The sequence below is a fragment of the Micromonospora sp. NPDC127501 genome (assembly GCF_040302185.1).
Taxonomy (GTDB): domain Bacteria; phylum Actinomycetota; class Actinomycetes; order Mycobacteriales; family Micromonosporaceae; genus Micromonospora.
In genome coordinates this window covers 284462-396948 of the sequence record NZ_JBEORJ010000004.1, presented here as the reverse complement: position 1 = coordinate 396948, position 112487 = coordinate 284462, and the positions used below count along the sequence as shown (strand labels likewise).

Genomic DNA, 112487 nt, shown 5'->3' with positions numbered 1-112487 from the left:
CCTGCGCGAGCAGGCCGGGCAGCTTGCCGCGCAGCGCCGGGGTGGTGGCGACGATGGTCCGCGCGCCGATGGCGACCGCCAGGTCGCTGATCTCCCACGGTCGGGTGCCGGTCTCCACCGACTTGGATTCCTCCATGGCGACCATCCGGGGCTGGTCGCCGTTCTCCCGCCACCGGGTGCCGATCAGCACCGGGCTGGGCCGGCAGTTCGGCGTGACGAAGCAGTACTGGAAGCGCACCAGCAGCCGCCATTCGCCGGGCTTGCCGATGATCGGCACGGGCAGGCCACTCGGCTCGGCCCGCCAGCCGGTCACCTTGAGCTCGCGTAGCGCGGCGAAGCGCCGGCGCAGGTCGTTGTGGGCGGCGGGATCGGCGACGGCGAGGAACCCGGCACGGTCGCCGCCGAGGAGTGCCGCGGACTGCCGGTGGAGCTGGGCGGTGATCCGGTCGGACAGCCCTCTGGCCACGGTGGTGGCCGGGTCGTCGGCCGCCGAGGAACCGACCCGGCTGACAGTGGGGCGCGAGCCTGTCTCCCGGATCACTCCGACGACGAGCGCCGCCGGCAGGCCGCAGCCCAGCAGCAGGAGGACCACCACGAGCACCGTCCACAGCGGCCAGAGCCGCCGTGGTGCTGGCTGCTGCACCTCGTCAGTCACCCGCCGAAGGGTACGACCACTACCTGGATGCGGCGAGGCCGCCCCGGGCCGATCGGCCCGGCCGCTCGCTCACCCGCCGGTGCGCGGCCACGAGCGGAACGAGATGTCCATGCTGGCGACCAACTGGTGGTACGAGCGGTCGATGTCGCGGGGCAGACCGAAGCCGCCCGCGCCCTCCAGGGTCACGAATCCGTGCAGGGCGCTGCGCAGGGCACGGGTCGCGTCCACCGCGTCGTCGCCGGTGAGCCCGTACCCGCGCAGCACCGCGAAGATGGCACCCACGGCGCGTTCGCCCGCCTCGACGTGTTCCGGGTCGGCCGGGTCGGGCACCCGCTGCGTCGCCGGGTAGCGGCCGGGGTGCCGGAGGGCGTAGTCACGGTAGGCGTCCGCCAGGGCCCGGAGCGCGTCGCCACCGGAGCGGCCGACGGCGGCGGTGGTCATCTCGGTGGCCAGCTCGGCGGTGGCCAGGGCGGCCAGTTTCTGGGCCAACGCGTCCGCCCCTCGCACGTGCTTGTAGAGGCTGGGCAGCGCCACCCCGAGCCGGCTGGCGAGCGCGGCGAGGGTGAGCTGCTGGAAGCCGACCTCGTCGGCCAGCCGGGCCGCCTCCCGTACGACGGTCTGCTGGTTGAGGCCGACCCTAGGCACCGGCGCACACCGCCAGGAAGCCGAGCAACTCGTCAGCGGTGCGCTGCGGCCGGTCGGCGTGCGGGTAGTGGCCGGACTCCTCGATCATCCGAGCCTCGGCGGTGCCGAAGAGCCGCCGGGCGGCCCGCGCCTCGGCTCCCGGGTCGGGGAAGTCCGGGTCCTTGGACCCCATCAGCACCAGCACCGGTTGCCGCACCTGCGGGGCGCGGGCGGTCCAGTGCGGCTCGGCCGGTGCGATCACGCCGCGCGTCGCGGCCATCCGACCGGGCTCGCGCAGGTTGGCCACCATCGAGCGACGGTACGCGGCGTCGTCGGCGGGTCGGTGCACCGGGAACAGGGTGTTGTGGAACATCCCGAACAGTCGGGGGCTGTGCAGCACGGACCACATCGCCGTCCGCAGCAGCGGGTTGAGCTTCGGCTGACCGACGAACGCGCCGATCTGCACGATGCCGGTGACCAGCTCGGGCGCGTCGGTGGCGGCGAAGACCACCGCCGCGGCGGCGGACGAGCTGCCGACCAGCACGGCCGGACCGGCGTCGAGGTCGCGGACCACGGCCAGCAGGTCCGCGCCGACCTCCGCCGGGGCGTACGTGGGCCAGCCGGCGCTGGACTCGCCGTGCCCCCGGACGTCGACCGAGGCGACCCGGTGACCGGCGGCCACCAGCAGCGGCACGAGGTGCCGGAAGCTCGCCCTGTTCTCGCCCATGCCGTGCGCGAGGACCACCAACGGCCCCTCGCCCTGCACCTCGTACGCGATGTGTCCGCCATCCCGCCGCACCTGGCTAGTCATCATAGCTTCAAAGCTAAGCCACTTAGCCAACGTTGGCAAGCCTGATACCGGAAACGGGCCGGCAGCAACCCGAGGGTCGCCGCCGGCCCGTCGGCCGAACCGGAGGAACTACTTCTTGGAGATCAGGGCACGGCCGAAGAAGACCAGGTTGGCGGGGCGCTCGGCGAGCCGGCGCATCAGGTAGCCGTACCACTCGTCGCCGTACGGGACGTAGGTGCGCACGGTGTAACCCTCGCCGGCCAACCGGGCCTGCTCCTCGGGGCGGATGCCGTAGAGCATCTGGAACTCGAAGCGCTCCGGCCCCCGGTCGAACCACCGGGCCCGGTCCTCACCGATGGCGATCATCCGCGGGTCGTGGGTGGCCAGCATCGGGTAACCGTCGCCGGACATCAGGATGTTCATGCAGCGCACGTACGACTTGTCCACCTCACGGGCCGACTGGTACGCCACCGACTCCGGCTCCTTGTAGGCCCCCTTGCACAGCCGCACCCGCGACCCGGCCGAGGAGAGCTCCCGGCAGTCCGACTCGGTCCGCCGCAGGTACGCCTGGAGCACCGCGCCGGTCGACGGGAAGTCCTTGCGCAGCCGGCTCAGCACCTCCAACGTCGAGTCGGTGGTGGTGTGGTCCTCCATGTCGAGGGTGACGGTGGTGCCAGCCGCGTCGGCCGCCGCGCAGATCGCCCGCGCGTTGTCGTACGCCAACTGCTCGTCGAACATCTGGCCGAGGGCGGAGAGCTTCACGCTCACCTCGGCGGCCGGGGTGAGCCCAGCGGCGCCGAGCATCTTGAGCAGTTTCAGGTATTCGTCCCGGGTGGCGGTGGCCTGCTCGGGGCGGACGGTGTCCTCACCGAGGTGGTCGAGGGTGACCGCGAGGCCGTCGTCGACGAGCCCGCGGGTCGCGCGCAACGCGTCGTCGGTGGCGGCGCCGGCGACGAACCGGCGGACGACGTCCCGGGTGTACGGGGCAGTCGCGACGAGCCGCTCGACCTGGGATGACCGGGAGGCGGCGAGGATGACGGAACGGAGCATGAGCCGAGCGTAACGCCCCTGCCAGGGGCCCCGCCGAGGGGCGGCCGGGCCACCTCGGCCCGGGGGCGGGGCGGCGGCGGTGGCGCCGATCGGCTACAACGATGCCGTGGACCAACGCCCCCGCCGCCGACTCCGCTCGGCCTCCGTGCAGCTCGGCGCGCTCACCGCTCTCGCGCTCGCCCTCTCCGGCTGCAACATGACCTCGGACGACGACGATGACGACGACTGCGCCCTCGGGCCGGTCGGCGGCGGCGACACCGTCGCGCTGGCGATGCGGGTCCCCGACCCGGCCGCCGGTCGCACCGCCCCGGAGCCCGGCACCGCCGCCCTGCCCGAACGCGGTGGATTCGGCACCCACCTCGCCGCCTGCGGCGGCTGACGTGCGCCGCGAGACGGTCACACCGCGCACCGACTGGGACTCCACCATCCGGTCGCAGGGGCTGGTCTACGTCGACACCGAGCTGCCCGACGGCGGGATCATGTCGTACTGGGACGAGACCGCCGCGTACGCCTTCGACCTGGACGAGGTGCTGCGGCTGGAGGAGGCCACCGAGGAGCTGCACCGGATGTCGGTGGCCGCCGCCGAGCACGTGGTGGCGCAGCGCCGGTACGCCGAGTTCGGCATCCCGGAATGGGCGGCCGAGGCGGTGGCCCGGTCGCTGCGGGAGGCGCCACCGACCCTGTACGGGCGCTTCGACCTCGCGTACGACGGCACCTGGCCTCCGAAGATGTTGGAGTACAACGCGGACACCCCCACCGCGTTGGTCGAGGCGAGCATCATCCAGTGGTACTGGCTGGAGCAGACCCGGCCGGAGCTGGACCAGTGGAACAGCCTGCACGAGCGGCTGGTCGGCGCCTGGGCCAAGATCGGGGCGGGGCTGCACGACCCCCGGGTGCACGTGCTCTGGTCGAACGAGGAGGAGTCCGGCGAGGACCACATGACCGCCGGCTACCTCGCCGAGACCGCCCGGCAGGCCGGCCTGAGCGTCGAGCTCCAACCCATCCAGGACATCGGCTGGGACGGCCGACGCTTCGTCGACGCCGACGACAACCCGGTGACCACCTGCTTCAAGCTCTACCCGTGGGAGTGGATGCTGGCCGAGCCGTACGGGCCGGCGGCCCTGGCCCCGGGCACCCCGACCACCTGGATCGAGCCGGCCTGGAAACTGCTGCTCTCCAACAAGGCGCTGCTCGCGGTCCTCTGGGAGCTGTACCCGGGCCACGAATACCTGCTCCCGGCGTACCTCGACTCGCCGCGCGGCATGCCGGAGTACGTCGCCAAGCCACTGCTCGGCCGCGAGGGCGGATCGGTACGCATCGTCACCGCCGATGAGGAGATCACCAACCCGGGGATCTACGGCGACGAGGGCTGGTGCTACCAGGAGTTCCGGGCGTTGCCGCAGTTCGCCGGCAACCGGATGGTGCTGGGCTCCTGGATCGTCGACGGCGAATCGGCCGGCGTGGGTGTGCGGGAGAGCGCGAGTCTGATCACCGACGGCTACGCGCGGTTCCTGCCGCACTACATCGACGCGCCGCGCACCCGCTGAGTCGTCTACCGTTGGGGGCGTGAACTTCGACGCGTACGCCCGGACCGGCGTTGACCTGGTCAACGCCCGCCTGGACGACCTCGACGACCTGCGGGCCCTCTTCCCCGACGAGAACGCCTGGATGCGCGACGAGGTCGCGGACCGGGACGTGGCGATTTTCCGCCGGGCGCAGAAACGGTTGCGCGACGTCTTCGAGTACGGCACCTCGGGGCGGGACGCCCAGGCGGTCACCGAGCTGAACGCGCTGCTGGAGGCGTTCCCGGTGCAGCCGCGCATCTCCGGGCACGACTCCAGCGACTGGCACATGCACGTGACCAGTCGGGGCGCCTCGGTCAGTGCCGAATACCTGGCCGGCGCGGTCTGGGGGCTGTCGGTCTGGCTCTGCGAGTACGGCAGCGCCCGGTTCGGGGTCTGCGCCGACGAGCGGTGCGGCAACGTCTACCTGGACACGTCGTCCAACTGCTGCCGGCGGTTCTGCTCGGAGCGCTGTGCCACCCGCTCGCACGTCGCCGCGCACCGGGCCCGTAAGCGGGCGGCGGTCGGCGAGCAGGTCACTGTCGCCCCGCAGCCGACCTCCGCCGCCGATTCCCTCTCACCGGTCAGCTGACACCACTGCCGCCCGACAGTGGGCGGACGGGTCAGGCGTCGACCGGTGACGACGCGGTCAGGTGCTGGCGGGCGAACTCCAGCGCGGCGCGCAGGTCCGCCTCGCGCACCGCGCGGCTCTTCGCGCCCCGGGTGGCGACCTCCACCGCCACCGCCCCGGTGAAACCCCGGCCGGCCAGCGAGGAGAGCAACTCCCCGCAGGGCTGGGTGCCGCGCCCGGGCACCAGGTGCTCGTCGCGGCCCTCGCCGGTGCCGTCACCGAGATGCACGTGGGCCAGCCCGGCGCCCATCCGGTCGGCCATCTCCAGGGGGTCGCTGTGCGAGGCCGCGCAGTGCGACAGATCAAGGGTGTACGACGGGTAGCCGGCGTCGGTCGGATCCCAACCGGGCACGTACGGGACGAACTGCCGGCCCGCCATCCGCACCGGGTACATGTTCTCCACGGCGAAGCGCAGCCCGCTGAACCGGTCCGCGACGGTGGCCAGACCCTCGGCGAAGTTGCGCGCGTAGTCGCGCTGCCAGGTGAACGGTGGGTGCACCACGACGGTCGGCGCGCCCAGCGTCTCGGCCAGCTCGGCGGCCTTGCGCAGGCGCTCCCACGGGTCCGGGCTCCACACCCGCTGGGTGACCAGCAGGCAGGGCGCGTGCACCGAGAGCACCGGCACGTCGTAGTGCGTGGAGAGGCCGCGCAGCGCGCCCGCGTCCTGGCTGACCACGTCGGTCCAGACCATCACCTCGACGCCGTCGTAACCGAGCGCCGCGGCCAGTTGGAACGCCGCCGCGGTCGGCTCGGGAAAGACCGACGAGCTGGACAGGAGCACGGGAACGCGGGAAGTCACATCAGCCAGCGTAGCCCGGCAGCGCCGGGGGCATCGTGACGAGCGCCGGCAAAACGACCGAAAACGGCCGCCGGATCAGATCGGCTCCAGTTGATCGAGCCGGCGGAGGATGACACCCTCCCGCAACGCCCATGGGCAGATGTCCAGCGAGTCCAGATCCAGGCGGCGCATCACCGCCTCGGCGACCACGGCGCCGGCCAGCAACTGGTGGGCCCGACCCGCGCTGACCCCCTCCAGCTCCATCAGCTGCGCCGGTGGGATGTGTCGGATGAAACCGATGACCTGCCGCAAGCCGGCCCGGGTCAGGCTGCGTCGCACCCACAGCCCGGAGCCGGACGGGGCCGCCCCGGCCAGTCGGGCCAGGGTGCGGAACGTCTTCGAGGTGGCCACCGCCCGATCCCAGCCCACCTCCGTCATCTGGTCGACGACCTTGTCCAGCCGGCCGTCCACGTACTCCCGGAGCTTGTCGACGGCCTCCGCCGACGGCGGGGCCGCACTGGCCGGATCGACCCGCAGCCGCTCGCGGGTCAGCCGACCGGCCCCGAGTGGCAGGGAGACCGCGACGTCCGGGTCCTCGTCGATGCCGGCGGCGATCTCCAACGAGCCGCCACCGATGTCGAGCACCAGCAGCCGGCCCGCCGACCAGCCGAACCACCGCCGTACGGCCAGGAACGTCATTCGCGCCTCGTCCGCCCCGGAGAGCACCGCCAGGCGTACGCCGGTCTCGTCCCGGACCCGGGCCAGCACCTCGGCCGCGTTGGTGGCGTCGCGCACCGCGGACGTGGCGAAAGCGATCAGGTCGTCGGCCGCCAACCCGGTGGCCGCCGCCTTGGCCATGCCCACCGCCTTGACCAGGCCGTCCGCGCCCGCCTCGGTCAGCGCGCCGTCGGGGCCGATCTGCTCGGCCAGCCGGAGCACCACCTTCTCGGAGTGCGCCGGCCACGGGTGCGCGCCGTGGTGCGCGTCCACCACAAGGAGATGCACCGTGTTGGATCCGACGTCGAGGACACCCAGTCGCATGGTGAAGACAGTAGGCGCAACACGTTTGCGCGGCTCACCGGCCTGCGGACGTCACCGCGCGTAGGCTGGGCCGAGTGACGATGGAGCTCCGTGTACTGGTGGACGACCCGGGTGACCCGCGCAGTCGCGAGGTGCCCCTGGACTTCCCTCGGGAGTGGATCGAGTTCGCCGACCCGGCTGACGAGACGCACCTGATCCGGGCCGACCTGACCTGGTTGCTCTCCCGCTGGACCTGCATCTTCGGCAAGGGCTGCCACGGCATCATCGCCGGCCGGGCCGCCGACGGTTGCTGCTCGCACGGGGCCTTCTTCACCGACTCGGACGACGAGAAGCGGGTTCGCAACGCCGTCCGGCGACTCACCCCGTCGACCTGGCAGCATTTCCGGCGTGGGTTCAAGAACTGGACCGACGAGGACACCATCGACGGCAAGAACCCGGCCCGCCGCACCGCGACCCAGGGCACCGACGGTCCGTGCGTGTTCCTCAACGACGCCGACTTCGCCGGCGGTGGCGGTTGCGCCCTGCACGCCCAGGCGCTGCGCGACGGGGTGCACCCGTTGGAATACAAGCCGGACGTCTGTTGGCAGCTGCCGATCCGCCGCGATCAGGACTGGGTGAAGCGACCGGACAACAGCAAGGTGCTGGTCTCCACCCTGTCCGAGTTCGACCGGCGGGGCTGGGGAGCCGGCGGGCACGACCTGGACTGGTGGTGCACCTCCTCGACGGACGCGCACGTCGGCACCGAGCCGATGTACCTGTCGTACGGGCCCGAGCTGACCGCCCTGATCGGCGCTGCCGCGTACGAGCGGCTGGCCGAACTGTGCGCGACCAGGACGAAGCAGGGCATGATCGCCCCACACCCCGCCGACGAGGTCTAGCGGTCTCGGTAACGTCACTGGCTGCGACGCATCGTGGGGCCACTGACTTCAGCGGTCTCACGGACGAGGTCATCGGACGCACGCCACACTGCTGACTCGTCCACCTGCTGGCTCTTCTACAGAGCGAGCCCCCAACGGCCGCCGACAAGGAGCCGGTGCGTCGGGTGAGACGCCTTTGGAGCTGACTCGTTTACGGCATCGGCTCTGCGACGTCGGCCCTGCGGCGTCGGCTCTGCGACATCGGCTCTGCGACGTCAGCTCTGCGACGTCGGCTCCACGACATCGGCGGATGACTCGTCTGTGACATCAGCTCCAAAGGGCCGCGTCAACGGACTCGCCCCCGCCGCCCAGGGGGCTCAGCTCTCGGAGCTGGCCCGCCGCTCAGGGGCCGACAAGGCCGAAGGGGGCCCGCGTCGAGCGCAGGCCCCCTTCGGGTACGCCGATCACGGCTCGAACTTGTAGCCCAGACCCCGCACGGTCACGATGAAGCGCGGCGCGGACGGCTCCGGCTCGATCTTGGAGCGCAGCCGCTTGACGTGCACGTCCAGCGTCTTGGTGTCACCGACGTAGTCGGCGCCCCAGACCCGGTCGATGAGCTGGCCGCGGGTGAGCACCCGGCCCGCGTTGCGCAGCAGCAGCTCCAGCAGTTCGAATTCCTTCAGCGGCAGCTGTACGGCCCCGCCGTCGACGGTCACCACGTGCCGCTCGATGTCCATCCGCACCGGCCCTGCGGCCAGCGTCGGCGCACCCGCCTCGGCCACCTCCGGGCTCTGCCGGCGCAGCACCGCCCGGATCCGGGCGACCAGTTCCCGCGGCGAGTACGGCTTCGTGACGTAGTCGTCGGCGCCGATCTCCAGCCCGACCACCTTGTCGATCTCGCTGTCCCGAGCGGTGACCATGATGATCGGCACGGCGGAGCGCTGCCGCAACTGCCGGCAGACCTCGGTCCCCGACATCTCGGGCAACATCAGGTCGAGCAGCACGATGTCGGCGCCGGTCCGGTCGAACTCGGTGAGGGCGTCGGTGCCGGTCGCGGCGACCGAAACCTCAAAGCCCTCCTTACGGAGCATGTACGACAAGGCGTCGGAGAACGACTCCTCGTCCTCGACCACGAGAACGCGGCTCAACGGGGATTTCCTTTCCATTTGCTGTCAGACCTGCCGTAGCCCAGTCGGACCGGACTCGATCCCAACCGGCGGCAGTGTCGCCAGGAGGTCGTCCGGTGGACTGGCGGGCAGCCGGAGGGTGAACGTCGATCCACCACCAAGAGTGCTCGACACCTCGACCCGTCCGCCATGGTTGCTCGCAATGTGTTTCACGATCGCCAGACCGAGCCCGGTGCCGCCGGTGGCACGCGAGCGGGCCTGGTCGGCCCGGTAGAACCGCTCGAAGATCCGGTCGACGTCGGTGGGGGCGATACCGATGCCCTGGTCGGCGACGGCGACCTCGACGTGCTCGTCGTCGCCGCTGAGGGTCACCCGCACCGTGGTGTCCTCGCCCGAGTAGTTGATGGCGTTCTCCACCAGGTTCGCCACCGCCGTGGCGAGTTGGGAGTCGCTGCCGTACGCGGTGAGACCACGCGCCCCGTCCACGGTCACCGCGACACCCCGGGCGGAGGCCGTGGTGCGGGTCCGGTCGACCACCTCGGCGATGACCCAGTCCAGCGCGACCGGCTCCGGTGGCGGCTGCGGCTCAGCCCCCTGCAACCGGGTCAGCTCCAGCAACTCCTGCACCAGTCGACCCAGCCGGGTCGACTCGTGCTGGATCCGTTCGGCGAACCGACGGGCGGCCACCAGGTCCTCGGATAGGTCGGGTAGCGCGGCGTCGGCCGGTTCTGTCGCGTCCAGCAACGCCTCGGCGAGCAGTTGCAGAGCCCCGATCGGGGTCTTCAGCTCGTGGCTCACGTTGGCCACGAAGTCGCGTCGTACGCGGGTCAGCCGGTGCGACTCGGTCACGTCGACCGCCTCGACCGCGACGAAGCCGTTGCCGAGACCCATCGCCCGCAGGTGCACGCCGAGCGGGTTCTCCCCCGCACTGTCGCGACCCCGGGGCAGGTCCAGCTCGATCTCGCGTCGCACGCCGGTGCGTCGCACCTGGCCGGCGAGGGTACGGATCAGCGGGTGCGCGGCGATTGAGCCGGGGGTGCTGCCGGTACGCAGCAGCCCCATCGCGCGGGCGGCCGGGTTGATCAGCACGGGGACGTCGTCGTTGTCCAGAACCACGACACCGGCCCGGAGTGAGTCGATCGTCCGGCGGCCGAGCCCGGCCTGCTGCTCGTCGGCTATCGCGGGCCTCCCCCTGCTCCAGCGGAAGCGGACGCTCCCCGTCGACGTGGAGTGGCCGTTCCGCCTCGGCAGGAACCGGGGCAGCAGCAGACCGGCGGCCATCCCGGCCACCAAAGCCAGCGCCACCACGACCGCCACCGCCCACTCCACCCGGCGATCGTAGGGTCATTGTTAACCTGGCTACCACACAGAACGGGACGAACTACCCTCACTTACGGAAGTGTTCACCCCCACGTCTGACGTCGTTCACCGTGGTTCATCCGGGATCCGTTCACGCGCCCTACCGTTGGCGTCGCACCTGCTCAGCCCCCTGCGCCGGCACCCGTCGGCGGCGACCGACCACAGGACGTGATGATGCGCGACGAGTTCCGGGCCGACCTCCAGATCGTCAGCCAACTGCTGGTGGACATGGCGGAGGGCGTCCGCGCCGCCATGCGCCAGGCCACCCGGGCCCTGCTCACCGCCGACCGGCAGGCCGCCGAGACGGTCATCGAGCGGGACGCCGAGATCGACGACCTCTACCGGCACGTCGAGGAGCGGGTCTGTGACCTGCTCGCCCGACAGGCGCCGGTCGCCTCCGACCTCCGGGCGATGATCACCGCGCTGCACGTGGCCGCTGATCTGGAGCGGATGGGCGACCTCGCCGAGCACGTGGCGAAGACCGCGCTGCGCCGGCACCCCTCCCCCGCCGTCCCGGCCGAGCTGCGGACGGTCTTCACCGAGATGTCCGAGATCGCCGACCGGATGGCCGTGAAGATCGGTTCGGTGCTGGCGAAGCCCGACGCCGACCTCGCCGGCGAACTGGACCGCGACGACGACGCCATGGACGAGCTGCACAAGAACCTGTTCGCCGTGCTGCTCGGCGACGACTGGCCGTACGGGGTGGAGACGGCGATCGACGCCACCCTGCTGGGCCGCTTCTACGAGCGCTTCGCCGACCACGCGGTCAACGCCGGCGAGCACGTGATCTACCTGATCACCGGGGAGAGCGCGCCCAGCAGTAACTGACCGGCACGAAAGGGGCCCCCGCCATCGCTCTCGGCGATGGCGGGGGCCCCTTTGCTGGTGGCTCAGCGCCCCTGGTTGGCCACCGCCGCGGCGGCCGCCTTCGCAGCGGTCGGGTCGAGGTAGGTGCCGCCCAGAGTGAGCGGGCGCAGCTGCGGGTCGAGGTCGTAGCGCAGCGGGATGCCCGTCGGGATGTTCAGCTTGGCGATCGCCTCGTCGGAGATCTGGTCGAGGTGCTTGACGAGGGCGCGCAGCGAGTTACCGTGCGCGGCCACCAGCACCGTCCGGCCGGCCAGGATGTCCGGCACGATCGAGTCGTACCAGTAGGGCAGCATCCGGTCGACGACGTCCTTGAGGCACTCGGTGCGCGGCATCAGCTCGGTCGGCAGCAGCGCGTAGCGCGGGTCACCCACCTGCGACCACTCGTCGTTGTCGTCGATGGGCGGCGGTGGCGTGTCGTACGACCGGCGCCAGAGCATGAACTGCTCCTCGCCGTACTCGTCGAGGGTCTGCTTCTTGTTCTTGCCCTGCAGGGCGCCGTAGTGGCGCTCGTTGAGCCGCCACGACCGGCGCACGGCGATCCAGTGCCGGTCGGCGGCGTTGAGCGCCAGCTCGGCGGTGCGGATCGCACGGCGCATCACGCTGGTGTGCACGACGTCCGGCAGCAGGCTGTGCTCGCGCATCAGCTCGCCGCCGCGCCGTGCCTCGCCCTCGCCCTTCTCGGTCAGGTCGACGTCCACCCAGCCGGTGAAGAGGTTCTTGGCATTCCAGTCGCTCTCACCGTGTCGCAGCAGGACCAGCGTCCCGACGGTGGGCCCTTCGCTCGCAGTCATGCGGATCATCCTGCCTCAACCGCCGGACGGACACGCGGGCAGCCGTCGTGACGACCACCACGTGAAAAACCTGATGACCAGCGGATCCGGCCGCCACTAGGGTTGTAAGGCACGTCAGTCACATCGGTCATTACTTGCAAGCGGGGCGCCATATGCGGACGATGCGGAGTTGGTTCCGGGACACCACCGGCGGCCTACCGACCACCTTCTGGTACCTGTGGTCCGGCACCCTGATCAACCGACTCGGCTCCTTCGTCCTCGTCTTCCTCGCCATCTACCTGACCCAGGAACGTGGCTTCTCGGCCTCGCAGGCCGGCCTGGTGATCGGCCTCTGGGGTGTCGGCGGGGCGTTCGGCACGACCGCTGGCGGCACTCTGGCCGACCGGTGGGGGCGCCGGCCCACGCTGCTCACCGCCCACGTGGGCGCGGCGGCCATGATGCTCGGGCTCGGGCTGGCCCGGGATCTCTGGGCGGTGGCGCTGGGCGCGCTGCTGCTCGGCCTGTTCGCCGAGGCGGCCCGGCCCGCGTTCGGGGCGATGATGATCGACGTGGTGCCGGCGAAGGACCGGCTGCGCGCCTTCTCGCTCAACTACTGGGCTATCAACCTGGGCTTCGCCTGCGCGGCAGTCCTCGCCGGCCTCGCCGCACAGGCCGACTACCTGCTGCTGTTCGTGGTCGACGCGGCCACCATGCTGATCACCGCGCTGATCATCTTCAGCAAGGTTCCGGAGACCCGACAGGCCGGCCCCGCCACCGCCGTCACGGCAGCAGCGGCCCCGCGCGGCGCGCTGCGCACGATCCTCACCGACCGGGTCTACCTCGGCTTCGTGGCACTCAACCTGTTTGCCGCGCTGGTGTTCCTCCAGCACATCTCGATGCTGCCGATCGCGATGGGCGACGACGGTCTGAGCCCGGCCACCTACGGCTCGGTGATCGCGCTCAACGGCATCCTCATCGTGGTCGGACAGCTCTTCGTGCCCCGGCTGATCCGGGGTCGGAGCCGCTCGCACGTGCTCGCGCTGGCGTCCGTGGTGATGGGCGTGGGATTCGGACTGACCGCGTTCGCCGGCACCCCGTGGTTCTACGGGCTGACCGTGTTGATCTGGACGGTCGGCGAGATGCTGAACTCGCCCTCCAACTCCACGCTGATCGCCGAACTCTCCCCGGCCGAGCTGCGCGGTCGCTACCAGGGCGTGTTCTCCCTCTCGTGGCAGATCGCCGGGGCCAGCGCGCCGATCCTCGGTGGCCTGGTGCGCGAGCACGCCGGCAACGACACCCTCTGGTACGGCTGCGCCGCGCTCGGCCTCCTGACCGCGGTGGCCCACCTGGTGTCGGGGCCGGCCCGGGAACGGCGTGCCGCCGCGCTGCGCCGCTCCGGTGAGGCACTGGCAGCGGCCACCGCGTCCCGTTCGCCACAGCCCGCCGAGGCGTAACGAGTGGCGCGGCCGTGCCGGAGTTTCCTACTGTGCAAGGGAACAGTTAACAACCTGAACTGTCGGGAGGTCGGGTGCACGCCCTGCGGCGCTGGTGGCACGACACCGCAGGCGGATTACCCGCCACCTTCTGGTACCTCTGGGCCGGCCTGCTGATCAACCGGGCCGGCGCGTTCGCCATGCTGTTCCTCTCGCTCTACCTCACCGACGTACGCGGCGCGAGCGAAGGACTGGCCGGCACCGTGGTCGGCGCGTACGGAGCCGGCGGGGCGGCCGGCGTACTGCTCGGCGGGGTGCTCGCCGACCGGTGGGGACGCCGGGCGACCCTGCTCGCCGCGCACCTGGCCACCGTCGGCCTGATGGTGGCGCTCGCCTTCACCCGACCCCTGCTGCTGATCGCGGTGCTCTCCGCGCTGATCGGTGTGGTCCACTCGATGCCCAGCCCGGCGTTCGTCGCGGCGATCGTCGACGTGGTGCCCGCCGAGCGCCGCTCGCGGGCGTTCAACCTTCAGTTCTGGGCGTTCAACCTGGGCATGGCGGTCGCCTCGCTGCTCGCCGGGGTGCTGGCCGAGGCGAGCTTCACCGCGCTGTTCCTGGTGGACGCGGGCGCCACCCTGACCGCCGCAGCCGTGATCGCCTGGAAGGTGCCCGAAACCCTGCGGCTGGCCCGGCCAACGGCCGGCTCACCACAAGCCACAGGCGCGGCACCGAAATCCATCCGGACCCGCCGACCGGGACTGCACACCGCCCTCACCGACCGCACCTTCCTGGTCTTCGTCGGGCTCACCTTCGTGCTGGCCGTACTCACCATGCAGACGTCGACCATCATGCCGCTGGCCATGCGCGCGGACGGCCTGGGCCCATCGGCGTACGGGCTGGTGGTCGCGCTCGGCGGCGCGCTGATCGTGGTCGGGCAGTTGTTCGTGCCCCGGCTGATCGACCGGCACCGCAAGGACGTCGTGCTGGCCGCCTCCACGGCGCTGCTCGCGCTCGGTTTCGGGGCGCTCGCCATCGCCGACGAACTGGCCATCTACCTGGGTGCCGCAGTGGTCTGGACGGTCGGCTCGATGCTCGCCGCCCCGCCCAACGCGCAGATCAACGCGGATCTGGCGCCACCGCAGCTACGAGCGCGCTACCAGTCGGTCTTCTACCTGACGTTCCCCGCCGCGGCGTTCGTCGCGCCCACCCTCGGCGGGGTGAGCCTCCAGCACCTCGGCGACCGGCACTGGCTGATCGTGGGCGGGCTGGGTCTGCTGGCCGCGCTCGGGCACCTGCTCGCCGGACCACCCCGGGAGCGGCACGTCGCCACGCTGCGCCGGGCCGTCGACCCGGAGCGGACAACCACCGCAGACCGCGTACCGACCGGATAACCGACGCAAAGCGCCCACCACGTCCCTGAGGTCGTGGTGGGCGCCCGCCGGTGGGGCCGGCGGCGGCGGGCAACACTCACCCCCGTAAGCATCGCCCGCTCACGCCGCCGGTCCAAACAGGTGGGAACCGTCCCCCAACGGTTATTCCACCCGTCCCCTCGCGCCTCGTCTGGTGCGCGGATCTGATCGATCCGCCGCTCCCCCGAACGTTTCCAAACGTGGCGCGGTGCAATAAAGCTAGTTCGCCCGGATTCTGGATTCAACCCAGAACGGCTGTCTCGCCCGTCACAACTGGCGAGTATCCGCTGCTCCGGCCTCGTCCGTTGGCAACAGCCGGTTACCCGTCGGCCATTCCCGCAAACACCTCAACCGTCTTCCCGATCGGGTGACTCGGTCCGGAAGAAGTTGCTCTGCCGACCGTCGCGCAACTGTTCCTGATAAATCAGGTTCAGCCGCCGCAGGTCAAACGTGTAGAACCACTCATCCCAGGTGATCTCGCGAATCCGGCTGCTTTCCCGGTATCCGGGAATGTTGAAGGTCAACACGCCCGCCCGGCCATCCCGCTCGGTGCCGGCGATGGTCGCCGGCTTGGCCCCGCGTTCCCGGGCCCACCGCTGGATCACCTCGTGGTTCGCCGTGATCAAACTCCGTCCCGGCCGCTCTGGCCGGTCCGTGACCGACGAGATCACCTGCGAACTGCGGACCGACCGCCCCGTGCCCCGTCCAGTCCTGATCCCGCCGGCCGCCGTCCCGCCACCGGTCGACGGGGTCAACGTGCGCTTGGCCGCCGCGCTCTTGGCCGGTGCCGTGCGCTTCGCCGTCGTACGCTTGGCCGCCGCACTCTTGGCCGGCGCCGTGCGCTTCGCCGTCGTACGCTTCGCCGCCGCACTCTTGGCCGGCGTCGCGCGCTTCGCCGCCGGTCGCGCCGGTGCCTTCTTCGCCGGCGCCTTCCGCGCGGGTGACGTACGCGCCGTCGCTGTCTTACGGGCCGCCGTGGTCTTCCGCGCTGCGGCGGTCTTCCGGGCGGCGGTGGTCCCGCTCGCGGCCGTGCTCCTGCGGGCGGCCGTCGACGTCGCCGCTGTGGTCTTCTTCGCGGCGGTCGCCTTCTTCGCCGGCGCTCTCTTCGCCGCCGCCGTCGACTTCCGCCCGGCGGTCGCCTTCGTTGCGGCGGCCCGCTTCGCGGGCGCGCTCTTGTTCGCCGGCGCGGCCTTCGCGCGGCTCGACGCCGGCCGGGCCGCCGACTTCTTGGTGGCGGCGGCACGACCCGCCGACGCCCTGGTGCCGGCGGCCCGGCCCGACGGGCCGGTGCTGCTCCGACCCGCGCCGGCCCGCATCGAGCGCACCAGCTGTTTCACCAGCTCGGGCTTGCGCAACGCGGAGATCCCGGAGACCCCGCGTCTACGTAGCTGCCCGCGGATGTCGTCCACCCGCATCCGGGAAATCTCCGACTCGGAGACTCCGGGCGTACCCGGCGTCTGGTTGCCGGCCTGTCGCTTCGTCCTGGTCGCAGTCGCGCCGCGACCTGAGCTGTTCCGCTGAGCCATGGGACGCTCCGCTCCTTGGCACTCCGTCATCGGCGCGCGGGGGTCCCTTGCCGCACCGCGCGGTGCGGCATACCCGTCAGGAGCACTCCGAACCACAGTCAACTCGCCATGGTCGTGCTGGATCCAGGATCGAGTGGCATCGCCGCAGCGGCGACACCACTACTTCCTGGTTCGAGCACGATCATGGGGGCGACCCCGGGTACGGGGCGCAGGCCCGGGGCACCGGGCGCGGCGCGGCGCGGTGGGTCAGGTCGGGTCGGGGCCGGCGCCGGAGGGCTCGAAGAGGTGGGCGAAGGCGGCCAGGTTGGCGGTCGACTCGCCCCGCTTCACCCGCCACTCGTACTCGCGCCGGATCGAACTGCCGAAGCCGATCTCCAGCATCGTGTCGAACGACTCGTCGGCGTACGTGAGTACCGCGCCGAACAGGCGGTCCAACTCGTCGGCGTCCACGCCGGCCGGGTTGACCCGACCGGTGAGGTACACGTCGCCGACGGCGTCGGTGGAGAAGGAGACGCCGTACATCCGGGCGTTGCGCTGCAACAGCCAGGCCCACAGCTCCTCGCGGCGCTCGTCCGGCTGGCGCATCACGAACGCCTCGATCCGCAGCGCGTGCTCGCCGACGATCAGGTTGCAGATCGTCTTGAGCTTGTGGGTGCCCGGCAGCGTCACCGCGTACGAGCCGGGGCCGGTCGACTCCCAGGCCAGGTCCCGCTCGGCGCAGACCGACTCGATCAGGGTCGCAAGATCGCTCTTCGGGCTCACCGGACCCACTCTACGACCGACCCGGCTCGCGCACCGGGTGACGACGGCCCGCGGGTCACCAGGAGCAGGAGAGCGCCGGGTCACCCGCCAGGTCGGCCGCGAACCGGGCGCGGTGCCCGGCGATCGCCTCGCCGTAGACCCCGAGCAGACCGGCGACCGTACGGTCCCAGGAGAAGTGCCGGGCGTGCTGCTCGGCGCCTCGGGCCAGCACCGACCGCAGCGCCCGGTTCGGAAGCAGACTGCCCATGGCACGGGCCCAGTCGACCGGGTCGTGCCCGTCGATCAGTACGCCACTGACCTGGTCCCGAACGGCGGTGACCAGGCCTCCGACGGCGGCGGCCAGCACGGGCGTACCGCAGGCCTGCGCCTCCAGGGCGACCAGCCCGAACGATTCGTTGTGCGACGGCACGGCGACCAGGTCCGCCGCCCGGTACAGGGCCGGGAGGTCGTCCCCGGTGAGCGGCGGCAGGAACCGCACCCCGTCGCTGACCCCGAGCGTGGCGGCCAACTCGATCAGGGCGGTCGGCCGGTCCAGCCCACTGCCGCTGGGCCCGCCACAGATCACCACGGTCACCTGGTCGGCGAGCGCCGGATCGCGCTCCCGCAGCGCGGCGATCGCGCGGATCAGCACGTCGGGGGCCTTGAGCGGCTGGATCCGACCGACGAAGGCAAGCACGTACCCGTCGACTGGAAGCCCCAGCCGGCGACGGGCCTGGCGGGCCGCGGCGGACCTGTCGCCCGGCGCGGGCCGGAACCGGGCCAGGTCGACGCCCGGCTGCACGACGGACACCCGGGTCGGGTCGGCGTCGTAGCGGGCGAGGAGGTCGCTGGCCTCGACCCGGGTGTTGGCGACCAGCCGGTCCGCCTCGGCGACGACCTGCTCCTCGCCGATGACCCGCGCCTTGGGCTCCGGCCGGTCGCCGGCCGCGAGCTGGGCGTTCTTGACCTTCGCCAGGGTGTGCGCGGTGTGCACCAGCGGCACCCCCCAGCGCTCCTTGGCCAGCCAACCGACCTGGCCGGAGAGCCAGTAGTGCGAGTGGATCAGGTCGTAGTGGCCGGGCGGGCGGGACGCCTCGGCGCGCAGCACCCCGGCGGTGAAGGCGCAGAGCTGACCGGGCAACTCCTCCTTGGTGAGGCCCTCCAGGGGACCGGAGGTGATGTGTCGGACCTGCACTCCAGGCGCCATCTCGACCACCGGGGGGAGGTCACCGGAGGTGGCCCGGGTGAAGATCTCCACCTCCACGTTGGCCTCGGCGAGACGCCGGGCGACTTCGAGGATGTAGACGTTCATTCCGCCGGCATCACCCGTGCCGGGCTGGTGCAGGGGGGAGGTGTGTACCGACAGGGTGGCGATGCGGCGAGGCCGGGGCCACGGTCGGGCACCTCGCTGACGCCCGACACCGGTGTGCATTTCCGCCACATCCGCTCCTTCTTCACGGTTGATGCCGTCTCGCACGACCGGCGCTTCTCGGTCAACCTGTGCGCCGGATGTCATCTTCCCCATCGGGCTTCGGAAATTCCCCGGCGCGGCCCCTCGGCGTGACGGACCTCATCACCGAACGCCCGTCGATGGCTGCCCTACGCCCGGTCGGGGCGGGTCGTACGCCCGCTGTGACAATGTCGGGATGACCTCAGTCGCCATCGTCACCGGAGCGTCCAGCGGGATCGGCGCGGCCACCGCCCGCCGGCTCGCCGCCGAGGGCTTCCACGTGCTCGCCGCCGCCCGCCGCGCCGAACGGCTCACCGACCTGGTCGCCGAGATCACCGCCGCCGGCGGGCAGGCCACCGCCGTGACCTGCGACGTCACCTCGGACGAGTCGGTGGCCCGGTTGGCCGAGGCCGCCGCCCAGGCACCCGGGCCGGTCACCCTGCTGGTCAACAACGCCGGCGGAGCGCGCGGACTGGACCCGGTGGAGTCCGGCTCGGTCGCCGACTGGCAGTGGATGTACGACGTGAACGTGCTCGGCACCCTGCGGGTCACCCAGGCGCTGCTGCCGGCGCTGGAAGCCTCCGGCGCCGGCACCATCGTGGTGGTCTCCTCCACCGCCGGCCTGACGGTGTACGAGGGCGGGGGCGGCTACACGGCCGCGAAGCACGCGCAGACCGCCATCGCCGGCACGCTCCGCCTGGAGCTGTGTGGCCGGCCGCTGCGGGTCATCGAGATCGACCCGGGCATGGTGAAGACCGACGAGTTCGGGCTGGTCCGCTTCGAGGGCGACGCGGAACGGGCCGCCGCCGTCTACGCCGGGGTGCCGGGGCCGCTGGTCGCCGAGGACGTCGCCGACTGCATCGCCTGGTGCGCCACCCGCCCGGAGCACGTCAACATCGACCGGCTGGTGGTCCGGCCCCGGGCACAGGCCGCCCAGCACAAGGTGCACCGGGTCTAGCGAGAAGTGAGCCGGGTCTTCGAGCCCCGCAGTCGCGAACGGAGATTGGCCCGGAGGTCGACATGAGCCCTGCGGCGCGGCGCCGGCCGTTCGGCGTGGTCACCCGCGGCACGACGAACCCGAACCGGCTCCGTCGGGTGGACAACTGGATCGTCGCCACCTGCGCCGACCGGCTGTTGGCGGCGGACGATCCCCTGGTGGTCGACCTCGGCTACGGCGCCACCCCGGTGACCGCGGTGGAGCTGCGCGCTCGACTGGCGGCCGGGGTGCGTCCGGACGTACGGCTGGTCGGGTTGGAGATCGACGCGGCCCGGGTGGCGGCCGCGGCTCCGGCCGCCGACCCGCCCGGGCTGACATTCGCCCGGGGTGGGTTCGAGTTGGCCGGGCTCCGGCCGGTGCTGGTCCGCGCGTTCAACGTGCTGCGACAGTACGACGAGAGCGAGGTGGCCGAAGCCTGGCAGACGATGACCGCCGCGCTCGCCCCCGGCGGAGTGCTCGTCGAGGGCACCTGTGACGAGTTGGGGCGGCTCTCCAGTTGGCTGCTGATCGACGCCGACGGCCCCCGGACGCTGACCCTGGCCGCGAAGCTCACCACGCTGGGCAGCCCCGCCGAGCTGGCCGAGCGGCTGCCCAAGGCGCTGATCCACCGCAACGTTCCCGGTGAGCCGGTGCACGCGCTGATCCGCGCCCTGGACGACGCCTGGCAGGCCGCCGTCCCGTACGCCACCTTCGGCCCACGCCAACGCTGGCTGCACGCGGTGACCCGTCTCCGCGAAACCGGCTGGCCGGTCCTCGGCAACCCCACCCGCTGGCGCCAGGGCGAACTGACCCTCCCCTGGCCCCTCCCCTGACCCCGCACGGTCCACCCCGCCACGCCCACCCCGCACGCCCACCCCGCACGCCGATCTTGCACTTTCGGTTGGCGATTCGCCCTTTTGCAACCGTTGTGTCGCGACAGAAACTGCAAGATCGCGGGGGTGGGGGTGGGGGTGGGGGTGGGGGTGGGGGTGGGTCAGAGGGTGCAGTTGATGAGGACTGGCTCGGGGTGCAGGGTTACGCCGAAGCGGGCGTGGACCTGATCGCGGATGGTGCGGGCCAGGGTGAGCAGGTCGCGGGTGTGAGCGGTGCCGCTGCGGTTGGTCAGGGCCAGGGTGTGCTTGCTGGAGATGGCCACTCCACCCTCGCCGGGGTGGCCCTTGGCGAAGCCGGCCTTGTCGATCAGCCAGGCGGCGCTCACCTTGACCAGGCCGTCCGCCCCGGGCCAGGCGGGCGGGTCGCCCAGCTCGGCGGAGCGTTCCAGGAGCTGTTCGTACGTCGCGCGGTCGAGCACCGGGTTGGTGAAGAAGGAGCCGACCGAGCGAGTGTCCGGGTCGTTGGCGTCGAGCACCATCCCCTTGCCCGCCCGCAACCGCAGCACCACCGCTCGGGCGTCGGCCAGCGGCACCTGGTCGCCCACCTTGACACCGAGGGCTCGGGCCAGCTCCGCGTAGCGCACCGGCCCGGAGAGCGGAGACCTGGTGAGTCGGAAGTCGACCGAGAGCACCACCCAGCGGTCCACGTACTTGAAGATGCTGCCCCGGTAGGCGAAGCCGCAGTCGGCGGCGGGGATGACCTGACGGGTGCCCTCGACCCGGTCGTACACCTCGACGCCGGTGATCGTCTCGGCGACCTCCTGGCCGTACGCGCCGACGTTCTGGATCGGGGTGGCACCGGTCGAGCCGGGGATGCCGGACAGGCATTCCAGCCCGGCCCAGCCGTTGGTGACCGTGGCGGCGACCAGGTCGTCCCAGGGCTCGCCGGCGTCGACCCGTACGGTGACCGAGGTGGTGTCCTCGGCGATGACCCGCATGCCACGGGAGCGCACCAGCACGACGGTGCCGGGGAAGCCGGCGTCGCCGATCACCACGTTGCTGCCGCCGGCCAGGATCAGGACCGGCTCCGCCGCGGCGCGTACCGCCTGGACGAGTTCGTCGGCACTGCCGGCGGCCACGATCCGCTCGGCCGGCCCACCCGTTCGGAGGGTGGTGTAGCCGGCGAGTGGACCGGGGATGGCACGATCGGCGTCGGTTGTCGGCTGGGCGGAGGCGTCTGGCACGCCCTTCACCTTAGGCTGACAAGTAGCCGTGGCACCCACTGGTCGCCCGGCACCCCCGGGAGGATGGCGATGAGCAGACTGCAGGGCAGCAAGGATTTCTGGATCGGGGCGCTCCGGACGGAGGGTCCGGCTTTCGCGACAGCGGTGGCCGAGGCGCCGCCGGAGACACCGGTGCTGTCCTGTCCGGGCTGGACGGTCAACGACGTCACACTGCACATGGCCGGCATCTACCACTGGGTGTCGTCGTTCGCCGGTTCCGGCCAGACCAGCCAACCGCCTCGGCGGGAGAAGCTCGAGGCCGGCCCGGGGGTGAACGCGCTCCAGCTGTGGCAGCAGGGTTACGACCGGGTGATGACCCTCTTCGACGGGCTCGACCCCGAGGCACCGGCGTGGAACTGGGCCCCGCAGCCGAAGAAGGCCGGTTTCTGGCCGCGTCGGATGGCGCACGAGACGGCTGTGCACCGCTGGGACGCCCAGCTCGCCATCGGGGCTGGTGACCCGGTGGAGGCGAAGCTCGCGGCCGACGGGGTGAGTGAGGTGCTGGACACCTGGCTGCCGGCGGGCCGGCGGCAGGTGCCGGGTGACTGGCACGGGGTGGTGCAGCTCTGCGCGACCGATGCGGCCCAGGAGTGGTATCTGCGGTTGCGCGGCGAGGGGGTGGCGCTGCTCGACACCGCCACCATCTTCGACCACGACGATCACCACGCCCGCGCCCAGGTCAGCGGCACCGCCAGCGACCTGCTGCTGGCGCTCTGGGGTCGGGTGAGCTTCGAGACGCTGGACGTCGTCGGTGACCGCACCCTGTTGGACGGTCTGCGCACCGGCTGACCGATTCAGAACGATCGAGGGCGTCACCCCGGCGGGGGTGGCGCCCTCGTCGGCGTTCGGGGGATCCACCGCGCACCGGGCGCGCTGTGCCCCGGCGACCGTCCATCACGGGACCACAACACTGAGAGAGCGCTCTCTTGACAGCCCGTTGACGACCCACCACCCTGTCGTGAGAGCGCTCTCTTAGCCATCTGCCATCACCCGCCCGCCTTGAGAGAGGTCGATAACCCATGGCTGTCTTCCCGCGCCGCCGCCTCGCCGCGGTGGCCCTCGCCGCCACCACCGCCCTGCTCGTCACCGCTGGCTGCGGCGGCGGTGACGAGCCGGGCGACGGACCGGTCACCCTGACCGTCGACGTCTTCGGCCAGTTCGGCTACGAGCAGCTCTACCAGGAGTACATGACCGCGAACCCCGGCGTGAAGATCGTCGAGCGCGGCACCGGCACCAACCTCGACGAGTACTCGCCGAAGCTCACCCAGTGGCTCGCCGCCGGCCGGGGCGCCGGCGACGTGGTGGCCATCGAGGAGGGTCTGCTGGTCGAGTACAAGGCCAATCCGGCGAACTTCGTCAACCTGCTGGACCACGGCGCCGCCGACCTCAAGGGCAACTTCCTGGAGTGGAAGTGGAACGCCGGCCTGACCGCCGACGGCAAGCAGCTCATCGGCCTCGGTACCGACGTCGGCGGGATCGCCATGTGCTACCGCAAGGACCTCTTCCAGAAGGCCGGCCTGCCCACCGAGCGCGACGCGGTCTCGAAGCTCTGGCCCACCTGGCCGGACTACATCGCCACTGGTGAGAAGTTCGTCGCGGCCAAGACCGGGGCGTCCTTCCTCGACGGGGCGACCAACACGTTCAACACGATCCTGCTGCAGACCGCCGGCAACAGCAGCGGCTACAGCTACTACGACACCAGCGAGAAGCTGGTCGTCGACAGCAACCCGGCCGTGCGACAGGCCTACGACACCACTATGGACATCATCGACTCGGGCCTCTCCGGCAAGTACGGCTCCTGGTCGGAGGAGTGGGTGTCCGCCTTCAAGCAGTCGAAGTTCGCCACCATCGCCTGCCCCGCCTGGATGACCGGCGTCATCGAGGCCAACGCCGGCACGGGCGCCCAGGGCAAGTGGGACATCGCCCGGGTGCCGGGCAACGGCGGCAACTGGGGTGGATCGCACCTCGCCGTGCCCAAGCAGAGCAAGCACCAGGCCGAGGCGATCAAGCTGGCCAAGTTCCTGACCAGCGCCAAGGGGCAGATCGGGGCGTTCAAGGCCAAGGGTCCGCTGCCCTCCTCGCCGCAGGCGCTCGACGACCCGGCGATCACCGGTGCGACCAACGCGTACTTCTCGGGGGCACCGGTCGGCGCCATCTTCGGCACCGGCGCGAAGAGCCTGAAGCCGGTCTACATGGGCCCGAAGAACCAGGCCGTACGGACCGAGGTGGAGAACGCCGTACGGACCGTGGAGCTGGGTCAGCGCAGCCCCGCGCAGGGCTGGACCGACGCGGTGACCAACGCGAAGAAGGCCGCCGCCAAGTAGCCCAACCAGCGCGCGTGCGGGCGGACTCCGACGACCGGAGTTCCGCCCGCACGGCGGAAAGGAGTTTCCGGGCATGACCGTCCAGCTCGACGCCCGCCCGCCGGTCTTACCGGCACCCCAGCGTTCGCCAGGCCGGCTCAGCCGGCTCGACACCCGGTTCTCGCCGTACCTCTACATCGCCCCGTTCTTCCTGATCTTCGGCATCTTCGGGGCGTACCCGCTGGCGTACACCTTCTGGGTCTCGCTGCACGACTGGGACCTGCTCGGAGCCGACCACCCCTTCGTCGGGGCGGAGAACTACACCCGGCTGCTGGCCGACACCGACTTCTGGCACGCGCTGGTCAACACGCTGGGCATCTTCGTCATCTCGACCGTGCCGCAGTTGCTCGCCGCGCTCTGGCTGGCCAACCTGCTCAACCGCGGCCTGCGGGCGCGCACCGGTTGGCGGATGGCGGTGCTCGTCCCCAACGTCACGTCCACCGCCGCGGTGGCGATCGTGTTCGGGGTGCTCTTCGGCCGCGAGTTCGGCATGATCAACTGGTTGCTCGATCTGGTCGGGCTGGACGCCATCGGCTGGAAGTCCAACCGGTTCGCCTCCTGGGTGGCCATCTCCGCCATGGTCGACTGGCGGTGGACCGGCTACAACGCGCTGATCCTGCTGGCCGCGATGCAGGCCATCCCCCGCGACCTGTACGAGGCGGCGGCGATCGACGGCGCCAACCGGGCCCGACAGTTCTGGTCGGTCACCGTGCCGCTGCTCAAACCGACGATCATCTTCTGCACCATCATCGCCACCATCGGCGGCCTGCAACTCTTCACCGAGCCCCGGATGTTCAACTCCGGCACCAACCCGATCCGGGGCGGGCCGATGCGCGAGTCGCAGACCCTGACCATGTACATGTTCGAGAACGCCTTCGCGCCGCACTACAACTTCGGGTACGGCTCGGCGGTGGCCTGGCTGCTCTTCGCGCTCATCGCGATCGTCGCGGCGGTCAACGTGCTGATCCTGCGCCGGCTCGGCGGCGACCGACCGCAGAAGGGAGCGGCACGATGAGCCGACTCTGGCGGGCCAGCCCGCTCACCTACCTCGCCCTGGTCGTCGCCGCCGGCCTGTCGGTCTTTCCGATCTGGTGGATGTTCGTCGTCGCCAGCCGCAGCAACGACGCGATGGGCCAACTGCCGCCCCCGGTCACGCCCGGCGGCAACCTGGGCGCCAACATCGCCCGGCTCTTCGACAACCCCGACGCGTACTTCATGGCCGGTCTGATCAACTCGGCGATCGTGGCGACCACGGTCACCGTGTCCGTGGTGTTCTTCTCCAGCCTGGCCGGTTTCGCCTTCGCCAAGCTCAGGTTCCGTGGCCGCAACGCCATGCTGCTGGTGATCATCGCGACCATGATGGTGCCGACACAGCTCGGCGTGATCCCGCTCTACCTGCTCATGACCAAGCTGCACTGGAACGACCGGCTGCCCGCGGTCATCGTCCCGGTGCTGGTCACCGGGTTCGGGGTGTTCATGATGCGGCAGTACGCCGGCCAGGCCATCAGCGACGAGCTGATCGAGGCCGCCCGGATGGACGGCTGCGGCACCGCCCGGGTCTGGTGGCACGTCGTGCTGCCCGCCTTGCGTCCCGCCGCCGCCGTCCTCGGTCTGCTCACCTTCATGACCACCTGGAACGACTTCCTCTGGCCGTACGCTGTATTGAACGATCCGGCGAATCCGACAGTGCAGCTGTCCCTACGAGCACTGTCGGACGGGTACTACCAGGACATGTCGCAGGTGTTCACCGGAACGGCCATCGCGACGCTGCCCCTGCTACTGGTCTTCGTGTTGTTCGGCCGGCAGATCATCGGCGGAATCATGGAAGGTGCGGTCAAGGCGTGAACGAGCGGAGCGAGCCAACCAACCGGTCCAGCAACGAGATCCGGTTTCCCGAACACTTCCTCTGGGGGGCGGCCACCGCCGCGTACCAGATCGAGGGTGCGGCCCGTGACGACGGTCGCGGTCCGTCCATCTGGGACACCTTCAGCCGTACGCCGGGCAAGGTGTACCAGGGCCACACCGGCGACGTCGCCTGCGACCACTACCACCGGTACGCCGACGACGTGGCGCTGATGGCCGAGCTGGGTCTGCGGGCGTACCGGTTCTCGGTCGCCTGGCCGCGGATCCAGCCCGACGGCACCGGCCCGGCCAACCCCCGTGGGCTGGACTTCTACGACCGGCTCACCGACACGCTGCTGGACCGGGGAATCGACCCGATCGTCACCCTCTACCACTGGGACCTGCCGCAGGCCCTCGGTGACCGGGGTGGCTGGACCAACCGGGACACCGCCGAACACTTCGCCACCTACGCCACCGCGGTGTACGCCCGCCTCGGCGACCGGATCGACGTGTGGACCACGCTCAACGAGCCGTGGTGCTCGGCCTACCTCGGTTACGCCAACGGCCTGCACGCTCCCGGCGAGCAGGATCCGGCGGCGGCCTTCACCGCCGTACACCATCTGCTGTTGGGGCACGGCCTGGCGGCGCGGGCGTTGCGGGCGGCCGGCGCGCGCAGCGTGGGCGTCACCGTCAACCCGGCCGACGTACGCCCGGCCGACCCGCAGAGCGCGGCCGACGCCGCCGCGGTCCGCCTGGTCGACGGCCTGCACAACCGGATCTTCCTCGACCCGCTGCTGGCCGGCGGCTACCCGGACGACGTCCGGGAGCACGTGGCCCGGATCGTCGAGCCGACGTTCATCCGCGACGGCGACGAGAAGCTGATCGCCGCCCCGATCGACCTGCTCGGCATCAACTACTACGCCCCGAGTTACGTGGCCGGTCGGCCCGACGGCGCCGGCAACGGCGCCTATCCGGGCACCGAGGGCGCTGTGCACTTCCTGCCTCCGGCCGGGCCGCTCACCGACATGGGGTGGATGATCGAACCGGCGGGGCTCACCCGGCTGCTGGAGCGGATCGCCGCCGACTACCCCGGAGTGCCGCTGCTGATCACCGAGAACGGTGCGGCGTTCCCCGACAAGCCCGGCGCCGACTCGCCCGACGGGCCGGCGCAGGTGATCGACGCCGATCGCATCGCCTACCTCGACGGGCACCTCCGTGCGGCGCACGAGGCGATCTCCCGGGGCGTGGACCTGCGCGGTTATCTCGTATGGTCATTCCTGGACAACTTCGAGTGGGCGGAGGGTTACCGCAAGCGGTTCGGGATCGTGCACGTCGACTACCTGACCCAGCGGCGCACACCGAAGGCCAGTGCCCGGTGGTACCAGGAGGTGATCTCCCGGAACGGGCTGTGACGAGCGGGGGGAAAGCGCGATGACGACGGCGCAGCGGCCGACGCTCGAAGCGGTGGCAGCGCGGGCCGGAGTGTCCCGCGCCACCGTTTCCCGGGTGGTCAACGGCTCCACCACCGTCGCCGAACCGATCCGCGAGGCGGTCACCCGGGCGGTCGCCGAGTTGGGGTACGTCCCCAACCTGGCGGCCCGCAGCCTGGTCACCCAGCGCACCGACTCGATCGCGCTGGTCATGCCGGAGGCGGCCACCCGGGTCTTCTCCGACGACCAGGTCTTCCCCGGCATCATCCGTGGTGTCAGCCAGGAGCTGGAGGCGGCCGACAAGCAACTGGTGCTGATGCTCGCCGGCTCGCCGGCCGGGCACCACCGGGTCGAGCGGTACACCACCGGCCGGCACGTCGACGGCGTGCTCTTCGCGTCGCTGCACGGTGCCGACCCGCTGCCCGGCACGCTGGCCCGACTCGGCATCCCGGTGGTGGTCAGCGGCCGGCCGCTCGGCGACGTGCCCGTCCCGTACGTCGATGTCGACCACGTGGCCGGGGTGACCGCGGCCGTCCGGCACATGATCGACAGCGGTCGTCGACGGATCGCGACCATCGCCGGGCCACAGGACATGGTCGCCGGGATCGAACGGCTCAGCGGTTACCGCAGCACGGTCGCCGACGCGGGGCTGCCCGAGCTGATCGCCATCGGCGACTTCACCCGGGAATCCGGGTCGGCGGCGATGCGCCGCCTGCTCGCCGAGCATCCCGACCTCGACGGCGTCTTCGCCGCCTCCGACCTGATGGCGCACGCCGCCCTGCGGACGCTGCGCGAGGCAGGTCGGCGGGTGCCCGACGACGTTGCCGTGGTCGGCTTCGACGACATCGAGACCGCCGCCTACACCGAGCCGCCGCTGACCACCGTCCGGCAGCCGATCGTGGAACTCGGCCGCCGGATGACCCGCCAACTGCTCCGGCTGGCCGCCGGGGAGAGCATCGAACAGGCGGTCATGCTGCCCACCGAGCTGATCCGCCGCGCCTCCGCCTGACCGCGCCGGTGCGCCCGCCCGGCACCACGCCCGCCCTGCCCGCCCTGCAAGATCCGCACAGCTTCAGGGAAATGGTGGCCGCACGGCGCTCGGAGGCCCCTATAACCCTGATGTTGCTGCCTACTCCTCGTTGTGGGCGCGGGTTTAATGCGTCGCTCGGACGGGGGATCGTGGTTAGCCTCGCCGACATGCGGATCCGAACGGCGCAGCCGGACGACGCCCCGGCTGTGGTGGCCCTGCGGTCGGTGGTCTACCCGTACCTCGTGCGTGGGGTCGAGTCGACCCGAAAGATGATCGCCGAACCCCCGCCGGAGGAGGAGTGGACCGCCTTCGTGGCCGAGGTCGACGGCCGGGTGGTCGGCTGGGTGTCCGCCGAACAGATCGGCACGACGTCGGTGGCGAACGTCGGTGGCATCAACCTGCTGCACGTGCACCCGGAGCATCGGCGACGCGGCATCGGCAGCGGGCTTCTGGCGGCCGCTACCGACTACCTCCGCCCGTTGGGAATCCGCCGGGTGCGTGCCACGGCCCAACCGGAGGCACTGCCGTTCGCCCGTCGGCACGGCTACGAGCCCAGCCGCGAGGTGCGTTACTCGGCGCTCGATCTGAATCCGGCACCCGCGCTACCCGATCCACCCCCGGGCGTACGGCTGCACCCGATCGCCGACCTGGATCCTCGCCTGCTGTACGCGGCGGACGTGGCCTCGGCCGTCGACGAGCCGGGCGACGTACCGGTCGACAGCAAGAGCTATGAGAGCTGGCGGTACGACGTCTGGGACAACCTCGGCCTGGACAGGAGAGCCAGCATCGCCGCCGAGGTCGACGGGGAGGTGGTCGCCTTCAGCCTGGTGAAGCGGGACGGGGACCGGATGTGGTCGGACTACACCGGCAGCGTCCCGACATACCGGGGTCGAGGGCTGGCCCGGCTGGCCAAGACGGCCGCCCTGCATCGGGCTGCCGCGAACGGCGTGCGCATCGCGTACACCTCGAACGACGAGGCGAACGCGCCGATGCTCGCGATCAACGTCCGGCTGGGCTACCGCCCGGTGGCAGCCGAGTGGAGCTGCCTGGCCGACCTGACCTGATCAGCGGTCACACACGGGCCTTTGCGCCCGTCGGCGGGGCGTCGCTCCGGTAAGCGATATACCTCTGAGGCATAAACATGACTCTCAGGTATATGGCTCACCAGCGACACTCCCACCCGAACCCCTACGCGACGCCGTGTCAGCTGTTCTCGATCGGCTGGCCCATCGAGCGACGGGCCAGCAACGTGGCACCGGCGACCGCCGCCGGCATGATCAGCACGGCGCCGAGCGGAATCAGGAAGCAGAGGAAGACGGCCACTCCGAAGCCGAGCGCAGTCGGTCGGTCGGCCTTCAGGATCGTCCGGCGCTGCGGCAGCCGCATCCCCCGCCGGTAGAACGGTGCACCCACCAACTCCACGGCGAGGAACCACCCGCCCACTGCCGCCCCGATGACCGGGACGACCGTCTGGCCGACCACCGGGATGAAGCCGGCGACGAAGAGCGGGATGCCGACCAACGCCGCGAGCGCCACCAGCCGTACCGAGTCGGCGAGGCTGCGGCGCAGCGACGACCAGAAGGGCACGTCCACCGCGCCCTGCGTACCGCCGTACCGCTGCTCCACCCGCTCGGAGATCTTCTCGTAGAACGGGTCGCCGATGACCAGGGTGACAGCGGTGAAGGTGAGCACGCCGAGCAGACCACCGAGCCCCAGGAAGGCCAACCCGGCGATCACCCGGACCAGGCTGCGGCCGGTGCTCGACCAGTCGTCGGCGAACGGGGTGACCAGCGCGGCGAGATCGTCCACGAAGTACACGAGCGTCGCGAGCGCGGCCAGGAAGAGCACGCCGGAGATCAGCGCCGGCACGATGCCGAGCAGCATCAGCCCCGGGCTGCGGACGTAGAGGCCCAACCCGCGCAGGAGCAGCCCCGCCCCGGCGAGGAAGCGTCCGACGACCCCGGTCACCGGGCTGGCGATTCTGCTGGCATCCACGATCGAGCAGCCTAACCAGCCGTGCTCGGATCCGCCGGGCGGAGCGCTAGCAGCGACTCACCACGTACACATCAACCGGTTGACGGACGGCAGTGATCCACCGGGGACGCCGAGGTTCGTCGCCGACCGGTCGATTCGCCGGCGGGCCACCCCGACAACCCTTGAGGGGTAAGAAGTCAGCGGCGGCGGAAGGCGGCACGATGCCGGTCATCGAGGTGACCCACCTGAAGAAGCGGTACGGCGACCTGGTGGCGGTGGACGACGTGTCGCTCGTCGTGCAGGCCGGGGAGATCTTCGGCGTGCTCGGCCCGAACGGCGCCGGCAAGACAACCACAGTGGAGTGTGTCGCCGGGCTTCGTGTCCCCGACGGGGGCGGGGTGTCGGTCCTCGGGCTCGACCCCCGCCGGGACGCGGCCCAGCTACGCCAGCGGGTCGGGGTGCAACTCCAGGAGAGTCAACTGCCGGACCGGTTGCGGGTGGCCGAGGCGCTGGAGCTGTACGCCTCGTTCTATCGCGATCCGGCCGACCCGGCCGAGCTGATCGAGAGGCTGGGCCTCGGCGAGAAGCGGAACACCGCGTACAAGAAGCTCTCCGGTGGCCAGAAGCAGCGACTCTCCATCGCGCTGGCACTGGTGGGCAACCCGGAGATCGCCATCCTCGACGAGCTGACCACCGGGCTGGACCCACAGGCCCGCCGGGACACCTGGGGCCTCATCGAACAGGTCCGCGACAGCGGGGTGACGATCGTGCTGGTCACCCACTTCATGGAGGAGGCCGAGCGGCTCTGCGACCGGGTCGCGGTGATCGACCGGGGTCGGGTGGTCGCCCTGGACAGCCCAGCGGGCCTGGTGTCGACGGTGGCTCCGGAGCAGCGGATCCGGTTCCGACCCTCGGCTCCGGTCGACGACCGGCTCCTCACCGACCTGCCCGAGGTGTCCGCCGTGCAGCGAACCGGCAGCCAGGTGGTGGTGACCGGCACCGGTGAGTTGCTGCACGCCGTCACCTCGGTGCTCGCCCGGCACCAGATCGTCGCCGCGGACCTGCGGCTGGAGCAGTCCACCCTCGACGACGCCTTCGTCGAGCTGACCGGGCACCGGCCCGCCAACTGACAGGGAGCCAGCATGCACGCCTTCCGCAACATCCTGAGAACCGAGGCGCGCCTCTACCTGCGAGACCTGCCGACGCTTCTCACCACGATCGGGCTGCCCACCCTGATCCTGGTGGTGCTGGGGCTGGTCCCCTCGCTGCGCAAGCCGGATCCGACCTTCGACGGGCAGACCTTCGTCAGCTATTTCGCCCCGTCGCTGCTGGTGGTCACCCTCGCCATGGTCGGGGTGAACACGCTGCCTTCGGTGCTGGCCACCTACCGGGAACGCGGCGTGCTGCGTCGGTTGGCGACCACCCCGGCGCACCCGGCGGCTCTGCTGGCCGCCCAACTGGTGCTGGCCCTGGCCGGGATCCTGGCCAGCGCGCTGCTGCTCATCGTGGTCGCCCGGCTCGCGTTCGGGGTGCCGTTCCCCCGGCATCCGCTCGGCTTCACGCTGGCGTTCATCCTCGGCACGGCCGCCCTGCTGTCGCTCGGCCTGCTGGTCGCCGCCGTGGCCCGGACGACGAAGGCGGCACAGGCCCTGGCCGTGCCGCTGTTCCTGGTCACCATGTTCTTCGGCGGGGTCTACCTGCCCCGGTTCCTGCTCCCGGACGCCGTGGCGCGGATCGGCGACTACACGCCGCCCGGGGTGCAGGCGCTCCTCGACGCCTGGACCGGCACGTCGCCGCAGCCGCTGCACCTGGCGATAATGGCGGTGATCGCCGTGGCGGCCGGCGTCGGCGCGGCGAGATTGTTCCGCTGGGAGTGAGCGGAGATGCGATGACCTGCAACGGTGGGCACGACCGTCTGACCAGTTGGCGAGAGCGCGAGGCGGCCCTCTATCGCGTGTTCCCCTTCGGCGGGCTGGCCCTGGGCACTCTGCTGGCCCTCGTCGCACCGGCACCCGATCATCTCGGGGCGCTGCCCACCCTCGCCGTCGCCGTGGCGGCCGGATGCTGGGTCGCCTGGTTCGTCACAGTGCACCCCGGCTGGCAGAGCCGCCGCAAGCTGATGGCCGTCTACTACGCCGGGCTGCTCACGTTCGCGGCCGCGCTGGTGGCCGCCAGTCCGTGGTACGGCTTCTTCGCCTGGATCGGTTACATCCACGCCTTTCCGGTGCTGCCCGGACGCTGGCGGGTCGCCGGCGTCGTCACCACGGCCACCCTGGTCGCCACGTCGCAGGGCGGCGGCCTGTCGGTGGTGGCCTCGCACCTGCCGCTCTGGCTGGTGCTGGTGCTGTTCAACCTGGTGGTCGCCGGCTCGGTGACCTGGTTCGCGATGGTCGCCGAACAGGAGGACGCCAAACGCAAGCGGTTGGTGGCGGAACTCGGCGAGACCAACCGCCAACTCACCGAGACGGTCAGCGAGAACGCCGGGCTGCACGCCCAACTGCTCGCCCAGGCCCGGGAGGCCGGCGTGCTGGACGAACGGCAACGGATGGCGCGCGAGATCCACGACACCCTGGCGCAGGGGTTGACCGGCATCATCACCCAGTTGGAGGCGGCCGAGCAGACCCGCGACCGGTCCGCCGACTGGCGCCGGCACGTCGACAACGCGCTCGCCCTGGCCCGGGAGAGCCTCACCGAGGCCCGCCGTTCGGTACAGGCGGTCCGTCCGGAACCGTTGGAGACGGCCCGGCTACCGGACGCCCTCGTCGAGCTGGGCGGGCGCTGGTCGGCTCTGAACGGGGTACGGGCCGACGTGGCCACCACCGGCACACCCCGCCCACTGCACCCGGAGGTCGAGGTGACCCTGCTACGGGCCGCCCAGGAGGCGCTGTCCAACGTGGCCCGGCACGCCGCCGCGTCACGGGTCGGGCTGACCCTGTCGTACATGGCGGACGTGGTCACGCTTGACGTCCGTGACGACGGGGCGGGTTTCGACCTCACCGACCAGCCGCTGCCCCGTGAGCCGGGCGGCGGGTACGGGCTGACCGCCATGCGGCAACGGGTGACCCGGGTCGGTGGCGAGTTGGCCGTCGAATCCGAGCCGGGCAGCGGCACCGCCATCTCGGCGTCCGTCCCCGCGCTACCCGGAGGTGCCGGTTGACCGCCCCGGTTCGACTGCTGATCGTCGACGACCATCCGGTGGTGCGCGACGGCCTGCGGGGGATGTTCACCGGCGACCCCGACTTCGAGGTGGTGGGCGAGGCGGCGGACGGTTCGGAGGCGTTGGTCCTGGTCGCGACGCTGCGGCCGGACGTGGTGCTGATGGATCTGCGGATGCCCGGCATGGACGGGGTGACCGCCATCGGCAGGCTGGCTCGCGCCGGCAGCGCCGCCCGGGTGCTGGTGCTCACCACCTACGACACGGACGCGGACGTGCTGCCGGCGATCGAGGCCGGTGCGACCGGTTACCTGCTCAAGGACACACCTCGGGAGGATCTGGTCCGGGCGGTCCGGGCCGCGGCCCGGGGCGAGTCGGTGCTCGCGCCGAGCGTCGCCGGCCGGCTGATGGGCCGGCTGCGGGCTCCCGCCGAGGAGCCGCTCAGTCAACGGGAGCTGGAGGTGCTCACCCTGGTGGCCCGGGGTGCCTCCAACCGGGAGGCGGCGACCCGCCTGTTCATCAGCGAGGCGACCGTCAAGACGCACCTGCTGCACCTGTACGCGAAGCTCGGGGTCAACGACCGGGCCGCCGCGGTGGCCACCGCGTACGACAGGGGATTGCTGACGCCCGGCGGGCGGTGAACGGCACCGGGCAGGATGGGCGGATGCGCGCGTCCCGACTGATCTCGTTGTTGTTGCTGTTGCAGTCGCGCGGATCCATGACCGCTAGCGAGCTGGCGCGGGAGCTGGAGGTTTCCGAGCGGACCGTCTACCGGGACGTTCTGGCGCTCTCCGCGGCGGGCGTGCCGGTCTACGCCGACCGGGGGCGGGCCGGCGGTTACCGCCTGCTCGGCGGGTACCGCACCCGACTGACCGGACTGACCCGGGACGAGGCGGAGGCGCTCTTCCTCGCCGGGCTGCCCGGGCCGGCCGGCGAGATGGGGCTCGCCGACGCTGTCGCGTCCGCCGAGCTGAAGGTGCTCGCCGCGCTGCCACCCTCCCTGCGCGACGCGCCGGCCCGTACCGGGCAGCGGTTCCACCTGGACGTGCCGGGCTGGTTCCGGGAGACCGCACCACCGCTCTGGCTGCCGGAACTGGCCCGCGCGGTCTGGGGCGACCGGGTGGTGGAGCTGCGCTACCGACGCGGCGACCGGGAGGCGACCCGCCAGGTCCAGCCGTACGGCCTGGTGCTCAAGAGCGGGGTCTGGTATCTGGTCGGCCGGGTCGGCGACGACGTGCGCACCTACCGGGTGGACCGGGTCACCGGGGTCGAGGTGGGCGACGAGCACTTCGACCGCGACGAGGGCTTCGACCTGGCCGGGCACTGGCGCGAGCAGGCCGGGTCGTTCCTGCGGACCATGCTGCGGGCCGAGGTCACCGTCCGGCTGAGCCCCGCCGGCCTGCGCCAGCTCCGGCACCTGGTCGATGCCCCCTTCGTCTACGACGAACTGGTCGCCGCCGCCAGCCCACCCGACGGGCAGGGCTGGGTGGTGGCGCGACTGCCCGTCGAGTCGGTCCAGGTGGCGTACCGCCAACTGCTGGGGCTGGGGCCCGAGGTGGAGGTACTCGACCCACCCGAGCTGCGGCAGTTGTTCGCGGAGAGCGCCGACCGGCTCTCGGCCCTCTACCGGTAGCCGGTCACGTCCGCCGGCTTGCCGGCGTCGACCACCTCGGTGATGTAGCGGAAACCCTCGGGTTGGCTGCCGTCGAGGTCGGTGAACCCGTACACCTTGGACAGCGTGCCGGCGTCGACGGATTTACCGTTCCAGCGGGCCTTCTCCTCGTCGGCGGCGAGCGCGGCCACCGCCCGGCCGACGAAGGCCGGGGTCTCCGAGATGAGGAAGTTCGGATCGGTGGCGGCACCGTCGCGCCAGTTCTCCTCGGTCACGCCGAAGTGCTCCAGCATCGCCTCGGAACGGATCCAGCCGGGGGTGAGCGCCACGGCCGTGCAGCCATGCGGCTTCAGCTCGTGCGCCTGGCTGAAGGCGAGCCGGTTGACCGAGACCTTGGCCAGGTCGTAGAAGACCGACAGCCGATAGTTCTCGTCGTTGTACGCCTTGGTGCCGTCGCCCATCTCCACCACCAGACCACCGGGCTTACGGATCAGCAGCGGTAGGGCGAAGTGGCTGGTGATGATGTGCGTGTCGACGGCCAGTCGCAGGGTACGGAAGCCGGCGTCGAGCGGCTGCTCCCAGACCGGCTTGTCCCAGGTGACCAGTGGGTCGCCGCCCCAGATGTCGTTCACCAGCACGTCGAGTTGACCCTGCTCGGCGTCGATCCGGGCGACCAGGTCGCGGACCTGCTCGGGCACCAGGTGGTCGACCTGAACGGCGATGCCGGTGCCGCCGGCCGCGCTGACCAGATCGGCGGTCTCCTCGATGGTCTCGGGTCGGTCCATCTCTGAACGGCCGGCCCGGGTGCTGCGACCGGTGGCGTAGACCGTGGCACCGGCCGCGCCGAGTTGAACGGCGATCTGCCGCCCGGCACCACGGGTGGCACCGGCGACGAGCGCGATCTTTCCTGTGAGCGGTTGTGTCATGCCTGCGACGTTGTCAGGAATACCTGACAGCCGACGTCCGAATTCGGTACTCGATCTAATCGACCAGTCGGACCCGGACCCGGCGGTTGGCCCGGCCCTTGCTCTCCACCTTGACCACCTGGACCTTGCCGATCTGGGCGGTGGAGGCGACGTGGGTGCCGCCGTCGGCCTGCACGTCCAGCCCGACGATGTCGACGATCCGGACCTCCTGCTCATCCGGCGGGATGAGGTTGGACTGGGTACGGATGATGTCCGGCAGGGCCAGCGCCTCGGTGCGCGGCAGCACCCGGGTGGCGACCGAGCGGTCGGCGGCCACCTCGGCGTTGACCAGCTCCTCGATGCGGCTCTTGAAGTCCGGCGGCACCTCGGGGAGGTTGAAGTCCATCCGGGCCTCGCCCGGCTCCATGGAGTTGCCGGTGACCAGCGCACCGAAGTCGCGGAACACCACACCGCAGAGCACGTGCAGCCCGGAGTGGGTACGCATCAGCCGGGTGCGGCGCTCGTCCTCCACCGCGCCGACGACAGCGGTGCCGACCGGCGGCAGCGGGTCACCCTCGGCGGGGATCAGGTAGGGGTCGTCGCCCTTGCGGGTGCCGACGATCCGGGTCTGCACACCCTGCCAGAGCAGGACGCCGTGGTCCGGTGGTTGACCACCGCCGCCCGGGTAGAACGCCGAACGGTCCAGGACGATGCCCTGCTCCGCATCGGAGTGCAGGACCGTGCACGTCCATTCGCGCACTGTCGGGTCGGCAAGGTCCAGCCGGTGCGTCCGGCCGTGCTGTGTGACGCCCATGACAGGGCAGGTTACTCGTTCAGGAAGCCGGAGATGCGGTCCCGCAGATCGGCGCGTTCCGACCAGAGCACGCCGGGCCGGTCGTACACGTGCAGGGTGGCCTCGGGCAGCGCGGCGGCGAGCCGCTCGGCGACCTCGACCGGGTGCAGGTCGTCGCCCGCGCAACCGATCACCAACGCCGGCGCGGTGACCGCCGTCAGGTCACCGATCTGGCGCAGCGGGGTCTGGTCGGTGAGCGTGGCCAGACCGTCGGCCAGACCGTCCCGGAGCAGTTGGTCGAGCCGTTGTCGCAGGTAGGCCCAGCCGGCCGGGGTGTTACGCACCGCCGGGGGCAACTCCAGCGTGACGATGTCGGCGACCGCCGAGGCGTCCCCGCTCTCCACCGCCTCCAACAGGTCGGTGACGCGCTCCCGGGCGAGCGGCCCGCGTGGCTCGTCGAGGACCGCCGGCAGGAAGAAGACCAGCTTGTCGAAACGCTCCGGGCTTTCCACGAGGAGTCGGCAGAGGGCACCCGCGCCGAGACTGGCGCCGAAAGCCCGGCTGGCGCCGCCGAGGTCGGCGATCGCCCGCAGATCCCGGGCCAGGTCCAGGTAGTCCCAGGGCCCGTCCGGGGCTTCGGAGCGGCCGTGCCCGCGGAACTGGAAGAACACCTTGCGGCCGTTCACCCCACTGCCGAACGGGCGCGTGGTGGCGATGCCGTTGCCCAGCCCGTGTGCGAACACGGTGACCGGATCACCGGTGCCGGTGACCAGCCGCTCCAGCCGTACGCCGTGCGGGGTGGTGACCAGCTCGGTCTCCGGCTCCGGCAGCGCCGGCCGGCCGGTACGCGGCCCACCCGGCCCGGGCCCCCAGGTGCGGGGCCCGCTGTCGGGTGGGGGCGGCCAGCGAAAACCTCTCACCAGAACCCTTTGCCGTCGCTCAGGTCGCGCAGACCGACCCGTACGTCGAGCAGGTAGATGAGCGCGGCGGCGATGCCGATCAGTCCGAAGAGGCTGATCGGACCGAACCCGAGCAGGGTGAGCACGAGGCAGACCGCCAGGATGGCGATCCAGCCGCCCTTGGGCAGCGTCCCGATGGCAGGGAAGGCGTCGGAGCGCTGCGTGACGGCGTGCACCAGCGCGACACCCTGGATGATCAGCGCGAAGACGAGCAGGATCAGCTCGATCACGTAGCGGACTTCGAACGCGAAGATCGGCGCGGCGTTGGCCATGTCGGCCAGTTTATGTCCACGACCCCGGCTACGTCCGACAAGGACGCCGCCGGGGTCGTCGGCCCGACGAGCTACTCGGCGGCCGGGCGGGTCCGCTTGGTGGCCCGGGGGAGCTTCGCCGACGGGGTCTCGGCCGGCTTGGCAGCCTTCGGCGCGCGGGCGACCTTCTTGACCGCGGCCGTCTTGGCCTCGGCGATCTCGGCCACGTCGGCCGGGGTCGGCACGTCGGCGGGGGCCGCAGCGGTGGGGGCGGTGGCAGCCGCGGTGGTGGCCGGCGTCACGGCCTCGGTGGCCTCGATGTCGGCGTTGACCGTCTCGGCGGCCTCCAGCACGCCGGCACCGACGACCCGCTCGCCCCGGGCGACCAGCGCGCCGTACGCGGCGAACGCGCGCTCCTGGGCGACCTGGGCGCCCGCGACCACAAGGGCGGCGTTGCGGGTCGCGGCGGCGCGCAGCTTGTCGATGTCGGCCACCTCGCGCAGCTTCGCCAGGTCGGCGGTCTCGTTGGCGGTGCGCAGCGTCTCGGTGGCCTTCTGCTTCAACTCGAAACCGGTCAGCACGGCCCGGCCACCCAGGTCGGCGACGACCCGGGTGCTGAGGACGCCGACCACGGCCGGCAGCTTGCGCAGCTGCTCGATGGCCAGCTCACCGGCGCCGGCTGCGGCGTAGATCGGGGCGGGGATGCGGTTGGTCTTCGGCTCGCTCATGACGTCTCCTCTTCGGCCGCCTCGGCGGCCTTCTTCTTCTGGGGGATGCTGGTGCTGCCCGGGGCGGGGGCGGTGCCCGCCTCGGTGACGGCGACCGACTCGAGCACGGCCTCGGTCGGGGTGCCGCCCACGGTGGTGGGGCCGGTGGCGGCCACATTGGCCAGGTTCGCAGCCTGGCTGGCGGGCTGGTCGGCCTGCGCCGCCTCGGCTTCGGCCTGGGCCTCGGCCACCCGGGTGTTCTCCCGGCGGAACGTCTCGTAGATCTGACTGAGCGACTGCTTCTGCGCCATCGTCAGGTCGGCGTCCACGGCGATCGCGGCGAGCACCCCGTGGCCTTCCTTGTCGTCGAGCAGACCGGCGCGCAGGTACATCGCCGGCGTGGAGACCCGCAGCGCGCTCGCCAGTTGCTGGAGCACCTCGGCGCTGGGTTTGCGCAGGCCGCGCTCGATCTGGCTGAGGTACGGGTTGCTGACCCCCGCCTGCTCGGCGAGCTGCCGAAGCGAGATCTTGGCGTTGCGCCGCAGATCGCGGATGAACCCGCCGACGTCGGGAAGGTCCTTGGGTGTGGCCATGGCAGCGACGCTAACCGCCCGCGCTAGCTCTTGCAAGCAAAACGCTAACCATAGTTAGCAAGGTCTCAGAACCCCGTTTGCGCGCCGCTCGGACGATCCGTACGGTCCGTCCGTGCACAAGATCACAGTCAATGGAGCAAGCATCGCGTACGACGAGGCCGGCACCGGTTCGCCCGTCGTCCTGCTGCACGCCGGAATCGCCGACCGGCGGATGTGGCGAGGGCAGGTGTCCGCCCTCGCCGCCCGGCACCGGGTGATCGTCCCGGACCTGCGCGGCTACGGAGACTCGGAGCTCCCGCCCACCCCGTTCACACACCACGACGACGTGGCCGGGCTGCTGGACGCGCTCGACCTGCCCCGGGCCGCCCTGGTCGGCTGCTCCTTCGGCGGAGCGGTCGCCATCGACACCGCGCTGGCCCACCCCGACCGGGTGAGCGCGCTCGCGCTGTTCGACACGGCGGTCTCCGGCAACGAGTGGTCCGACGAGGCGAACGAACTCTGGGACAGCCTGGTCGGCGAGGTCGACCCGGACGACTTCGTCGCCGGCGCGGCCGGTGAGGTGCGGTTCTGGGTGGTCGGCCCGCGCCGCCAGCCGGAGGACGTCGACCCCGAACTGGTCGCGTTCGCGCAGGAGATGGACCAGCGTGCCCTCGCCGCCGAACTGGCGCTCGGTGCGGTCGAGGTGGGAGAGCTGTCGCCACCGGCGATCGGTCGTCTCGGTGAGCTGAAGATCCCCGTCCTGGTCACCGCCGGCGCCGCCGACGTGCCGGACATCAGTCGGCTCGCCGACCGGATCGCCGCCGAGGTCCCCGGCGCGGTACGACTGCCCGACGTGCCGGACGCCGCGCACCTGCTGCCGCTGGAGCGTCCGGAGCCGGTCAACGCCGCACTGCTCGACTTCCTGAGCTAGCCACCACCGCCGCCGACGGGCCTGACGTCGCGACGAGCGCTGTACCTCAGAGTCATATTCATACCTGTGAGGTATGGCGCTCGTTCCGGAGTTGGTCGCCGGGTCGGGCAGCCGGAGCACCGACCGGCGGACCGGTGGTCTCACCAGAGCGGGCGGACCGCCCCGACCGGGACCCCGCCGCCGAAGAGCGGCACCTCGGCGTACTCGGTCAGCACCGGAGCGTCCACGCCGAGCCGGCGCAGCGCGGAGACCAGGACCGGCATCCGGGCCCGGTCGGCGCCGTCGTCGATCTTCAGTGCGACGGCGCCGACGCCCGGCAGCGCCACGGCGATCACGCCCTCGGCACCGACCTTGGCCAGCAGCCCCGGGACACCCCGCATCAGCCGGGTGTCGTCGGCCTGGGTGCCACCCACGATCTCCGGGTACGCCCGCATCGCGTCCGCCACCGTGCGCGGCACCGAGCCGGGCTCGGCGTCGACCAGTCGTAGGTACGCCCCGGCCAGACCGGCCAGCGACACCGCGAGGACCGGGGCGCCGCAACCGTCGACCCCCACCGCCGCCGCCTGCTCGCCGGTGAACTCCTCGATGGCGGCCCGCAGCCGCTGCTGAAGCGGGTGCTCCGGCCGCCAGTAGCCCTCCCGGGACCAACCGGCGGCCTCGCAGGTCAGCAGCATCCCGCTGTGCTTGCCGGAGCAGTTCATCTGCACCCGGCTCGGGCCGCCACCGGCCCGAAGCACCGCCTCCCGGGCCGCGGCCCCCACCGGCAGGTCGGGTGGGCAGTGCAGCGCCGACGCGTCCAACCCGGCGCGCTCCAGCAGCGCACCGACCCGGGCCCTGTGGAATTCCTCGCCGGCATGGCTCGCCGAGACCAGCGCCACGTCGGCCGGGTCGGTCAGGGCCAGGCCGGCCCGGAGCATCCCGATCGCCTGCATCGGCTTGCTGGCCGAGCGGGGGAAGATCGGCGAGGTCACGTCCCCGGCGGACGCCACCGCGACACCGGCGGCGTCCAGCACCACCACCGAGCCCCGGTGCGCACCCTCCACGAACCCGGACCGGACCACCTCGGCGAGCGGCGCGCCACCCTCGTACGTCTTCGTCACGCGCTGGACGGTACCGACGGTCCGGGGGTGCCCGGCGGCGGGGTGACCAGGAGGTCCACCGCCCGGGTGACAGGGGCGCGGGACAGACCCGGCCTTACAGCCCGAGCAGCTCGCGGGCCTCGGTGGTGGTCAGCGGCGGGCGCTGAGCGAGCTGGGCGAAACCCACCGCGCGGGCGACCAACTGCATGTTGGACTCCACCGGGCGGCCCTTCGCGTACGTCACCGTGTCCTCCATGCCGACCCGCAGGTGCCCGCCGGCCGACAGCGAGGCCAGCAGCACCGCGATGGTGCTCCGGCCGACGCCGGTGGCCGAGAAGGTGGTGCCCTCGGGCAGGTCCCGCAGCATCCGGTGGGCCGCGACCAGAGTCTCGGTGTTGCCCGGCATCCCGCCCGGGACGCCCATCACGAAGTCGACGTGCACGTGCCCGCCGGCCGGCAGCCCGTACTTGCCGAGCAACCGCTGCAACGCGGACAGGTGGCCGAGGTCGAAGATCTCGTACTCCGGCACGATCCCGCGTTCCTGCATCCGGGTGTGCAGGTCGACGATGAACTCCCAGCGGTTGAGGAAGACGTCGTCGCCGAAGTTGACGGTGCCCATGGTGCAGGAGGCCATGTCCGGACGGGCGTCGAGCACGGCGAGCCGGGCGGCCTCCGGGTCGGTCACCGCGCCACCGGAGGAGAGCTGCACGATCAGGTCGGTGCTCTCCCGCAGCGCCGCCACCGTGTCGGCCAGTCGCACCGGGTCGAGCGTCGGCCGGGCCTCGTCGTCGCGGATGTGGACGTGGATCACGGCGGCGCCGAGTGCCTCGCACTCCTTGGCGGTGAGCAGCAACTCGTCGAGGGTCACCGGCAGCGCCGGCACCTCCGCCTTGGCCGACTCAGCGCCGGTCGGGGCCACCGTGATCAACGTCCCTGTCGTCATGCCGGCGATCCTAGACGGCCCGCTCAGGACGGGTCGATCGCCGCCGCGGTCTCGCCGATCAGCAACGCGGCGTCGTCCGGGACGTTCCGCTTCAGCACCGCGAGAGCGACCTGGCCCAGTTCGTGGTGCAGCACGGCGGTGCCCACGAAGCCGACCGCCCGGCCGTCGAGGGTCACCGGCGTACCGGCCACCGGCGGCTGATCGGTGGTCACCCCGTCCAGATGCAGCAGTACGAGGCGACGCGGCGGCCGGCCCATGTTGTGCACCCGCGCCACCGTCTCCTGCCCCCGGTAGCAACCCTTGTCCAGATGCACCGCCGGGGCGATCAGGTCGACCTCGGCCGGAATGGTCCGGTGGTCGGTGTCCACCCCGACCCGGGGCTGCCGGGCGGCCACCCGGATCGCCTCGTACGCCCACAGCCCCGCGACCGGCACGCCGGCGCCGCGCAGCTCCGCCACCACCTGGTCCATCGCCGACCGGGGCACCAGCAGGTCCACCCCGAGCGGACCACGTCGGGCCCAGCCGCCGATCGGCAGCGGTCGTACGTCGTACCGAGCGCTCGCCCGGGATGGCACGGCACCGTGCGGGAACTTCGGACCCGGCACCGCGACCACGTCCGGTGCGGCGAGCCCGGTCACGCCGAGCGTGCCGAGCGCCTCCATGGCCGCCGGCCCGACCAGCGACAACAGCGCGCGTTCGGCCGTCGCGTCGCGTGGCTCGACCTTGCTGAAGAACCGCATCTTCTCCAGGTAGGTCAGCAGGCCCTGGGTCGCACCGGGCTCGGTGTCCAGCCAGGTGGTCTCGCCGTCCTCCGCGACCATGGCGTGCTGCTCGATGTGGCCGTGCGGGGACAGCACCAGCAACTCGGTGCCCTCACCGGCCGCCAGCGCGTTCAGGTGCTGCGAGGTGACCGTGTGCAGCCAACTGGCCCGCTCTTCCCCGGGCACCGCGATGATCCCTCGATGCGACCGGTCGACCAGACCGACAGCGGTGTCGAGGGTGCGCTGCTCGCGCAGCGGGTCGCCGTAGTGCGCGGCCACCCCCCGCACCCCGGCCGCGACGTGCGCCGGATCCGGTTGGTCACGGCTGGCCTCGTCGATGCTCTCGACGGCCACCGCACCCGCGATGTCGATCATTTTTCGTCCCCGTTCTCGCAGCGTACGCAGACGCCGAAGAGTGACACGTGCCCGATGTCCACCCGGAACCCGCGCTGCGCGGCCAACTGGTCGGCGAGGGGGCGGAGCAGCTCCGGATCGATCTCGTCGATCGCGCCGCACTCCCGGCAGACCAGGTGGACGTGTTGGTGTTCACCGGCGGCGTGATAGGTCGGTGAGCCGTGCGACAGGTGCGTGTGGGTGACCAGACCGAGTCGTTCCAGCAGCTCGAGCGTGCGGTAGATGGTGGTGATGTTGACGCCGGCGGCGACCTCCCGGACCGCGGTGTGCACCTGCTCCGGGGTGGCGTGGCCCAGATCGAGCACCGCCTGGAGGACGAGCTGCCGCTGGGCCGTCAGCCGCAGCCCACGGGCCCGCAGCATTTCCGCGAGGGAGGATTCGGACACCGTCCGATCATAGTTCGGCCACCAGGCTGTTCCCCGCACCGCGATCGATCACCGCTACGCTCGACGGTCATGGTGAGGTCGTCCGTCGGGAAGAACGCGGCCGACCCGACCGCGCGGATCGCCGTCCTGGGTCGTGGCCCGGTGCCGCCCGGCGACCCGTTGCTTCGCGGTGACGACCTCGGTGTGCTGCACGGTGACGGCCTCTTCGAGACCATGCACCTGCGGGGCGGCCAGCCGTGGCTACGCGACGAACACCTGGCCCGCCTGGCCACGGCGGCCGCCGCCGTCGAGCTGCCCCTGCCCCCCACCAGCGCGCTGATCGACCTGCTGGATCAGGTGCGGACAGGCTGGCCAGCCGCTGAGGAGGGGGCACTTCGGTTGGTCTGCACGCGAGGCCCGGAGGCCGGCGGTCAGCCCACGATCTACGCCACGCTCGCCCCGGTGCCGGCGGCCTCCCGGGCCGCCCGGCGGGACGGAATCACAGTGGCCACCCTGCCGCTGGGGCTACCCGCCGCCGCCCGTAGCGGGCTGACCTGGCTGCCGGCCGGCATCAAGTCCACGTCGTACGCGGTCAACAGCGCCGCCCGCCGCTGGGCCCGCCGGGCCGGCGTGGACGACGTGCTCTGGATCTCCTCTGACGGGTACGCGCTGGAGGGCCCCACCGCCAATGTGGTGTGGCTCACCGGCGACACGCTCTGCACGGTGCCGGCCGCCAGCACCGGCATCCTCGCCGGCACCACCGCGGCCTGGCTGCTCGCCCACGCGAGCGAGCTGGGCCTGAGCGCCGCCGAACGGATGGTCAGCACCGCCGAACTGCACGCGGCGGACGGCGTGTGGTTCACCTCGTCACTGCGCGGAGCCGCCGAGGTCCACACGCTGGACGGGGTACGACGGGCTCGCTGCCCGCGTACCCCTGCCCTACAGTCCCTGCTGGGTTTCCCCGTCTAGCCGGCCACCGACCGTCGAGGTCAGCCGCCGACCCGGACGAGTCGGGCGGAGAGGTGCGGACTGAGCCCGTGCCCCATGGCGGCCATCTCCTGGGCGTAGAGCAGCGCACCCTCGACGATGCCGAAGAGCCGGTGCCCGCCGGTGACCTCCTTGGCGGTCGGAGTCCGGATCACCGCGTCGGTGGCAAACTCGAGCTGCGTGCCGGTGCGCTTGCCCAGGTGCAGCTCCATCACCCCGGTCGGGGTGGTCAGCAGCGCCTCCAGCTCGTCGGTCGCCCGCCCATCCACCAGCACCGGTCGCCACCAGCCCACCTCGCGGCCGGCCGGACGGACCGGCTTGCTCTGCTCGTCGAGGATCCACGCACGCGACTCGTAGTGCAGGAACGGTCGGCCGTCGTGGCTGATCCGGATCTCCTGCGCGTAGTCGAAATCCTCGATGGTGGGGAAGCCGCCCTTGCCCCGACCGCGCCACAGACCGATGTACGGCAGCAGGGCATCCAGCGCGGGGTGCAGCTTCGGCCCCACCCGCAGGTCGTGGCTCTCCTCGAACGGGTACTCCTCGACCGGCGGCGCGTTCAGCCACGGCGGCTGCAGCGGGTTCTCGCTCACCAGCGTCCTCTCGAAATGCGTACGGCAAGGTAGACCAGGCCACCGGCGAGCCCGCCCAGGCCAGCGACCAGCAGGCTGACAAACCCGATCTCGGTAACCATCCCGGCCATCCTATGCTGGGCCACATGGCCCGCACTCTCGTCGTCAAGGCCACCGCAGGGGCGGACGCCCCGGAGCGGTGCGCGCAGGCATTCACCGTCGCCGCGACGGCGGTGGCGGCCGGGGTGGACGTCTCGCTCTGGCTGACCGGTGAGTCCACCTGGTTCGCGCTGCCCGGTCGCGCCCAGCAGTTCGACCTGCCGCACTCCGCACCCCTGGCCGAGCTGTTGCACGTCATCCTGACCAGCGGCCGCGTGACCGCCTGCACGCAGTGCGCGGCCCGACGGGAGATCGGCCCGGACGACGTACTCCCCGGGGTCCGGATCGCCGGTGCCGCGGTCTTCGTCGAGGAGGCGTTGGCCGAGGGCGCGCAGGCACTCGTCTACTGACCGCACGGCGGCGGTGGGTCGATCCGAGCGGAGTGCCGATACCGACCCGACATCTCGGACGGCTGCCTACGATTCGGATGTGACCGAGGCGGCGGAGAGATTCTTCGAAGCGCTGCCGTCGCGTGCACCCGACGTCCTGGGCGGCCTGGCCGACGGCACCCTCCAGATCGACCTCGGCGACGACGACCACCGCACCGAACACTGGCTGGTCCGGATGCGGCCCGGGTTCGTTGAGGTCAGCCGGGGCCGCGGCCCGGCCGACGCCATCTGGTACAGCAGCGCCGCCCTCTTCGACCGGCTGATCAGCGGCGAGGCCCAGGGGGTCGCGGCGGTGCTGCGCAACGAGAGCACGTTCAGCGGGAACGTGGTGCTCTTCCTCGCCTTCCGCCGGTTCTTCCCGAACCCGCCCGGCACCCGCGACCCCCGCGAGACGGCCCGTCGAGCAGCCGGGCGACTCAGGTGAGGGACCTCGTCAGCATCCTGGACGGCAACACCTTCCTGGTCAGCGACCGGCGTGGAGACATCGAACCGTCCTACGACTTCCCCACCGGGCTGTTCTCCTTCGACACCCGCTTCCTGTCCACCTGGGTGCTCACCCTGGACGGCGAACGGCTGCACGCCCTCTCCGTCGACGACGCCGAGTCATACCGCACCAAGTTCTTCCTCGCCCCCGGCGAACCCACGCACTATCTGGACGCCAAGGCGTCGGTGATCCGCAGCCGGGCGATCGTGGGCAGCTTCGAGGAGGAGCTGACCGTGCTGAACCACCTCGGCGCAGAGGTCGAGTGCACCCTCCGGATCGAGGTCGGGGCGGACTTCGCCGACCTGTTCGAGATCAAGAACTCTCGGCAGAAGCGGGGCCGCACCACCGTCACGGTCGCCGAGAACGAGCTGCGGCTGACCTACCGGCGGGAGGCGTTCCACCGGGAGATGGTGGTCAGCACCACCGCACCGGCGCAGGTCGACGAGACCGGGATGACCTTCCGGATCCGGATCGCCCGCAACGACAGGTGGACCACCCGGCTGCACGTGTCCAGCGTCGTCTACGGGGCCCGGGGCGAGGACATCCGGGCCACCCTCCCGTACGGCGGCAGCCGCAGCGCGGACGCCATCCGGGCCGAACAGCAGGAGCTGATCGACCGGGCGCCGAAGCTCGGCTGCGACTGCGAGCCGCTGGCCGGGGCGTACCGGCGCAGCCTCAACGACCTGGCTGCGCTGCGCTACGAGTCGATCGCCCTGGGCGTACGGCTGATCGCCGCGGGCCTCCCCTGGTTCATGACCCTGTTCGGCCGGGACAGCATCATCACCTCGTTGCAGGTGCTGCCGTTCCTGCCGGAGCTGGTCCCGCCGACCATCCTGATGCTGGCCGGACTTCAGGGCCAGCGGGTGGACGACTTCCGGGACGAGGAACCCGGCAAGATCCTGCACGAGCTGCGGTACGGGGAGACCGCCGGCTTCGAGGAGCAGCCACACTCGCCGTACTACGGGTCGGCCGACTCGACGCCGCTGTTCATCATCCTGATCGACGAGTACGAGCGGTGGACCGGTGACGCGGCACTCGTCCGCAAGCTGGAGTCACAGGTCCGCAGGGCGTTGGAATGGATCGACACCTACGGTGACCTGCTCGGCACCGGCTACCTCTGGTACCAGACCCGCAACCCGGAGACCGGCCTTCACAACCAGTGCTGGAAGGACTCCTGGGACGCCATCTCGTACGCCGACGGTCAGCTGCCCGGCTTCCCCCGGGCCACCTGCGAGTTGCAGGGCTACGCGTACGACGCGAAGGTCCGGGCCGCCCGGCTGGCCCGGACCTTCTGGAACGACCCGGACTTCGCCGACGAGCTGGAACGACAGGCCGCCGACCTCAAACGGCGGTTCGACCGCGACTTCTGGATCGCCGACCGCGAGTACTACGCGCTCGCGCTGGACGCCGACGGCCGGCAGGTGGACGCGCTGACCTCGAACATCGGGCACCTGCTGTGGAGCGGCATCGTGGACGAGTCGCGCGCCGGCAAGGTGGTCGAGCACCTGCTCGGGCCACGACTGTTCTCCGGCTGGGGGGTGCGGACGCTCGCCACGGACGAGGGACGGTACAACCCGATCGGCTACCACGTGGGCACCGTCTGGCCGTTCGACAACTCGATCATCGCCTGGGGGTTGTGGCGGTACGGCTTCCGGGAGGAGGCGGGGTTGCTCTGCGACACGATGCTGGCCGCGTCCCGGTACTTCGAGGGTCGGCTGCCGGAGGCGTTCGCCGGTTACGCCCGCGACCTCACCGACTACCCGGTGGAGTACCCGACCGCGTGCAGCCCGCAGGCCTGGTCGACCGGCACCCCCCTGCTGATGCTGCGGGTGATGCTGGGACTGGAGCCGCAGGGCGAGCACCTGATCATCGACCCGGCCGTGCCACCGGGGATGGGCCGGGTCGAGCTGCTGGACATCCCCGGCCGGTGGGGCATGGTCGACGCGCTGGGCCGCAGCCGTGGCCCGGACGACGGCTGACCTGAACGGGCCAGCTCAGCCCGGGCAGCCGACGGTGGCGGCCAGTCGGGTGGCGTCCGGGCTGATCTCGGCCAGCACCGTGACGACACCGCTGCGGTACGCGTACGCCGGGGGTTGGTCCAGCAGGGGGGCGTTGCCGGCCAGCGGGGCGAGTGCGGCCGTCGAGGCCGCCGGGCCGGGACCGTTCGCGGACCATGCGGTACGGGCGAGCCCGCCGCCCGGGCAGGGCGCGGTGACCAGCTCCGCAGCGGCGTCGCCCGGCCCGTCGAGGGCCCGCAGCGCGGCGGTCAGCGCGGCGGTCTCCGGGCCGGCAGCGGTGGCCAGGGCCGGCGTGTAGCCGGCGCCGACCGGCCGGCAACCAGTGTCGACGACCAGTCGCACCCGGCCGTCGACGGTCGGCCGGCCCTCGACGGCCACGAAGTCTCCGGCGTCGGCGCGCAGCTCGGGACCGTCCACGCCGGGCCCGACTCCGGCGCGCCAGCTGGCCGGCAGCCGCTCGGCGATGCCGACCAGCACGGCCCGCTCGTCACCGGTGGCCGCGAGCACCCCCACCTCGCGCCGCAGCCTCGCCCCGTCGGCGAACGGGGTCACCCGACAGCCGGACGCGACCCGCGCGGGGCCCAGCTCCAGCAGACCGGCCGCACCTGCCGCGCGGGCCAGCTCGCCGACCGCCCGGTCAACCACCGGGCCGGCCTGATCGAGGGAGCGCTGTTCGCGCACGGTCGGCGGGTCGTTCCGCACCGATGTCCAGGTGAGCCCGGCCAGCAGCACCGCCCAGGCCACGGTCACGGCCAGCAGCCAACGCCGCCGCGACCGGGCCGGTGTCGGCGCGGCAGGGCCGGCCGAAGAGGCCCAACCCGTCTGCACAGCACCGCTCACCCGGCCATGGTGTCACGCGCCCGCCGCAGGGCCGGCAGCGGAGGCGGTCGGCCCGACGGAGCGACCGCGGGTCAGTGGCCGTTCAGCCGGGGCGGCGGGTCGAGCCGGTAGCCGACGCCCCGCACGGTGTGCACCTGCGGTCCGCCCGGCAGGCCCCGCAGCCTGCGACGAAGCCGTCTGATGGTGGATTGCAGCGCTGCGGTGTCCGCGCCACCCAGCGCGGAGACGCAGAGCCGTTCGTAGCTCCACACCACCAGCGGTGGGCCGATGAGCAGGGTGAGCAACACCCGTTCGGTGGGGGTCAGCGGGAGCACCTCGCCGCGCCAGGTGACCCGGTGTCCGGCCCGGTCGACGACCAGCTCACCCCACTTCACCAGGCCCCGCGCCTCGGTGAGCGGCAGAACTGCGGGACTGACCGGCGCCGGGCCCGTCGGCGACGACAACAGCTCGCGTAGCTCGGTCAGATCGGAACAGCTGTGCACCGGGGCGCGCCCGTCGAGTTGGCTCAGCACCCGCTCCCGAAGCGACACGTCCGTGCCCACACAGAGGACGATGGGGACCGCTTCGTCGGACCCGCCGCTTTCATCCCTGAAATCCACCCGTAGATAGTGACGCATGCCGATGGGTTTCGGCACCCGCCCCGGCGTGCCGGCGCGCTACGAAGAAACGACCGGGGCCAGCCACCCCCGGGAGGGTGACCGGCCCCGGTCGATCAGAGCAGTGGGTCAGGCGACGGTGACGGCAACCTCGTTGACGCCCCGGCCGGCGGTGACAGCGGTGTCGCCGTTGCCGTGCCGGGACAACGCCCGCAGCGTCCAGGAACCCGGCGCGGCGAAGAACCGGAACTGCCCGGCGGCCGAGGTGACCACCTCGGCGGTGAACTCACCGGTCGAGTCGAGCAGCCGGACGTACGCGCCCGGCACCGGCTCGGCCTCGGCGGAACGGACGATGCCGGTGATGACGGTTTCCTTCTCCAGGTCCAGGCTGGCCGGCAGCGGCGCGGCCTGGTCCGGTGCGGCGCAACCCGCGGCGGTGGGAAGAGTCATGATCAGGCCTCCCCGGGTTCGTCGCCGAGCGCGACCGGCACACCGACCAGCGAGCCGTACTCGGTCCAGGAGCCGTCGTAGTTCTTGACGTTGCGGTGACCCAGCAGCTCCTGGAGCACGAACCAGGTGTGCGACGAGCGCTCACCGATCCGGCAGTACGCGATGGTCTCCTTGCCGTCGTCGAGCCCCGCGTCGCCGTAGATCTTGCGCAGCTCGTCGTCGGACCGGAAGGTGCCGTCCTCGTTGGCCGCCTTGGACCACGGCACGCTGATCGCGGTGGGGATGTGGCCGGCCCGCTGCGCCTGCTCCTGCGGCAGGTGGGCGGGGGCGAGCAGACGACCGGCGAACTCGTCGGGGCTGCGCACGTCGACCAGGTTCTTGGTGCCGATCGCGGCGACGACCTCGTCGCGGAAGGCCCGGATGGAGGTGTCCGGCTCCTGCGCGACGTACTGCGTCGCCGGGCGGGACACCGCGTCGGTGACGAGCGGGCGGGCGTCCAGCTCCCACTTCTTGCGGCCGCCGTCGAGCAGCTTCACGTCACGGTGGCCGTAGAGCTTGAAGTACCAGTAGGCGTACGCGGCGAACCAGTTGTTGTTGCCGCCGTACAGGATGACGGTGTCGTCGTTGCTGATGCCCCGCTCGGAGAGCAGCGCCTCGAACTGCGTCTTGTTGACGAAGTCCCGGCGGACCTGGTCCTGGAGGTCGGTCTTCCAGTCAATCTTGATGGCGCCGGCGATGTGGCCGGTCTCGTAGGCCGAGGTGTCCTCGTCGACCTCGACGAAGACGACGCCCGGGGCGTCGAGGTTCTTCTCGGCCCACTCGGCCGAAACGAGTGCGGTGTCGCGACTCATCGAATCACTCCCTGGTGAGGATGGATGGTGAGCCAACGCGCGCGAATCGATAGGTGTAACTGTCGCACCACGCGCGGGACCCAGCGGAAGGACGGGATCACGGGTTCGTGCGACGGCGCCGCTGCCGGGCGTTCGGTGGGATAACCGGAGGGTGCGAGAACCCTGTGCCGGTGGCCGCCGTCAGGCGGCCGGAGACAGCCCCGCCGTCAGATGACGGGGCGACACAGGCAGGTGGCCACGCGGCACAGGTCGACCGCGCGCCGTTTGGTGAGGTGGGTCCCCATGGCCAGGGAGCCTACCAGCCAGTGACCGTGCTGCCACTGGGCCGACCACCATCCGGGAATCGCCGGGATCGCCGAGGATTTCGGCGTCCCACCGCGCCTCCGGCGTCAGCCAGCGGAGTTGATCGGCACGTTCTTGGCGTCGGCGGTGACCGCCAGCCCTTCCGGCAGTGGACGGACCTCCCGGACCGCGAGCTGGAACGGCAACTCCGGCAGCGGCACATCAATGGAGATGCTCTTGGCGTAGTTGCTCAGGAAGGCCCGCGCCAGCGGCAGGTTCGGCAGACCCGCGGCGTCCAGGTCGTTGAATCGCAGGGCGACCGCGCCGTTGTCGGCGACGGTGACGTCGGCGGTGCCGCTGATGGTGAGTTTCTGACCGAGGATGTCGGCCGGGGCCTTGACGGTGAGCTTGCCGTTCTGTTCGCCGAGGGTGAGACCCGGGCGGTTCAGCAGCGCGGCCAGACTCTCGTAGCTGATCGTGCCGGCACCGTTGACGGTGTCCGCCACGACGTCACCCTGGCCGGTGCGCAGGGTGTCCAGCGAGGCCCGAACGTTGCGGGCGGTCACATCCAGCACCGGCAGCCGGACGGCGTCGCCCTCGACCGAGGCCTGCACGTCCCGCAGGTTGATGGTGATCCGCTGGTAACGGCCATCCAGCACCTGGGTGAGGAACGGAGTTCCGCCCACCTCCACCTCAGGTGGGGCGGACTGCGCGCCCTGCTTGGCGATCTCCTGGCGTACGCGGTCGCCGATCATCCGCTCGGCGACCCCGACCGCCACCCGGTCGGCGATCACCAGCAACCCCGCCAGCAGCAGGAGCAGCACGAACAGCCCGATGAGCAGCTTGCGGCCACGCCGTCGGGGTCGCGCCTGGTCCACCGGATAGTCCTGCGCCACGCCGCCTCCTGTCTCCGCCCGTCGCACCGCGACGGGTCGTTCGTACCGACGCCGCAGGGCGGCGCACCCGTAGGTACCCGACCGGCTCAGCGCTCAACCGTTGCTCAGAGGAAGAGCATGCACATGGCGTACGCGGCGGGCGCCGCCAGGGCGAAGCCGCCGAGCGGACCCTGCATGTGCCGGGCCACCCACATCGTGGGCGGTTCGCCGGCCATCAACCGGCCCGCCTCCGCGTACCCCACGGCGAGGTCGGAGAGGACGGCGGTGACCGCCGCGACCAGGCCGATCACGGCGGCCCGGGTCGGTGTGAAGGGAGCCACCAGGTAGCTGCCGAGAAGGGCGCTGGTCAGCGTGCCGACCATCGCGCCGGCCACCACGCCGGCGGCACCCCGGGGCACCTGCGGGGCGAGCCGGGGCCACGGCAGTACGGCGTCGGTGAGTCGGGCGACGGTGAGCGCGACACCGCTCGCGGTCAGGCAGACGGTGATCGCCTGAGTGCCGGCCGGGATCCGGCTGAGCACGATCAGGGTGCCGAAGGCCACCACCCCCACCACGATGAGCAGCGTGGCGCCGAGGGAGTCGGTGACCCGGACCCGGTCGACGCGACGGACCAGCTGGCCGAGCACGGCGGCGAGGAACCCGCCGGCGGCCAGGTAGCCCAGTGGCGCCAGGCCGGCGACGTCGGTCTGCACCGCGGCGATGTCGGCCAGCGCCGCGACCGCGGCGCTGATCCCGGCGACCACCAACAGCGCGGGCGGACGCATGGCCATCGTCCAGGCGAGCACGAACAGCAGTTGGACGCCGAAGATGATGAAGGCGAACGGCAGCCGGTGACCGGGGCCCGACGTCTGCGCGCCGAGCACCAGGCCGACACCGAGCAGCGCGGCGAAGCCGGCGATGGTCAGCGACAGTTGACGGTGCACCGCGACCGGGGGGATGACCTCCTCTTCCGGCTCGTCGACCTCGTCTTCGGATCGTCGGGCCGGCTCGCCGGCGCGACGGGCACGGCGCGGCCCACCCCGTTCGCGGCGGTCGCCATCGGTGGTGGCCGGACCGGTGCGCGGCGCGGGCGGTTGGCCGCGCGTCGCTGCGGCGGCCGGACCCGGTTGGGGCCCTGCGGGCCACGATTCGCGGCCGGCCTCGGGCGAGGTGGAGGGAAACACGACCCGATCGTGCCAGACCGACGGCCCGACGCGGTGGTCACGGGTTTCAGCGACGTTAAAATCCGGGCCACGATCAGGGGCAAGGTAGACAAACAGGAAATGGCCTGACGGCGCGGCCGAGGCGATCGGTTAGGCTCAACGCGTTACCCGCCCGTCAGCGACGCCGGGACCACGCAATTTCTCAGCGCACTCCTTGATGAGTGCGACTGGTCGCGTGCGGCCTCGCGCCGCCGGGACGGAGGTGATCGTGGAGATCCTGTTGCTGGTGACCGCACGCGCAGGAGAACCGTCGGCTGTGCTGCCGGCGCTCGACCTGCTGCCGCACTCGGTCCGCACCGCGCCGCGTGATGTTCGCACCCTGGTCGCGGGCCCCAGCCCGGACGCGGTGATGGTGGATGCCCGATCGGAGTTGAGCGAGGCCCGGGCGACCTGCCGGATGTTGCACGCCACCGGACTCGGCGTGCCGTTGGTCGCGGTGGTGACCGAGGCCGGCCTGATCGCACTCAACGCCGACTGGGGCGTCGACGACGTCATCCTCGCCTCGGCCGGCCCGGCCGAGGTCGAGGCACGGCTGCGACTGGCGGTGGGCCGGCTCAGCAACGCGACCGCTGGCGCGGGTGGTTCGATCCGGGCCGGCGAGCTGACCATCGACCCGGACACCTACGCGGCCAAGCTCAAGGGCCGCCCGCTCGACCTCACCTACAAGGAGTTCGAGCTGCTGAAGTTCCTGGCCCAGCACCCGGGTCGGGTGTTCACCCGGGACCAGCTCCTGCGCGAGGTCTGGGGCTACGACTACTTCGGCGGCACCCGCACGGTGGACGTGCACGTCCGACGACTGCGCGCCAAGCTCGGCTCGGAGTACGAGTCGATGATCGGCACCGTCCGTCAGGTCGGCTACAAGTTCGTCGTTCCGCCGTCGCGGTCGCTCCCCGAGGCGGAGCACGCGCCCCTGCCGGTCTGATCCGGAGGCCACTCCGGGCGATTTCCCATATGCCCTTTTTGCGCAGCTTGGCGGCTCTATTCTGACTGCCGGGTTTGTCGGAGAAAGGGGCGACGGTGCGCGCACTGAACACGGGGGCGACGGGCCGGCGTGACCGGCAAGCCAGGCGGAAGTCGTGACGCGGGGCAGCTCCACCGCGCGGGCCGCGGGAATCGTGACGCTGGTGGTGGCGGGGCTGCTCGGCTCCGCGTACGTGCTGGGCCGCAGCCTCGTCCCCGACCAGACACCCAGGCAGTCCACCGGTGTCACCACGAGCGCCGACGGGCCGCACTACGCCGACCAGCCCGGCGTTGGCGAGCCGGGCGGAGCCCCGAGCGCCAGCGCGAGCGCGGCTGGGACCGGCCCCGCCGAGGCCGGCCAGGACGGGTCCGGACGGGACGCCGGAGGCGACAACCTGTTCGGCGCGCACGCCACCACCGGCACCCCGCGGCTCGCGCTGACCTTCGACGACGGGCCGGACCCGCGCTACACGCCGCAGGTCCTCGCCCTCCTGAGCGAATACGACGTGCGCGCCACGTTCTGTGTGGTCGGCGAGAACGCGCAGAACCACCCCGACCTGGTCCAGTCGATCGTGGACGCCGGGCACACCCTGTGCAACCACTCCTGGCACCACGACGTCGGCCTGGGCGCACGGTCGGCCGACGCGATCCGCTCCGACCTGCTGCGCACCAACGCGGCGATCCGGGCGGCGGTGCCGAACGCCCCGATCGTCTGGTACCGCCAGCCGGGCGGAGCCTGGACGTACCCGGTGGTGTCGGTGGCGCGGCAGCTCGGCATGACCCCGCTGCACTGGTCGGTGGATCCGTCGGACTGGGAGCTACCCGGCGCCGCCAAGATCACCGCGACGGTGCTGAGTCAGGCCGAACCGGGCTCGGTGGTGCTGCTGCACGACGCCGGTGGGGACCGGCAGGGCACGGTGGAGGCGCTGCGCCGGATCCTGCCCGACCTGACCGCCCGGTTCGAGCTGGAGGCACTCCCCACCGACCCGACGTGAGCCGCGGCTTTACGGCGACGCTCCGGGCGTCACGACACGCAACGGATACGGTGGCGGGATGAGCAGCGCGGAGCCGACCAGCGACCAGGTGACCCGGAGCGACCAACTGGCGCCGGCGGAGATCGCCGACGTACTCGCCCTCGCCAGCGCCGCAGGTGACGTGGACGGAGCGGACCCGCTCGACGAACACGTCCTGCTGCGGCTGCGCGACGCCGACGCCCCCGCCGTGCACCTGATCGCCCGCGCCGACGACGGCACCCTCACGGGGTACGCGCACCTGGACACCACCGACCCGGTCGGTGGGATCGGGGTCGAGCTGGTGGTGCACCCCGCGTACCGGCGACGGGGCACGGGGCGGGCGCTCGCCCGGGGTGTACTCGCCTCGGCCACCGGGCCGCTGCGGGCGTGGGCGCACGGCGACCACCCCTCGGCCGCCGCGCTCGCCGTCGACCTCGGCTTCGCCCGCGCCCGGGTGCTCTGGCAGTTGCGCCGGCCGTTGGCGGCCCCGCTGGGTGAGCCGCGCCTGCCCGACGGGGTGGCGCTACGCGCGTTCCGGCCCGGGGCGGACGACGCGGCCTGGTTGGCCCTCAACGCACGGGCCTTCGCCGAGCACCCCGAACAGGGCCGGTGGACGTCGGACGACCTACGGGTCCGCCTCGCCGAGCCCTGGTTCGACCCGGCGGGCTTCCTGCTCGCCGAGGAGACCGAGACCGGCCGACTGCTCGGTTTCCACTGGACCAAGGTGCACGAGCGGCCGGGGTCGGCCCGGATCGGCGAGGTGTACGTCCTGGGGGTGGAGCCGACCGCGCACGGTGGCGGGCTCGGCCGGGCCCTGACCACCGCCGGGCTGGCACACCTGCGGGACAAGCGTGGCCTCGACCGGGTGATGCTCTTCGTGGACGACTCGAACACCGGGGCCGTCGCGCTCTACGAGCGGCTGGGCTTCGCCCGCTGGTCCGCGCACATCAACTACCACCTGGGCTGACCGTCGGCCGTCGCTCCGACCGCGTCACCGACGGGTAACGGCCGAGCGTCGGCGGGATAACGCCGAACCGGAAATATACCCATACTTCCGACAGGCGTACCCGGGTTCACTTAACGGACAACTCACCCTCGGCAAGCGGTCACCTCAGGGGCCGCACGTGTTCACCTTGCGTTCACTTGCGACCGGCGAACCGGCTACCTGGCACTTCTAACTTTCGTGTCAGCCGGTCAGTGCCGGTCCTCGGGCCCCGGGATCGGGGCGCCAAGTCAGACGCGAAGGGAAACCCCTCAGGTGAAGCTCCAGCGGTACGGCACTATTGCCTGCCTCGCTCTTGCCGCGACGCTCGGCCTCAGTGCATGCGGCTCGGACAACAACGAGCCCGCCTCCGGCGCGAGTGCTTCGGGCTCGGCCGCCGCGGTCGACTGCGCTACCGGCACGCTGAACGCCCAGGGCTCGTCGGCCCAGAAGAACGCCATGGCCGAGTGGATCAAGGCGTACCAGCAGAAGTGCCAGGGCACCACGATCAACTACGAGGCTTCCGGCTCGGGCGCCGGTATCCAGGCGTTCATCGCCGGGACCGCCGACTTCGCCGGTTCCGACTCCGCGCTCAAGCCGGAGGAGCAGCCGCAGGCCGACGCCAAGTGCGTCGGTGGCAAGGCCATCCACCTGCCGATGGTGATCGGCCCGGTGGCCGTCGCCTACAACGTCAGCGGCGTGGACAACCTCCAGCTCAAGCCGGCCACCCTGGCGAAGATCTTCGCCGGCAAGGTCACCAAGTGGGACGACGCCACGATCAAGGCCGACAACCCGGACGCCAAGCTCCCGGCGACCACGATCCAGACCGTCCACCGTTCGGACGAGTCGGGCACCACCGACAACTTCACCAAGTACCTCTCGAAGACCGCTGAGAGCGACTGGGCCCTGGGCAACGCCAAGGCGTGGAAGGCCCCGGGCGGCACCGGCGCCAAGGGCTCGGACGGCGTGGCCAGCCGGGTCAAGGGCGCGGACGGCTCCATCGGCTACATGGAGTGGTCGTTCGCCGAGAACGCCGGTCTGAAGATGTCGAAGATCGGCAACGGCAACGGCGAGTTCGCCGCGCTGACCGCCGAGGCGGCCGGCAAGACCATCGCCGGCGCTGCCGTCGAGGGTCAGGGCGACGACCTCAAGCTGAAGATCGACTACAACACCAAGGAGGCCGGGGCCTACCCGATCGTCCTGGCGACGTACGAGATCGTCTGCAGCAAGGGCCTCGCGGCCGACAAGCTGAAGCTGGTCAAGGGTCTGCTGGGCCACGCCGCCAGCGCCGAGGGCCAGGCCTCTCTCACCGAGCTGGGCTACGCCCCGCTGCCGGAGACGGTCCGCACCAAGGTCGAGACCGCGGTCAAGAACCTCTCCTGACCCGATTCCACACCTCCGCAACCGAATCGAGCGAGCAGATGGGTGAAACCCCTCACCGCTCGGCCGACGCCGGCACCGGCGGGACGCGCGTGACCCAGAGTCACGAGTGGCCCGCCGGTGCCTCGGCGCGTGTGGCCGAGGCACCAGTCAGCACCCGTTCCCCGGGCGGCACCGGGCTGGGCGGCGGCGGCGCGCTGCCGCGCAGCCGTAAGTTCGGCGCCGAGCGGGCCTTCCGCGGTCTCACCCTGGCCGCCGGCACCGCCGTTCTGGTCATCATCGCCGCCATCGCGATCTTCCTGGTCGCCAAGGCGGTGCCGGCCCTACGCGCCAACACCGAGAACTTCTGGTCCTACGAGGGCTGGTCCCCCAACGAGACGGAGCCGAAGTTCGGCATCGGTGCGCTCGCCTTCGGCACCGTGCTCAGCTCGGCGCTCGCACTGCTCATCGCGGTGCCGGTGGCGCTCGGCATCGCGCTCTACCTCTCGCACTACGCGCCGCGCCGGCTGGGCACCGCGCTCGGCTTCCTGGTCGACCTGCTGGCCGCCGTACCGAGCGTGGTCTTCGGCCTCTGGGGACGGGACGTCTTCAGCAGCCCCGTCCGGGACTTCTCGGTCTGGCTGAACCAGCACTTCGGCTGGATCCCGCTCTTCGGCGGCGACGGCCCCTTCGGGGCGTCCGTCATGCTCGGCGCGCTGGTGCTCGCGATCATGGTGCTGCCGATCATCACCTCGCTCTCCCGCGAGGTGTTCCTCCAGACCCCCACCGCGAACGAGGAGGCCGCCCTCGCCCTGGGCGCCACCCGCTGGGAGATGCTCCGGACCGCGGTGCTGCCCTACGGCCGTCCCGGCATCATCGCCGCGATGATGCTCGGCCTCGGCCGGGCGCTCGGCGAGACCATCGCCCTGGCGCTGACCCTCGGCATCACCTTCGGCATCTCGTTCAACCTGATCCAGAACGGCGGCAACACCATCGCCGCCAACATCGCCAACGCGTTCGGCGAGGCGAACGAGACTGGCCGTGGCGCGCTCATCGCCTCCGGTCTGGTGCTGTTCACCATCACGCTGATCGTCAACATCACGGCGCGGGCGATCATCTACCGCCGCCGGGAGTTCACGGAGTCGGCCGCATGACCACAACCGCCACCTCCCACCGCACCCGGCCGCCGGCCCAACCCGACTCGCTGCGGGCCAAGCGGCTGCCCTGGTACGCCGCCCCGGCCATCGCCGTGGCGGCCCTGGCGCTCTCCGCCGTGCTCGTCTACGGCACCAGCATCGGCGGCCCGGTCCTCGTGGTCGTCCTCGGTGCGATCCTTTACCTGGTCGGGCTCTTCGCCGCCGCCAACGCGGTCGAGGGGCGCCGGTCGGCCCGCAACCGCACCTGGAGCGCGCTGATCCACTCCGCCTTCGTGCTGGCGGTACTGCCACTCGTGTCGGTGGTCTGGACGCTGATCAGCAAGGGCGCCGACCGACTGGACGTCAACTTCTTCCAAACCTCGATGAACAACATCGGGGCCCGGGACGCCAACGGCGGCGCGTACCACGCGATCGTCGGCACGCTGGAGCAGGTCGGCATCGCCACCCTGATCACCGTCCCGCTCGGCGTTCTCTGCGCGATCTACATCGTCGAGTACGGGCGCGGCAAGTTCGCCTTCGCGATCCGGTTCTTCGTGGACGTGATGACCGGCATTCCGTCGATCGTCTCCGGCCTCTTCGTGCTGGCGTTCTGGGTGCTGATCGTGTCGCCGTGGTTCAACGACGGTCGGCCCAGCTTCTCCGGCTTCGCCGCCGCGCTCGCGCTGAGCGTGCTCATGCTGCCCACCATCGTCCGGTCCACCGAGGAGATGCTCCGCCTCGTACCGGCGCCACTGCGCGAGGGCGCGTACGCGCTCGGCGTACCCAAGTGGAAGACCATCCTGCGGGTGGTGCTGCCGACGGCGCTGCCCGGCATCGTCACCGGCGTCATGCTCGCCATCGCCCGCGCGGCCGGTGAGACCGCGCCGGTGCTGCTGGTCGCCGGCGGTGGCGCCGCGATCAACACCAACCCCTTCGAGAACAGCCAGTCGTCGCTGTCCCTCTTCGTCTACCAGCAGGCCGGCGACGCGTCGAAGTACGCGCCGGCACGGGCGTGGACCGCGGCACTCACACTGGTCGCCCTCGTGCTCATCCTGACGATCGCGGCGAAGCTGCTGGCCCGTCGCAACAGGCTCAGCCGATGAACCCCGGAGGTACCACCATGGCCAAGCGCGTCTCCGCCTCGAACGTCACCGCGTACTACGGCGGCTTCAAGGCAATCGAGAACATCAACCTGACGGTCGAGCCGAAGACGGTCACCGCCCTCATCGGGCCGTCTGGTTGCGGCAAGTCGACGTTCCTGCGGTCGATCAACCGGATGCACGAGGTGCTGCCGGGGGCCCGGGTCGAGGGCAGCCTGACCATCGACGACCAGGACATCTACGACCGGGACGTGGACGTCACAGCGGTCCGGCGCACCATCGGCATGGTCTTTCAGCGGCCGAACCCGTTCCCCACCATGAGCATCTTCGAGAACGTGGTGGCCGGGCTGAAGCTCAACGGGGTCCGCAAGAAGTCGATCCTGGAGGACGCGGCCGAGAAGGCCCTGCGCGCCGCGAACCTGTGGGGCGAGGTCAAGGACCGGTTGGGCAAGCCCGGCGCGGGCCTCTCCGGCGGTCAGCAGCAGCGGCTCTGCATCGCCCGGACCATCGCGGTCGAGCCGCAGGTCGTCCTGATGGACGAGCCGTGCTCCGCCCTGGACCCGATCTCCACGCTGGCGATCGAGGACCTGATGTTCCAGCTCAAGGACAAGTTCACGATCATCATCGTGACCCACAACATGCAGCAGGCAGCACGTGTCTCGGACCGGACCGCCTTCTTCTCGATCGAGAAGACCGGCGACCCGGGCCGGCTGATCGAGTACGACAACACCCAGAAGATCTTCAGCAACCCGAGCGTGAAGAAGACCGAGGACTACATCACCGGCCGCTTCGGCTGAGCCGACCACGTCCGGTCACCGGCGCCCCGCCTCCCGGCGTGGGCGCCGGTGCCATGTCCCGCTCTGCGGCAGGGCCCCTGGTCAGCCCAGGACGAAGCGGGGTTCGCCGTCCGGGGGCAGGTCCAGGCGCGGGGTGACCGGGCTGGCGGCGTCCCGGTCGGCCGCCGCCCGCGCCACCCCGGCCAGGTCGCCGGCCGCCGCCACCTGGGCCAGCGTGACCAGGGTCGGTGGCAGCATGGTCAGCTCGCCGGCCTGCGCGCGGGCCAGCGCGTCCGCCGGGCGGATCCACAGGGTGTGGTCAGCCTCGCCGGAGACGTCGCGGGTCCGTTGTCCCGCCGGCAACAGGGCGACGAAGAAGTACGTGTCGAAGCGGCGCGGCTCGAACTCGGGAGTGATCCACCGGCTCCACGGCAGCAGCAGGTCCGACCGAAGGGTGAGCTGACGGTCGGCGAGCAGCGCCGCGAAGCCCAGTCGCCGTCCCTCCAGGTCCTGCCGGGCCGCCTCCCAGTCGTCGCCGCTGACGTCGCCCACCACGGTCTCGGAGTTCGGGCCGGCGAGCAGTACTCCGGCCTCCTCGAAGACCTCCCGAGCGGCGGCGCAGACCACCGCCTGCGCGGCCTGGTGGGCCACCCCCAGCCGGTCCGCCCACTCTCCCGGCGTCGGGCCGGCCCAGTCCAGGTGCGCCTCCGAGTCGGAGCGGTCCACCCCTCCTCCGGGGAAGGCGTACATCCCGCCGAAGGTCATCGCGGCGACCCGGCGGATGACGTACACCTCGAAGTCGGCGTCGGTCGGACGCAGCAGCAGCACGGTGGCCGCGACCCGCGGCGTGGCCGGGGTGCCACCCTCGGCCTGGAACCGGCGGGCGTGCTCGACCAGGGCGGCCGGGGCGGCGAAGCCGGCACTGTCGATCGTCATGCCCGCGAGCCTAGTTCCCGACAGCGCGATTGCCTTCCGCGCGCCAAGCCACGAAGCGCTCGGCTCGGTCGGGGCCCGGTCGCCGACATGAGCGGTATACCTCTGAGGCATATTTATGACTCAGAGGTATACCGCTCGTCAGGGTGGCAGGCCCGAGCCGCGCGCCGGTCGGGGCGTGGTCGCGGTCGCCGCCAAACGAGATGGCGTCGGGGGCAGGGCGCATGGCCGGGCAGTGCGAACCGGGCCCCAGCGACCCGGGCAGTGCGGGCTGGGACAGCGCAGGCCGGGCGGCGGGCGGTTCACCTGGCTCGGCTAGCGTGCCGGCATGACTCGTTGGGGCATCCTGGCCACCGGCCACATCGCCAGCCGTTTCGCCGAAGACCTCCGGCTGGTGCCGGACGCCGAGTTGGTAGCGGTGGGTTCCCGCGCCGCGGAGAGCGCGCAGCGCTTCGCCGACACGTACGGCGCGAAGCGCGCCTACGGCTCCTGGGTGGAGTTGGCCGCCGACCCGGAGGTGGACGCGATCTACGTGGCGACCCCGCATTCCGCGCACTACGAGGCGGCGATGACCTGCCTCACCGCAGGGCGGGCGGTGCTGTTGGAGAAGCCGTTCACCCTCGACCTGGCCACCAGCAGCGAGTTGGTGGACACCGCCCGCGCCGCCGGGGTCTTCCTGATGGAGGCCATGTGGATGCGGCTGAATCCGATGATCCTGCGGGTGGTCGAGTTGATCGCGGACGGGGCGATCGGCACGGTGACCGGCGTCCGGGCCGACTTCGGGGTGGCCGGGCCGTTCCCGCCGGAGCACCGGATGCGCAACGCGGCGCTGGGCGGGGGCGCCCTGCTCGACCTGGGGATCTACCCGATCAGCCTGGCCCACCTGCTGCTCGGGGTGCCGCAGCACATCCGGTCCTGGGCGCAGCTCGGCCCGGAGGGGACGGACGAGAACACCGGCATGCTGTTCGGCTACGACACCGGTGCGCTGGCCACCCTGAGTTGCGGCATGGTCGGGTTGAGCGGGCAGACCGCCTCGGTAACGGGCACCACGGGGCGGATCGACCTACCGGAGCCGTTCTTCCGGCCGGGTTCGGTGACAGTGCACCGGGCCGGCGCGGAGCCGGAGACGATCGTCGCTGACGGGGCCGGCAACGGCTACCAGTACGAGGCGATCGAGGTGCAGCGTTGCCTGGCCGCCGGCCTGACCGAGAGCCCGGTGGTGCCACACGCCACGACCCTTGAGGTGATGACCCTGCTGGACACGGTCCGCGAGCAGATCGGCGTGCGCTACGTCTGAACAGCGCAAGGGCCCCCGGCCACGGCGAGACCGTGACCGGGGGCCCTTGCGGAAACTCAGCCGAAGAGCGGCCGGACCAGCAGGTACGTGACGCACGCGATGAGCGCGGCGGCCGGGAACGTGATGATCCAGGCGAGCACGATGTTGCCGGCCACGTTCCAGCGGACCGCGGAGAGTCGCTTGGTCGCGCCCACACCCATGATCGCCGAGGTGATGGTGTGGGTGGTGGAGATCGGTGCCTTCAGCACCAGCGCGTTGAAGTAGAGCACCGCGCTGGCGACGGTCTCGGCGGCGAAGCCCTCCGGCGGACCCAGGTCGATGATCTTGCGACCGAGGGTACGGATGATCCGCCAGCCGCCGGCGTACGTGCCGAGGGCCAGCATCGTCGCCGAGGTCCAGAACACCCACCCCGGGATGTGCGTCTTGCTCTCCTGGAAACCACCGGTGTAGAGCGCCAGCACCACGATGCCCATGGTCTTGGCGGCATCCTGCATGCCGTGACCGACCGACATGGCGGCCGCCGAGGCGGTCTGCGCCCAGCGGAAGCCCCGGTTGAGCTTGCCCGGCTGCCCCTTCCGAAACAGCCAGAGGATGGCCAGCATCAGCAGGTAACCGAGGGTGAGGCCGACGATCGGCGACAGCACCATCGGCAGCAGCACCTTCTCGCCGATGTTGCCCCACTGCACGATGCCGCCGGTGGACAGCAGGGTGGCGCCGACCAGGCCGCCGAAGAGCGCGTGCGAGGACGACGAGGGCAGACCGAAGTACCAGGTGATCAGGTTCCAGGCGATCGCCCCGAGCACCCCGGCGAAGACCACCCCGAGGCTGTTCACCCCGGTGGGGAGGGTGACCAGACCGTCGCCGACGGTCTTGGCCACGCCGGCGCCGAAGTGGGCGCCGACGAAGTTGCCGACCGCGGCGAGCCCGAGGGCGATCCGCGGTGTCAGCGCCCGGGTGGAGACGCTGGTGGCGATCGCGTTGGCGGCGTCGTGGAAGCCGTTGGTGTAGTCGAACGCCAAGGCCACCGCGATCACCGCCAGCACGGCGATGAGTTCAGGGGACACCGGCTCAGGACTCCTTGACGGCGATGGTCTCGACGGTGTTGGCCACGTGCTCGAAGGCGTCGCAGGCGGCCTCCAACTCGTCGGCGACCTCCTTCATCTTCAGCACCGTCAACGCGTCGTACTCACCGGAGAAGAGCCGGACGAGCAGCTGCCGGTTGATCCGGTCGCCCTCGTTCTCCAGCCGGTTGCACTCGATCCAGTAGTCCTCGAGATCCTTCATCGACTTCAGCCGGGGCATCGCGTCGGCGGTCAGCTTGGCCTGCTGGTCGAGCACGTTGACCATCTCGTGCAGCTCGCGGGGCAGCGCCGGAAGCTCGGTCAGCCCGTACAGGTAGAGCAGGTCGCCGACCGCTTCCAGGTGGTCCATCACGTCGTCCAGCAGCGAGCCGAGCCGATAGATGTCCTCCCGGTCGAACGGGGTGATGAAGGTCGAGTTGATCTTCTTGTACAGCTCGTGGGTGATCTGGTCGCTGTCGTGCTCGACCTCGGTCAGCCGCTCGCTGACGGACTGCACGTCCACGCCGGGCAGGGCCAGCTCGTTGAGCAGCGCGGTGCCCCGGACCAGGTTCTGCGCGGCCCTGGTGAAGAGCTCGTAGAAGGCGCCCTCGGTGGGGCGGAAGGAAAACTTCACAGCACAGACCTCGTCGCGTCGGTGGAAGGGTGGCGGTGCCCGAGAGCGCCCGCTCGGTGAATGCTAGAAAACGGCAGAACCGGGAATTCGCCGGCCCACCCCTGGCCAGGCGCCATTCACCGGTCGTTCACCTGCCGTTCATCTCGGCCGCCCCACCCGCACCCACGCCCCCAGCCAGCAGGCGCTTCCGCTCCCGCGCCACGTCGAAATCGGCAGCCGGATACCCCAGTTCGAGCGTGTCGAACGTCTCACGCAGCAGGTGTGCCACCGCCCAGTCCCGGTACCACTTGCGGTCCGCCGGCACCACGAACCAGGGCGCGGCGTCCGTGCCGCACCGGCTCAGGGCCTCGGCGTACGCGGCCTGGTAGTCGTCCCAGTGCCCCCGGGAGTCGATGTCGGAGGGGTTGTACTTCCAGTGCTTGCGCGGGTCGGTGAGCCGGTCCATCAGGCGCTTGCCCTGCTCGGCGTACGAGATGTGCAGCATCACCTTGATCAGGGTGACGCCACCCTCGGTCAACTCCCGCTCGAACGAGTTGATTTCGTCATAGCGGGCTCGCCAGGTCGTCTCCGGCACCAGCGAGCCGACCCGGGCGATCAACACGTCCTCGTAGTGCGAACGGTTGAACATCCCCACGTACCCCGGCGGTGGCAGCTCCCGGCGAATCCGCCAGAGGAAGTCGTGCCGCAACTCCTGGCGGGTCGGCGGCCCGAACGAGCGGATGTGCAGGCCCAGCGGGTTCATCGCGCCGGCCACCCGCTTGATCGTGCCGTCCTTGCCGCCGCAGTCCATGGCCTGGAGCACCAGCAGCACCCGGTGCGCCGGCCGTTCCGACCCGGTCTTGGCCATCGCGAAGAGCATCTCCTGCTGCCGGCCCAACTCCTCGCCGACCAGCTCCACCTGCTCCCGCGCCCAGGTCTTACGGTGCTCGCCACCGCCCGCCGGGCCCGGCAGCCCGGGCATGGACCGCGGGTCGATCGCGCCGAGATCCACCGGCGCGGTGACCCGCAGCAGTTCCCGCATCGAGCCGCCGTCCGGCGCCACGATCTGGCCTTGCTGGGGTGCGCTCATGCACGGATCATCACCCACCCGCCGCCTTTCCGCCCGCCGAGAGCCGCCTCCTGGATTTCGGCCCGCTGCCCGGCCCCGCGCCGCCTCCACCGACCGGCGGCATCGGTCGGCCGGGCCGGGTGCGGGCTGCCGGCGCGCCCCCTCGGCGGGAGAGGATGGGGGCCGGGACGCCGACCGGGAGCGGGGTGGTGGGTCGTGCGGGAGCTGGCGACGGAGTTCGAGGCCGAGCGGGGCCGACTGCTCGCGGTGGCCCACCGGATGCTGGGCAGCCGCAGCGAGGCGGAGGACGCGGTGCAGGAGACCTGGCTGCGCTACGCCGGGGCACTGGCTGACCCGGCGGCCCGCGCCGAGATCCGGGACCTGTCCGCGTGGCTGACCACGACCTGTGCCCGGATCTGCCTGGACGTGCTCCGCTCGGCCCGGGTCCGCCGGGAGGCGTACCCGGGGCAGTGGCTGCCGGAGCCGGTGGTGAGCCCGTTGGGCGGCCGGTCACCGGCCGACGGCTACGCACCCGACCCGGCCGAGCGGGCGGTGCGCACCGACCAGGTCGGCACGGCGCTGCTGGTGGTGCTGGAGCGGCTCGCGCCGGAGCAGCGCGTCGCCCTCGTGCTGCACGACGTGTTCGCGCTGCCGTTCGCCCGGGTCGCGGGGGTGCTCGGCACCACCGAGGCGGCCGCCCGGCAGCTCGCCTCCCGGGCCCGACGGGCGGTCACCTCGCCGGACGTACCCCGGCACACCGCCGACCCGGCCGAGCAACGCCGGGTGCTCAAGGCGTTCGTCGCCGCCACCGAGTCCGGCGAGCTGGACGAACTGCTTCAGGTGCTCGCGCCGGACGTGGTCTTCGTCGGTGACTCGGGCGGGCACTTCCCGGCCGCCCGCTGGCCGGTGCTCGGCGCGGACTCCGTGGCTCGCCTCACGCTCGGCCTGTTCGGCCGGACCGGCCGGTACGTCGGCCGGGTGCTGGCTCGGCCCGTGCTCGTCGACGGCATTCTCGGGCTACAGCTGGAGACGACGCACAGCGACGGGCGACCGATCCGCCTGGTCACCGCGTTCGCAGTCGACCAGGGCCGGATCACCGCCATCTACAACCAGCTCAACCCGGAGAAGCTGACCGACCTGCCGCCGCTGGACGCCGACGACGACGGCTGGCCGCCACGCTGGTGAGCCGGCCCGACCGGGCGTGCGGCCTCAGACCACCAGAGCCAACCACTTGCGGTACGCGGTGGCGAACGGCTCGGTGCCGTCGCCCAGGGCACCGAACAGCCGCTGTGCCGCGGCCTCAGCCTCGACCACCACGTCGTCCGGGTAGCCGAACCGGACCCGGTGCTCGGCGAACTCGTCCTCGTCGAGCAACTCCACCAGGCCGGTGGCCCGACGCCGGACGACGTCCAGGTCCAGGTCGATCAGGTGGACGGTGTCGTCGGACTCCCAGTGGGCCGGCGTCGTGATGTCGCAGTAGACCTCGCTGGTGCGGGGCGGGGGGTTGAACATGGCCGTCCACCAGGCGCGATGCGGCACCAGCAGCACGAACGGGATCTTCTCCACCGAGGGCCGGCCGTGGTAGACCGACTCGGTGCCCTCGGGCACGCCGAGCCAGATGCCGAGATCATCCTCGGTGAGCCGGCGGGCCGGGTAGTCGCGGTGGGCGCTGCCGTCGTACTTGCGGTAGATCACGCGGACCATGTCGCTCGGCATGATTCGCACCCTAACCGATACAGCCCAACGCGTCGTAGCGCGGCCGTAACCGGACGGGGTCGGCCGCAACGCCCGCCCGGTCGGCATCGCGCCACGCGGCGGATGGGCGCGGCCGGTGTCGGCGGCGCCGGGTACCGTCGCACGGTGACTCCGCCCCGCACCGCCACCGGTTCCGCCACCCCGTCGGCCCGTGCCAAGGGCCGGCGGCGGGGTGCCCGACCCAGTGGCACCGAGCTGCTGGCGGCGGCGGTCGGCGCGGTGCCCGGCGGGGCGGAGCGTCCCGGCCAACTGCAGATGACCACGGCGATCGAGGAGTGTGTGGCCGGCGGCGAGCATCTGCTCGTGCAGGCGGGCACCGGCACCGGCAAGTCGCTGGCCTACCTCGCGCCGGCGCTCACTGTGGACGGTCCGGTGGTGGTCTCCACGGCCACCCTGGCGTTGCAGTCCCAGTTGGTCGACCACGACCTGCCCCGGCTCGCCGACGCGGTCGAGCCGGTGCTCGGCCGTCGGCCCACCTTCGCCGTGCTCAAGGGCCGCCACCACTATCTCTGCCTCGCCCGACTGGACAACTCCACCGAGGAGGAGCCCGAGGACACCCTCTTCGACGCCCCCGCGGCGCGCCCCGGCGGCGGGACGAAGTGGCTCGGCGAGGCGGGCCGGCTGGGCAAGCAGGTCGAGCGGCTGCGCGACTGGGCGGAGAAGACCGCCACCGGCGACCGGGACGAGCTGGACCCGGGCGTCGACGACCAGGCCTGGCGGCTGGTGTCGATGCCGGCCCGCGAGTGCGTCGGCGCGGCCCGTTGCCCGTTCGGGCAGGAGTGCTTCGCCGAGGCGTCGCGGGCCCGCGCCCGGGAGGCCGACATCGTCGTGACCAACCACAGCCTGCTCGCTGTCGACATGCTCGCCGACCGGCACATCGTGCCGCCGCACAAGCTGCTCATCGTCGACGAGGCGCACGAGCTGGCCGACCGGGTCTCCTCCGCCGCCCAGGCGGAGCTGGTGCCGGAGCTGATCGACCGGACCACCCGGCGGGCCCGTACGCTGCTGCGCCCGGAGACCGCCGAGGCGCTCACCGCCGCCGGCGACGCCCTGGCGGTGGGGCTGGCCGAGGCGCCGGCCGGACGGATCACCGCGGGGCTGCCGACGCCACTGCGGGAGGCGTGCACGCTGCTCGACGCGGCGACCCGCTCCGCCCTGGACGCGATCGGCGACGTCAAGGCCGACGACCCCGACCCGGTCCGCAAACAGCAGGCCAAGGCCGCCCTGGACGAGCTCTCCACCACCGCGCAGCGGCTGCTGGAGGAGGGCGACCACGACGTGGCCTGGGTGGAGAAGAACGACAGCGGCAACCGCCGGGCACTGGTGGTCGCGCCGCTGTCGGTGGCCGGCACCCTCGCCACCCACCTGTACGACGAACGCACCGTCGTGGCCACCTCGGCCACCCTGGCGCTGGGCGGCCGGTTCGACACGGTCGCCCGCGCCCTCGGGCTGGACGCGCCACCGCCCGCCCCGCCGAGCCCTGCCGCGGCCGCGCTGGCCGCCCGCACCGGCCCCGGCCGGCCGGCCGCCGAGGCGCCGGGCCGTCGCCTCGCCGGCGACGTCGCCCCGAACGCCGTCGTCCCGGCCACCGAGGGCCCCGGGTGGCGGTCACTCGACGTCGGGTCGCCGTTCGACTACGCCCGGCAGGGCATCCTGTACGTCGCCGCGCACCTTCCCCGCCCCAGCGTCTCCGGGCTGCCCGAGGCTGCCGGGGAGGAACTGCTCGGGCTGGTCGAGGCGCTCGGTGGTCGTACTCTCGGGCTCTTCTCCTCACGGCGGGCCGCGCAGCAGGCGGCGGAGCTGTTGCGCGCGCGGACCGACCTGCCGGTGTTGCTCCAGGGCGAGGAGGCGCTGCCGCTGTTGGTGCGTCGCTTCCGCGAGGAGCGCGCCAGCTGCCTGTTCGGGGTGATGTCGCTCTGGCAGGGGGTGGATGTGCCGGGCGACGCCTGCCAGCTCGTCGTCATCGACCGGCTGCCCTTCCCCCGCCCGGACGAACCGCTGGCGGCGGCCCGCGCGGCGGCCGTGGACGCGGGCGGCGGCTCCGGCTTCTCGGCGGTCAGCGTGCCGATCGCGGCGGTGAGGCTGGCTCAGGGCGTGGGCCGGCTGATCCGGGCGACCGGCGACCGGGGCGTGGTCGCGGTGCTCGACTCCCGGCTGGAGACGGCCCGGGGCTACGGGCCGTTCCTGCGCCGCTCGCTGCCTCCGTTCTGGTACACGACCCGCCCCGAGGTGGCCCGGGGTGCCCTGGAACGCCTGGCCAAGTCCTGACCCGCTGGGCAGGGCCAGGATCGCGCTGCAACACGGAAAAAGTGGCCTCCCGCTGCCGGGAGGCCACTCTTTCCGTGATCCTGCGTGATCTGGCGGGACGCGCGGGTCTAGGGAGCCTGGGAGGCGACGACCACGGCGTCGGGCGGGGTGTCCGGGACCCTGCGGGCGGCAAGCCGGCGGACCGCGGTGTTCAGCACCGCGATGAGCGGCACGGAGACCAGCGCGCCGGTGATCCCGGCGAGTACGACGCCGGCGGCGATACCGATGATCACCGCGAGCGGGTGCAGGGCGACCGCCCGGCCCATGATCAGCGGTTGCAGCACGTGCCCCTCGATCTGCTGTACGCCGATCACCGCGCCAAGGATGATCAACGCGGTGACCGGGCCGCTGTCGACGAGGGCCACCAGCACCGCCACGCCGCCGGAGAGCGCCGCACCGACGATCGGGATGAACGCGCCGAGGAAGACCAGCGCGGCCAGCGGGAAGGCGAACGGAATGTCGAAGACGACCAGGAAGATGCCGATGCCGACCGCGTCGATGAAGGCGACCAGCACGGTCGCGCGGACGTAGGCGCCGAGCGTGTGCCAGGAGGCGCGGCCGGCGTCGTCGACCTTCCACCGGGCGGCCACCGGCAGCAGCCGGACCAGGAAGCGCCAGATCCGGTTGCCGTCGCGCAGGAAGAAGAACGTCGCGAAGAGCACCAGCAGCGTGCCGGTCAGCACCTCGGCCAGCGTCGCGGCGGTGCTCAGGGCGCCACTTGTCAGGTTGGAGGTGTTGGAGTTGATCCAGGCCTGCGCCTCGTCGATGTAGCGGTCGAGCTGAGTGTCCGAGAGGTGCAGCGGCCCCGTCTTCAGCCAGTTCTGGATCTGCCGGACACCCTCCGACGACTTCTCGCTCAGCTCCGGTACGCCGCGAATGAATTCGTTGACCACCAGCGTCAGCGTGCCGATCACCGCGACCAGGCCGCCTACCAGCACCACCGCCGTCGCCAGCGACCGAGGGAACCGGGCCCGCAGCAGCCAGCCCACCGCCGGGGCGAGCAGCGCGGAGAGCAGCAGCGCGATGGCCAGCGGAATGATCACGATCTTGATCGTGCCGACGATCCGCAGCAGGGCCCAGGCCACCACGCCGATCACGATCAGTCGCCAGCACCACGCGGCGGCGATCCGGAGCCCGTGCGGAACGTCGGCGTCGTCCCGGCTGGTGGTGGAGCTGTGCAGGTCCACCGGAGGTTCCGCGCCGTAGACCGTGGCGCTCGGCGGCGCGGTCGGCCCCGGCACGGCCGGCGACGCCACCCGGGCCTCCTCCGACGCGTCGTTCAGTGCGTCACTGGAGACGCCCTCGTCGGCGCGCGCCGACTCCTGTCGTGACTGGTAGGCGCGGCGAAGCCGCCCGCGTACCCGCTCGAAGCGGCTCAAGCGCACCTCCTGGCAGAAAACCCGGCCCGCCGACGGCGACAGGTCGGACAGCATACGTCCGTTCCCGACACCGTAGGGCGGTTCCGCCACACAATGCCCCGACCACCTTCGGCGTAACCACCGGCTGGCCACCGTCGGCCACACGGTAGCGTCTGCGACGTGACCGCCGACAACGATCTCGACGCCGGCCTGCCGATCCGCCTGCTGCACGACCGTGTGCTGGTGCGGATGGAGGGCAGTGAGGGCGAACGCCGCTCCACCGCTGGCATCGTCATTCCGGCGACCGCAGCGGTCGGCAAGCGCCTCGCCTGGGCCACCGCGGTCGGGGTGGGGCCGAACGTCCGCGCCATCGTCTCCGGCGACCGGGTGCTCTTCGACCCGGACGAGCGCTCCGAGGTCGAGCTGCACGGCCGCGGTTACGTGCTGCTGCGGGAGCGGGACGTGCACGCCGTGGCCGCCGAGCGGATCGAGAACGACTCGACCGGCCTCTACCTCTGACGCACCTCCCCCGGCCACCAGGGCCCGTCGCGCACCGTTTGCCCAGCCGCACGACGGGAAGCCATCCGGCGACCGTGGCCCTGGGGAGGGACGATGCCGGTATTCGTGAAGAAGCTGTTGACCTGGGGCAGTGTCGCGTTCCTGATCTACTTCATGGCCTTTCGGCCGGACGGCGCCGCGCAGATGTTCCGGGCGATCGGGGCCGCGCTGATCGCGATGTTCCAGGGCCTCGGTGACTTCCTCACCTCGCTGATGACCTGAGCGGCACTGCCGGTCTGCTGTCAGGCGTCGGCCGCCAGGCCGTAGCTGTCAGGGGTGCGTCGGCGGCCAGGGAGACGCCGGGCGCAGGCCGGGCCAACCGGGCGGGGTGTAGCCCACCGGAGCCGGTGCGGGAGCCAGCACCACCGGGATCGGCACCACCGGCTCGTCCGGCGCGTCCACCACGCGCTGCGTGCCGTCCGGGAAGCGCAGGTGGTAGCGGCTGCCGTCCCAGACCCCCGCCGGGGCCTGCGGGTCCCGACCCACGAAGAACGACCGGTACTCGGTGATCGCGTCCAGCAGCTCCCGCTCCTCGCGGGCGGTCCGCTCCTGATCGGCGGGCTTGCGGTCCAGGCCGCGCAGCGCCCCGTCGCGCAGCAGGGCCAGCCGGGTGGCGGCGGACTGGTAACCCCGCATTGACCGCACCCCGGCGTCGCCGGCCACCCGCCGCGCCCAACTGCGGGCGGCGTGCCGCCGGCCGAGACTGCTCAGGGCGGCCACCTCGGGCGGGCTGAGCCACCCGGCGCGGACGTAGTCGGGCAGGACCCGCTCGGTGAGCCGCCCCTCCCAGGCGCGCAGCCACAGGGCCAGCCCCACGGTGCCGAAGAAGACCGGCACCATGAGGCCCAGGAAGCCGTACAGCATGATCATGGCTTCGCCGGTGGCCTGGGTCAGCGTGGGCAGCAGGTTCCACGTGCCGTGCAGCATCATCGCCAGCAGCAGGCCGGCGATCGGGGCGAGCACCCGGATGCGCCGGTCGGCCGTCCGGGAGGCGATACCCAACCCCACACCGGTCATCGAGGTGAAAAGGGGATGGGCGAACCCGAACAGCAGGATCCGCAGGATGAAGATCGCGATGACCTGCTGGATGCCGGTGGCCGGGCCGTACCGGTCGGCACCGGACGCGTACCCCAACCCGCCCAGGTAGAGGATGTTCTCCACCATCGCGAAACCGACCGCGGCGAGCCCGCAGTAGACCAGGCCGTCGGTGATCCCGGACCACTCGCGGCGGCGGAACACCAGCAGCAGGATCGGGCCCAGCGCCTTGGTCAGCTCCTCGATGAACGGCGCCACCAGCACCCCGGTGAGGGCGGACGGCAGGCCCCAGTCGGCGAAGCGGTTGGCCGCAAAGTCGTTGACCGTGAGCGAGGCGGCGGTGGAGACGAACGCCCCCCAGGCGAAGCAGAAGATCAGATACTTCAACGGCTCCGGTTCGTACCGGTCCAGCCAGAGGAAGCAGGCGACCAGCACCGGCACCGGCAGGATGGCGGCGACCACCCCGATCAGCAGTGCCTGCACACCGAGCGACTGGCCGAGCGTGAAGACCATGAAGACCGCGCACGCCGCGATCAACAGCACCACCCCGGCCAGCACCAGGAACCGCCGCCAGCCCAGTCGGCGCAGCGGCATCCGGGGCGTCTCACCCATGGGCGGGCCGGCGGGCGCAGGCGGGGCGGCGGGCGACGGCGGCAGCGGTGAACCGGGCGGGGTGTCGGCCATGCGGTCAGCGTAGCCATCCGCCGCCGGCTGGTTCGGTCGCATCGGTAGCCGCTATGCTGCCGGCAGGTCACGAGTGCCAGCGTTCAGCCCCGGCTTGCTGGCCGGCAACCCTCGTCGAGTTCGCGGTGGGGTGCCCCGGGTGATGACCGGGCCCAGCCCGATCGGTGTGCTGGGCAAGCGCGGACCCCGTCCCGATGCCGCACCCGGGGTCCCTGACCCCGGAGGTTCCGGCGTGTCCGTCACTCTCGTCCCCTCGCTGCCCAGCCTGTCCACCGTGCCGTCGGCGCCGTCCGCGCCGCTCGACGTCCTCGGCGTACCCGGCGAGATCAACCTGGACTACGCGGCCAGTGCGCCGTGCGCCCGGGCCGCCGCCGACGCGGTGGCCGAGCTGCTGCCCTGGTACGCCAGCGTGCATCGCGGAGCGGGAGCGCTGTCGCGGCGCTGCACCCTCGCGTACGAGCAGGCCCGGCAGACGATCGGTGACTTCTTCGGTGCTCGCGCCGACGATCATGTGATCTTCACCCGCAACACCACTGACGCCCTCAACCTGCTGGCGCGGGCCGTGCCGGCCGGCACCACAGTGGTCACGTTCGCAGGCGAGCACCACGCCAACCTGCTGCCCTGGCCGCGCGGGTCGGTGCGGCTGCCGGTGCCCAGCGACCCCGACGGGGCGGTACGCGATCTCGCCGCCGCCCTCACCGAGCTGCGCCGGGGCAGCAACCCTGCGTTGCCGGTGCTGGTCGCGGTGACCGGTGCGAGCAACGTGACCGGTGAGCGGTGGCCGGTGGCTGAACTGGCGCGGGTGGCGCACCGGCACGGCGCCCGGATCGTGCTCGACGCCGCGCAGCTCGCCCCGCACGCCCCGGTCGACCTGCTCGCGCTCGACGTCGACTACCTGGCCGTGTCAGGCCACAAGCTGTACGCGCCGTTCGGCGCGGGCGTGCTGATCGGTCGGGCCGACTGGCTGGACGCCGCCCCGCCCTACCTGGCCGGCGGTGGGGCCACCAGCCACGTCGGGCCGGCCACCCACGACGTGACCTGGGCGACCGGCCCGGCGCGGCACGAGGGCGGCACCCCGAACCTGCTCGGCGCGGTCGCGCTGGCGGCGGTGTGCAGGGCGCTCGACGAGGCGGACCAGGGCGCGCTGGCCGCCCACGAGCAGGCCCTGCTGGCCCGGCTACGGACCGGCCTGGCCGCCCTGCCGCACGTCGTCGAGCTGCGCACCTTCGGCCCGGACGCGCCCCGGGTCGGCATCATCTCGTTCGTGGTCGCCGGATGGGACTCCACCGAGGTGGCCACGCGGCTGGCCGCCGAGCACCACATCGGCGTACGGGACGGGTTGTTCTGCGCCCACCCGCTGGCCCGGCGTCTGCTCGGCGAGGCGGCGGCGCGTACCGGCCGGCGGGACCTGCCGCCCACCGCGCTGCGGGCCAGCATCGGGCTGGGCAGCACGGCCGCTCAGGTGGACCGGCTGCTCGCGGCGCTGGCCGAGCTGGGCTGAGGCCCGCCCGGCGGTGGCCCCCGCTCAGCCGACCGGCGGGGCGGTGGGTGGCTTCGGTGCCTCGCCGGGCTCGGCGGGCTCACCGACCGGGCGCTCCTGCTCCCCGAAGGCGGTGCGGATCCACCGGTTCGCCTCCTCCTGCTCGATCCCGGAGGCCACCAGCAGGTCGCTCGCGGTCGTGCGGATCTGGGCGATCACCACGCTGCCGGAGAAGCCCACCCCGGCGCCGTACGCCCGGCCGGCCTCGCTGACCGCCCGCAGCGACCGCTCCCGGGCCTTCTCCGGCTCCTCACCGGCGGCGAACTCGTGCTTGAGCAGCCGGACCGCTTCGGCGAGGTGACCGACCGCGTCCGGCATCGGGTCGGGCACCGGTTCCTCGTCCTCGACCAGCGTGACGGACCGGCGGATCAGCGTGCCGCTGTTGCGCATCGCCCGGTCGATCGGCTCGGCCGCCTCCGCGTAGTGGGTCAGTTCGTCGCGGCGGTGCCAGCGGGCCGGGGAGAGGGTGGCGGTCTCCTTCGCCCCCTCGATGGCCTCGCCCAACGTGGCCAACTCCTCCTTGTTGTTGCGCAGCCTCTCCAGTGCGCCCTGGATCGCGGCGCGGTCCCGGTTGCGCAGCCCGTCGGCGGTGGCGTCGAGTTGGGCGGCGAGCAGGTCCAGGGCGGGGCGGGCCGCCCTGTTGATCACTCGGAGCGGGTTCAGTGGCAGCAGCACCGCCGTGACCAGCAGTGCGATCCCACCGCCGAGGAACGCGTCGACGAAGCGGGGGATCTCCAGGTTCTGGGTCGACGGGCTCAGCGTCACGATCAGCACCGCCGTGGCCGCCGCCTGGATGACGATGGCCACGCTCGCTCCGGCGAAGATGGTGAGCAGGATCGCCACGGTGACCACCAGGCCGAGCTGCCACGCCCCGGTGCCGAGCAGGTAGATCAGGAGGTCGCCGACGAACACCCCGACCCCCACCCCGACGATCAGCTCCACCGTCCGGCGGAACCGCTGACCGACCGACGCGGCCAGGGTGCCGACCGCGGAGATCGGCGCGAAGACCGGTTGCGGGTTGCCGAGCACCTTGTGCGAGATCAGGTACGCGAGCCCGGCGGCCAGCCCGGCCTGCACGGCGAGCCCGCCGGCCATCCGTACCCGGTGCAGCCGATCGTGCAGGGTGGCCCGGCTGCGGTGGCGCAGTTGTTCGGTGGCCTCGGCGATCCGCGCGCCGTCGATGTCCACCAGACCCTCGCGCAGCGCGGTGCGTCGCACCATCGGAGGTCGCTTGTCCCGGGCCACGGCCATGGGCGCGACTACCCGTGGTGGGCCCGCGCAACCCTCCCTTCCCGCGCGTCGCGGGGCGATGCGGCAGACTCGGGCGGTGGTTGATCTGTTGGAGCGGTGGCTGACTGCGGCCCGGGGTGCCGGCGCGAGGCCCGACCCGGATGTCACCACGGCCGGCGAGCAGGTGATCGCCCGGTGGCGTGAGCCGCACCGGCACTACCACACGCCGGCCCACCTGACGGCGGTGCTCGATGTGGTGGACCAGCACGCCGACCTGGCCACCCGGGCCGACACGGTCCGGCTGGCGGCCTGGTTCCACGACGCGGTCTACGACCCTCGGGCCGCCGGCGACACCAACGAACGGGACAGCGCCGCGCTGGCCGAGAGCGTGCTCACCCGGCTCGGGGTGCCGGCGCCCACGGTGGCCGAGGTGCGCCGGCTGGTGCTGCTCACCGCCGGGCACACGGTGGCACCGGGCGACCGGGACGGCGCGCTGCTCTGCGATGCGGACCTGGCCGTGCTGGCCGCGCCGCCGGCCAACTACGAGCGTTACGCGGCGGCGATCCGCCGGGAGTACGCCCATGTGCCGGAGCCGGCCTTCCGGGCTGGGCGGGCCGCCGTGTTGACCGGCCTGCTGGCACTGCCCGCGCTGTTCCGGTCGCCACCGCTGGCGAGCCGGTGGGAAGAGCCCGCCCGGGACAATGTGCGCCGCGAGCTGACCGCCCTCACCGGGGCGCCGGAGAACGCGGGTTGACCAGGTGCTTCGGCCGACGCAGGTCGGCGGCGCGGAGCAACCGGACCAGCTCCCGACTCGGCACCACCTGGGCACCGAGCCACACCGCCGCTGCGAACCGGTCGGCCGGTATGTCGTAGTGGTCCCGGTCGAAGCCGCGCCGGGGCGCGCCGAGCGCCTCGGCGAAGACGTGCAGCTCGGCGTACGAGACGTCGCTGATCAGGTGCGACCAGAGCCGACCACGCCACGGCCAGGCCGGCCGGTCCAGGTAGAGCATGGTGCCCAAGTTATCCCGCCCAGTCGATCATGTTGATGATCGCCGGTCGGCGACCTAGCCTCGGCTGCATGGCCCCCACCGCGCTCCTCGACGACCTGCGCGCCGCGCTCGGTGACGACGCCGTGCTCACCGACCCCGACCTGCTGCGCATGCACCAGCGCGACGAAGCCGACCTGTGCGCCGCCGGCGTCCCGCTGGTGGTGACCCGCCCGCGCGACACCGAGCAGGTGGTCGCCGTGATCCAGGCGGCGGCGCGGCACGGCGTACCGGTGGTGCCGCAGGGCGCGCGGACCGGGCTGGCCGGCGCGGCGAACGCGGTGGACGGCGCGGTGGTGCTCAGCACCGTCGCGATGAACGAGATCCGGGAGATCGACCCGGTGAGCCGGATCGCGGTGGTCCAGCCGGGGGTGGTCAACGCGACGCTGGCCGGTGCGGTGGCGAAACAGGGCCTCTGGTACCCGCCGGACCCCGGCTCCTGGGAGTCGTCCACGATCGGCGGCAACGTGGCCACCAACGCCGGCGGCATGTGCTGTGTGAAGTACGGAGTGACCACCGAGTACGTGCTCGGCCTGGAGGTGGTGCTCGCCTCCGGTGAGGTGCTACGCACCGGCCGGCGTACGGCCAAGGGGGTGGCCGGTTACGACCTGACCCGACTGTTCGTCGGTTCGGAGGGCACCCTCGGCGTGATCACCGAGGTGACCGTGGCGCTGCGGCCCGCCCCGGCCGAGTCGCTGACCCTCGTGGCGGTCTTCGGATCCACCGCCACGGCCGGCGCGGCGGTGGCCGAGATCGCGGCTCGCGGGCTCACCCCCAGCCTGCTGGAGTTGCTGGACCAGACCCACCTGCGGGCGATCGAGGCGTACCAGCCGATGGGGTTGCGGACCGACGCGCAGGCCCTGTTGCTGGCCGCCGCCGACACCGGCTCCCGGGCGGCGGACGACCTGGCCGTGCTGGCCGAGGTGTGCGAGGCCGTCGGCGCCGACGAGGTCTACGCGGCCACCGACGCGGTGGAGGCGGCGGCGCTGCTCCAGGCCCGCCGGCTGGCCCACCCGGCCATGGAGAAGTTCGCGGCCGAGGCCTACCCGGGTGGCAACGGCGGTCTGGTGATCGACGACGTGGCCGTGCCGCGCGGCGCGCTCGCGGCGCTCCTGGACGGGGTCGCCCGGATCGCGGCCGAGTGCGAGGTGCCGATCGGCGTGGTGGGGCACGCCGGGGACGGCAACATGCACCCGAACATCGTGGTCGACCGGGCCGACCCGGCGAGCGTGGAGCGGGGTCGGCGGGCCTTCGACGAGATCATGCGGCTTGGCCTGGATCTGGGCGGCACGTGCACCGGCGAACACGGAGTGGGGCTGCTCAAGCGCGACTGGTTGGCCCGGGAGATCGGGCCGGTCGGTGTCCGGGTGCATCAGGCGATCAAGTCGGCACTCGACCCGGCCGGCCTGCTCAACCCGGGCAAGGTGCTGTGACCGGCTGCGGTCAGCCCTTGACCTCGGCCGGGGTCGCCTGGGTGAGCAGCAGCAGGATCTCCCCGGCGACCGGCGTGAGTTCCTCACCCGGGCAGTCCTGCGAGGTGATCAGCCCGGCCGAGGTGATGAGGCTGGACGTCAGCGCGTCGATGCAGGTTGTCCGGTACCGCCGGGCCTGATCGGTCTCGTCGGCCAGCGCAGGGTTGGCGAGCAGCACCTGGAGCCGTTCGGTCAGCTCCGGTGCGAGGGTGCCCCGGGAGGTCACGCCGTCGCCGGCGCAGTCGATGCACTGCCACGCGCCGTTCCGCTCGACGCTCAGGGTGCGCATCGGCCCGTCTTCGCCGAGCCGCTGGAGCAGGCTGACCTGACCGGCGGCGACCGTGGTGGGGATCTCCAGCTGCGAACCGCCACCCGCCGTGCCGGCCGTCGGTTGCGCCACCGGGGTGCGCGGCTTGTCGCCGTCGAAGAGGGAGCACCCGGTCAGGGCGCCGACGAGCGCGACGGCGAGCAGGGGTAGGAGCAGACGAGGGCGCGCGCGGGGTAGCACGCGCGGAAACCTACCCCACCGTAGGTAGCGTTCGAAACCACCATCCGGGCCGGTATCGATGGTTACCCATCGGTAACGTCGCAATTCGTCATCGAGCGGACGAGCGCAGCTCCGCCTGATCGTCGTCACCCCGGTCGGCCGCGTAACCCCGGACGTCCGGAGCACCGAGGCGGGCCGCGTCCGCCGCCGCGTCGTCCGGCATCAACTGGGACTGCCGCTCCGCCTCCACCCGGGCCCGGTAGTGCTCGACCTCGCGGGCCCGGGTGGCCGCGTCCCAACCGAGCACCGCGCCCATCAACTCGGCGGTGTGCTCCGCCGACTCCAGCCCCCGGTGGCTGGTCTCGAACGAGATCCGGGTCCGCCGGGTCAGCACGTCCTCCAGGTGCAGCGCGCCCTCGGCCCGCGCCGCGTAGGCGACCTCCGCCGCCAGATACTCCGGAGCACCAGCCAGCGGGGACGCCAGCAGAGGATCGGCGTCGACCAGCGCCAGCAGGTCCAGGGTGAGGGTGCCGTACCGCTCCAGCAGGTGCTCCACCACGCCCACCGGCACGCCGTGCCGGCGAGCCAGGTCGGCCCGGTCCCGCCACATGGCCGGGTACCCGTCCGCGCCGAGCAGCGGCAGGTCGGCGGTGCGCGACGAGCGGGTGCCGCCGAGCCGGCGAGCGGCCCGGTCGACCACGTCGGACGCCATCACCCGGTACGTCGTGTACTTGCCGCCGGCGACCAGCAGCAGCCCGAGCATCGGCTCGAAGACCGCGTGCTCCCGGGAGAGCTTCGAGGTCGAGTCGGCCTCGCCGGCCAGCAGCGGCCGCAGCCCGGCGTACACCCCCTCGATGTCGTCCGTGGTGAGCGGCCGGTCCAGCACGGTGTTGACCTGCTGGAGGAGGTAGTCGATGTCGCGGGCCGAGGCGGCCGGATGGGAACGGTCCAGCCGCCAGTCGGTGTCCGTGGTGCCGATGATCCAGTGCCCGCCCCACGGGATGACGAACAGCACCGAACTCGCCGTACGCAGGATGAGCCCCGTCTCGCCGGTGATCGCCGAGCGGGGCACCACCAGGTGCACCCCCTTGGAGGCGCGCACGCGGACGCCGGGCCGCAGGCCAACGTCGTTGAGCATCCGGGACATGTCGTCGCTCCACACGCCGGTGGCGGCGATGACGGTGCGGGCCTGCACCTCGAACTCCGCGTCCGGCGAGCCCGGCGGCGCCTCCAGGTCCCGGACGCGGACGCCGGTCACCTCGCGCGCCTGCCGGATCAACCCGACGGCGCGGGCACTGCTCACCACCGTGGCGCCGAGGCTGGCCGCGGTCCGGGCCAGGGTGACCACCAGCCGGGCGTCGTCGACCTGCCCGTCGTAGTAGCGGATCGCCCCGGCCAGCGCATCGGGCCGCAGGCTCGGGAAGATCCGCCGGGCACCCTCCCGGGTCAGGTGACGGTGCAGGGGCATGCCCCGGCCACCGCCGAAGATCCCGGCGAAGGCGTCGTACGCGGCGACCCCGGCGCCGTAGTAGGAACGGCGGAAGACCCGGGCCGGAAGGTCCCGCAGGCCCCGCCCGGCCGGCAGCGGCACCATGATCGGCACCGGGCGTACCAGGTGCGGCGCGAGCCGGGTGGCCAGCAGGCCGCGCTCGGTGAGCGCCTCGTGGACCAGGTGGAACTCCAACTGCTCCAGGTAGCGCAGGCCACCGTGGATGAGTTTGCTGGACCGGCTGGAGGTCCCGGCGGCAAGGTCACGCGCCTCGACCAGCGCCACCTTCAGGCCACGGGACGCCGCGTCCAGGGCGGCACCGGCTCCGGTCACCCCGCCCCCGATGACCAGCACGTCGAAGCGCTCGGCACGCAGTCGACGCAGGTCGGACGCACGGCGGACCGGTGAGAGCTGACCGGCGACGGATCGGGAGATATTGGGGTCGCGCACCCGTCCACCGTAACCGTCGAGCTGCCGTGTCGACATTCGCCGCCCGCTCCGCACCGCGCCTACCTGCTCCGAAGCGCACGACACGTCCGGCCACCCGATCCCGGCCAGGATCCGCACGGTTCTTCGAAGCGCCGGAACCCGACGGTCGGGTTGAAAGCCTTCGTCGTAGTCGTAAGGTTCTCGGATGCACGGTCAACCTGCGCAGCCCGGCTTCAGCGACCGCAGTTCCCCGTGGCCGGTGGTCGCGGCCGTGCTGGTCGGCTGCTGGACGGTTGCTGTCACCGTGGGCACCCAGACCGGTGGCTGGCTCACCGACCAGGTGCTGCTGGGCTTCGGACGGGACCGGCTCGGCTGGCTCTGGCCGGTGCTCGGCCTGGCCGCCGTCGTGCTGGCCGGCACGCCCGCCCTGCTGCTGGCCGTCCTGCCCCGGTCGGGCGCGGTCCGGGCCACCGGGCGGGCCTGGTTGATCGGGGCACTCGCACTCGGCGTGCTCACACTGCTGCGGGTCGTACCGCCGGTGCACCACGAGGCGTACCTCGCCGCGCTGGCCGGCGCCGCGTTGCTCGGCGCGCTCGCCGTGCGCTGGGCGGCGCGCCGGTGGGCGTACCCCGGGCTCGTCGGCCCGGTCCGCGGGCCGGCACCCTCCGGAGACAGCGACGTGACACGGCCCGAGGCCACCGGAGACGACGACGCCACACGGTCCGCGACCACCGGGAACGCGGAGCCGGTCGGACGGCGCGTGCGCCGATCCGGCCCGGTGCCGTTGCTCGCGGTCGCCGCCGGGTTGGCGCTGCTGCTGCCGTGGGCCTGGCTGGGCGCGCTCGGCGGCCTCCTGGAGACCGCGCTCGCGCTGCTGGCGGCCGCCGCGCTCGGGGTGCTGGCCGCGACTCTGCTGGACGCCCCCTTCTGGGCCCCGTTCGCGGTGGGGCGCCCGCCTCGGCCGGCTCGGCTGGTGCTGGTGGGCGGCCTGGTCGCCGGGGTGGCGCTGCTGCTGCTCGCGGCCGGGGCCGGGCAGTCCGGCGCGCAGTTGCCCGCGCTGCTGACCCTGCCGCCGGTGGGTTTCACCCTGGCCGCACTCTGGGCGGCGACCTGGCGGCCCGCCGCCGATCCGGCCGAGGCCATCCGCGCCGGCCGAACGGCGACCGGCTGGCTCGTGGGCCTGGCCGCGCTCGGCCCGCTGGCCTTCACCGACCCCGAGGAGATCAGCCTGCTGCTGGTCGGCACCCGGGACATCCCGTTCTGGGTGGCAACCGCCGCCGGCGTCGGGCTCGCCGTCGCGGTCCTGGTCGCCGTCGGGTACGCGGTGCTGCTCGCCCGGCCGACGGCACGCACCCCGAACCGGCGGGTCGCCGCGGTGGCGGCCGTGGTGCTGCTGGTGGCGTTCGGGGCGGTCGACCTCGGCCCCGGCCAGCCGGGTCTGTACGGCGAGCGGCTGTTCGTGGTGCTGCGTACGCAGGCCAACCTGAGCGATCTTCCGGCCGCCGCGCCGGGTCGAGCGGGACGGGACGCCCGCGCGGCGGAGGTCTACCGGCGGCTGGTGACGACCGCCGAGCAGAGCCAGGGCGACCTGCTGCGAGGGTTGAACCGGCTGCGTCTCGACCCGGTGTCGTACTACCTGGTCAACGCCGTCGAGGTGGACGGCGGCCCGGCGGTGCGGGCCTGGCTCGCCCGCCGGCCGGAGGTGGCGCGGGTGCTGGTCAGCCAGCGCCTGCGGCCACTCCCGGCCCCGGCCGGGCAGAACCGGGGCACCGCACCCAAGCCCACCGGCCCGCAGTGGAACATCAGCCAGATCGGTGCCGACCGGGTGTGGTCCCAACTCCGGGTCACCGGCACTGGCATCGTGGTCGGCAGCTCCGATTCGGGGGTGGACGGCGGCCATCCGGCGCTACGAGCCGGGTTCCGTGGTGGGGACGACTCCTGGTACGACCCGTGGGACGACACCCGGAGCCCGACCGACCAGGGCGGGCACGGCACCCACACGGTGGGCAGCGCGGTCGGGCGGGACGGCATCGGGGTGGCGCCGGACGCGCAGTGGGTGGGCTGCGTCAACCTGGACCGCAACCTCGGCAGCCCGGCGCACTACCTGGACTGTCTCCAGTTCATGTTGGCGCCCTTCCCGGCCGGCGGCGACCCGTTCACCGACGGCCGTCCGGAGCGCGCCCCGCAGGTGCTGACCAACTCGTGGGGCTGCCCGCCCATCGAGGGTTGCGACCAGCGGGTTCTGCGGCCGGCCACCGCCGCCCTCGACGCCGCCGGGATCTTCGTGGTCGCCGCGGCCGGCAACACCGGCCCGTGGTGCGCGTCGATCGACGATCCGCCCGCCCCGTACCCGGACGTGCTGACGGTGGGTGCGGTGGACGCCCAGCGGCGGGTCGCCGAGTTCTCCTCGCGGGGGCCGGTGCCCGGCGGCTCGGGTAAACCGGACGTGCTGGCACCGGGGGTGGGTGTCGTGTCGGCAATGCCGGGCGGCACGTACGCCGCGCTGGACGGCACGTCGATGGCGACCCCGCAGGTGGCCGGGGTGGTCGCGCTGATGTGGTCGGCGAACCCGGCGCTGGTCGGCGACGTGGCCCGGACCCGGCAGATCCTGCGGGACACCGCCACGGCGGCGACGCCCACCTACCGCTCCGACAGCCCCTCCGACGCCTGCGGTGCGCCGTCGAACGTCACCGGTGCCGGTCAGGTCGACGCGTACGCCGCCGTTCGCGCCGCCCAGCAATAGGCAGGTTTCCTTCCTGAAGTGCTGAGCCGGGGGTGCGACCCGACACTCGGTGATCTAGGGTCGGCGACCATGGACGCCGAGATCACCGTCACCGAGCTGACCGCCGACCTGGCCCCCAGCGTCGTACAGCTCTGCCAGCAGGCTCTCGACCTGCCCGAGGACGCCGCCGAGGCGGCTGCCATCGTGGACGTGCTCTGGGCCCGGGCCACCGCCGACCGGCCGGTGGTCGGGCTGGGCGCGTACCGGGGTGCGGACCTGGTGGGGGTGCTGATCTGTTCGGTGTCGTCGACCGAGCCGGGGATCGGGCACGTGGACCTGGTCGCGGTCCTCGCGGATCAGCGGCGTCGAGGCGTCGGCCGGGCGCTGCTCCAGCGAGCCGAGCGGGTCCTCGCCGAGCGCGGGGCGACCGAGGTGTTGCTGGCCGGAAACCCGCCGTACTACGCGTGGCCGGGAATCGACGTCCGCTACACGCCGGCCGTCTGCGCCGCCCTCGCACTCGGCTACCAGCAGGACCGGACCGCCTGGAACATGACCGCGGACCTGTCGTACGACGGGTCGCCGGCACTGCGGTCCACCGAGGCGACGGAGCAGCGGCTGGCCGACCAGGGCGTCACCGTACGCCGGGCGGAGCCGGCGGACCTGCCGGCGCTGACCGCGTTCGCCCGGTCCACCTTCGGCGGAACGTGGGACGGCGAGTTGGCCGGGTCCGTGGGGCGCGCCGACGCCGGTTGCCACCTGGCGGAGCGGGACGGCGAGGTTCTCGGCTTCGCCGCGTACGGGTCGTCCCGGCCGAGTTGGTTCGGGCCGATGGGCACCGCGCCGGCCGTGGAGGGGTCGGGCATCGGTGGGGTGCTGTTGCGGCGCTGCCTGCGCGACCAGCGGGCGGCAGGGCTGGGCCGGGCACAGATCGGCTGGGTAGGGCCGGTGCCGTTCTATTCGGGCAGCGCGGGTGCGTGGATCGAGCGGGTCTTCTTCCTGTACCGGCGAACCCTGTCCAGGTCATAACCGGGGCAAACAGGACATAGATCCATTCGCCCGCGTGGGCCATCGACGCCCCCTACCGTTTCGGTAGAGGAGGCAGCCATGACCACGGATGACAACCAGACCGAGGACGGCACGCCGATCACTTGGAAACCGGTGGGTGAACTCCCCGGCCAACTGCCGTTCGACCGGCTCGACTACGGCGACGCCGAGCAACTGGCCGAGATGACCACCGACGGTGAGCCGTCGGTGGCCGAGGAGCCGCAGGAGATGGTGGACGCGCCGATCCAACTGCTTCCGCCGTACAACCGGGCACAGAAGCGGCGCAACCAGCGCCCACTGCCGACCTGACGACGAACGGGGCGGACCGCGTCAGCGGCCCGCCCCGTTCGGTGTCGGAACTGGACTCAGAAGTCCATGTCCCCGCCACCCGGGCCAGCCGGGGCAGCCGGGGTCTTCTCCGGCTTGTCCGCGACAACAGCCTCGGTGGTGAGGAAGAGCGCCGCGATGGAAGCGGCGTTCTGCAGCGCCGAGCGCGTCACCTTGGCCGGGTCGATGATGCCCGCGGCCAGCAGGTCGACGTACTCGCCGTTGGCGGCGTTCAGACCGTGACCCGCTTCGAGGTTACGGACCTTCTCCACCACGACGCCGCCCTCAAGGCCGGCGTTGACGGCGATCTGCCGCAGCGGGGCGTCCAGCGCGACCTTGACGATGTTCGCACCGGTCGCCTCGTCGCCGACCAGGTCGAGCTTGTCGAAGGCGGTCTTGCCGGCCTGGACCAGCGCCACGCCACCACCCGGGACGATGCCCTCCTCGACGGCGGCCTTCGCGTTGCGAACGGCGTCCTCGATGCGGTGCTTGCGCTCCTTGAGCTCGACCTCGGTGGCCGCGCCGACCTTGATCACCGCAACGCCGCCGGCCAGCTTGGCCAGCCGCTCCTGCAGCTTCTCCCGGTCGTAGTCGGAGTCGCTCTTGTCGATCTCGGCCCGGATCTGGTTGACCCGGCCCTGGATCTGCTCGGCGTCACCGGCACCGTCGACGATGGTGGTCTCGTCCTTGGTCACCACGACCTTGCGGGCGCGGCCCAGCATGTCGAGGCTGGCGGCGTCGAGCTTGAGGCCGACCTCCTCGCTGATGACCTGGCCACCGGCGAGGATGGCGATGTCGGTCAGCATGGCCTTGCGGCGGTCACCGAAGCCCGGCGCCTTGACGGCGACCGACTTGAAGGTGCCACGGACCTTGTTGACCACCAGGGTGGCGAGGGCCTCGCCCTCCAGGTCCTCGGCGATGATCAGCAGCGGCTTGCCCGACTGCATGACCTTCTCCAGGATCGGGAGCAGGTCCTTCACCGACGAGATCTTGCTGTTGGCGATCAGGATGTACGGGTCGTCGAAGACGGCCTCCATACGCTCCGGGTCGGTCATGAAGTAGGCCGAGATGTAGCCCTTGTCGAAGCGCATACCCTCGGTGAGCTCCAGCTCCAGCCCGAAGGTGTTGCTCTCCTCGACGGTGATGACGCCTTCCTTGCCGACCTTGTCCATCGCCTCGGCGATGATCTCGCCGACGGTGCTGTCGCCAGCGGAGATGGAGGCGGTGGAGGCGATCTGCTCCTTGGTCTCGACGTCCTTGGCGAGCTTGGACAGCTCCTCCGAGACGCTCGCGACCGCGGCCTCGATGCCCCGCTTCAGGGCCATCGGGTTGGCGCCAGCGGCCACGTTGCGCAGGCCCTCGCGAACCAGGGCCTGGGCCAGGACGGTCGCCGTCGTCGTGCCGTCACCGGCAACGTCGTCGGTCTTCTTGGCGACCTCCTTGACCAGCTCAGCGCCGATCTTCTCGTACGGGTCCTCGAGCTCGATCTCCTTGGCGATGCTCACACCATCGTTGGTGATGGTGGGGGCACCCCACTTCTTCTCGAGCACGACGTTGCGGCCCTTGGGGCCGAGGGTCACCTTTACGGCGTCGGCGAGCTGGTTCATGCCCCGCTCGAGGCCGCGGCGCGCCTCTTCGTCGAACGCGATCATCTTGGCCATACGGCGTTGTCCTCCTGGACACTCACGGGCCACCCGAGATGTGTGCCCCGGATGGGCCGCCTGGTGTACGCACCTTGGGACGTCGCCACCTGGCGACGACGACGTCCTTCGGCCGGGCCGGATAGCCCGCGACGACCGGCCATGTGCCGCCCCGGCGTCTCCACGCCGGTGCAACCTGGCCCCACCGTCCCGACCATTGGCACTCACGGTATGCGAGTGCCAATGACTTGTTTAGCACTCTCCCCTGCCGAGTGCAAGCACGACGCCGCCGCTCAGCCGAGTTCCGCGGCCAGTCCAGCGGTGTTCACCGGCGCCTCATGGGCACGCTGCTCGGCATACGTCACCAGCAGACCGATCATCTGAGCGAGGTGGGCCGGCAGGGCCAGCACGGCGGTGATCCCGATCACCACCACCGTCCCGGCGGCGGTACCCGCCGAGGAGAACGGATCCGTTCCGAGGGCGGAGGTGCCGATCCCTTCCAGGCCACCGGGGACCAGGGTGCCGACGAGCACCGCCACGGCCACCAGGGCCACCCGTCCGAGCAGCAGGCCGAGCCGGTCGTGGAACATCCGGAACGATCGACCGATCGGGTTGTGCCGTTCGAAGAGATAGACCGGACCGGCCATGCTCAGCGCGAAGGCCAGGTAGATGCCCGGCAGCACGCAGAAACAGACACCGACGCCGATGAGCAGACTGACCAACAGGGTCCAGCCCCACAGCCCGAGTGCCCGACGCAGGCCGTAGCGCAGCGCAGACTCCAGGCTGGCCGGCTGACCGGCCGCCTGTTTGGTGATCACCCAGGTGCCGGCGGCCCACCCGACGGCCTGCACCAACCCGACCACCAGGCTGCCGCCGATCAGCAGGACCAGGAGGCTCAGCAACTCGGCGGCGAAATTGTCCGGCAGCGCGGGGGTCGACGTCGATTCGGCCTGGGCGGCCCACTTCGCCGACGGGTCCAGCCCGAGGGAGACCACCGAGAGCACCGCCGCCGGCAGCACCTGGGTGAGCAGCATGATCGGCACCAACTGCCGCCAGCCCCGACGCAGCGCTCCCCCGCACCGGTTGAACCAGCCGCCGATGCCGGCACCGGGCGGCGTGACCAGGGCGTCGTGCGGGTCGAACCCGTAACCCGGCGGGTACCAGCCGACCGGCGGCCCCGGATACCACGGCTGCCCGCCGTAGGGACCCGACCCGGGCGGGTAGCCCCCGGTGGGCGGGAACACCCAGCCCTGCGGCGGCGGGGCCGCACCCCAGGCACCCTGCCCGGGATCCCAGCCGGGCGGCGGACCGGCGGGGCCGGCGGACGGGCCGGCCGGGGGCATGCCCGCCCCCCAGCCGGGCGGCGGACCGGCGGGGCCGGAGGGCGGGCCGGCCGGGGGCATGCCCGACCCCCAGCCGGGCGGCGGACCGGCGTGGCCGGGGCTGCCGGCGGGCGAGGACGGATCGGACGGGTCCGGCTCCCCCGACCCGGGGGACGAAGTGGGCGGGGGCGGCTGGTCGGTCATGAACGCTCCTCACATCGGCTGGAACGGTTCACGATCTTCCCGGCTGCGCGCCCCTGCCGCAGCCCCGACCCGCGGGGCCGATCGGCCAGGAAGCTCAGCCGATGACGCGTACGTGCTCTGCCTGTGGGCCCTTCTGGCCCTGGGTGATCTCGAACTCGACCCGCTGACCGTCGTCCAGCGCCTTGTAGCCGTCCATCTCGATCGCGGAGAAATGGACGAACACGTCCTGACCGCCGTCGACGGCGATGAAGCCGTAGCCCTTTTCGGCGTTGAACCACTTCACGGAGCCCTGTGCCACGGTGCACTTCCCTCACTCTGCGCGGCGTTGCCTGACTCGGCGCACGGCACGGCCGGGCGCCCCGGACCACCGACTCAGCGATCGATGACCGCCGTTGAAGCAGGTGACCGAAATCGCACGCTACACGAGGAGTGACGGCCGCGCACGGCCACAAATCAGACACACTTCGGGGCGTCCCGGCCACGCTGACCGGCCGGATTCTGGAGCCACCGGATTCGCCGGCGTCATTCCGAATGGGGGCAGGCCGCAGGGCCGCCCCCGAGATGACGGCGATCGGGCCCAGCTCGTGAAACGCCATCCCTGCCCTGTGGTAGGCATGCGGACATGACCACCGACATGGGCTCGCCGGCCGCACGGCTCGCGGAGATCCGCCGGGTCCGGCCGGAGGACGCCGCCCGGATGCGGGCGCTGCGCCTGGAGATGCTGGCCGACGCGCCGTTGGCCTTCCTGGAGACGCTGGCGGACGCGGCGGCCCGACCGCACAACGAGTTCGCCGCCCGGGTCACGTACACCTCGGCCGGTGCCGGTAACGCGCAGTTCGTCGCCGACCCGGGCGGCCGACTGGTCGGGCACGCCGGTGGTACGACCCACCCCAACGAACCGGGGCTGACCGTGATCTACGCCGTGTACGTCACTCCGGCCTGGCGCGGCAGTGGCCTGCTCGGCGAGCTGATCGACGGGGTGGCCGCCTGGTCGCGGGCCTGTGGCCGACCGGAGCTGATGCTGGAGGTGGTGGTCGGCAACGACCGCGCCTACCGCGCCTACCAGCGCCTGGGCTTCAAGGACACCGGGGTACGGGTCCCCCACCCCACCGTCCCAGCCCTCACCGAACTACAGATGCGCCGACCAGCCTGACTCACAAGGCACCCAACCCGCCGCCGGTCGCGGTACGACGGCGCCGCCGGGGAGATCGCGCCAGGCAGGGCCGGTCCCGGTGCGCGGCGCCGCCGGGGAGATCGCGCCAGGCAGGGCCGGTCCCGGTACGCGGCGCCAGCCGTGATGATCACGCTCGATCCAGGATGTAGTGGTAACCCTCCGACGAGAGGCCACTACTTCCTGGATCGAGCACGATCATGGGTGGAGCGGAGGCTCCGGGCCGGACACGTCGACGACCACCGCGCCCACGGCGGGTTTCCGGGGCAGCCCGACCCGCGCAGGGATCAAGCCTGACCGCCCGGAGCGGGTCGGGCTGCCCCGGAAACCCCAACCGAAGGGACGGGGCCGCCGCCCCGGAAACCCCCAACCGCAAGGGACGGGGCCGCCCCGAACCCCCAACCGCAAGGGACGGGGCCGCCCCGAACCCCCAACCGCGAGGAACGGGACCGCCCCGGAAACCCCCAACCGCAACCAGGGTCAGACGTGCCGCCGAGACTGCACGATCCGGAACCGGTTGGCGACGTACGCCCCGTCGGTCAGCGCGGAGTTGGCCGCCGCGTTGGCCCCGCTGCCGTGGAAGTCGGAGAACGCCGCCGACTGGTTGACGAAGACACCGCCGGTGAGGTTGCAGGACAGGTGCACCCCGACCTCGACCGCCACCGCCTCGGTGGCGTCCAGCACGGCCTCGTCGGTCGAGTAGACCCCGGCGGTGAGCGCGCCCTTCTCGCCGACCGTCCGGCGCAGCAGCTCCAGGCTGTGCGTGGTGGAGTCGGTCGCGATGGCGAACGAGATCGGCCCGAACCATTCCCGGCCGTACGTCTCCGCGTCGTCCGCGGTCAGCTTCACGATCGTCGGGGTACGCACCACCGCGTCGGCGTAGAACGGGTGGGCCACGGCCCGCGACTCCAGCACCGGCTCGCCGACCTTGGTCACCTCGGCCAGCCGCTCCAGCACCCCGTCGTTGACGATGGCGCCGGTCAGCTCCACACCTCGGGCCGGGTCGGCGGTGAGCTTGCCGACTGCGGCGGCGATCCCGCCGGCCACCTCGTCGAAGCTCTTGTGCCCCTGGTCGGTCTCGATGCCGCCGGCCGGGATGAGGATGTTCTGTGAGGTGGTGCACATCTGCCCGCTGTAGAGGGTCAGCGTGAACCCGAGGTTGCGGCACATGCCGGCGAAGTCGTCGGTGGAGTCGATGACGACGGTGTTGAGGCCGGCCTTCTCGGTGTAGACCGATGCCTGCCGCGCGTGCGTCTCCAGCCAGTCGCCGTACTCGGTGGAGCCGGTGAAGTCGACGATCCGGACGGCCTGGTGCAGGGCCAGGTCGCTGGCGAGCTTCTCACCGGGCGCCTCGGCCGCCAGCATGATCAGGTTCGGGTCGAACCCGGCCTCGGCGAGCACCTCCCGGGCGTACTTCACGGTGATGGCCAGCGGCAGCACCGCACGCGGGTGCGGCTTGACGATCACCGGGTTGCCGGTGACCAGGGAGGCGAACAGCCCGGGGTACGAGTTCCAGGTCGGGAAGGTGTTGCAGCCGATCACCAGCGCCACCCCACGCGGCACCACGTGGAACGTCTTGGTCATCCGCAGCGGGTCACCCTTGCCGGCGGCCTTCTCCCAGCCCGCCGTGCCCGGGTGCCGGGTCATCTCGGCGTACGCGTACGCCAGCGCTTCCAACGCCCGGTCCAGCGCGTGCGCGCCACCGGCCTGGAAGGCCATCACGAACGCCTGCCCGCTGGTGAACTGCACCGCGTTGGCCAGCTCGAAGATGTGCTTGTGCAGCCGGTCGAGGATCTCCAGGCAGACGCCCACCCGGGCCTGCGGGCCGGCGTCGCGCCACGCCGGCAGCGCGGCGGAGGCGGCGTCGACCAGTTCGCCGGTGCCGGCGTGCGGGTAACGCACCGCCAACTCCACCCCGAACGGGCTCGTCTCGGTGGCGACCCGGACGTCCGCGCCGGGCTGGTCGAGCGGGAAGTCACCGCCGAGGTACGCCTCGAAGGCGGCCTTGCCGTCGGCGGCGGCGGTCTCGCCGTACACCCGGGGGCTGGGGGATTCGGGATAGGCGGACCAGTAGCCCCGCTCCGTGATCGCGGTCAGCGCACGGTTGAGGGTGTCGGCGTGCCTGTCGTACAGGGGATGCGGGGTCTCCGTCATGCCCGCCATCATGCCGCAGTCGGGTTCGGGTGCAGAAGCGCCAATGACCGACAACACCGGGGTTGCCGACGGCGGCAGCGGGTAACCGCGGGCCTTCCGGCCAGGAGAGCCGGCCACGGGAGGGCTGCGGGTGAGGATCACCGAGATCCGGGTGCACGGGGTCGCCGACAAGGGGCCCGAGACGATCCTCGACCGACCGATCGTCGCGCGGGTCGCGGGAGACGACAACGCCGGCTTCTACCGGCCCCGGCCCGGCTACGGTGCACCCGCTGACCGCGACGGGGTGACGCTTGAGGCGTACCGCTGGAGCAGGCTGACCGGCGGCACCGCGACCCGGACGTTTTCCCTGGTCCTGCTCTTGCCGTTCATGCTCAGCAACATCGCGGTCTGGATGCTGCCGGTCACCGGACGCGGCGGCCGCGTCGCGCGGGCGCTGTGCCGGCTGTTGGCCGCGACGATGACCGCTATGTACGTGCTCTCCACCGTCGGGGTGTCCCTCGACCTGATCGCGTGGCAGTGCGCGGCCTACCCGAGGTGCCTGGAGGGGCGGCGGGAGCTTTCCTGGCTGGGCGACGTGCCGCCCGGGCAGCGACTCGCGCTGCTGGCCGTACCGCCGATCATCGCCATCGTCCTGATCTGGCGACTCGGTGCCCGGACCTGGCAGCTCCCCGAGGACAGCGACCACGCGCCCGGCGTGGGTGCGGACCGGCTCGACGCGCTCGCCTTCTGGGACACCCGCTCGCTGCTGCGTCGCCTGCGGTCGGTCCACGTCGCTGTGGCGCTGGGCACGCTCGACCTCAGTCTGCTGCTGGCTCTGACGCCGCACGACGCCACAGCGCCCGGCTGGCTGCTGCTGGCTGCGGACGTCGCACTGCTCGCCGCCGCGGTGGTGCTGCTCTGCCGGCCGGCGATCGAGCGGCGCGGAGAGCAGAACCAGCGGAGTTCGCGCACGATCCGCTGGCTGGCCGTCGCGCTCACCGCGCTGACCCTGGGGTACGCGTTGCTGCCCCGGCCGCCGTGGAGGGCCGAGGGGATGTTGCCGGGGTACGGGATGCTGGTCGCCGGGCTGTTCGCCGGGCAGGTGGTGCTGCTCGCGATGCTCGGCCTGGTGGTCGTGGTGCAGCGCCGTTCCCTTCCCCGGCCGCTCTTCCTGCTGGCCGGGCTGGGCGCGCCGGTGCTGACAACCGTCGCGATCGGGTTGGGCGTCGCCTACGACTCGGGCCTGACCTACGGGCTCGCCGAGTATCTGGACCGTGGTTCCAGCCCGACGCCGGCAAGGCCGCTGCCGCCTGGTGCGCCACCGCTGTCGCCGCCGACCGCCTTCCGCTGGGCCACCCTCGGCTTCTCCCTCGCCGTGCTCCTGGTGGTGGTGACGGCCCTGCTCGGACCCCGGATCGGCCGGGATCGTCGCCGCCGGGAGGCCGAGGAACTGGTCCGGCGGGACTATCCGGAAGCCTCCCGGGCGGCCCCGGAACGGGTCCGGGCCGTCCGCGACACGATCATGCGCGCCCGACTCACGGATCGGCTCGGGCCGCTGCTGGCCACCGCGTACGTGGTGTTGGCGCTGCTCACTCTCGCGGCGGCCGGGCTCTCGGTGATCGGTCCCGGCCCGGGTGCGCTCGCGCTGCGGCTGGGCGGCGAGCCGCTGGCCCGTCCGGTGATCTTCGTGACCGACCTGGGCGCCCTGCTGATCGGGCTGTTCGCCACGGTCCTCGCGGTGATGGGACTCGTCGCCTACCGATCCGGCGCGATCCGGCTGGTCGGGGTGCTCTGGGAGCTGGCCACCTTCTGGCCGCGTGCCGCGCATCCGCTCGCCCCGCCGTGCTACGTCGAGCGGGCGGTCCCGGAGCTGACCCGCCGGATCGGGCAGCTCACCGCCGACGGGAACGCGGTGCTGCTGTCCGGGCAGAGTCACGGCAGCGTGCTCGCGGCGGCGACGGTCCTTCAACTCCCGGACCGCTGCCGCCGGCGGGTGGCCCTGCTGACCTACGGCTCCCCGCTCGGCAACCGGTACCGGCGAATCTTCCCGGGGTACGTCAGCGACGAGATGTTGCGCGAGGTCGGCGGCCGGTTGGCCTGGCGGTGGATCAACCTGTGGCGGTACACCGACGCGGTGGGCGGAGCGGTGTTCGTCCCGTACGTCGACGGACCCGACGACCCGGCCGCCCGGGTCGACCGTCGGGTACGGGATCCGAAGGGGCTGCTCATCCCACCGACCGACACGGTGCCCCCGCCGGTGCAGGGCCACCGGTTCACTCCCGACGACGACTTCCACGCCGCGGTCGGCGAGTTGGTCGAGCGCCTGGAACGGACGGCCGAGTGAACTGTCGGCTCAGAGGGTGAGCTGCCAGTCGGTCCAGGAGTCCACCGGACGGAAGCCGAGCTGCTCGTTGATTGCCACCATGTAGCTGTTGCTGGCGGCGTTGATGGTGTCGATGCTCCGCACCGCCGGCTCGTGGGTGAGCAGGTGGTGCAGGTTCTCCGCCTTGGCGATGAGGCCGAGCCGGTGCCCACGGTGTGCGGGGTCGACGATGGTGATCTGCTGGAAGGCGTGCCAGTCGGCGGAGGCGCCAACCTCCAGCAGCGTCCAGGCGACCAGCCGGCCGGACGCCTCGTGTCGCATTCCGAGGTGGTACCGCCGGCGGCCCTTGGCCTCCAGGGCCCGATCGGTGCCGCGGATGCGCTCGGCGTCCACCTGCTCCGGCTCCCACTGCATGTCACCAAGCGGCGCGTCCATCATCAGCCGGCCGTCCAGGTAGGCGATGTCCGTCAGATACTCCTCCGGGGTGGCGCCCTGCCAGCACACCGATCGGTACCCCTCGGCCCGGGGCTGGGCCTCGACGAGTGCCGCGCGGAGCGCGACCCGGTCGATCTCGGCGATCTCCAGCCGGCGACGCACCTCGACCAAGGCGGCCTGGGCTCCGGTCGACGCGGCGAACGCAGCGCCCGCCACGTTCCGGGCCGGCCCGTCGGGCAACGCGGAGACGGTCAGCCCGACGACCCGCTTGCGGCCGTGCTCGCGCAGCAGCCGTACGCCGTACTCGTGCAGTGCCCGACCGACGCCCCGGCGCCGCAGCTCCGGACGCACCTTCAGCTCGACGGTGGCGTTGTCGGTGTTGTCGAGCTGCGGCAGGTCCAGTTGCAGGAAGCCGGCCGGGACACCGTCCAGTCGGGCCAGCGCCCAGAGCGTCCGGGTGCCGGGCAACGGCGTGTGGAACAGCGCGTCGAAGCGGCGCCGGCAGAAGGGCGGCAGGTCCGGCAGATCGGCGTCGTTGACCGCCACCCCGATCCGGTACGCCTCGTCGACGGAAGTCCGGTCGGCGCCGTCGAACGACGCGATGGTGATGCTCATGCCGGTGAGCGTGCACCGTACAAAAGCGATCGGGCCAGCGAATTACTCGCTGGCCCGATCGAACGTGGTCGGGAGGGACACTCGCACAACGCCTCCGGCGTTGGGTCGCAAGAACTTCAAAAGTCTTCGGCGAAATGCCCTCCCGCACGGAGCATCTTGCGCCGTCCGGTTCCTGCCGTCAAGTCCGTAGCGGCGGGTTTTCCACACTCACAGCGAAAACCCAGTTACCGAGTGATCGACTCGCGCCTCGGTCCGAGCGAGCCCGTCAGCCGAGGAGGCCGGCGTCGCGGGCGGCCCGCAGCGAGGGCTTGATGTGGTGGGTCGGCCCGACCTGGCCGGCCACCGCGTCGATGGTCTTCAGACCCTCGCCGGTGTTGAACACGACGGTCTCGGCCGTCGGGTCGAGCCGACCGGACTCGACCAGCTTGCGCAGCACGGCCACGGTGACCCCACCCGCGGTTTCGGCGAAGACCCCGGTGGTACGGGCCAGATCGCGAATGCCCGCGCGGATCTCGTCGTCGTCGGCGTACTCCATCCAGCCGCCGGTCCGGCGGACCGCCTCCAGGGCGTAGAGGCCGGCCGCCGGGTCGCCGATGTTGAGCGACTTGGCGATGCCGGTGGGCTTGACCGGGACGATCGTGTCGGTCTCGGCGTGCAGGGCCACGGCGATCGGGTTGCAGCCGGCGGACTGCGCGCCGAAGACCTTCCAGCCGTCGGCGGGCGCCTCGACCAGGCCGATCTCCACCAGCTCGGAGAACGCCTTGTCGATCTTGGTGAGCAGCTCGCCGCTGGCCATCGGGATGACCACCTGTGCCGGGATCCGCCAGCCGAGCTGCTCGGCCACCTCGTAGCCGAGGGTCTTGGAGCCCTCCGCGTAGTACGGCCGGACGTTCACGTTGACGAACGCGGTGTCCTCGAATTCGTCGGTCTCCACCAGCTCGCCGCAGAGCCGGTTGACATCGTCGTACGAGCCGTCGATGGCGACCAGTTCGCCGCCGTAGACGGCGGTGGTGATGACCTTGCCCTGCTCCAGGTCGCTGGGGATGAAGACCACCGAGGGCACCCCGGCGCGGGCGGCGTGGGCGGCCACCGAGTTGGCCAGGTTGCCGGTCGACGCGCAGGCGAACCGGCTGAACCCGAGCGCCTTGGCGGCGGTGAGCGCCACCGAGACGACCCGGTCCTTGAACGAGTGGGTGGGGTTGGCGCTGTCGTCCTTGACCCAGAGCGGCGCGGTGATGCCCAGCTCGGCGGCGAGGTGCGGGGCCGCCACCAGTGGGGTCAGCCCCGGGTCGAGGGTGACCCGGCTGGCCGGGTCCTGGCCGGCGGGGAGCAGGGCGGCGTACCGCCAGATGTTGTTCGGGCCGGCCTCGATCTGCTCGCGGGTGACGGTGGCCAGTGCGGCGGTGTCGTAGTCGACTTCCAGCGGGCCGAAACACTCGTAACAGGCGTGCTGCGCGGCGAGCGGGTAGCGGGCCGAACAGGCACGGCAGACCAGGGCGCGGGCGGGGCTGGCAGAGGTGTCGATGCCGGAGGCGACGAGCGTCGACGTCATGTCGAGAGTCCTCTCATCTTTCCCCGCATCGCACGGTGCGGCGGGGACGGAATTGGCACCTGCCCCGCGGGTCGCTCAGCGGTGAGCGCGCAGGGTGGTTGCCGGGGCGTCGTCGGGCCGTATCCCTCAGCCCCTCTGGATGAGGTATTCAGTTGTGCCGTCGAGTCTAGGACAACGCTGTCGGTCGTTGCTACCGCAGATCCCACGGTGTGAGCCGACCGCCGGCATCCCGGCCGGCGGCGCGCTGCTGGTCAGCGCCGGCGTCGACGCCCGAGGTAGAACGCCACGGCCCCGAAGACGGCCAGTACGGCCACGAGAACCCAGCCGGCGGTCGCGATGGCGCCGCCCGTGGGCCGTCCGCTGCCGGCGAGCAGCCAGACCGCACCCGCCACGACGAGAAGCGCGACCAGGACGGACACCATGGTGACCACGGCGCGCTGCGGGGGCGTCATCGCTGCCGCCGCGGTCGGTCGGTGCCGGGCATCGCGGCCCCCGGGTTGGCCAGGATCTCGGCGACCGAGCGGCCGCCGATGGTCAGCGACCCGAGCAGGGCCGTGCGGGCCTGCTCGGCTTCGGCCTCGGCGGCTCGAATCGCATCGCGGACGTGCTCGCCGAGGGTGAGGTTGTCCACGGCGCGGCGGGCCTGCGGCGTGATCCGTACGTCGAGCAGTTGACCGCCCACCCCGACGGTCGCGATCACCGCGCCGTCGCCGGCCGCGGCCTGGTACTGCTCGCCCGCCGGTCGCTCGACGAAATCCGCCGCCGACTCCATGGCGGCAGCGATGTCACGGCGGATCGCCCGCAGGGCATCGGGGTTCATCGGGCCCTCCGGGCGGCGGTGCGCAGGGCCTCGGCGGCCGGCGCGGGATCGTACGTCTGCGGGACCGGCGCGGGAACGTCGACCGCAGCGGGTTGCCCGGAGACCTCGGCGATCGTTGCGGTCAGGGCCTGGGCGGCGCGCATCCGCGCGTCACCCACGGCGGTCACGCACGCCGCCCCGAGGGCCTGCGCGTCGAGGTCGCGGACCGCCTGCGGGCTGAGGTAGACGTCTTCGACCCGGCCGGCGCCGGTGGCCCTGACCACCACTGTGCCCGTGTCGTCGGTGCCCTCGTAGACCGCCTCCTGCGCCTCGGTGATCCGGGCGAGGACCCCGTTGAGCTGTTCGGTCATCGCTCGCAGCGACCCGCCGGTCAGGGCCGCGCGTTCCGCCTCGCGCGCCGCGCGTTCGAAGGCTGGTACGTCGCTCATTCCTTCACCCACCCCTTCGGCTCGGCGATGCGAACCCGGACCTGCTCGGGCAACTCCAGACTCGTGGTGTCGATCCGGTCACTGTCGCTTGTGAACATGTTCTCCAGAACGCTGAAGGCGTCGCCGACGTCACGCCCCGCCGTCCAGACCTGCTGCACGAAGGTCAGCACGGCGGTCAGCGTCGTGATGGCGAACGCCGCCCACGCCCCGACGATCGCCCACTGCACGGCCGGCGTGTAGGGGCCGGAGGCGTAGGCCACACCGGCCGCCACCAACGCCGCGCCGGTGACACTGATGTAGCTGACCAGGTTCGTCGTCAGACCCCACCACATGTCGTCGCACATGTTCCGTACGTTGCTCGCTGCCTGTGCGATCGCGTCGAGTGCGGGCTCGATGCGCGTTTCCAGGAAGGCCTTGAACGCCTCGGCGCCCTGATCGGCCCAGTAGGTGTCGACGTCACCACGCGCCCGGGTCAGCCCCGCCTTGCACTGCTCGAACACATCGCTCATGTCGTTCCACGCCTCGGAACCCTTGTCCCACGGGTCCGGCGTGCGGATGTTGATCTCGACAAGTGCGGTGAGGCCGGCCACCACCGCCGGGCCGCCGCCGGTGGGCCAGACGGCCGCTGCGAGCGCGGTGCCGAGGATGCCGACCAGGACCCACAGGTTTTCGGTGGTGTCGCCGTCGAGGCGGTCGGAGTAGAGCGAGGAGTCGGACATCGCGGCTCCGTTCAATCCTGGTATGTGAAGTTCTCGCCCCGCACCCGCTCCTGCTCCTCGTAGTGGGTGGCGATGGTGGTCAGTGCGGTGCCGATCGAGTCCATCGTCTTCTGGAGCGCCGCGGCGACGTCGTCCACGCCCTGCCGGACACGCTCGTAGTCGTCGGGCAGGTTCCAGGCGAACATCGGGAAGGCGTCCCGCGGCAGTGTCAACGAGGCGATCCTGGGCAGCACCGTGTCGGCGAATGACTTCGCGTCCGCGCTGATCGCCTGGCCCGCCTTGCGCATGGCCTCGGTTTCGAGCGACGTCACAACGGCCCCCTCACCGGGCATCGACGGATCGATGGAAACGGCTGGTCCTGGCGGTTCATCCTGCCACGGATGGACCACTGGAGGTGCCCCTGCTGCCGCCGCCCGGGTCGGCGGTTCAGCGGGCGCTCACCGCCACCGGGTCGGTCACCGCGACCGGGTCCGTCACCGCGCTCGGCCGGGGCAGCGACGTGGTCCGGGGCCGGGCGGCGAGGTTCGCGGCGATCAGGGCGGCGATCGTGATGGCGGCCCCGACCAGTTCGACGGGCTCCGGGCGGTAGCCGCGGGCGATCTGCACCGCGAAGGTGGTCACCGGGACCAGGTTCATGAACAGCGCGGCGTTGGCGGCACCGAGTCGCTGCACGCCGGTGTTCCAGGCCAGGACCGCGATCACGGCACCCACCAGCACGGCGTACGCCAGTTGCGGGGAGACCGCCACGAGGTCGGCGGCGGCCGGCGCGTGCTGCCAGCCCACGGCGTCGGCGCCGACGCTCAGGACGAGCATCGCGGCCGTGCCGGCGAGCGCGGTCAGGGTGGTGAAGCGCAGCGGCGACCACTCGCCGAACCGGCTGGCGCCGTGCGTGTAGATGCCCCAGCCCAGCACCGCGCCGATCATCATGAGCCCGCCGAGGCCGAACTGGCCGAGCCCGGCCAGACTGCCGCGCGTGATCACCAGACCGACGCCGAGGAGCGCGACCAGGGAGAGGGCCAGCAGCAGCGGCTTCGGGCGTACGCCGTCGCGGGCCCAGCGGACCAACTGGGTGATCACCGGAGTGGTGGCCACGAAGAGGGAGATCTGCTGCGGGGCGGCGTGTTCGAGCGCCAGGTTGGTGAGCAGGTTGAAGCCGGCGAAGCCGACCACTCCGAGCACCACCACCTCCAGCGCCCGGCCACCGTGCCGCAGCGCGCCGACACCCTCGCGGAGCAGCAGGATGGCGACCAGTACGACGGCGGCCAGCAGGTAGCGCGCGGTGGTCAGGTTGAGCGGGTCGACCCGGTCGAGCGCGCTGGCCAGGATCGGGAACATCACGCCCCAGCCGAGCACGGCGACCAGTGGGTACGCAGTGGCGCGGGATCGCATCGGCAACTCCAATGTTCGAGTATCGTCGAACCAACGACACCGACCATAGGGCGTCGTTCGATAGTTGTCGAACAAGGGTTACACTGGTCACATGGAGCCGCACGAGCCCGACCTGACCGCCGTACCGGTCACCAGCGTGTTGGCCGCACTCGCCGACGACGTGCGGCTACAGATCGTCCGGGCGCTCGCCGAGGGCGGCGAGTCCGCCTGCGGCAGTTTCGACTTCGGCGTCTCCAAGGCGACCCGTAGCCACCACCTCAAGGTGCTGCGCGAGGCGGGGCTGACCCGGACCCGGGCCGCCGGCACCAGCCGACTGGTCCGGCTCCGACGGGACGAGCTGGACAAGCTCTACCCCGGCCTGCTGGACGCGGTCCTCACCGAGCGCCCGCCGGCCTGACCCCGCCTCACCCCCCGCCCGTCGGCCGACCCGGGCACGTCGCCGAAGCCGCCTCGTCGAGGCTTCGGCGACGCGTGGTTCGGGTGCGGTCAGACGGACACCGCGTCGGGCTCGGCCGTCGAAGCCGATGCCGAGAGGGCGTCGGTGCGACGCCGGGCGAGCAGCGTGTCGAGTGCCCAGGCACCCGGGCCGAGAGCCGCGACCAGCAGGAACGCCCAGCAGAAGAGCGCCGCCCGCTCACCTCCGTTGTGCAGCGGCAGCAGAGCATCCGGCTGGTGCACCACGAAGTAGGCGTACGCCATCGAGCCGGAGGCGAGCAGCGCGGCGGGTCGGGCGAAGAGCCCGACCAGCACCAGTACGCCGCAGACCAGCTGGATCAGGGCGGCCCACCAGCCCGGCCAGGTGCCGAGCGGTACCGCCTTGCCAGTCATCGGGTTGCCGCCGAACAACCCGAATACCGAGGACAGTCCGTGCAACGTGAACAGCAGGCCGATCACGATGCGGAACAGGGACAGGGTCGGCCCGCCGAGCCGAGAGACGTTCATGGCACCTCCATCGAAGAGAGTGGATGAGTCTCGTCGATCCTGAGGCATGGAGACATCGAAAGTCATAAGTTCCTTGCTGGTGGGATAATCCCTCGTGAAAACGGTGTGAACGAGGACGCCCACACCCTCCCCCGGGTGATGCCGCAAACGATTCAGCTCCAAAGGCGCAGCAGGAGAGGTTGCCCACCGGCGCAGGAAGAGCCGGCGAGGCCGGGGCCGGACGGCGGCGTGTTGCCCAGGTGGGCGAGGATCAACAGATGATCACCCGCGACACGGCAGCACGGCGACGCATCACCGCGACGGTCGCGATGACTCTCGTGCTCGGCGGCTGCACTCCCGACCATCGCGGCCAGTCCGGAGATCCGAGCCAGCCACCGCCCGGGCCGAGGGCGCAAGCGGACCCGACCGTCGGCACCCAGCCGCCCGCCGAGTGCCCGACGAGCGGCGTTCGGATCCGGTCGACCGGCGGGGACGCCGCGATGGGCCTGCGCGCCCTCGGCCTGGAGCTGGTCAACTGCGGCGAGCACCCCTACCAGCTCAACGGGTACCCGGTGCTGCACGTGTTCGACGAAGCGCGCGAGCCGATCATGCTGCGGGTGGTCAACGGCGCCAAGGAGATCACCTCGGGCTTCGACCAACCACCCCGGCAGGTCATCCTCGCCGCCGGGGAGCGGGCCACCGCCGTGGTGCTCTGGCGCAACCTGGTCACCGACTCGACAGTGGTGGCCACCAACGGCGAGTTCCTGACGGTGGCGCCCGCCGCCGGGCAGCCGGCCGACGAGGTCGACCCGGACGGGCCGATCGACCTCGGCAACACCGGCCGGATCGGCGTCAGCGCCTGGAAGAAGGCCGACCCGTCCACGCCGGTGCCGACCCGGCCGGCCCCGCCGCCGGCGCCGAGCGCGGTGCCGTCGTCGGTGAGCCCGCCCGACAGCCGGCTGTGAGCCGACCCGCTACGACGTGATGTCCTTGCGGGTGAAGCGCCAGAACGCCAACCCCCAGAACAGCGTCGCGTAGCTGATCGCCGAGATGCAGCCGCGCACCACATCGTCGGTCTGCACCGGAGTCGACAGCAGACCCAGCCAGGCGGTGCTGAAATGGGTGGGCAGGAAGTCGCGCAGCGCGCCCAGGGCGGTGATCTGGTCCAGGATGCTGGACAGGATCCAGAGCAGAACCGCACCACCCACCGCGCCCAGCGCGGCGTCCGTGATCACCGACAGCAGGAACGCCAGGCCGGCCACCACCAGCAGTACGACCGCCAGGTAGCCCAGCACGGCCAGCAACCGGAGCAACCCCTCGGTGGGTTCCAACTCGGCGGCGACAGTGCTGCGCAGCGGCGACCAGCCATAGCGCAGGGTGCCGGCCAGCAACGCGGTGCCGGCCAACAGCAACAGAGCCAGTCCCGAGTACGCGAGCGCGACCACCAGCTTCACCGTCAACAACCGCGCCCGGGGCACCGGGATCGCCAGCAGATACCGCAGGCTGCCCCAGCTCGCCTCGCTGGCCACCGTGTCGCCGCAGAACAGCGCGACGACCACCACCAGCAGGAACGATGCCGACACGAAGATCGAGAACAGGGTGAAGTTGAGCCCGCCCGAGGTGGCCAGCTCGACCAGGCTGGCGAACTCGTTGCGACCGTTGTCGTCGTCGCCGCCCGAGTCGAACTGGAACGCGATCAGGATGATCAGCGGCAGCAGCACCATGAACCCGAGCGCCAACTGGGTCCGCCGCCGGGACGCCTGCCGACGGAACTCCGCCACGAACGGCATGGTGGCCGACGGCCGGTAGCCACGGGCCTCACCCGCGTCAGTAACAACCATCACCGGTCACCGCTTCCCCGAGAGTTCTCGCCCACCAGGGCGAGGAACGCGTCCTCCAGGCGCCGCCGGGGCACCACCCGGTCCACCCCGATGCCGGCGCGCACCAGCTCCGCCACCACCTCGCTGCGGGCCGTGCCGTTGGTGTCGACCACCAGTTGGCCGTCGCTCTCCGGCAACACACGGACCCCGTGCAGCCGGTCCAGGACCGCCCGCGCCGCCACCGGGTCGGTGACGTCGAAGAGCACGCTCGGCGACTCGCCCACGATCTCCTCCACCGGCCCGGACGCCACGATCCGGCCCTTGTTCACCACCACCGCGTGCGTGCACGTCTGCTCCACCTCGGCCAGCAGGTGACTGGAGACCAGCACCGCCCGGCCGTCCGTGGCGTACCGCTGGAGCACCCGGCGCATCTCGGCGATCTGCGGCGGGTCGAGCCCGTCGGTCGGCTCGTCCAACACCAGCAGTTCGGGGAGACCGAGCATGGCCTGGGCGATGGCGAGCCGCTGGCGCATCCCGTGGCTGTAGTTCTTGATCCTCCGGTGCACCGAGTCACCCAACCCGGCGATCTCCAGCGCCGCGTCGAACTGTGCGTCCTCCCACGGCCGCCCGGTGGCCCGCCAGTACGCCTTCAGGTTGTCCAGACCCGACAGGTGCGGCAGGAAGCCAGGCCCCTCCACCAGCGCCCCGATCCGGGACAGCACCGGCGAACCGGGCACCAGCCGACGACCGAAGACGTAGATCTCCCCGGCGGTCGGCTGGGTCAGCCCCATCAGCACCCGCAGGGTGGTGGTCTTGCCGGCACCGTTCGGCCCGAGCAGACCCACGACCTGACCGGGGTGCACCTCGAAGTCCACGTTCGACACGGCGACGAAGCCGTCCGCGTACTCCTTGCGCAGCGCGCGCACGGCCAGCGGGGTGTCCGCGTACTCCGGGTGCACCGACCGGTCCTGGCGGCGGTGCCGGCGGCGAACCAGGGCGACGACCACGACGAGCCCGATCACGATGGCGGCGAGCAGGCCGGCGAGCACCCAGCGCCAGATCGTCGCCGCGGTGGGGATCGGCTCACCGCTGACAGTGGGCAGGCTGACCGCACCGTCCGCGGCCACCGTGTAGACGGTCGGCGCGGCGGGAGTGGTGTACGCCTGGTCGGAAGTGGCCACCACCAGCCGCAGCCGGTGCCCGGCCTCCACCCGGCGGACGATCCCGGGCAGCGTCACGGTGACCGGGCGGGCGTCCTGCACCTGCTGCGGTAGGCCGGTGAGCCGGATCGGGGCGACCAGGCCGTTCGGCAGGGTGGCCGCCCCCTCCGGGTCGACGTCGTAGAGCTTCACGAAGAGCACCGCCTCGCCGGTCGGCGACGCGGCCCGCACCGTGACGGTGGGCGCACCGGCCACGTCCACGGCCTCGGTCAGCGGGGCGGACTCGAACTGGGCGTGCTGGCCGGGCACGTCACCGGCCACGCCGTCCAGCAGCGAGGCGAGCCCGCCCGCGAACGGGATCGAGGAGATGGCGGCCGGGTTGCCGTTCGGCGGGTTCGCGATCGGCTGTGCCGGGCCGGCGACCGTCACCTCCCGGCGGGCGTTGCCGGTGAGACCGGGGTAGTCGGCGCGGCGGAAACCCGTGGCGACGAGACCCCGGTCGAGCGCGTCGAAGCCGGCGATGCGCGACCAGGTGAAGTCGTCGCCGGGCGGGTCGCCCTCACCCTTGACGTAGTGGTCGAGCCACTGGACGGTCAGGAACTTCACCCGGTCGGAGTCCGAGCGGGGTCCACTGCCACCGTCGTGCCCGCCGGTGAACCAGGCGACCCGTACCGGAGTGCCGGTGGCGGCGATGCCGCGGGCGTTCGCGTCCGCCTCACCGAGCGGAAAGAGGGTGTCCGCCTCGCCCTGCACCAGCAGGGTGGGAGCCTTGATCCGGTCCAGCACACCGGCTGGGCTGGACCGGCGCAGCAGGTCCACGGCGGCCTGGTCGGCGCGGCCGGTGGTGGCGATCCGGAGGTACGCGGCGCAGACGTCGGCGGCGAACCGGCCGCAGGACGGGTCCGCGGCACCGGCCGGGGCGCCACCGGGACCGGTGCCGGGGCCGGCACCCGGCCCGGGGCTGGGCGGGCCGGCCGACGCCGGTGCGCCCTGCGGCTGGGCGGCGGTCGCTCCGGAGAGCCCGGCCGGGCCGGAGCCCACGTTGCCGCCCCCGCCGAAGAAGAGGCCGGCCCAGCCCTTCTTGAACACACCCTCGGTCGGCGCTCCGCCGGTGCTCTCCGGCAGGAACGCGCGGGACAGGTCGTTCCACGTGATCATGGGCACGATCGCGTCGACCCGACGGTCCTGGGCGGCCAACAGCAACGCCAGCCCACCGCCGTACGAGCCGCCGACCACACCGACCTTCGGGTCGCCGGCGGCGTCGGTGCGCACCTCCGGCCGCGCGGCCAGCCAGTCCAGCAGCCGCTCGGCGTCGCGTACCTCGTAGTCCGGGTTGTCCAGGTGGATCTCACCACCGCTGCGGCCGAAGCCCCGCGCGGTCCAGGTGAGCACCGCGTAGCCGCGCCCGGCGAACTCCTCCGCGTCGGAGCGCACCGACTCCTTCGTGCCGCCGAACCCGTGCGCCAGGAGCACCGCCGGCACCTTCCGACCGGACGAGGCGTCGTCGGGCAGGTAGAGGGTGGTGTCCAGGTTCACCGGTTGGTCACCGGACGGTCCGGAACGGACGGTGAGCATCGCGCTCTCGGTGCGTACGCCCGGTCCCTGAGGCCACACCGCCCAGGTCACGGCGGCGGCCAGCAGCACGACGGCCGCCGCGGCGGCGATCGCCCGGCGGCGGGTGGGAAGGGCACGCCGGAACCACGCGGCCGGCGACGGCGATGTCATGCGGCACACGGTACGGCCCGCAGCCTGAGCGTTGGCTGAGATCCGCCGTACGTCCGTCCGGTTGCCCCGATCGGTGCGCTGTGGGGTGCGAGCGCGCATCGATCGACGCGGCACAGTGAGTTGAGTTCGGATCCCGTGAATTCCGATCTTCCGCGGATATCCACCTCGATCCCTCCATGTCACACCCACAGCTGACACAGAGCGTGCCGGTAACGCGGACAAATGGTGACATGGCTCGAAGTGACGCGAACCTGACTGACCGAGTTAGGTCTGCCCAGGCGGGGGTTCGATTAGTTTTCCGGTCCGGTGCACGGGACTTGTCGGCCAGCCCGACGCCGCGCCGATCAGCGCCCCACGCCGGAGGAGACACACATGACAGTCCCCGCGCCGCGGGCCCGTCGACGGCCGTCCACGCTGGGCCGGCTGCTGCCCCTGCTGCTCATCGGAGCGCTGCTGGCACCGTTGGGCCTGCTCGTCACGTCGAACTGGCGGCAGGTCACCGACGATCGGGACCTCGCCGCCCGGGAACGGCTCGGCGTGCAGTACCTCACCGCTCTGGCGGCGGTCACCGACGCCCTCGTGGAGGCCCAGTCCAACGCGGTCAACGGCCGCCCCGTCGCCCGGGAGGCGTTGAACGGAGCGGTCGAGAGGGTCGCCGAGGTGGACGCCCGCATCGGTGGGGAACTGCTCAGCCAGGAACGCTGGGCCGGCGTGCGGGCCAAGCTGGAGGCGCTGCGCGGCCGCAGCGCCACCGACCCCGAGGCCGCCTTCACCGCTTACGGCGAAGTCTCCGACCTGCTGCTGGCCCTGCACCGGAAGGTCCGGGAGAGCTCCGGGCTGGTCCGCGACCCCGAGGCCGACTCGTTCTTCCTCCAGGACAGCGCCGGCCAGGAACTGCCTGAGGCGGTGGTGGCCGCCGGCAGGCTGGCCGACCTGGCCACGTTGGTCTCCCGCCGGCCGGCCGCGGAGCAACCGCGCGGCCTGCTGGAACTGACCGGCCTGCGGGTGTCCGCCCTGGCCCCCGCCGCCGATCTCGTCGACAATCTTCGTTCGGCGGTGGACGGTTCGGAGAGCACCGACCTCGGTGCCAACGTGCTGACCCCACTGGACACCTACCAGCGTTCGGTGGAGGCGCTTGCCGCGTACTCCCTGCCGGGCAAGGACACCGGCGTGGTCAGCCCGGGCCAGTTGAGTGCCGCGGCGCTCAACTCGCACCGCTCCGCCCGCCAACTTCAGCCGGTCATCCTCACCGAACTGGACGCGGTGCTGGCCGAGCGCATCGACCGGCTCGACCGGGACCGCTGGCTGACCGCCGGGGCGGGTGTCGTCGCCGTCCTGTTGTTGGGCTGGCTGGCCGCGTTGCTGGTCGCCGCCGCTCGCCGGGCCCAGCGTCGGGCCGCCCTGGCCGCGACCCACGCGGAGAGTCCCGACACCCCGCCACACCGCGACCCGTGGCAACCGCCGGCCGACGAGCCGCGCGCGCTGCAACCGGTCGGCGCGGCCCGTGACCCGGAGACCGCACAGTGGGGGGCGTTCGATGCTGCTCGGTAGGCTCCGGATCCGCGGCAAGCTCGCGCTGCTCGTGGTGATTCCGCTGCTCAGCATGGTCGGCCTGGCCGTGCCGGTGATGCTCGACCGGGTCGCCGCGGCACAGCGGGCCGGCGACACCGCCGAACGGGTCCGGCTCGCCAGCCGGGTCGGCAGCCTGGTCCAGGACCTCCAGCAGGAACGCATCCTCTCCGTCGGCTTCCTGCTCGGCCGGGTCGAACGCAGTGAGCTGGTCCGTAAGTCCGCCGACGTGGACGACCGGGTGGCCGACCTGCGGGCGGCGCGGAGCGACGCGCTGACCGACCAGGTCGACCGCGCCCTCGACGGCGTGTCCGGCCTCATCGACCTGCGCACTGCCGTCCTGGCCCGGGCCGCCAACCCGGGTCAGGTGATGGACGCGTTCGGCCCGGTCAACAAGGGGATCATCGAGTCGCTGCGGCTGGTGGTCGGGGTGGACACCGACACGCTGCCGGGCCGTCAGGTGCTCGCCCTCGACGGGCTGCTCCGCGCCGACGAGGGCCTGGGCACCTGCGCCACCCTGAGCCTGCTGGTCAAGGCGATCGGCACCCCGGACACCACCGCCGGGTACGTGGCATGCATCGCCGCGCTCATGGTCGACAACTCGCGCTTCCGCAGCCTGATCACGCCCGAGCAGCTCACTGTGGCCCAGCTCAACGACGCCGCCGTGGCCGCGCGTACCAGCCCGGACTTCCTGGTCAGGAGCGCCCGGGATCCGGCCGCCGCGGTCCGCGACGTGCCGATGGAGGCGCTCTTCCCGGCCGTCCGCACGATGATCCGGCTCGGTCAGTTCGTCGAGAAGAAGCTGGTCGCCGACGTGCTCGCCGAGGTGACGGCCGAGCAGCGGCGGGCGCTGACCGCCGCGTACCTGGTCGGTGCCGCGGCGGCGTTGATCCTGATGCTGGTGGTGCTGCTCAGCGTGGCGGTGGCGCGGACGGTGGCCCGACCGCTGACCCGACTCACCCGCTCGGCCGACCGGGTCGCCCGGGTCGCCGAGGCGGAGCTGGTCCGGGTCACCGACGACGAGGCGGAGAGACCGCAAGCGGTCCGGCTGGAGCCGGTGGACATCCGCGCCAACGACGAGATCGGCGACCTGGCGCGGGCCTTCGACCGGGTGCAGAACACCGCAGCGCAACTGGTCGAGCGGCAGGTCGCCGGCCGACGCAACGTGGCGCAGATGTTCGGCCACGTCGGACGGCGTACCCAGAACCTGGTGGGTCGGCAGATCGCGCTGATCGACCGGTTGGAGCAGCAGGAGGCCGACCCGGGCCGCCTGGAGCACCTGTACCGCCTCGACCACATCTCCAGCCGGTTGCGGCGCAACGCCGGCAGCCTCGTGGTGCTCTCCGGCTCGGCTGGGGCCGACGCGCACACCGCGCCGGTGCCGCTGGCCGACGTGGTCCGGTTGGCGCTCGGTGAGATCGAGGACTACACCCGGGTGGAGGTGCAGGTGCCAGCGGGCGTCTCGGCCGCGCCGGCGGTGGTCGGTGACCTCGTCCTGGCGCTGGCCGAGCTGATGGAGAACGCCACCGTCTTCTCCCCGCCGCACACCAGGGTGCTGGTGGCCGCCGAGACGTCCGGCCTCGGCGCGCGGATCACCGTGGTGGACCACGGCATCGGCATGAGCGAGCAACGCCTGGCTGAGGAGAACGCCCGGTTGACCCGCCGGGAACGACTCGACCTGGCCCCGACCGAGGTGCTCGGTCTCTTCGTGGTGGGCCGGTTGGCCCGCCGGCACGGCTGGCAGGTTGCCCTGGCCGCCACCGGCGGCGGAGGGGTGACCGCACAGCTGGAGATCCCGTCGACGTCGCTGGTGCTGCGCCGCGCCGACCGCGCCGGGGCCACCGTGGCCCGCGCCGCGGTGCCGGACCGGGACCGGCGTACGACGGCGACGCCCAACCCCGAGCAGGAAGCGCTGCCCAGCGCGGTGGCCGTCGCCGTGCCGGCCCGCTTCGACTCGGACCTGCTGAGCCGGGCCACCCGCAGCCTGGACGCCGGCCCGTCCTGGAACGCGTTCGGTCGGGGCCAGCCGGAGCAGGCCGTTCCCGAACCCCAGAGCCCCGAACCGGTGGGCAAGCCGGGCGGGCCACGGGTGCGGCAGCGTGTTCCCGGAGCGACGCTGCACGCCACCGCCCCGACGACCCGGCCGGTGGACGCCACCGGCGCGGACCCCGCCGCCGCCCGCGCGCTGGTCGAGGCCTTCCAAGCCGGTGTACGCCGCGCCGAGCTGCATGCGGCGCCGGGCCTCGACGGCACGACGGCGCGGACGGCCAGCGACCCGTCCGCCGCCGCCGGGGCGGGCGTGGTGGACTTGGGCGCGACCGTCGACCTGCCCAGCACCCCGGGAGGCGCCGGCCCCACGGTGCCGCGTGGTGGTGGCTCGACCGATGCCGCGCCGGAGCGGCCCCGGTTGAGTCGGCGGGTGCCGGGAGCGAACCTCACCGCCATCCCGGTCTGCCAACCGCCCAGCACCCACCTCGGTGACCCGGCCGAGGTCCGCGACCTCATCAGCGAGTTCGAGGCGGGCGTCGCCCGCGCTCTCCGCGAAGTCAGCCCCGACCACCGGAACGAAGAAGGATCATCACGGTGACCAGCCCCTTCCTGCACGACAATGTCGACCAGAGTCAGCCCAGCACCAATGGGGACCTCAGCCCGGAGGCCCGTACGTTCAACTGGCTGCTGGACTCCTTCACGTCCAGCACGGCCGGGGTCCTGGAGGCGATCGCGGTCTCCTCGGACGGTCTGCTGATGGCCATGTCGGCGATCAAGGACCGGTCCAACGCGGAGCGGTTGGCCGCCGTCGTGTCCGGAATGACCAGCCTCGCCGGTGGGGCCGCCAGTTGGTACGCCCTCGGCGGCCTGAACCGGGTGATCGTCGACATGGCCGACGGCTACCTGCTGATCAGCGCGATCAGCAGCGGTTCCGTGCTCGGGGTGGTCGCCGACCGTTCGGCGAACCTGGGCACCGTCGCGTACGAGATGACGCTCTTCGCCGGGCGGGCCGGTGGCGCCCTGACCCCGCGACTGATCGTCGAGTTGAAGAACGCCGTTCAGCAGTGACCCCCGACGTCGCCGGCGAGGATCCGGATCCGGACCCGAGGGTTCGGATCCGCCCGTACCTGCGCACGTCACCCCCGACCGGGGTGAGCGCGGCGGCGACACCGGCGCTGCCCGAGCCGGAGCCGGACGGGGACCAACCGGCCGGTCCCCGTCCGTTCGTGCTCACCTCCGGGCGGGTTGCGGGTGCCGACCCGGCGATCGGGCTGGAGACCCAGGTGACCGTCCGGGTGGACAGCGGCTGGTGGGCCGGCCCACCCGGCGCCCTGCTGGCACCGGAACTTCAGACCATCATCGCGCTCTGCGCCGAGCCGATCTCGGTGGCCGAGATCTCGGCCCGCGCCCGACTGCACTTCGGCGTGACGCGGGTCCTGGTCGGCGATCTACGCGCCGCCGGGCACCTGGACGTGCACGTGACCGACACCGACGACGCTGTCGACCCCGATCTCATCCTGCGAGTGATTGATGGACTCCGTGCGATCTCCTGAATGGCCTGTCGCCCCGCTCGGCGGGGTCGCCGCGAACAGCGCCGCCGCCCGTTACGGCATGTCCCCGGGCACCGGGCCGATAGTCGGGCGGGCGAGCCCACCGCCGGCCGCACCGCCTCCGTACCGGCCCTCGTCCGGTGCGGGGTCGATCCCTTCGGCCGGTAAGCCGGCCACACCGCCGATCCCGGTCAAGATCCTGGTGGCCGGTGGGTTCGGGGTGGGCAAGACCACCACCGTGGGTGCGATCTCCGAGATCGCGCCCCTGACCACCGAGGCCGAGATGACCACCGCCGGGATCGGCGTGGACGACCCGGGTGCCCGGTCCACCAAGACCACCACCACGGTGGCGATGGATTTCGGCTGCGTGACGATCGACCGCAGCCTGAAGCTCTACCTGTTCGGCACGCCGGGGCAGACCCGGTTCGGCTTCATGTGGGACGACCTGGCCCGGGGAGCGCTCGGCGCGCTGGTGGTGGTGGACAGCGCCCGGCTCGACGACTGCTTCCCGGCCATCGACTTCTTCGAGCGGGCGGGGCTGCCGTTCGTCGTCGGGGTCAACGCCTTCGACGGGCGACTGGCCCTGGAACTCGGCGAGATCCGTTGGGCGCTGGCCATCGGTGATCATGTACCTCTGGTGCAGTTCGATGCCCGCGACCGGCTCTCGGTGCGGGACGCACTACTGGTCGTCCTGGACCGCGCGCTGGACCGCGCTACCCGGGACAGGAAGGCCTGAGCCGACCAGCTCCGGCCGTGGCGGGAAGAGGTGATCTGGTGAGGGGCGACCTGGACGAGACGCTGGCCCGGCTGGCCCGACGTGAGGAGGCGTCACGCCGTCGGGCCGCCGACCGTGACGACACCACCGCACCGTCGAGCCCGCCCGGGCTCGGCGGCGACACCCGCAACGCCCGGTCGGGCCGGCACGCGGGGGTGGAGACTCCGAACGAGGTGGCCGGATGGGGGCCGGTCGAGGAGGTGGCCGAGGCGATCCGCCAGGTCGTCGGGGCCTACCCCGGGCTGGCGGTGACCGTGCAGGTGGAGCACGCCGGGCGGACGTACCCGATGCGGGTCTCCTGGAACGGGCCTGCCGTCACGGTCGGACCGGTTCCCCCGCCGACGCCGGTGGAGCCCCCGCCGGCCTGGCCGCTCTCCGGCCGGACGGTGCCCGCCTGGGCACCCGGTCCGGACGGGTTGGCCCCGGACCCGGCGGCCCGGTTGGCCGAGCTGATCCGACGCGACCCGACGCTGTTGGACGAGCTGGATCCGCGCCGCTGACCGGCGGGGCTGGCTGCCGGCGGCTACGGTCGGGCAGTGGCGCAACCCGACCTGACCTTGACGGCGAGCCTGCGGCCGGCGGCGCTGGACGCCCGACGGGGCATCGTGCGCCTGCACCCGGAGGCGCTGACAGCGCTGGGGCTGCGCCCCGGCGACCCGGTCCGCCTTGCCGGCCGCCGGGAGACGGCCGGGATCGCGGCGGCGGCCGGGCCGGGCGCGAGCAGCGCCCTGCTGTACGCCGACGACCTGACGTTGGGCAACCTGGGTCTGCGCGACGGCGGTCAGGTGCGGGTGAGCCCGGTGCCGTTGGTCTCGGCGAGCCGGGTCGTCCTGGCCGGGCCGGTGGGGGTCATCGCGGCGGTCAGCCCGGAGATG

The 112487-nt window shown here is 72.0% G+C and carries 113 protein-coding genes, 2 pseudogenes and 2 riboswitches (2 of these 117 running past the window's edge); of the genes and pseudogenes, 56 read left to right on the top strand and 59 right to left on the bottom strand.

Annotated elements, in window-relative coordinates; all coding sequences use genetic code 11:
- From ABTW72_RS11975 to ABTW72_RS11960, 4 genes are all read right to left on the bottom strand, one after another.
- Positions 1-655 carry the 5' portion of a hypothetical protein gene (locus tag ABTW72_RS11975; protein ID WP_350857597.1) on the bottom strand. Its footprint begins 635 nt before the window's first position, so the window shows 655 of its 1290 coding nt (coding positions 1-655); the start codon lies at positions 653-655; the stop codon falls past the left edge of the window.
- Positions 656-724: 69 nt separating this feature from the next.
- On the bottom strand, positions 725-1300 hold the full coding sequence (locus ABTW72_RS11970) for a TetR/AcrR family transcriptional regulator (RefSeq protein WP_350857594.1): 576 nt from the start codon (positions 1298-1300) through the stop codon (positions 725-727).
- Positions 1293-2093 (bottom strand): alpha/beta fold hydrolase, encoded by an 801-nt coding sequence (locus ABTW72_RS11965; protein ID WP_350857591.1) that lies wholly within the window; start codon positions 2091-2093, stop codon positions 1293-1295. Before ABTW72_RS11965 ends, ABTW72_RS11970 begins: the two co-directional genes overlap by 8 nt.
- 105 nt (positions 2094-2198) lie before the next feature.
- On the bottom strand, positions 2199-3119 hold the full coding sequence (locus ABTW72_RS11960) for a proline dehydrogenase family protein (protein WP_091402747.1): 921 nt from the start codon (positions 3117-3119) through the stop codon (positions 2199-2201).
- Positions 3120-3225: 106 nt separating this feature from the next.
- Here ABTW72_RS11960 and ABTW72_RS11955 point away from each other — a divergent pair, with 106 nt between their 5' ends.
- The 3 genes from ABTW72_RS11955 to ABTW72_RS11945 are packed head-to-tail and all read left to right on the top strand — an operon-like array spanning position 3226 to position 5273.
- Positions 3226-3498, top strand: a complete 273-nt coding sequence (locus ABTW72_RS11955) for a hypothetical protein (RefSeq protein ID WP_350857588.1) — start codon at positions 3226-3228, stop codon at positions 3496-3498.
- Position 3499: 1 nt separating this feature from the next.
- The gene (locus ABTW72_RS11950) at positions 3500-4666 is read left to right on the top strand and encodes a glutathionylspermidine synthase family protein (protein ID WP_350857586.1); all 1167 of its coding nucleotides are present in this window, start codon (positions 3500-3502) and stop codon (positions 4664-4666) included.
- A gap of 19 nt (positions 4667-4685) precedes the next feature.
- Positions 4686-5273: a CGNR zinc finger domain-containing protein gene (locus tag ABTW72_RS11945; RefSeq protein WP_091402753.1), complete on the top strand. Its 588-nt coding sequence runs from the start codon at positions 4686-4688 to the stop codon at positions 5271-5273.
- A gap of 31 nt (positions 5274-5304) precedes the next feature.
- On the opposite strand, the gene ABTW72_RS11940 is transcribed toward ABTW72_RS11945, so the two are convergent.
- Positions 5305-6111 carry a sugar phosphate isomerase/epimerase family protein gene (locus tag ABTW72_RS11940; RefSeq protein WP_112584230.1) on the bottom strand — a complete coding sequence of 269 codons (807 nt, stop codon included), beginning with the start codon at positions 6109-6111 and terminating at the stop codon, positions 5305-5307.
- A 75-nt stretch (positions 6112-6186) separates the two neighbouring features.
- Positions 6187-7131 carry a Ppx/GppA phosphatase family protein gene (locus ABTW72_RS11935; RefSeq protein ID WP_350857582.1) on the bottom strand — a complete coding sequence of 315 codons (945 nt, stop codon included), beginning with the start codon at positions 7129-7131 and terminating at the stop codon, positions 6187-6189.
- A gap of 80 nt (positions 7132-7211) precedes the next feature.
- Here ABTW72_RS11935 and ABTW72_RS11930 point away from each other — a divergent pair, with 80 nt between their 5' ends.
- Positions 7212-8009: a DUF3109 family protein gene (locus ABTW72_RS11930; protein WP_350857579.1), complete on the top strand. Its 798-nt coding sequence runs from the start codon at positions 7212-7214 to the stop codon at positions 8007-8009.
- 443 nt (positions 8010-8452) lie between these two features.
- Here ABTW72_RS11930 and ABTW72_RS11925 read toward each other — a convergent pair whose 3' ends face one another.
- Positions 8453-9136, bottom strand: a complete 684-nt coding sequence (locus ABTW72_RS11925) for a response regulator (protein WP_030329696.1) — start codon at positions 9134-9136, stop codon at positions 8453-8455.
- A 24-nt stretch (positions 9137-9160) separates the two neighbouring features.
- Positions 9161-10444, bottom strand: a complete 1284-nt coding sequence (locus ABTW72_RS11920; protein WP_350857576.1) for a sensor histidine kinase — start codon at positions 10442-10444, stop codon at positions 9161-9163.
- 204 nt (positions 10445-10648) lie between these two features.
- On the opposite strand from ABTW72_RS11920, the gene phoU reads away from it, so the two are divergent.
- On the top strand, positions 10649-11302 hold the full coding sequence (phoU, locus tag ABTW72_RS11915) for a phosphate signaling complex protein PhoU (protein WP_091403559.1): 654 nt from the start codon (positions 10649-10651) through the stop codon (positions 11300-11302).
- 62 nt (positions 11303-11364) lie between these two features.
- Here the strand turns inward: phoU and ABTW72_RS11910 are convergent, their stop codons facing one another.
- Positions 11365-12132, bottom strand: coding sequence for a phosphoglyceromutase (locus tag ABTW72_RS11910; RefSeq protein ID WP_091403562.1), 768 nt, complete (start codon positions 12130-12132; stop codon positions 11365-11367).
- Between the two features lie 152 nt (positions 12133-12284).
- Here ABTW72_RS11910 and ABTW72_RS11905 point away from each other — a divergent pair, with 152 nt between their 5' ends.
- Complete coding sequence (locus ABTW72_RS11905; RefSeq protein ID WP_350857572.1) at positions 12285-13565, top strand: MDR family MFS transporter; 1281 nt, start codon at positions 12285-12287, stop codon at positions 13563-13565.
- 74 nt (positions 13566-13639) lie between these two features.
- On the top strand, positions 13640-14935 hold the full coding sequence (locus ABTW72_RS11900) for an MFS transporter (protein WP_350857569.1): 1296 nt from the start codon (positions 13640-13642) through the stop codon (positions 14933-14935).
- 365 nt (positions 14936-15300) lie between these two features.
- Here the strand turns inward: ABTW72_RS11900 and ABTW72_RS32715 are convergent, their stop codons facing one another.
- The 3 genes from ABTW72_RS32715 to mshA form a co-directional block, all read right to left on the bottom strand.
- Positions 15301-16368 (bottom strand): hypothetical protein, encoded by a 1068-nt coding sequence (locus ABTW72_RS32715; protein WP_502892194.1) that lies wholly within the window; start codon positions 16366-16368, stop codon positions 15301-15303.
- A 357-nt stretch (positions 16369-16725) separates the two neighbouring features.
- A complete protein-coding gene (locus tag ABTW72_RS11890) occupies positions 16726-17241 on the bottom strand; it encodes a type III secretion system chaperone family protein (RefSeq protein WP_112605262.1) in 516 nt (171 codons plus the stop codon).
- A gap of 55 nt (positions 17242-17296) precedes the next feature.
- Entirely contained in the window at positions 17297-18661 is a 1365-nt protein-coding gene (gene mshA / locus ABTW72_RS11885) for a D-inositol-3-phosphate glycosyltransferase (protein ID WP_350857566.1), read from the bottom strand.
- A gap of 205 nt (positions 18662-18866) precedes the next feature.
- On the opposite strand from mshA, the gene ABTW72_RS11880 reads away from it, so the two are divergent.
- Positions 18867-19628 (top strand): SDR family oxidoreductase, encoded by a 762-nt coding sequence (locus ABTW72_RS11880; protein ID WP_350857563.1) that lies wholly within the window; start codon positions 18867-18869, stop codon positions 19626-19628.
- A gap of 62 nt (positions 19629-19690) precedes the next feature.
- Positions 19691-20479: a class I SAM-dependent methyltransferase gene (locus ABTW72_RS11875; protein WP_350857560.1), complete on the top strand. Its 789-nt coding sequence runs from the start codon at positions 19691-19693 to the stop codon at positions 20477-20479.
- Between the two features lie 161 nt (positions 20480-20640).
- Here the strand turns inward: ABTW72_RS11875 and ABTW72_RS11870 are convergent, their stop codons facing one another.
- Positions 20641-21723 (bottom strand): UDP-N-acetylmuramate dehydrogenase, encoded by a 1083-nt coding sequence (locus tag ABTW72_RS11870; RefSeq protein WP_350857557.1) that lies wholly within the window; start codon positions 21721-21723, stop codon positions 20641-20643.
- A 69-nt stretch (positions 21724-21792) separates the two neighbouring features.
- On the opposite strand from ABTW72_RS11870, the gene ABTW72_RS11865 reads away from it, so the two are divergent.
- The 7 genes from ABTW72_RS11865 (at position 21793) to ABTW72_RS11835 (ending at position 29491) form a co-directional block, all read left to right on the top strand.
- Positions 21793-22551, top strand: a complete 759-nt coding sequence (locus ABTW72_RS11865; RefSeq protein WP_350857555.1) for a maleylpyruvate isomerase family mycothiol-dependent enzyme — start codon at positions 21793-21795, stop codon at positions 22549-22551.
- A 230-nt stretch (positions 22552-22781) separates the two neighbouring features.
- Positions 22782-24086, top strand: coding sequence for an ABC transporter substrate-binding protein (locus tag ABTW72_RS11860; RefSeq protein WP_350857552.1), 1305 nt, complete (start codon positions 22782-22784; stop codon positions 24084-24086).
- Between the two features lie 73 nt (positions 24087-24159).
- Positions 24160-25140 (top strand): carbohydrate ABC transporter permease, encoded by a 981-nt coding sequence (locus tag ABTW72_RS11855; protein WP_350857549.1) that lies wholly within the window; start codon positions 24160-24162, stop codon positions 25138-25140.
- Complete coding sequence (locus ABTW72_RS11850) at positions 25137-25970, top strand: carbohydrate ABC transporter permease (RefSeq protein ID WP_350857546.1); 834 nt, start codon at positions 25137-25139, stop codon at positions 25968-25970. Before ABTW72_RS11855 ends, ABTW72_RS11850 begins: the two co-directional genes overlap by 4 nt.
- Positions 25967-27379: a GH1 family beta-glucosidase gene (locus tag ABTW72_RS11845; RefSeq protein WP_350857543.1), complete on the top strand. Its 1413-nt coding sequence runs from the start codon at positions 25967-25969 to the stop codon at positions 27377-27379. The genes ABTW72_RS11850 and ABTW72_RS11845 overlap by 4 nt, the downstream gene beginning before the upstream one ends.
- A 19-nt stretch (positions 27380-27398) precedes the next feature.
- Positions 27399-28406: a LacI family DNA-binding transcriptional regulator gene (locus ABTW72_RS11840; RefSeq protein ID WP_112584215.1), complete on the top strand. Its 1008-nt coding sequence runs from the start codon at positions 27399-27401 to the stop codon at positions 28404-28406.
- Positions 28407-28594: 188 nt separating this feature from the next.
- Positions 28595-29491, top strand: coding sequence for a GNAT family N-acetyltransferase (locus ABTW72_RS11835; protein WP_350857540.1), 897 nt, complete (start codon positions 28595-28597; stop codon positions 29489-29491).
- Positions 29492-29630: 139 nt separating this feature from the next.
- Here the strand turns inward: ABTW72_RS11835 and ABTW72_RS11830 are convergent, their stop codons facing one another.
- Positions 29631-30422: an EI24 domain-containing protein gene (locus ABTW72_RS11830; protein ID WP_350857539.1), complete on the bottom strand. Its 792-nt coding sequence runs from the start codon at positions 30420-30422 to the stop codon at positions 29631-29633.
- 200 nt (positions 30423-30622) lie between these two features.
- Here ABTW72_RS11830 and ABTW72_RS11825 point away from each other — a divergent pair, with 200 nt between their 5' ends.
- The 5 genes from ABTW72_RS11825 to ABTW72_RS11805 are packed head-to-tail and all read left to right on the top strand — an operon-like array spanning position 30623 to position 35188.
- Entirely contained in the window at positions 30623-31531 is a 909-nt protein-coding gene (locus ABTW72_RS11825; RefSeq protein ID WP_350857536.1) for an ABC transporter ATP-binding protein, read from the top strand.
- Positions 31532-31543: 12 nt separating this feature from the next.
- Positions 31544-32278, top strand: coding sequence for an ABC transporter permease (locus tag ABTW72_RS11820; protein WP_350857534.1), 735 nt, complete (start codon positions 31544-31546; stop codon positions 32276-32278).
- Between the two features lie 11 nt (positions 32279-32289).
- Positions 32290-33558 carry a sensor histidine kinase gene (locus ABTW72_RS11815; protein WP_350857531.1) on the top strand — a complete coding sequence of 423 codons (1269 nt, stop codon included), beginning with the start codon at positions 32290-32292 and terminating at the stop codon, positions 33556-33558.
- The gene (locus ABTW72_RS11810; protein ID WP_091402812.1) at positions 33555-34196 is read left to right on the top strand and encodes a response regulator; all 642 of its coding nucleotides are present in this window, start codon (positions 33555-33557) and stop codon (positions 34194-34196) included. The genes ABTW72_RS11815 and ABTW72_RS11810 overlap by 4 nt, the downstream gene beginning before the upstream one ends.
- Positions 34197-34219: 23 nt before the next feature.
- Complete coding sequence (locus ABTW72_RS11805; protein WP_350857528.1) at positions 34220-35188, top strand: helix-turn-helix transcriptional regulator; 969 nt, start codon at positions 34220-34222, stop codon at positions 35186-35188.
- Here ABTW72_RS11805 and ABTW72_RS11800 read toward each other — a convergent pair.
- The 6 genes from ABTW72_RS11800 to ABTW72_RS11775 form a co-directional block, all read right to left on the bottom strand.
- The gene (locus ABTW72_RS11800) at positions 35179-36093 is read right to left on the bottom strand and encodes an SDR family oxidoreductase (RefSeq protein WP_350857525.1); all 915 of its coding nucleotides are present in this window, start codon (positions 36091-36093) and stop codon (positions 35179-35181) included. The two genes, ABTW72_RS11805 and ABTW72_RS11800, sit on opposite strands and share 10 nt — an antisense overlap.
- Before the next feature lie 55 nt (positions 36094-36148).
- The gene (locus tag ABTW72_RS11795) at positions 36149-36886 is read right to left on the bottom strand and encodes an alanyl-tRNA editing protein (protein WP_350857522.1); all 738 of its coding nucleotides are present in this window, start codon (positions 36884-36886) and stop codon (positions 36149-36151) included.
- An 11-nt stretch (positions 36887-36897) separates the two neighbouring features.
- Complete coding sequence (locus ABTW72_RS11790) at positions 36898-37785, bottom strand: alpha/beta fold hydrolase (protein WP_350857519.1); 888 nt, start codon at positions 37783-37785, stop codon at positions 36898-36900.
- On the bottom strand, positions 37782-38096 hold the full coding sequence (locus ABTW72_RS11785; RefSeq protein WP_030327754.1) for a DUF2516 family protein: 315 nt from the start codon (positions 38094-38096) through the stop codon (positions 37782-37784). The genes ABTW72_RS11790 and ABTW72_RS11785 overlap by 4 nt, the downstream gene beginning before the upstream one ends.
- Positions 38097-38167: 71 nt before the next feature.
- Positions 38168-38803 (bottom strand): hypothetical protein, encoded by a 636-nt coding sequence (locus tag ABTW72_RS11780; protein WP_350857516.1) that lies wholly within the window; start codon positions 38801-38803, stop codon positions 38168-38170.
- The gene (locus ABTW72_RS11775; protein ID WP_350857513.1) at positions 38800-39375 is read right to left on the bottom strand and encodes a helix-turn-helix domain-containing protein; all 576 of its coding nucleotides are present in this window, start codon (positions 39373-39375) and stop codon (positions 38800-38802) included. Before ABTW72_RS11775 ends, ABTW72_RS11780 begins: the two co-directional genes overlap by 4 nt.
- 112 nt (positions 39376-39487) lie before the next feature.
- On the opposite strand from ABTW72_RS11775, the gene ABTW72_RS11770 reads away from it, so the two are divergent.
- Positions 39488-40285: an alpha/beta fold hydrolase gene (locus ABTW72_RS11770; protein WP_350857510.1), complete on the top strand. Its 798-nt coding sequence runs from the start codon at positions 39488-39490 to the stop codon at positions 40283-40285.
- A gap of 140 nt (positions 40286-40425) precedes the next feature.
- On the opposite strand, the gene ABTW72_RS11765 is transcribed toward ABTW72_RS11770, so the two are convergent.
- The 4 genes from ABTW72_RS11765 to ABTW72_RS11750 form a co-directional block, all read right to left on the bottom strand.
- On the bottom strand, positions 40426-41385 hold the full coding sequence (locus ABTW72_RS11765) for an asparaginase (protein ID WP_350857508.1): 960 nt from the start codon (positions 41383-41385) through the stop codon (positions 40426-40428).
- Positions 41386-41479: 94 nt separating this feature from the next.
- Positions 41480-42307, bottom strand: coding sequence for a beta-keto acid cleavage family enzyme (locus tag ABTW72_RS11760; protein ID WP_350857505.1), 828 nt, complete (start codon positions 42305-42307; stop codon positions 41480-41482).
- A gap of 23 nt (positions 42308-42330) precedes the next feature.
- The gene (ygfZ, locus tag ABTW72_RS11755) at positions 42331-43443 is read right to left on the bottom strand and encodes a CAF17-like 4Fe-4S cluster assembly/insertion protein YgfZ (protein ID WP_350857503.1); all 1113 of its coding nucleotides are present in this window, start codon (positions 43441-43443) and stop codon (positions 42331-42333) included.
- Positions 43440-43868, bottom strand: coding sequence for a Fur family transcriptional regulator (locus tag ABTW72_RS11750; protein WP_091402843.1), 429 nt, complete (start codon positions 43866-43868; stop codon positions 43440-43442). Before ABTW72_RS11750 ends, ygfZ begins: the two co-directional genes overlap by 4 nt.
- A gap of 69 nt (positions 43869-43937) precedes the next feature.
- Between ABTW72_RS11750 and ABTW72_RS11745 the strand changes: the two genes are divergently transcribed.
- Complete coding sequence (locus ABTW72_RS11745) at positions 43938-44816, top strand: aminotransferase class IV (protein ID WP_350857500.1); 879 nt, start codon at positions 43938-43940, stop codon at positions 44814-44816.
- A gap of 20 nt (positions 44817-44836) precedes the next feature.
- On the opposite strand, the gene ABTW72_RS11740 is transcribed toward ABTW72_RS11745, so the two are convergent.
- Both ABTW72_RS11740 and mtfM read right to left on the bottom strand, forming a co-directional pair.
- On the bottom strand, positions 44837-45427 hold the full coding sequence (locus ABTW72_RS11740) for a heme-binding beta-barrel domain-containing protein (protein ID WP_112584198.1): 591 nt from the start codon (positions 45425-45427) through the stop codon (positions 44837-44839).
- Positions 45421-45525, bottom strand: a complete 105-nt coding sequence (gene mtfM, locus ABTW72_RS11735; RefSeq protein WP_030327764.1) for a small membrane protein MtfM — start codon at positions 45523-45525, stop codon at positions 45421-45423. Before mtfM ends, ABTW72_RS11740 begins: the two co-directional genes overlap by 7 nt.
- A 12-nt stretch (positions 45526-45537) precedes the next feature.
- On the opposite strand from mtfM, the gene ABTW72_RS11730 reads away from it, so the two are divergent.
- The 3 genes from ABTW72_RS11730 (at position 45538) to ABTW72_RS11720 (ending at position 48414) form a co-directional block, all read left to right on the top strand.
- A complete protein-coding gene (locus ABTW72_RS11730; protein WP_112584197.1) occupies positions 45538-45912 on the top strand; it encodes a DsrE family protein in 375 nt (124 codons plus the stop codon).
- A 79-nt stretch (positions 45913-45991) separates the two neighbouring features.
- On the top strand, positions 45992-46375 hold the full coding sequence (locus ABTW72_RS11725; protein ID WP_350857496.1) for an SCP2 sterol-binding domain-containing protein: 384 nt from the start codon (positions 45992-45994) through the stop codon (positions 46373-46375).
- A complete protein-coding gene (locus tag ABTW72_RS11720; RefSeq protein ID WP_350857493.1) occupies positions 46372-48414 on the top strand; it encodes an amylo-alpha-1,6-glucosidase in 2043 nt (680 codons plus the stop codon). The genes ABTW72_RS11725 and ABTW72_RS11720 overlap by 4 nt, the downstream gene beginning before the upstream one ends.
- Before the next feature lie 15 nt (positions 48415-48429).
- On the opposite strand, the gene ABTW72_RS11715 is transcribed toward ABTW72_RS11720, so the two are convergent.
- The 7 genes from ABTW72_RS11715 to ABTW72_RS11685 form a co-directional block, all read right to left on the bottom strand.
- Entirely contained in the window at positions 48430-49293 is an 864-nt protein-coding gene (locus ABTW72_RS11715; RefSeq protein WP_350857490.1) for a hypothetical protein, read from the bottom strand.
- 71 nt (positions 49294-49364) lie between these two features.
- Complete coding sequence (locus tag ABTW72_RS11710) at positions 49365-49910, bottom strand: winged helix-turn-helix domain-containing protein (protein ID WP_502892193.1); 546 nt, start codon at positions 49908-49910, stop codon at positions 49365-49367.
- A 108-nt stretch (positions 49911-50018) separates the two neighbouring features.
- Entirely contained in the window at positions 50019-50339 is a 321-nt protein-coding gene (locus tag ABTW72_RS11705; RefSeq protein ID WP_091402852.1) for a DUF1416 domain-containing protein, read from the bottom strand.
- Between the two features lie 2 nt (positions 50340-50341).
- Positions 50342-51190: a sulfurtransferase gene (locus tag ABTW72_RS11700; RefSeq protein ID WP_350857487.1), complete on the bottom strand. Its 849-nt coding sequence runs from the start codon at positions 51188-51190 to the stop codon at positions 50342-50344.
- 206 nt (positions 51191-51396) lie between these two features.
- Complete coding sequence (locus ABTW72_RS11695; protein ID WP_310503780.1) at positions 51397-51474, bottom strand: Ms5788A family Cys-rich leader peptide; 78 nt, start codon at positions 51472-51474, stop codon at positions 51397-51399.
- A gap of 105 nt (positions 51475-51579) precedes the next feature.
- Positions 51580-52368 (bottom strand): LmeA family phospholipid-binding protein, encoded by a 789-nt coding sequence (locus ABTW72_RS11690; protein ID WP_350857484.1) that lies wholly within the window; start codon positions 52366-52368, stop codon positions 51580-51582.
- A 104-nt stretch (positions 52369-52472) separates the two neighbouring features.
- Entirely contained in the window at positions 52473-53531 is a 1059-nt protein-coding gene (locus ABTW72_RS11685; protein ID WP_350857481.1) for a hypothetical protein, read from the bottom strand.
- A 241-nt stretch (positions 53532-53772) separates the two neighbouring features.
- Here ABTW72_RS11685 and ABTW72_RS11680 point away from each other — a divergent pair, with 241 nt between their 5' ends.
- The 7 genes from ABTW72_RS11680 (at position 53773) to pstB (ending at position 60917) form a co-directional block, all read left to right on the top strand.
- A complete protein-coding gene (locus ABTW72_RS11680) occupies positions 53773-54492 on the top strand; it encodes a winged helix-turn-helix transcriptional regulator (protein WP_181518701.1) in 720 nt (239 codons plus the stop codon).
- 154 nt (positions 54493-54646) lie between these two features.
- Complete coding sequence (locus ABTW72_RS11675; protein ID WP_350857478.1) at positions 54647-55525, top strand: polysaccharide deacetylase family protein; 879 nt, start codon at positions 54647-54649, stop codon at positions 55523-55525.
- Between the two features lie 58 nt (positions 55526-55583).
- The gene (gene mshD, locus ABTW72_RS11670; RefSeq protein ID WP_350857475.1) at positions 55584-56510 is read left to right on the top strand and encodes a mycothiol synthase; all 927 of its coding nucleotides are present in this window, start codon (positions 55584-55586) and stop codon (positions 56508-56510) included.
- A gap of 291 nt (positions 56511-56801) precedes the next feature.
- The gene (gene pstS / locus ABTW72_RS11665; protein ID WP_350857472.1) at positions 56802-57908 is read left to right on the top strand and encodes a phosphate ABC transporter substrate-binding protein PstS; all 1107 of its coding nucleotides are present in this window, start codon (positions 56802-56804) and stop codon (positions 57906-57908) included.
- 38 nt (positions 57909-57946) lie between these two features.
- Positions 57947-59038, top strand: a complete 1092-nt coding sequence (gene pstC / locus ABTW72_RS11660) for a phosphate ABC transporter permease subunit PstC (RefSeq protein WP_112606114.1) — start codon at positions 57947-57949, stop codon at positions 59036-59038.
- Positions 59035-60123 carry a phosphate ABC transporter permease PstA gene (gene pstA / locus ABTW72_RS11655; protein ID WP_350857469.1) on the top strand — a complete coding sequence of 363 codons (1089 nt, stop codon included), beginning with the start codon at positions 59035-59037 and terminating at the stop codon, positions 60121-60123. Before pstC ends, pstA begins: the two co-directional genes overlap by 4 nt.
- Before the next feature lie 17 nt (positions 60124-60140).
- On the top strand, positions 60141-60917 hold the full coding sequence (gene pstB, locus ABTW72_RS11650) for a phosphate ABC transporter ATP-binding protein PstB (protein WP_112584183.1): 777 nt from the start codon (positions 60141-60143) through the stop codon (positions 60915-60917).
- A gap of 81 nt (positions 60918-60998) precedes the next feature.
- Here pstB and ABTW72_RS11645 read toward each other — a convergent pair whose 3' ends face one another.
- Positions 60999-61832 (bottom strand): NUDIX hydrolase, encoded by an 834-nt coding sequence (locus tag ABTW72_RS11645; RefSeq protein ID WP_350857466.1) that lies wholly within the window; start codon positions 61830-61832, stop codon positions 60999-61001.
- A gap of 325 nt (positions 61833-62157) precedes the next feature.
- On the opposite strand from ABTW72_RS11645, the gene ABTW72_RS11640 reads away from it, so the two are divergent.
- Entirely contained in the window at positions 62158-63126 is a 969-nt protein-coding gene (locus ABTW72_RS11640) for a Gfo/Idh/MocA family protein (protein ID WP_350857463.1), read from the top strand.
- Positions 63127-63182: 56 nt separating this feature from the next.
- Here ABTW72_RS11640 and ABTW72_RS11635 read toward each other — a convergent pair whose 3' ends face one another.
- From ABTW72_RS11635 to ABTW72_RS11625, 3 genes are all read right to left on the bottom strand, one after another.
- Entirely contained in the window at positions 63183-64190 is a 1008-nt protein-coding gene (locus tag ABTW72_RS11635; RefSeq protein ID WP_091402868.1) for an inorganic phosphate transporter, read from the bottom strand.
- A 4-nt stretch (positions 64191-64194) separates the two neighbouring features.
- A complete protein-coding gene (locus ABTW72_RS11630; RefSeq protein ID WP_030327784.1) occupies positions 64195-64821 on the bottom strand; it encodes a DUF47 domain-containing protein in 627 nt (208 codons plus the stop codon).
- 127 nt (positions 64822-64948) lie between these two features.
- Positions 64949-65890: a PPK2 family polyphosphate kinase gene (locus ABTW72_RS11625; protein ID WP_350857459.1), complete on the bottom strand. Its 942-nt coding sequence runs from the start codon at positions 65888-65890 to the stop codon at positions 64949-64951.
- 195 nt (positions 65891-66085) lie between these two features.
- On the opposite strand from ABTW72_RS11625, the gene sigJ reads away from it, so the two are divergent.
- The gene (gene sigJ / locus ABTW72_RS11620; RefSeq protein WP_350857456.1) at positions 66086-67054 is read left to right on the top strand and encodes an RNA polymerase sigma factor SigJ; all 969 of its coding nucleotides are present in this window, start codon (positions 66086-66088) and stop codon (positions 67052-67054) included.
- 24 nt (positions 67055-67078) lie between these two features.
- Here the strand turns inward: sigJ and ABTW72_RS11615 are convergent, their stop codons facing one another.
- A complete protein-coding gene (locus ABTW72_RS11615) occupies positions 67079-67585 on the bottom strand; it encodes a DUF402 domain-containing protein (protein WP_350857453.1) in 507 nt (168 codons plus the stop codon).
- Positions 67586-67687: 102 nt separating this feature from the next.
- Here ABTW72_RS11615 and ABTW72_RS32710 point away from each other — a divergent pair.
- Positions 67688-69085: pseudogene (locus tag ABTW72_RS32710) on the top strand (ATP-dependent DNA helicase); the annotation flags it as partial.
- A gap of 111 nt (positions 69086-69196) precedes the next feature.
- Positions 69197-69892 (top strand): annotated as a pseudogene (locus tag ABTW72_RS32705) (ATP-dependent DNA helicase); the annotation flags it as partial.
- Between the two features lie 107 nt (positions 69893-69999).
- Here the strand turns inward: ABTW72_RS32705 and ABTW72_RS11605 are convergent.
- Positions 70000-71364, bottom strand: coding sequence for an AI-2E family transporter (locus ABTW72_RS11605; protein WP_350857447.1), 1365 nt, complete (start codon positions 71362-71364; stop codon positions 70000-70002).
- Between the two features lie 105 nt (positions 71365-71469).
- Here ABTW72_RS11605 and ABTW72_RS11600 point away from each other — a divergent pair, with 105 nt between their 5' ends.
- Both ABTW72_RS11600 and ABTW72_RS11595 read left to right on the top strand, forming a co-directional pair.
- Positions 71470-71808, top strand: coding sequence for a GroES family chaperonin (locus tag ABTW72_RS11600; RefSeq protein ID WP_091402887.1), 339 nt, complete (start codon positions 71470-71472; stop codon positions 71806-71808).
- Positions 71809-71901: 93 nt separating this feature from the next.
- Positions 71902-72069, top strand: a complete 168-nt coding sequence (locus ABTW72_RS11595; protein WP_167337262.1) for a hypothetical protein — start codon at positions 71902-71904, stop codon at positions 72067-72069.
- A 48-nt stretch (positions 72070-72117) separates the two neighbouring features.
- Here the strand turns inward: ABTW72_RS11595 and ABTW72_RS11590 are convergent, their stop codons facing one another.
- Complete coding sequence (locus ABTW72_RS11590; protein WP_350857444.1) at positions 72118-73608, bottom strand: PrsW family intramembrane metalloprotease; 1491 nt, start codon at positions 73606-73608, stop codon at positions 72118-72120.
- Positions 73609-73631: 23 nt separating this feature from the next.
- Positions 73632-73752: riboswitch (SAM riboswitch) on the top strand.
- A 46-nt stretch (positions 73753-73798) separates the two neighbouring features.
- On the opposite strand from ABTW72_RS11590, the gene ABTW72_RS11585 reads away from it, so the two are divergent.
- On the top strand, positions 73799-75067 hold the full coding sequence (locus ABTW72_RS11585; RefSeq protein WP_502892186.1) for an aminotransferase class V-fold PLP-dependent enzyme: 1269 nt from the start codon (positions 73799-73801) through the stop codon (positions 75065-75067).
- Positions 75068-75091: 24 nt separating this feature from the next.
- Here ABTW72_RS11585 and ABTW72_RS11580 read toward each other — a convergent pair whose 3' ends face one another.
- Positions 75092-76327, bottom strand: a complete 1236-nt coding sequence (locus ABTW72_RS11580) for an FUSC family protein (protein ID WP_350857441.1) — start codon at positions 76325-76327, stop codon at positions 75092-75094.
- Between the two features lie 106 nt (positions 76328-76433).
- Between ABTW72_RS11580 and ABTW72_RS11575 the strand changes: the two genes are divergently transcribed.
- Positions 76434-77090 carry an HD domain-containing protein gene (locus ABTW72_RS11575; RefSeq protein ID WP_350857438.1) on the top strand — a complete coding sequence of 219 codons (657 nt, stop codon included), beginning with the start codon at positions 76434-76436 and terminating at the stop codon, positions 77088-77090.
- On the opposite strand, the gene ABTW72_RS11570 is transcribed toward ABTW72_RS11575, so the two are convergent.
- Complete coding sequence (locus ABTW72_RS11570; RefSeq protein WP_350857435.1) at positions 77062-77346, bottom strand: DUF4031 domain-containing protein; 285 nt, start codon at positions 77344-77346, stop codon at positions 77062-77064. The genes ABTW72_RS11575 and ABTW72_RS11570 overlap by 29 nt on opposite strands.
- 68 nt (positions 77347-77414) lie before the next feature.
- Between ABTW72_RS11570 and ABTW72_RS11565 the strand changes: the two genes are divergently transcribed.
- The gene (locus ABTW72_RS11565; protein WP_350857432.1) at positions 77415-78815 is read left to right on the top strand and encodes an FAD-binding oxidoreductase; all 1401 of its coding nucleotides are present in this window, start codon (positions 77415-77417) and stop codon (positions 78813-78815) included.
- Positions 78816-78825: 10 nt separating this feature from the next.
- Here ABTW72_RS11565 and ABTW72_RS11560 read toward each other — a convergent pair whose 3' ends face one another.
- Positions 78826-79362, bottom strand: a complete 537-nt coding sequence (locus tag ABTW72_RS11560) for a hypothetical protein (RefSeq protein ID WP_350857429.1) — start codon at positions 79360-79362, stop codon at positions 78826-78828.
- Positions 79363-79450: 88 nt separating this feature from the next.
- Positions 79451-81265, bottom strand: coding sequence for a glycerol-3-phosphate dehydrogenase/oxidase (locus tag ABTW72_RS11555; protein ID WP_350857873.1), 1815 nt, complete (start codon positions 81263-81265; stop codon positions 79451-79453).
- A gap of 199 nt (positions 81266-81464) precedes the next feature.
- Here ABTW72_RS11555 and ABTW72_RS11550 point away from each other — a divergent pair, with 199 nt between their 5' ends.
- The 3 genes from ABTW72_RS11550 to ABTW72_RS11540 all read left to right on the top strand — a co-directional run bounded on the left by ABTW72_RS11550 (position 81465) and on the right by ABTW72_RS11540 (position 85334).
- Entirely contained in the window at positions 81465-84002 is a 2538-nt protein-coding gene (locus tag ABTW72_RS11550; protein WP_350857426.1) for a S8 family serine peptidase, read from the top strand.
- Positions 84003-84071: 69 nt separating this feature from the next.
- Entirely contained in the window at positions 84072-85007 is a 936-nt protein-coding gene (locus ABTW72_RS11545) for a GNAT family N-acetyltransferase (RefSeq protein WP_350857423.1), read from the top strand.
- 78 nt (positions 85008-85085) lie between these two features.
- Positions 85086-85334: a hypothetical protein gene (locus ABTW72_RS11540; protein ID WP_350857420.1), complete on the top strand. Its 249-nt coding sequence runs from the start codon at positions 85086-85088 to the stop codon at positions 85332-85334.
- Between the two features lie 56 nt (positions 85335-85390).
- On the opposite strand, the gene groL is transcribed toward ABTW72_RS11540, so the two are convergent.
- The 3 genes from groL to ABTW72_RS11525 form a co-directional block, all read right to left on the bottom strand.
- Entirely contained in the window at positions 85391-87013 is a 1623-nt protein-coding gene (gene groL / locus ABTW72_RS11535) for a chaperonin GroEL (RefSeq protein WP_030490078.1), read from the bottom strand.
- Positions 87014-87285: 272 nt separating this feature from the next.
- Positions 87286-88518: a hypothetical protein gene (locus tag ABTW72_RS11530; RefSeq protein ID WP_350857417.1), complete on the bottom strand. Its 1233-nt coding sequence runs from the start codon at positions 88516-88518 to the stop codon at positions 87286-87288.
- Positions 88519-88612: 94 nt separating this feature from the next.
- The gene (locus tag ABTW72_RS11525; RefSeq protein WP_091402914.1) at positions 88613-88816 is read right to left on the bottom strand and encodes a cold-shock protein; all 204 of its coding nucleotides are present in this window, start codon (positions 88814-88816) and stop codon (positions 88613-88615) included.
- 324 nt (positions 88817-89140) lie between these two features.
- Here ABTW72_RS11525 and ABTW72_RS11520 point away from each other — a divergent pair, with 324 nt between their 5' ends.
- The gene (locus ABTW72_RS11520) at positions 89141-89671 is read left to right on the top strand and encodes a GNAT family N-acetyltransferase (RefSeq protein WP_350857414.1); all 531 of its coding nucleotides are present in this window, start codon (positions 89141-89143) and stop codon (positions 89669-89671) included.
- A gap of 498 nt (positions 89672-90169) precedes the next feature.
- On the opposite strand, the gene paaN is transcribed toward ABTW72_RS11520, so the two are convergent.
- Positions 90170-91843 carry a phenylacetic acid degradation protein PaaN gene (gene paaN / locus ABTW72_RS11515; RefSeq protein ID WP_350857411.1) on the bottom strand — a complete coding sequence of 558 codons (1674 nt, stop codon included), beginning with the start codon at positions 91841-91843 and terminating at the stop codon, positions 90170-90172.
- 130 nt (positions 91844-91973) lie between these two features.
- On the opposite strand from paaN, the gene ABTW72_RS11510 reads away from it, so the two are divergent.
- Complete coding sequence (locus tag ABTW72_RS11510; protein WP_350857408.1) at positions 91974-94166, top strand: hypothetical protein; 2193 nt, start codon at positions 91974-91976, stop codon at positions 94164-94166.
- Between the two features lie 9 nt (positions 94167-94175).
- Here ABTW72_RS11510 and ABTW72_RS11505 read toward each other — a convergent pair whose 3' ends face one another.
- The 8 genes from ABTW72_RS11505 to ABTW72_RS11470 form a co-directional block, all read right to left on the bottom strand.
- The gene (locus tag ABTW72_RS11505) at positions 94176-95195 is read right to left on the bottom strand and encodes a GNAT family N-acetyltransferase (protein WP_112582933.1); all 1020 of its coding nucleotides are present in this window, start codon (positions 95193-95195) and stop codon (positions 94176-94178) included.
- Between the two features lie 265 nt (positions 95196-95460).
- Complete coding sequence (thrC, locus tag ABTW72_RS11500) at positions 95461-96747, bottom strand: threonine synthase (RefSeq protein ID WP_350857405.1); 1287 nt, start codon at positions 96745-96747, stop codon at positions 95461-95463.
- A gap of 10 nt (positions 96748-96757) precedes the next feature.
- A riboswitch (SAM riboswitch) is annotated at positions 96758-96893 on the bottom strand.
- 105 nt (positions 96894-96998) lie between these two features.
- Entirely contained in the window at positions 96999-97199 is a 201-nt protein-coding gene (locus tag ABTW72_RS11495) for a hypothetical protein (RefSeq protein ID WP_350857402.1), read from the bottom strand.
- Positions 97196-97567 (bottom strand): YbaB/EbfC family nucleoid-associated protein, encoded by a 372-nt coding sequence (locus ABTW72_RS11490; RefSeq protein WP_350857400.1) that lies wholly within the window; start codon positions 97565-97567, stop codon positions 97196-97198. Before ABTW72_RS11490 ends, ABTW72_RS11495 begins: the two co-directional genes overlap by 4 nt.
- Complete coding sequence (locus ABTW72_RS11485) at positions 97564-97995, bottom strand: YbaB/EbfC family nucleoid-associated protein (RefSeq protein WP_350857397.1); 432 nt, start codon at positions 97993-97995, stop codon at positions 97564-97566. Before ABTW72_RS11485 ends, ABTW72_RS11490 begins: the two co-directional genes overlap by 4 nt.
- Positions 97992-98714 carry a hypothetical protein gene (locus tag ABTW72_RS11480; RefSeq protein WP_350857394.1) on the bottom strand — a complete coding sequence of 241 codons (723 nt, stop codon included), beginning with the start codon at positions 98712-98714 and terminating at the stop codon, positions 97992-97994. Before ABTW72_RS11480 ends, ABTW72_RS11485 begins: the two co-directional genes overlap by 4 nt.
- A gap of 11 nt (positions 98715-98725) precedes the next feature.
- Complete coding sequence (locus ABTW72_RS11475; protein ID WP_238660350.1) at positions 98726-99025, bottom strand: hypothetical protein; 300 nt, start codon at positions 99023-99025, stop codon at positions 98726-98728.
- 115 nt (positions 99026-99140) lie between these two features.
- Positions 99141-100103, bottom strand: a complete 963-nt coding sequence (locus ABTW72_RS11470; RefSeq protein WP_350857391.1) for a DMT family transporter — start codon at positions 100101-100103, stop codon at positions 99141-99143.
- Between the two features lie 91 nt (positions 100104-100194).
- Between ABTW72_RS11470 and ABTW72_RS11465 the strand changes: the two genes are divergently transcribed.
- The gene (locus tag ABTW72_RS11465) at positions 100195-100500 is read left to right on the top strand and encodes an ArsR/SmtB family transcription factor (RefSeq protein ID WP_350857388.1); all 306 of its coding nucleotides are present in this window, start codon (positions 100195-100197) and stop codon (positions 100498-100500) included.
- An 89-nt stretch (positions 100501-100589) separates the two neighbouring features.
- On the opposite strand, the gene ABTW72_RS11460 is transcribed toward ABTW72_RS11465, so the two are convergent.
- Positions 100590-101045, bottom strand: a complete 456-nt coding sequence (locus tag ABTW72_RS11460) for a DoxX family protein (RefSeq protein WP_350857385.1) — start codon at positions 101043-101045, stop codon at positions 100590-100592.
- A 257-nt stretch (positions 101046-101302) separates the two neighbouring features.
- On the opposite strand from ABTW72_RS11460, the gene ABTW72_RS11455 reads away from it, so the two are divergent.
- Positions 101303-101989: a DUF4232 domain-containing protein gene (locus ABTW72_RS11455; RefSeq protein ID WP_350857382.1), complete on the top strand. Its 687-nt coding sequence runs from the start codon at positions 101303-101305 to the stop codon at positions 101987-101989.
- Positions 101990-101998: 9 nt separating this feature from the next.
- Here the strand turns inward: ABTW72_RS11455 and ABTW72_RS11450 are convergent, their stop codons facing one another.
- Both ABTW72_RS11450 and ABTW72_RS11445 read right to left on the bottom strand, forming a co-directional pair.
- Positions 101999-102865 carry an ABC transporter permease gene (locus tag ABTW72_RS11450; protein ID WP_112582927.1) on the bottom strand — a complete coding sequence of 289 codons (867 nt, stop codon included), beginning with the start codon at positions 102863-102865 and terminating at the stop codon, positions 101999-102001.
- Positions 102865-105729: an alpha/beta fold hydrolase gene (locus ABTW72_RS11445; protein ID WP_350857379.1), complete on the bottom strand. Its 2865-nt coding sequence runs from the start codon at positions 105727-105729 to the stop codon at positions 102865-102867. Before ABTW72_RS11445 ends, ABTW72_RS11450 begins: the two co-directional genes overlap by 1 nt.
- A 372-nt stretch (positions 105730-106101) precedes the next feature.
- On the opposite strand from ABTW72_RS11445, the gene ABTW72_RS11440 reads away from it, so the two are divergent.
- The 7 genes in view from ABTW72_RS11440 to ABTW72_RS11410 are tightly spaced (at most 38 nt apart) and all read left to right on the top strand, a layout consistent with a single transcriptional unit that may run on beyond the window.
- Positions 106102-107280: a hypothetical protein gene (locus tag ABTW72_RS11440; protein ID WP_350857377.1), complete on the top strand. Its 1179-nt coding sequence runs from the start codon at positions 106102-106104 to the stop codon at positions 107278-107280.
- Positions 107267-109885, top strand: a complete 2619-nt coding sequence (locus ABTW72_RS11435) for a sensor histidine kinase (RefSeq protein WP_350857374.1) — start codon at positions 107267-107269, stop codon at positions 109883-109885. Before ABTW72_RS11440 ends, ABTW72_RS11435 begins: the two co-directional genes overlap by 14 nt.
- Complete coding sequence (locus ABTW72_RS11430) at positions 109882-110355, top strand: roadblock/LC7 domain-containing protein (RefSeq protein ID WP_350857371.1); 474 nt, start codon at positions 109882-109884, stop codon at positions 110353-110355. Before ABTW72_RS11435 ends, ABTW72_RS11430 begins: the two co-directional genes overlap by 4 nt.
- Entirely contained in the window at positions 110352-110840 is a 489-nt protein-coding gene (locus ABTW72_RS11425) for a DUF742 domain-containing protein (protein ID WP_350857368.1), read from the top strand. The genes ABTW72_RS11430 and ABTW72_RS11425 overlap by 4 nt, the downstream gene beginning before the upstream one ends.
- Positions 110818-111573 carry a GTP-binding protein gene (locus tag ABTW72_RS11420; RefSeq protein ID WP_350857366.1) on the top strand — a complete coding sequence of 252 codons (756 nt, stop codon included), beginning with the start codon at positions 110818-110820 and terminating at the stop codon, positions 111571-111573. Before ABTW72_RS11425 ends, ABTW72_RS11420 begins: the two co-directional genes overlap by 23 nt.
- A gap of 38 nt (positions 111574-111611) precedes the next feature.
- On the top strand, positions 111612-112112 hold the full coding sequence (locus ABTW72_RS11415; RefSeq protein ID WP_350857363.1) for a hypothetical protein: 501 nt from the start codon (positions 111612-111614) through the stop codon (positions 112110-112112).
- Positions 112113-112148: 36 nt separating this feature from the next.
- Positions 112149-112487, top strand: partial view of an AAA family ATPase gene (locus ABTW72_RS11410; RefSeq protein WP_350857360.1) — the beginning only. It continues 1875 nt past the right edge of the window; the window shows 339 of its 2214 coding nt (coding positions 1-339); the start codon lies at positions 112149-112151; its stop codon lies off the right edge, out of view.

Coding starts and splice junctions, on each gene's coding strand:
- ABTW72_RS11965 (WP_350857591.1), bottom strand. CDS start 2,093: ATGATGACTAGCCAGGTGCGGCGGGATGGCGGACACATCGCGTACGAG.
- ABTW72_RS11960 (WP_091402747.1), bottom strand. CDS start 3,119: ATGCTCCGTTCCGTCATCCTCGCCGCCTCCCGGTCATCCCAGGTCGAG.
- ABTW72_RS11935 (WP_350857582.1), bottom strand. CDS start 7,131: ATGCGACTGGGTGTCCTCGACGTCGGATCCAACACGGTGCATCTCCTT.
- ABTW72_RS11930 (WP_350857579.1), top strand. CDS start 7,212: ATGGAGCTCCGTGTACTGGTGGACGACCCGGGTGACCCGCGCAGTCGC.
- phoU (WP_091403559.1), top strand. CDS start 10,649: ATGCGCGACGAGTTCCGGGCCGACCTCCAGATCGTCAGCCAACTGCTG.
- ABTW72_RS11910 (WP_091403562.1), bottom strand. CDS start 12,132: ATGACTGCGAGCGAAGGGCCCACCGTCGGGACGCTGGTCCTGCTGCGA.
- ABTW72_RS11905 (WP_350857572.1), top strand. CDS start 12,285: ATGCGGACGATGCGGAGTTGGTTCCGGGACACCACCGGCGGCCTACCG.
- ABTW72_RS32715 (WP_502892194.1), bottom strand. CDS start 16,368: ATGCGGGTGGACGACATCCGCGGGCAGCTACGTAGACGCGGGGTCTCC.
- ABTW72_RS11880 (WP_350857563.1), top strand. CDS start 18,867: ATGACCTCAGTCGCCATCGTCACCGGAGCGTCCAGCGGGATCGGCGCG.
- ABTW72_RS11875 (WP_350857560.1), top strand. CDS start 19,691: ATGAGCCCTGCGGCGCGGCGCCGGCCGTTCGGCGTGGTCACCCGCGGC.
- ABTW72_RS11865 (WP_350857555.1), top strand. CDS start 21,793: ATGAGCAGACTGCAGGGCAGCAAGGATTTCTGGATCGGGGCGCTCCGG.
- ABTW72_RS11860 (WP_350857552.1), top strand. CDS start 22,782: ATGGCTGTCTTCCCGCGCCGCCGCCTCGCCGCGGTGGCCCTCGCCGCC.
- ABTW72_RS11855 (WP_350857549.1), top strand. CDS start 24,160: ATGACCGTCCAGCTCGACGCCCGCCCGCCGGTCTTACCGGCACCCCAG.
- ABTW72_RS11850 (WP_350857546.1), top strand. CDS start 25,137: ATGAGCCGACTCTGGCGGGCCAGCCCGCTCACCTACCTCGCCCTGGTC.
- ABTW72_RS11840 (WP_112584215.1), top strand. CDS start 27,399: ATGACGACGGCGCAGCGGCCGACGCTCGAAGCGGTGGCAGCGCGGGCC.
- ABTW72_RS11835 (WP_350857540.1), top strand. CDS start 28,595: ATGCGGATCCGAACGGCGCAGCCGGACGACGCCCCGGCTGTGGTGGCC.
- ABTW72_RS11825 (WP_350857536.1), top strand. CDS start 30,623: ATGCCGGTCATCGAGGTGACCCACCTGAAGAAGCGGTACGGCGACCTG.
- ABTW72_RS11820 (WP_350857534.1), top strand. CDS start 31,544: ATGCACGCCTTCCGCAACATCCTGAGAACCGAGGCGCGCCTCTACCTG.
- ABTW72_RS11815 (WP_350857531.1), top strand. CDS start 32,290: ATGACCTGCAACGGTGGGCACGACCGTCTGACCAGTTGGCGAGAGCGC.
- ABTW72_RS11805 (WP_350857528.1), top strand. CDS start 34,220: ATGCGCGCGTCCCGACTGATCTCGTTGTTGTTGCTGTTGCAGTCGCGC.
- ABTW72_RS11800 (WP_350857525.1), bottom strand. CDS start 36,093: ATGACACAACCGCTCACAGGAAAGATCGCGCTCGTCGCCGGTGCCACC.
- ABTW72_RS11795 (WP_350857522.1), bottom strand. CDS start 36,886: ATGGGCGTCACACAGCACGGCCGGACGCACCGGCTGGACCTTGCCGAC.
- ABTW72_RS11785 (WP_030327754.1), bottom strand. CDS start 38,096: ATGGCCAACGCCGCGCCGATCTTCGCGTTCGAAGTCCGCTACGTGATC.
- ABTW72_RS11780 (WP_350857516.1), bottom strand. CDS start 38,803: ATGAGCGAGCCGAAGACCAACCGCATCCCCGCCCCGATCTACGCCGCA.
- ABTW72_RS11775 (WP_350857513.1), bottom strand. CDS start 39,375: ATGGCCACACCCAAGGACCTTCCCGACGTCGGCGGGTTCATCCGCGAT.
- ABTW72_RS11760 (WP_350857505.1), bottom strand. CDS start 42,307: ATGACGACAGGGACGTTGATCACGGTGGCCCCGACCGGCGCTGAGTCG.
- ygfZ (WP_350857503.1), bottom strand. CDS start 43,443: ATGATCGACATCGCGGGTGCGGTGGCCGTCGAGAGCATCGACGAGGCC.
- ABTW72_RS11745 (WP_350857500.1), top strand. CDS start 43,938: ATGGTGAGGTCGTCCGTCGGGAAGAACGCGGCCGACCCGACCGCGCGG.
- mtfM (WP_030327764.1), bottom strand. CDS start 45,525: ATGGTTACCGAGATCGGGTTTGTCAGCCTGCTGGTCGCTGGCCTGGGC.
- ABTW72_RS11730 (WP_112584197.1), top strand. CDS start 45,538: ATGCTGGGCCACATGGCCCGCACTCTCGTCGTCAAGGCCACCGCAGGG.
- ABTW72_RS11710 (WP_502892193.1), bottom strand. CDS start 49,910: ATGCGTCACTATCTACGGGTGGATTTCAGGGATGAAAGCGGCGGGTCC.
- ABTW72_RS11705 (WP_091402852.1), bottom strand. CDS start 50,339: ATGACTCTTCCCACCGCCGCGGGTTGCGCCGCACCGGACCAGGCCGCG.
- ABTW72_RS11700 (WP_350857487.1), bottom strand. CDS start 51,190: ATGAGTCGCGACACCGCACTCGTTTCGGCCGAGTGGGCCGAGAAGAAC.
- ABTW72_RS11695 (WP_310503780.1), bottom strand. CDS start 51,474: ATGGGGACCCACCTCACCAAACGGCGCGCGGTCGACCTGTGCCGCGTG.
- mshD (WP_350857475.1), top strand. CDS start 55,584: ATGAGCAGCGCGGAGCCGACCAGCGACCAGGTGACCCGGAGCGACCAA.
- pstC (WP_112606114.1), top strand. CDS start 57,947: ATGGGTGAAACCCCTCACCGCTCGGCCGACGCCGGCACCGGCGGGACG.
- pstA (WP_350857469.1), top strand. CDS start 59,035: ATGACCACAACCGCCACCTCCCACCGCACCCGGCCGCCGGCCCAACCC.
- pstB (WP_112584183.1), top strand. CDS start 60,141: ATGGCCAAGCGCGTCTCCGCCTCGAACGTCACCGCGTACTACGGCGGC.
- ABTW72_RS11645 (WP_350857466.1), bottom strand. CDS start 61,832: ATGACGATCGACAGTGCCGGCTTCGCCGCCCCGGCCGCCCTGGTCGAG.
- ABTW72_RS11640 (WP_350857463.1), top strand. CDS start 62,158: ATGACTCGTTGGGGCATCCTGGCCACCGGCCACATCGCCAGCCGTTTC.
- ABTW72_RS11625 (WP_350857459.1), bottom strand. CDS start 65,890: ATGAGCGCACCCCAGCAAGGCCAGATCGTGGCGCCGGACGGCGGCTCG.
- ABTW72_RS11615 (WP_350857453.1), bottom strand. CDS start 67,585: ATGCCGAGCGACATGGTCCGCGTGATCTACCGCAAGTACGACGGCAGC.
- ABTW72_RS11605 (WP_350857447.1), bottom strand. CDS start 71,364: ATGCTGTCCGACCTGTCGCCGTCGGCGGGCCGGGTTTTCTGCCAGGAG.
- ABTW72_RS11595 (WP_167337262.1), top strand. CDS start 71,902: ATGCCGGTATTCGTGAAGAAGCTGTTGACCTGGGGCAGTGTCGCGTTC.
- ABTW72_RS11590 (WP_350857444.1), bottom strand. CDS start 73,608: ATGCGACCGAACCAGCCGGCGGCGGATGGCTACGCTGACCGCATGGCC.
- ABTW72_RS11580 (WP_350857441.1), bottom strand. CDS start 76,327: ATGGTGCGACGCACCGCGCTGCGCGAGGGTCTGGTGGACATCGACGGC.
- ABTW72_RS11570 (WP_350857435.1), bottom strand. CDS start 77,346: ATGCTCTACCTGGACCGGCCGGCCTGGCCGTGGCGTGGTCGGCTCTGG.
- ABTW72_RS11565 (WP_350857432.1), top strand. CDS start 77,415: ATGGCCCCCACCGCGCTCCTCGACGACCTGCGCGCCGCGCTCGGTGAC.
- ABTW72_RS11550 (WP_350857426.1), top strand. CDS start 81,465: ATGCACGGTCAACCTGCGCAGCCCGGCTTCAGCGACCGCAGTTCCCCG.
- ABTW72_RS11545 (WP_350857423.1), top strand. CDS start 84,072: ATGGACGCCGAGATCACCGTCACCGAGCTGACCGCCGACCTGGCCCCC.
- ABTW72_RS11540 (WP_350857420.1), top strand. CDS start 85,086: ATGACCACGGATGACAACCAGACCGAGGACGGCACGCCGATCACTTGG.
- groL (WP_030490078.1), bottom strand. CDS start 87,013: ATGGCCAAGATGATCGCGTTCGACGAAGAGGCGCGCCGCGGCCTCGAG.
- ABTW72_RS11530 (WP_350857417.1), bottom strand. CDS start 88,518: ATGACCGACCAGCCGCCCCCGCCCACTTCGTCCCCCGGGTCGGGGGAG.
- ABTW72_RS11520 (WP_350857414.1), top strand. CDS start 89,141: ATGACCACCGACATGGGCTCGCCGGCCGCACGGCTCGCGGAGATCCGC.
- paaN (WP_350857411.1), bottom strand. CDS start 91,843: ATGACGGAGACCCCGCATCCCCTGTACGACAGGCACGCCGACACCCTC.
- ABTW72_RS11505 (WP_112582933.1), bottom strand. CDS start 95,195: ATGAGCATCACCATCGCGTCGTTCGACGGCGCCGACCGGACTTCCGTC.
- thrC (WP_350857405.1), bottom strand. CDS start 96,747: ATGACGTCGACGCTCGTCGCCTCCGGCATCGACACCTCTGCCAGCCCC.
- ABTW72_RS11495 (WP_350857402.1), bottom strand. CDS start 97,199: ATGACGCCCCCGCAGCGCGCCGTGGTCACCATGGTGTCCGTCCTGGTC.
- ABTW72_RS11490 (WP_350857400.1), bottom strand. CDS start 97,567: ATGAACCCCGATGCCCTGCGGGCGATCCGCCGTGACATCGCTGCCGCC.
- ABTW72_RS11485 (WP_350857397.1), bottom strand. CDS start 97,995: ATGAGCGACGTACCAGCCTTCGAACGCGCGGCGCGCGAGGCGGAACGC.
- ABTW72_RS11480 (WP_350857394.1), bottom strand. CDS start 98,714: ATGTCCGACTCCTCGCTCTACTCCGACCGCCTCGACGGCGACACCACC.
- ABTW72_RS11470 (WP_350857391.1), bottom strand. CDS start 100,103: ATGCGATCCCGCGCCACTGCGTACCCACTGGTCGCCGTGCTCGGCTGG.
- ABTW72_RS11465 (WP_350857388.1), top strand. CDS start 100,195: ATGGAGCCGCACGAGCCCGACCTGACCGCCGTACCGGTCACCAGCGTG.
- ABTW72_RS11460 (WP_350857385.1), bottom strand. CDS start 101,045: ATGAACGTCTCTCGGCTCGGCGGGCCGACCCTGTCCCTGTTCCGCATC.
- ABTW72_RS11455 (WP_350857382.1), top strand. CDS start 101,303: ATGATCACCCGCGACACGGCAGCACGGCGACGCATCACCGCGACGGTC.
- ABTW72_RS11450 (WP_112582927.1), bottom strand. CDS start 102,865: ATGGTTGTTACTGACGCGGGTGAGGCCCGTGGCTACCGGCCGTCGGCC.
- ABTW72_RS11445 (WP_350857379.1), bottom strand. CDS start 105,729: ATGACATCGCCGTCGCCGGCCGCGTGGTTCCGGCGTGCCCTTCCCACC.
- ABTW72_RS11440 (WP_350857377.1), top strand. CDS start 106,102: ATGACAGTCCCCGCGCCGCGGGCCCGTCGACGGCCGTCCACGCTGGGC.
- ABTW72_RS11435 (WP_350857374.1), top strand. CDS start 107,267: ATGCTGCTCGGTAGGCTCCGGATCCGCGGCAAGCTCGCGCTGCTCGTG.
- ABTW72_RS11420 (WP_350857366.1), top strand. CDS start 110,818: ATGGACTCCGTGCGATCTCCTGAATGGCCTGTCGCCCCGCTCGGCGGG.